General features: G+C 68.7%; 84 protein-coding genes and 2 riboswitches (2 of these 86 only partly in view). Of the genes, 46 read left to right on the top strand and 38 right to left on the bottom strand.

Annotated elements, in window-relative coordinates:
* From AC1DGC_RS03525 to hslO, 3 genes are all read right to left on the bottom strand, one after another.
* Nucleotides 1–670, bottom strand: partial view of a TonB-dependent receptor plug domain-containing protein gene (locus AC1DGC_RS03525; RefSeq protein ID WP_478047225.1) — the 5' end (the start) only. 2,291 nt of this gene lie to the left of the window's left edge; the window shows 670 of its 2,961 coding nt (coding positions 1–670); the start codon lies at nucleotides 668–670; the stop codon falls past the left edge of the window.
* 540 nt (nucleotides 671–1,210) lie between these two features.
* Nucleotides 1,211–2,071: an XOO1806 family protein gene (locus AC1DGC_RS03520; protein ID WP_259206245.1), complete on the bottom strand. Its 861-nt coding sequence runs from the start codon at nucleotides 2,069–2,071 to the stop codon at nucleotides 1,211–1,213.
* A 119-nt stretch (nucleotides 2,072–2,190) separates the two neighbouring features.
* A complete protein-coding gene (gene hslO / locus AC1DGC_RS03515) occupies nucleotides 2,191–3,087 on the bottom strand; it encodes an Hsp33 family molecular chaperone HslO (protein ID WP_259206244.1) in 897 nt (298 codons plus the stop codon).
* Between the two features lie 79 nt (nucleotides 3,088–3,166).
* Here hslO and mtgA point away from each other — a divergent pair, with 79 nt between their 5' ends.
* From mtgA to AC1DGC_RS03500, 3 genes are read left to right on the top strand one after another with little or no spacing between them, the layout of a single operon-like run.
* Nucleotides 3,167–3,916, top strand: a complete 750-nt coding sequence (gene mtgA, locus AC1DGC_RS03510; RefSeq protein WP_478047224.1) for a monofunctional biosynthetic peptidoglycan transglycosylase — start codon at nucleotides 3,167–3,169, stop codon at nucleotides 3,914–3,916.
* 39 nt (nucleotides 3,917–3,955) lie between these two features.
* Nucleotides 3,956–4,975: a glycosyltransferase family 2 protein gene (locus AC1DGC_RS03505; RefSeq protein ID WP_394161076.1), complete on the top strand. Its 1,020-nt coding sequence runs from the start codon at nucleotides 3,956–3,958 to the stop codon at nucleotides 4,973–4,975.
* Nucleotides 4,935–5,366, top strand: coding sequence for a CBS domain-containing protein (locus tag AC1DGC_RS03500; protein ID WP_259206239.1), 432 nt, complete (start codon nucleotides 4,935–4,937; stop codon nucleotides 5,364–5,366). The genes AC1DGC_RS03505 and AC1DGC_RS03500 overlap by 41 nt, the downstream gene beginning before the upstream one ends.
* An 84-nt stretch (nucleotides 5,367–5,450) precedes the next feature.
* Here the strand turns inward: AC1DGC_RS03500 and AC1DGC_RS03495 are convergent, their stop codons facing one another.
* The 4 genes from AC1DGC_RS03495 to AC1DGC_RS03480 form a co-directional block, all read right to left on the bottom strand.
* Entirely contained in the window at nucleotides 5,451–7,436 is a 1,986-nt protein-coding gene (locus tag AC1DGC_RS03495) for an AsmA family protein (protein ID WP_478047223.1), read from the bottom strand.
* A gap of 97 nt (nucleotides 7,437–7,533) precedes the next feature.
* Nucleotides 7,534–8,169 (bottom strand): PAQR family membrane homeostasis protein TrhA, encoded by a 636-nt coding sequence (gene trhA / locus AC1DGC_RS03490; RefSeq protein ID WP_478047222.1) that lies wholly within the window; start codon nucleotides 8,167–8,169, stop codon nucleotides 7,534–7,536.
* A 91-nt stretch (nucleotides 8,170–8,260) separates the two neighbouring features.
* Nucleotides 8,261–9,865, bottom strand: a complete 1,605-nt coding sequence (locus AC1DGC_RS03485) for a peptide chain release factor 3 (RefSeq protein WP_259206237.1) — start codon at nucleotides 9,863–9,865, stop codon at nucleotides 8,261–8,263.
* 76 nt (nucleotides 9,866–9,941) lie between these two features.
* Nucleotides 9,942–10,847, bottom strand: coding sequence for a M23 family metallopeptidase (locus AC1DGC_RS03480; protein WP_478047221.1), 906 nt, complete (start codon nucleotides 10,845–10,847; stop codon nucleotides 9,942–9,944).
* A 291-nt stretch (nucleotides 10,848–11,138) separates the two neighbouring features.
* On the opposite strand from AC1DGC_RS03480, the gene AC1DGC_RS03475 reads away from it, so the two are divergent.
* The 4 genes from AC1DGC_RS03475 to AC1DGC_RS03460 all read left to right on the top strand — a co-directional run bounded on the left by AC1DGC_RS03475 (nucleotide 11,139) and on the right by AC1DGC_RS03460 (nucleotide 17,716).
* Entirely contained in the window at nucleotides 11,139–14,081 is a 2,943-nt protein-coding gene (locus tag AC1DGC_RS03475) for an autotransporter family protein (protein ID WP_478047220.1), read from the top strand.
* A gap of 93 nt (nucleotides 14,082–14,174) precedes the next feature.
* A riboswitch (SAM riboswitch) is annotated at nucleotides 14,175–14,295 on the top strand.
* A gap of 78 nt (nucleotides 14,296–14,373) precedes the next feature.
* Nucleotides 14,374–15,405: a homoserine O-succinyltransferase MetX gene (metX, locus tag AC1DGC_RS03470; protein ID WP_394161067.1), complete on the top strand. Its 1,032-nt coding sequence runs from the start codon at nucleotides 14,374–14,376 to the stop codon at nucleotides 15,403–15,405.
* Nucleotides 15,402–16,646, top strand: coding sequence for an O-succinylhomoserine (thiol)-lyase (locus tag AC1DGC_RS03465; protein ID WP_478047219.1), 1,245 nt, complete (start codon nucleotides 15,402–15,404; stop codon nucleotides 16,644–16,646). Before metX ends, AC1DGC_RS03465 begins: the two co-directional genes overlap by 4 nt.
* Nucleotides 16,643–17,716 carry a homoserine dehydrogenase family protein gene (locus AC1DGC_RS03460; RefSeq protein WP_478047218.1) on the top strand — a complete coding sequence of 358 codons (1,074 nt, stop codon included), beginning with the start codon at nucleotides 16,643–16,645 and terminating at the stop codon, nucleotides 17,714–17,716. Before AC1DGC_RS03465 ends, AC1DGC_RS03460 begins: the two co-directional genes overlap by 4 nt.
* 107 nt (nucleotides 17,717–17,823) lie before the next feature.
* Here AC1DGC_RS03460 and AC1DGC_RS03455 read toward each other — a convergent pair whose 3' ends face one another.
* Both AC1DGC_RS03455 and AC1DGC_RS03450 read right to left on the bottom strand, forming a co-directional pair.
* Nucleotides 17,824–18,825, bottom strand: a complete 1,002-nt coding sequence (locus AC1DGC_RS03455) for an alpha/beta fold hydrolase (protein ID WP_478047217.1) — start codon at nucleotides 18,823–18,825, stop codon at nucleotides 17,824–17,826.
* Between the two features lie 248 nt (nucleotides 18,826–19,073).
* The gene (locus AC1DGC_RS03450) at nucleotides 19,074–20,456 is read right to left on the bottom strand and encodes an L-serine ammonia-lyase (RefSeq protein ID WP_259206231.1); all 1,383 of its coding nucleotides are present in this window, start codon (nucleotides 20,454–20,456) and stop codon (nucleotides 19,074–19,076) included.
* Between the two features lie 97 nt (nucleotides 20,457–20,553).
* On the opposite strand from AC1DGC_RS03450, the gene AC1DGC_RS03445 reads away from it, so the two are divergent.
* Nucleotides 20,554–20,781 carry a glutaredoxin family protein gene (locus AC1DGC_RS03445; RefSeq protein WP_478047216.1) on the top strand — a complete coding sequence of 76 codons (228 nt, stop codon included), beginning with the start codon at nucleotides 20,554–20,556 and terminating at the stop codon, nucleotides 20,779–20,781.
* A 214-nt stretch (nucleotides 20,782–20,995) separates the two neighbouring features.
* Here AC1DGC_RS03445 and AC1DGC_RS03440 read toward each other — a convergent pair whose 3' ends face one another.
* The 3 genes from AC1DGC_RS03440 to AC1DGC_RS03430 are packed head-to-tail and all read right to left on the bottom strand — an operon-like array spanning nucleotide 20,996 to nucleotide 22,853.
* Nucleotides 20,996–21,562 carry a YceI family protein gene (locus AC1DGC_RS03440; protein ID WP_394161057.1) on the bottom strand — a complete coding sequence of 189 codons (567 nt, stop codon included), beginning with the start codon at nucleotides 21,560–21,562 and terminating at the stop codon, nucleotides 20,996–20,998.
* 2 nt (nucleotides 21,563–21,564) lie between these two features.
* Nucleotides 21,565–22,137, bottom strand: coding sequence for a cytochrome b (locus AC1DGC_RS03435; RefSeq protein WP_259206228.1), 573 nt, complete (start codon nucleotides 22,135–22,137; stop codon nucleotides 21,565–21,567).
* Nucleotides 22,134–22,853 (bottom strand): YceI family protein, encoded by a 720-nt coding sequence (locus AC1DGC_RS03430; RefSeq protein WP_478047215.1) that lies wholly within the window; start codon nucleotides 22,851–22,853, stop codon nucleotides 22,134–22,136. Before AC1DGC_RS03430 ends, AC1DGC_RS03435 begins: the two co-directional genes overlap by 4 nt.
* Before the next feature lie 231 nt (nucleotides 22,854–23,084).
* On the opposite strand from AC1DGC_RS03430, the gene AC1DGC_RS03425 reads away from it, so the two are divergent.
* The 4 genes from AC1DGC_RS03425 to AC1DGC_RS03410 all read left to right on the top strand — a co-directional run bounded on the left by AC1DGC_RS03425 (nucleotide 23,085) and on the right by AC1DGC_RS03410 (nucleotide 37,108).
* Nucleotides 23,085–26,642: a sensor histidine kinase gene (locus AC1DGC_RS03425; RefSeq protein ID WP_478047214.1), complete on the top strand. Its 3,558-nt coding sequence runs from the start codon at nucleotides 23,085–23,087 to the stop codon at nucleotides 26,640–26,642.
* Nucleotides 26,643–26,804: 162 nt separating this feature from the next.
* Nucleotides 26,805–30,278, top strand: coding sequence for a sensor histidine kinase (locus tag AC1DGC_RS03420; protein WP_478047213.1), 3,474 nt, complete (start codon nucleotides 26,805–26,807; stop codon nucleotides 30,276–30,278).
* Nucleotides 30,275–33,445, top strand: coding sequence for a response regulator (locus tag AC1DGC_RS03415; protein ID WP_478047212.1), 3,171 nt, complete (start codon nucleotides 30,275–30,277; stop codon nucleotides 33,443–33,445). Before AC1DGC_RS03420 ends, AC1DGC_RS03415 begins: the two co-directional genes overlap by 4 nt.
* A gap of 123 nt (nucleotides 33,446–33,568) precedes the next feature.
* Nucleotides 33,569–37,108, top strand: coding sequence for a hybrid sensor histidine kinase/response regulator (locus AC1DGC_RS03410; protein ID WP_478047211.1), 3,540 nt, complete (start codon nucleotides 33,569–33,571; stop codon nucleotides 37,106–37,108).
* Nucleotides 37,109–37,162: 54 nt separating this feature from the next.
* Here AC1DGC_RS03410 and mdtD read toward each other — a convergent pair whose 3' ends face one another.
* On the bottom strand, nucleotides 37,163–38,566 hold the full coding sequence (gene mdtD / locus AC1DGC_RS03405; protein WP_259206224.1) for a multidrug transporter subunit MdtD: 1,404 nt from the start codon (nucleotides 38,564–38,566) through the stop codon (nucleotides 37,163–37,165).
* A 1-nt stretch (nucleotide 38,567) separates the two neighbouring features.
* Here mdtD and AC1DGC_RS03400 point away from each other — a divergent pair, with 1 nt between their 5' ends.
* On the top strand, nucleotides 38,568–38,774 hold the full coding sequence (locus AC1DGC_RS03400) for a hypothetical protein (RefSeq protein ID WP_394161044.1): 207 nt from the start codon (nucleotides 38,568–38,570) through the stop codon (nucleotides 38,772–38,774).
* A gap of 307 nt (nucleotides 38,775–39,081) precedes the next feature.
* Here AC1DGC_RS03400 and hemE read toward each other — a convergent pair whose 3' ends face one another.
* The 4 genes from hemE to AC1DGC_RS03380 form a co-directional block, all read right to left on the bottom strand.
* Nucleotides 39,082–40,158: a uroporphyrinogen decarboxylase gene (gene hemE, locus AC1DGC_RS03395; RefSeq protein WP_259206222.1), complete on the bottom strand. Its 1,077-nt coding sequence runs from the start codon at nucleotides 40,156–40,158 to the stop codon at nucleotides 39,082–39,084.
* 61 nt (nucleotides 40,159–40,219) lie between these two features.
* A complete protein-coding gene (locus AC1DGC_RS03390) occupies nucleotides 40,220–40,471 on the bottom strand; it encodes a WGR domain-containing protein (RefSeq protein ID WP_259206221.1) in 252 nt (83 codons plus the stop codon).
* A gap of 71 nt (nucleotides 40,472–40,542) precedes the next feature.
* A complete protein-coding gene (aroB, locus tag AC1DGC_RS03385) occupies nucleotides 40,543–41,649 on the bottom strand; it encodes a 3-dehydroquinate synthase (protein WP_478047210.1) in 1,107 nt (368 codons plus the stop codon).
* Entirely contained in the window at nucleotides 41,646–42,188 is a 543-nt protein-coding gene (locus tag AC1DGC_RS03380; protein ID WP_259206218.1) for a shikimate kinase, read from the bottom strand. The genes aroB and AC1DGC_RS03380 overlap by 4 nt, the downstream gene beginning before the upstream one ends.
* A gap of 95 nt (nucleotides 42,189–42,283) precedes the next feature.
* On the opposite strand from AC1DGC_RS03380, the gene AC1DGC_RS03375 reads away from it, so the two are divergent.
* Entirely contained in the window at nucleotides 42,284–42,487 is a 204-nt protein-coding gene (locus AC1DGC_RS03375; protein ID WP_019186071.1) for a dodecin family protein, read from the top strand.
* On the opposite strand, the gene AC1DGC_RS03370 is transcribed toward AC1DGC_RS03375, so the two are convergent.
* Nucleotides 42,480–43,307, bottom strand: coding sequence for a kinase (locus tag AC1DGC_RS03370; RefSeq protein ID WP_478047209.1), 828 nt, complete (start codon nucleotides 43,305–43,307; stop codon nucleotides 42,480–42,482). The genes AC1DGC_RS03375 and AC1DGC_RS03370 overlap by 8 nt on opposite strands.
* 41 nt (nucleotides 43,308–43,348) lie before the next feature.
* On the opposite strand from AC1DGC_RS03370, the gene pdxH reads away from it, so the two are divergent.
* Nucleotides 43,349–43,948 carry a pyridoxamine 5'-phosphate oxidase gene (pdxH, locus tag AC1DGC_RS03365; RefSeq protein WP_478047208.1) on the top strand — a complete coding sequence of 200 codons (600 nt, stop codon included), beginning with the start codon at nucleotides 43,349–43,351 and terminating at the stop codon, nucleotides 43,946–43,948.
* Between the two features lie 211 nt (nucleotides 43,949–44,159).
* Here pdxH and prpR read toward each other — a convergent pair whose 3' ends face one another.
* Nucleotides 44,160–45,758: a propionate catabolism operon regulatory protein PrpR gene (gene prpR, locus AC1DGC_RS03360; protein ID WP_478047207.1), complete on the bottom strand. Its 1,599-nt coding sequence runs from the start codon at nucleotides 45,756–45,758 to the stop codon at nucleotides 44,160–44,162.
* A 157-nt stretch (nucleotides 45,759–45,915) separates the two neighbouring features.
* Here prpR and prpB point away from each other — a divergent pair, with 157 nt between their 5' ends.
* The 7 genes from prpB to pbpC all read left to right on the top strand — a co-directional run bounded on the left by prpB (nucleotide 45,916) and on the right by pbpC (nucleotide 62,088).
* Nucleotides 45,916–46,806, top strand: a complete 891-nt coding sequence (gene prpB / locus AC1DGC_RS03355; RefSeq protein WP_259206207.1) for a methylisocitrate lyase — start codon at nucleotides 45,916–45,918, stop codon at nucleotides 46,804–46,806.
* Between the two features lie 29 nt (nucleotides 46,807–46,835).
* Complete coding sequence (prpC, locus tag AC1DGC_RS03350; RefSeq protein WP_259206206.1) at nucleotides 46,836–47,993, top strand: bifunctional 2-methylcitrate synthase/citrate synthase; 1,158 nt, start codon at nucleotides 46,836–46,838, stop codon at nucleotides 47,991–47,993.
* 139 nt (nucleotides 47,994–48,132) lie between these two features.
* A complete protein-coding gene (gene acnD, locus AC1DGC_RS03345) occupies nucleotides 48,133–50,748 on the top strand; it encodes a Fe/S-dependent 2-methylisocitrate dehydratase AcnD (protein ID WP_478047206.1) in 2,616 nt (871 codons plus the stop codon).
* 56 nt (nucleotides 50,749–50,804) lie between these two features.
* Nucleotides 50,805–51,995 (top strand): 2-methylaconitate cis-trans isomerase PrpF, encoded by a 1,191-nt coding sequence (prpF, locus tag AC1DGC_RS03340; RefSeq protein ID WP_478047205.1) that lies wholly within the window; start codon nucleotides 50,805–50,807, stop codon nucleotides 51,993–51,995.
* A gap of 18 nt (nucleotides 51,996–52,013) precedes the next feature.
* Entirely contained in the window at nucleotides 52,014–53,471 is a 1,458-nt protein-coding gene (locus tag AC1DGC_RS03335) for a bifunctional 2-methylcitrate dehydratase/aconitate hydratase (RefSeq protein ID WP_259206200.1), read from the top strand.
* Between the two features lie 1,266 nt (nucleotides 53,472–54,737).
* Nucleotides 54,738–59,657, top strand: a complete 4,920-nt coding sequence (locus AC1DGC_RS03330) for an alpha-2-macroglobulin family protein (protein ID WP_478047204.1) — start codon at nucleotides 54,738–54,740, stop codon at nucleotides 59,655–59,657.
* A 55-nt stretch (nucleotides 59,658–59,712) separates the two neighbouring features.
* Complete coding sequence (pbpC, locus tag AC1DGC_RS03325) at nucleotides 59,713–62,088, top strand: penicillin-binding protein 1C (RefSeq protein ID WP_478047203.1); 2,376 nt, start codon at nucleotides 59,713–59,715, stop codon at nucleotides 62,086–62,088.
* An 83-nt stretch (nucleotides 62,089–62,171) separates the two neighbouring features.
* Here the strand turns inward: pbpC and AC1DGC_RS03320 are convergent, their stop codons facing one another.
* A complete protein-coding gene (locus AC1DGC_RS03320; protein ID WP_259206194.1) occupies nucleotides 62,172–62,774 on the bottom strand; it encodes a ferritin-like domain-containing protein in 603 nt (200 codons plus the stop codon).
* Between the two features lie 29 nt (nucleotides 62,775–62,803).
* Nucleotides 62,804–63,286, bottom strand: a complete 483-nt coding sequence (locus tag AC1DGC_RS03315; RefSeq protein ID WP_259206190.1) for a peroxiredoxin — start codon at nucleotides 63,284–63,286, stop codon at nucleotides 62,804–62,806.
* Between the two features lie 247 nt (nucleotides 63,287–63,533).
* Here AC1DGC_RS03315 and AC1DGC_RS03310 point away from each other — a divergent pair, with 247 nt between their 5' ends.
* Nucleotides 63,534–64,427 (top strand): DnaJ C-terminal domain-containing protein, encoded by an 894-nt coding sequence (locus AC1DGC_RS03310; protein ID WP_259206188.1) that lies wholly within the window; start codon nucleotides 63,534–63,536, stop codon nucleotides 64,425–64,427.
* Nucleotides 64,428–64,542: 115 nt separating this feature from the next.
* Here the strand turns inward: AC1DGC_RS03310 and pilH are convergent, their stop codons facing one another.
* A complete protein-coding gene (pilH, locus tag AC1DGC_RS03305) occupies nucleotides 64,543–64,926 on the bottom strand; it encodes a twitching motility response regulator PilH (RefSeq protein WP_259206187.1) in 384 nt (127 codons plus the stop codon).
* A 90-nt stretch (nucleotides 64,927–65,016) separates the two neighbouring features.
* Nucleotides 65,017–66,012 carry a YhdH/YhfP family quinone oxidoreductase gene (locus AC1DGC_RS03300; RefSeq protein WP_478047202.1) on the bottom strand — a complete coding sequence of 332 codons (996 nt, stop codon included), beginning with the start codon at nucleotides 66,010–66,012 and terminating at the stop codon, nucleotides 65,017–65,019.
* Nucleotides 66,013–66,206: 194 nt separating this feature from the next.
* Here AC1DGC_RS03300 and hflK point away from each other — a divergent pair, with 194 nt between their 5' ends.
* From hflK to AC1DGC_RS03265, 7 genes are all read left to right on the top strand, one after another.
* Complete coding sequence (gene hflK / locus AC1DGC_RS03295) at nucleotides 66,207–67,331, top strand: FtsH protease activity modulator HflK (RefSeq protein ID WP_259206185.1); 1,125 nt, start codon at nucleotides 66,207–66,209, stop codon at nucleotides 67,329–67,331.
* On the top strand, nucleotides 67,328–68,191 hold the full coding sequence (hflC, locus tag AC1DGC_RS03290; RefSeq protein ID WP_259206182.1) for a protease modulator HflC: 864 nt from the start codon (nucleotides 67,328–67,330) through the stop codon (nucleotides 68,189–68,191). Before hflK ends, hflC begins: the two co-directional genes overlap by 4 nt.
* A gap of 91 nt (nucleotides 68,192–68,282) precedes the next feature.
* The gene (locus AC1DGC_RS03285) at nucleotides 68,283–68,468 is read left to right on the top strand and encodes a DUF2065 domain-containing protein (RefSeq protein WP_449336233.1); all 186 of its coding nucleotides are present in this window, start codon (nucleotides 68,283–68,285) and stop codon (nucleotides 68,466–68,468) included.
* A 280-nt stretch (nucleotides 68,469–68,748) separates the two neighbouring features.
* On the top strand, nucleotides 68,749–70,041 hold the full coding sequence (locus AC1DGC_RS03280) for an adenylosuccinate synthase (RefSeq protein WP_259206180.1): 1,293 nt from the start codon (nucleotides 68,749–68,751) through the stop codon (nucleotides 70,039–70,041).
* Between the two features lie 211 nt (nucleotides 70,042–70,252).
* Nucleotides 70,253–70,852, top strand: coding sequence for a transcriptional regulator (locus AC1DGC_RS03275; protein WP_449336232.1), 600 nt, complete (start codon nucleotides 70,253–70,255; stop codon nucleotides 70,850–70,852).
* On the top strand, nucleotides 70,815–71,228 hold the full coding sequence (locus AC1DGC_RS03270; RefSeq protein ID WP_478047201.1) for a hypothetical protein: 414 nt from the start codon (nucleotides 70,815–70,817) through the stop codon (nucleotides 71,226–71,228). The genes AC1DGC_RS03275 and AC1DGC_RS03270 overlap by 38 nt, the downstream gene beginning before the upstream one ends.
* Before the next feature lie 147 nt (nucleotides 71,229–71,375).
* A complete protein-coding gene (locus tag AC1DGC_RS03265) occupies nucleotides 71,376–73,502 on the top strand; it encodes a methyl-accepting chemotaxis protein (protein ID WP_478047200.1) in 2,127 nt (708 codons plus the stop codon).
* Between the two features lie 399 nt (nucleotides 73,503–73,901).
* Here the strand turns inward: AC1DGC_RS03265 and AC1DGC_RS03260 are convergent, their stop codons facing one another.
* Nucleotides 73,902–74,267, bottom strand: a complete 366-nt coding sequence (locus AC1DGC_RS03260; RefSeq protein ID WP_478047199.1) for a hypothetical protein — start codon at nucleotides 74,265–74,267, stop codon at nucleotides 73,902–73,904.
* A gap of 69 nt (nucleotides 74,268–74,336) precedes the next feature.
* A complete protein-coding gene (locus AC1DGC_RS03255; RefSeq protein ID WP_259206171.1) occupies nucleotides 74,337–74,876 on the bottom strand; it encodes a hypothetical protein in 540 nt (179 codons plus the stop codon).
* A 144-nt stretch (nucleotides 74,877–75,020) separates the two neighbouring features.
* Between AC1DGC_RS03255 and AC1DGC_RS03250 the strand changes: the two genes are divergently transcribed.
* The gene (locus tag AC1DGC_RS03250) at nucleotides 75,021–75,839 is read left to right on the top strand and encodes a hypothetical protein (RefSeq protein ID WP_478047198.1); all 819 of its coding nucleotides are present in this window, start codon (nucleotides 75,021–75,023) and stop codon (nucleotides 75,837–75,839) included.
* Nucleotides 75,840–75,904: 65 nt separating this feature from the next.
* Here the strand turns inward: AC1DGC_RS03250 and AC1DGC_RS03245 are convergent, their stop codons facing one another.
* Nucleotides 75,905–76,147, bottom strand: coding sequence for a hypothetical protein (locus tag AC1DGC_RS03245; protein ID WP_478047197.1), 243 nt, complete (start codon nucleotides 76,145–76,147; stop codon nucleotides 75,905–75,907).
* Nucleotides 76,148–76,176: 29 nt separating this feature from the next.
* Nucleotides 76,177–78,261 carry a catalase gene (locus tag AC1DGC_RS03240; RefSeq protein ID WP_478047196.1) on the bottom strand — a complete coding sequence of 695 codons (2,085 nt, stop codon included), beginning with the start codon at nucleotides 78,259–78,261 and terminating at the stop codon, nucleotides 76,177–76,179.
* 178 nt (nucleotides 78,262–78,439) lie between these two features.
* On the opposite strand from AC1DGC_RS03240, the gene AC1DGC_RS03235 reads away from it, so the two are divergent.
* Nucleotides 78,440–79,150, top strand: a complete 711-nt coding sequence (locus AC1DGC_RS03235; RefSeq protein WP_259206164.1) for an AraC family transcriptional regulator — start codon at nucleotides 78,440–78,442, stop codon at nucleotides 79,148–79,150.
* 81 nt (nucleotides 79,151–79,231) lie between these two features.
* Nucleotides 79,232–80,626: an amino acid permease gene (locus AC1DGC_RS03230; protein ID WP_259206161.1), complete on the top strand. Its 1,395-nt coding sequence runs from the start codon at nucleotides 79,232–79,234 to the stop codon at nucleotides 80,624–80,626.
* Between the two features lie 1,047 nt (nucleotides 80,627–81,673).
* On the opposite strand, the gene gcvP is transcribed toward AC1DGC_RS03230, so the two are convergent.
* Nucleotides 81,674–84,568 carry an aminomethyl-transferring glycine dehydrogenase gene (gene gcvP, locus AC1DGC_RS03225; protein WP_478047195.1) on the bottom strand — a complete coding sequence of 965 codons (2,895 nt, stop codon included), beginning with the start codon at nucleotides 84,566–84,568 and terminating at the stop codon, nucleotides 81,674–81,676.
* A gap of 88 nt (nucleotides 84,569–84,656) precedes the next feature.
* Nucleotides 84,657–84,758, bottom strand: a riboswitch (glycine riboswitch).
* A 279-nt stretch (nucleotides 84,759–85,037) separates the two neighbouring features.
* Here gcvP and AC1DGC_RS03220 point away from each other — a divergent pair.
* The 3 genes from AC1DGC_RS03220 (at nucleotide 85,038) to AC1DGC_RS03210 (ending at nucleotide 87,790) form a co-directional block, all read left to right on the top strand.
* Nucleotides 85,038–86,261: a multidrug effflux MFS transporter gene (locus AC1DGC_RS03220; RefSeq protein WP_259206155.1), complete on the top strand. Its 1,224-nt coding sequence runs from the start codon at nucleotides 85,038–85,040 to the stop codon at nucleotides 86,259–86,261.
* Between the two features lie 163 nt (nucleotides 86,262–86,424).
* Entirely contained in the window at nucleotides 86,425–87,318 is an 894-nt protein-coding gene (locus AC1DGC_RS03215; RefSeq protein WP_478047194.1) for a siderophore-interacting protein, read from the top strand.
* Between the two features lie 79 nt (nucleotides 87,319–87,397).
* Nucleotides 87,398–87,790, top strand: coding sequence for a hypothetical protein (locus AC1DGC_RS03210; RefSeq protein ID WP_259206151.1), 393 nt, complete (start codon nucleotides 87,398–87,400; stop codon nucleotides 87,788–87,790).
* A 907-nt stretch (nucleotides 87,791–88,697) separates the two neighbouring features.
* On the opposite strand, the gene AC1DGC_RS03205 is transcribed toward AC1DGC_RS03210, so the two are convergent.
* The 4 genes from AC1DGC_RS03205 to AC1DGC_RS03190 all read right to left on the bottom strand — a co-directional run bounded on the left by AC1DGC_RS03205 (nucleotide 88,698) and on the right by AC1DGC_RS03190 (nucleotide 95,551).
* Nucleotides 88,698–90,692, bottom strand: a complete 1,995-nt coding sequence (locus AC1DGC_RS03205) for a M2 family metallopeptidase (protein WP_394160998.1) — start codon at nucleotides 90,690–90,692, stop codon at nucleotides 88,698–88,700.
* A 615-nt stretch (nucleotides 90,693–91,307) separates the two neighbouring features.
* Entirely contained in the window at nucleotides 91,308–92,960 is a 1,653-nt protein-coding gene (locus AC1DGC_RS03200) for a phosphoethanolamine transferase (protein WP_478047193.1), read from the bottom strand.
* Entirely contained in the window at nucleotides 92,957–93,730 is a 774-nt protein-coding gene (locus AC1DGC_RS03195) for a phosphatase PAP2 family protein (RefSeq protein WP_259206140.1), read from the bottom strand. The genes AC1DGC_RS03200 and AC1DGC_RS03195 overlap by 4 nt, the downstream gene beginning before the upstream one ends.
* Nucleotides 93,731–93,841: 111 nt before the next feature.
* Nucleotides 93,842–95,551 carry an ArnT family glycosyltransferase gene (locus AC1DGC_RS03190; protein ID WP_478047192.1) on the bottom strand — a complete coding sequence of 570 codons (1,710 nt, stop codon included), beginning with the start codon at nucleotides 95,549–95,551 and terminating at the stop codon, nucleotides 93,842–93,844.
* Nucleotides 95,552–95,680: 129 nt separating this feature from the next.
* On the opposite strand from AC1DGC_RS03190, the gene AC1DGC_RS03185 reads away from it, so the two are divergent.
* The 4 genes from AC1DGC_RS03185 to AC1DGC_RS03170 all read left to right on the top strand — a co-directional run bounded on the left by AC1DGC_RS03185 (nucleotide 95,681) and on the right by AC1DGC_RS03170 (nucleotide 100,357).
* Nucleotides 95,681–96,382 carry a response regulator transcription factor gene (locus tag AC1DGC_RS03185; RefSeq protein ID WP_394160990.1) on the top strand — a complete coding sequence of 234 codons (702 nt, stop codon included), beginning with the start codon at nucleotides 95,681–95,683 and terminating at the stop codon, nucleotides 96,380–96,382.
* On the top strand, nucleotides 96,369–97,676 hold the full coding sequence (locus AC1DGC_RS03180) for a sensor histidine kinase (protein WP_478047191.1): 1,308 nt from the start codon (nucleotides 96,369–96,371) through the stop codon (nucleotides 97,674–97,676). The genes AC1DGC_RS03185 and AC1DGC_RS03180 overlap by 14 nt, the downstream gene beginning before the upstream one ends.
* A 110-nt stretch (nucleotides 97,677–97,786) precedes the next feature.
* A complete protein-coding gene (locus AC1DGC_RS03175; protein WP_478047190.1) occupies nucleotides 97,787–99,037 on the top strand; it encodes a DUF819 family protein in 1,251 nt (416 codons plus the stop codon).
* A 180-nt stretch (nucleotides 99,038–99,217) separates the two neighbouring features.
* The gene (locus AC1DGC_RS03170) at nucleotides 99,218–100,357 is read left to right on the top strand and encodes a DUF3103 family protein (protein WP_478047189.1); all 1,140 of its coding nucleotides are present in this window, start codon (nucleotides 99,218–99,220) and stop codon (nucleotides 100,355–100,357) included.
* 98 nt (nucleotides 100,358–100,455) lie between these two features.
* Here AC1DGC_RS03170 and AC1DGC_RS03165 read toward each other — a convergent pair whose 3' ends face one another.
* Together AC1DGC_RS03165 and AC1DGC_RS03160 are read right to left on the bottom strand one after the other, a co-directional pair.
* Nucleotides 100,456–100,680 carry a YbdD/YjiX family protein gene (locus tag AC1DGC_RS03165; protein ID WP_256775765.1) on the bottom strand — a complete coding sequence of 75 codons (225 nt, stop codon included), beginning with the start codon at nucleotides 100,678–100,680 and terminating at the stop codon, nucleotides 100,456–100,458.
* Nucleotides 100,680–102,761: a carbon starvation CstA family protein gene (locus tag AC1DGC_RS03160; protein ID WP_259206123.1), complete on the bottom strand. Its 2,082-nt coding sequence runs from the start codon at nucleotides 102,759–102,761 to the stop codon at nucleotides 100,680–100,682. The genes AC1DGC_RS03165 and AC1DGC_RS03160 overlap by 1 nt, the downstream gene beginning before the upstream one ends.
* 263 nt (nucleotides 102,762–103,024) lie before the next feature.
* Here AC1DGC_RS03160 and AC1DGC_RS03155 point away from each other — a divergent pair, with 263 nt between their 5' ends.
* Nucleotides 103,025–103,876 (top strand): pirin family protein, encoded by an 852-nt coding sequence (locus tag AC1DGC_RS03155; RefSeq protein WP_449336311.1) that lies wholly within the window; start codon nucleotides 103,025–103,027, stop codon nucleotides 103,874–103,876.
* A 185-nt stretch (nucleotides 103,877–104,061) separates the two neighbouring features.
* Here AC1DGC_RS03155 and AC1DGC_RS03150 read toward each other — a convergent pair whose 3' ends face one another.
* The 4 genes from AC1DGC_RS03150 to AC1DGC_RS03135 form a co-directional block, all read right to left on the bottom strand.
* A complete protein-coding gene (locus AC1DGC_RS03150) occupies nucleotides 104,062–104,523 on the bottom strand; it encodes a hypothetical protein (RefSeq protein ID WP_259206120.1) in 462 nt (153 codons plus the stop codon).
* Nucleotides 104,524–104,754: 231 nt separating this feature from the next.
* Entirely contained in the window at nucleotides 104,755–105,477 is a 723-nt protein-coding gene (aqpZ, locus tag AC1DGC_RS03145; RefSeq protein WP_259206118.1) for an aquaporin Z, read from the bottom strand.
* Nucleotides 105,478–105,581: 104 nt separating this feature from the next.
* A complete protein-coding gene (locus tag AC1DGC_RS03140) occupies nucleotides 105,582–106,445 on the bottom strand; it encodes a pirin family protein (protein ID WP_259206116.1) in 864 nt (287 codons plus the stop codon).
* A 711-nt stretch (nucleotides 106,446–107,156) separates the two neighbouring features.
* The gene (locus AC1DGC_RS03135; RefSeq protein ID WP_394160978.1) at nucleotides 107,157–109,220 is read right to left on the bottom strand and encodes a 3-hydroxyacyl-CoA dehydrogenase NAD-binding domain-containing protein; all 2,064 of its coding nucleotides are present in this window, start codon (nucleotides 109,218–109,220) and stop codon (nucleotides 107,157–107,159) included.
* Nucleotides 109,221–109,457: 237 nt separating this feature from the next.
* Here AC1DGC_RS03135 and rpoE point away from each other — a divergent pair, with 237 nt between their 5' ends.
* From rpoE to lepB, 5 genes are all read left to right on the top strand, one after another.
* Complete coding sequence (rpoE, locus tag AC1DGC_RS03130) at nucleotides 109,458–110,078, top strand: RNA polymerase sigma factor RpoE (protein ID WP_259206109.1); 621 nt, start codon at nucleotides 109,458–109,460, stop codon at nucleotides 110,076–110,078.
* A gap of 8 nt (nucleotides 110,079–110,086) precedes the next feature.
* Complete coding sequence (locus tag AC1DGC_RS03125) at nucleotides 110,087–110,989, top strand: sigma-E factor negative regulatory protein (RefSeq protein WP_478047188.1); 903 nt, start codon at nucleotides 110,087–110,089, stop codon at nucleotides 110,987–110,989.
* 98 nt (nucleotides 110,990–111,087) lie between these two features.
* Nucleotides 111,088–112,614, top strand: coding sequence for a Do family serine endopeptidase (locus tag AC1DGC_RS03120; protein ID WP_449335999.1), 1,527 nt, complete (start codon nucleotides 111,088–111,090; stop codon nucleotides 112,612–112,614).
* Nucleotides 112,615–113,141: 527 nt separating this feature from the next.
* Nucleotides 113,142–114,932 (top strand): translation elongation factor 4, encoded by a 1,791-nt coding sequence (gene lepA, locus AC1DGC_RS03115; RefSeq protein ID WP_394161295.1) that lies wholly within the window; start codon nucleotides 113,142–113,144, stop codon nucleotides 114,930–114,932.
* A gap of 99 nt (nucleotides 114,933–115,031) precedes the next feature.
* On the top strand, nucleotides 115,032–115,343 hold the beginning of the coding sequence (lepB, locus tag AC1DGC_RS03110) for a signal peptidase I (protein WP_259206103.1). It continues 483 nt past the right edge of the window; the window shows 312 of its 795 coding nt (coding positions 1–312); its start codon is at nucleotides 115,032–115,034; the stop codon falls past the right edge of the window.

Here is a 115,343-nt window from a genome sequence, read left to right as displayed (position 1 = left end):
TGGCCCACACCGGATCTTCCTTGGTGTAGCTGGCGCCGAACACGATCGAGGCACGCTCGCCGGTGGTGCCGGCGGTGAACGAGTACGACTGCTTCTGGCCATCGCCGCGACCGTTCTGGCCGATCAGCGCGGAGGCTTCAGCGCCTTCGAAGTTCGAGCGCATGATGATGTTGACCACGCCGGCGACGGCATCGGAGCCGTAGATCGCCGAGGCGCCGTCCTTCAGCACTTCGATGCGCTCGATCAGCGCGCTCGGAATGGTGGACAGGTCGGTGTAGCCGGCCAGGCTGGAGGTCCAGCGCTTGCCGTTGACCAGCACCAGGGTGCGGTTCTCGTTCAGGTTGTACAGGTTGACGTACTGGCCGCCCTGTTCCGGGTTGGAGGTCAGCACCGCAGCCTTGCTGAAGTTCTGGGTGCCCGACACCGACAGGTTCTGCAGGATGTCGCCGACACTGACCAGGCCCGACTTCTTGATGTCCTCGGAGGACACGGTGAAGATCGGCTGCGCGGTTTCCACGTCGACCGAACGGATGCGCGAACCGGTGACCTGGATGCGATCCAGGTTGGTTGCGCCGGTGGCCTCCTGGGCCTGGGCGGTGCCGCCGGCGGCGGCGCTCGCGACCAGCGCGACAATCACCGCGTCGCGCAGCTTGTTGGACTTAAAGTTCATTGCTCTCTCTCTCCAAGGGAATCTTGGGTATTCACTGGGGTGTTTGCCTGTAGCGGCGCCAAAACGGCAGCGCCAACAACCACGAGGCTGACTCGATAGTAACTGCGGATTCCCAAGAATTAAAGTCGCGTTAATACAGGCTGTGAGCGACTTCACCTGTTCCAAACTCCTTCCAAATCAATCACATCACCCTACACATTGCCCAATTTCGTCTCGTTGGTTAAGCAATGGTGAAGAAAATAGTTGCAATTGATTTGTCACGGTTTGTATCAACGCGTGTCTCATCACGTCATTGGGCACGGTCATGCCTTGACGCCCGCAGCCAATGCATGTCACCGCGCGGGCGCGAAAGCGCGTTGGAATCAGGCATCAACGCCATTGCTGCGGCATCGCCGACCGGTCCACCGACAGGCCGCGGTGCCTGAAGGGGGTCACCCTGCGCGTCGTGGGTGCCTCGCGCGCAGAAGGAAGAACCAAAAAAAAACGCGCCGGCGGGCGCGTTTCTTTCGACACACTCCGGGCGCGCCGGGTGCGGGGGGCTCAGAGATCCTGTTCGTAACGGACGTACGGCACGGTGCCTTCGTCGGTGCTCTCGTTACGCGGTGCGAACGGGTTCTTGCCACGGGTAATGACGTTTTCGGCGCCGACGGTGAGCTGGCCACTCCACGGCGTCCGCCAGGTCAGGCCAACGCCCAGGCCTTCCCACTTGCCGGGCTGACCCGGCACATCGACCACGCGGCCGATGATGTTGCCGCTGAAGTTGCCGTAGCCGGCACCGATGGTGAGGCTCTTGCTGTCCCAGCGGTCCACGATGGCCGGCGAGGCGTCGGACAGCGGGACCAGGCGCGCCTTGGCGTAGGTGCCGCCAATGGACACAAAGCCTTCGCGGCCGATGTTCTTCTGGCCGAACACGGTCAGGTCATTCTGCTCGGCGCGCAGCGCCGGCGACTTGTTCGGCGCTGCCAGCCAGGCCGGCAGGGTGTCGCGGCCGCTGCCGGCAGTGATGCCGACACGCCCGCCCGGGCGGTTGAAGGCCGCGGTGCCGGTGACCCGGCGGCTGATCGAGGTGGTGTCGTCGTCGTCGCCCAGGCTGGCCAGCATGCAATGGCTGGCCAGGCCGCTGATGCTGGTGCCGCGGCTGCTGTTGCAGAGCAGGCCCAGCGAATCGCCGGAGGACAACCCGAAGGCGGCATCCAGCGAGCTGCGGCCGAAATGCCAGCGTGCCCCGGCCGACTGTTCGCCGGTGGGCTCCAGGTACAGCAGGGCCTCGACCTTGCCGCTGCCCTTGTTCCACACCGGCAGCACCGTGCTGTCCTGGCGGGGCTTGGTCTGCGCATGCGCGCCCGGGATCGCGGCGAGGGCGATCACAAGGGCCAGCGGTAGACGCAGAAGGGAGCGCATGGGAACTCTCAGACAGCAGGGGTGAGCACAAGTTCCCGCCGAAGCGGGAGATTGATCCTAGGGTGTTTATGATTTCTTAACAAGTCTTGGTTCTCCCCAGAACAAAACTCGTGCGGCGATTACTGAAGCCGTTCAGGTGCCGGCGCGGATACGGCGGCATCGCTGAACAGTATGGCGAATTCCGTCAAGGGAAAGTGATACTCCCGTCCGCAGAATTCGCAGCGCACTTCCACCGCCCCGGTCGGCTCGGCGGCGGCGCGGGCCTCGGCTTCCCCCAGCGACTGCAGCATGCCCTCGACCCGCTCGCGCGAGCAGGAGCAGTCGAAGCGCAGGGGGCGTTCGCCCAGCAGTTCCGGCTTCTCTTCATGGAACAGACGGTGCAGCAGCACGTTGCCGGCCACCTCCAGCAGTTCCTGCTTGCCCAGGGTCTCGAACAGCGCACTGGCACGCGACCAGCCGTCGTGGTCGCCTTCGTCCCCCGGCAGCTTCTGCAGCAGCAGGCCGGCGGCACGCTCGCCATCGGCGGCCAGCAGCAGGCGGGTGGGCAGCTGCTCGGACTGGCGGAAGTAGTCTTCAAAGGCCTCGTCCAGGCCTGCGGCGGTCAGCCCGACCAGGCTCTGGTAGCGCTGCGGTTCGCGCGGGTCCAGGCCGGGGTTCTCGATGGTGATCGCCAGCAGGGCGTCGTCGCCCAGCGCGGTCAGATCGCGCGGCGCGTCGCCACCGCCCTCGGCCAGCTGCACGATCCCGCGCAGGGTGCCGGCGGCGGTGCATTCGGCGAACAGGGTGCGCATGGCCGTGTTGCTGCGCAGCTGGATCGACAGGCGTCCGTCGACCTTGGTGTGGCCGGTGAACAGCGCCGAGGCCACGCTGGCCTCGCCGAGCAGCTCGGCGGCGGCCGGCGGGTAGGTGGCGTGGGACAGGATCTCGCGCCAGGTGGCATCGAGGTGCACGTGCACGCCGCGGACGCCGGCATCGGGAAGCAGGAAACGGACAAGGGTGTCGGATTGGGCGGTCATCGGTTCGGTGGCTGCGCTTAAAGGGGGGCGGTTGCCGGATAATGCGCCGACAATCGTGCAAGCAAAGGATGCACCACTAATGGGGGCAGAGCGCAGCAACCTCAAGGCCGAGCCAGGCCTGGACCCGTCGCGTCCGCGGCGTTGGCACTGGAAGCGCCTGTTGTGGCTGCCGGTGCTGTTCGCCGCCTTCAGCGTGCTGCAGGTGCTGGTGCTGCGGTTCGTCGACCCGCCGCTGTCCACGGTGATGCTGTGGCGCTACGGCGAGGCGCTCGGCCAGGGCGAGTGGGACTACCGGCTTCATTACCAGTGGCGCGACCTGGACCAGATGGCCCCGAGCCTGCCCATCTCCCTGGTGGCCGCCGAAGACCAGCGCTTCCCCGAGCACAATGGCTTCGACCTGCAGGCGATCGAGAAGGCGCGCGACCACAACGCCAAGGGCGGGCGCCTGCGCGGGGCCAGTACGATCAGCCAGCAGGTGGCAAAGAACCTGTTCCTGTGGCAGGGACGCAGCTGGATCCGCAAGGGCCTGGAGGTCTGGTACACGGTCCTGATCGAGGCGCTGTGGCCGAAGGCGCGCATCCTGGAGATGTACGCCAACATCGCCGAGTTCGGCGATGGCATCTACGGCGCGCAGGCGGCGGCCCGCCAGTACTGGGGCAAGGACGCGGCGCGCCTGAGCGCGGCGGAAAGCGCGCGGTTGGCGGCCGTGCTGCCCGCGCCTCGCCGCTACAACGCGGCCAGGCCGGGCCCGTACGTGCAGCGGCGCGCGGCCTGGATCCAGCGCCAGGCGCGGCAGCTGGGCGGTCACGCCTACCTCGGCGAGGATTGAGCATTCATGCAGGTGATGGGCTGACGCTACAATCGCCGCATGAATCCCCAGCGCCTGACCGTCGTCGTTGCCGCCCACAATGAGGCCCTGGTCCTGCCGATGCTGCACCCGCGCCTGCGCGCGGTGCTTGACGGCCTGGCGGGCATCGACGGCCGCGTGCTGTATGTGGACGACGGCAGTACCGACACCACCTGGGCGGTGATGCAGGCCCTGGCCGAGGCCGATGCCTCGGTCGGTCTGTTGCGCCTGTCGCGCAATTTCGGCAAGGAGGCGGCACTGACCGCCGGGCTGGATTTCGTCGACGACGGCGCGGTGATGATCCTCGATGCCGATGGCCAGGACCCGCCCGAGCTCATCCCCGACTTCGTCGCGTTGTGGCAACAGGGCTACGACAACGTATACGGCACGCGCCTGGTGCGGGACGGCGAAAGCTGGCTCAAGCGTTCCACCGCCAAGGTGTTCTATCGGGTGATCGGGCGCTTGTCGAAAACGCCGATCCCCGCCGACACCGGTGATTTCCGGCTGCTGTCGCCGCGCGCGCTGGCCGCCCTGGGCCAGCTGCGTGAACGCCACCGGTTCATGAAGGGGCTGTTCGGCTGGGTCGGGTTCCGGCGCAAGGCGTTGCCCTACCACCGCCATGCGCGGCTGGTGGGGGAGAGCAAGTTCGGGCTGTGGAAGCTGTGGAACTTCGCGCTGGAGGGGATCACCGGTTTTTCCACCGCGCCCTTGCGGATCACCACCTACCTGGGCCTGGCCGCTGCCGGCTTCGCGTTCGTGTTCGCCATGTGGATCGTGGCCAAGGCCGCGCTGTACGGCGACCGGGTGGCGGGCTGGCCGACCATGATGGCGGTGATCCTGTTCCTGGGCGGGGTGCAGCTGATCGCGCTGGGCCTGATCGGGGAATACCTGGGGCGTTTGTACGAGGAATCCAAGCAGCGCCCGCTGTACCTGGTTGACACCTGGCATGCACCGTTCGTGGCAGACTCGGGCCTGCATCCCATCGGTGGAGAGCAGCGAGATGACCACGGTACGGCAGCTGTTGGAAGGCAAGTCCCCTGAGGTTTTCGCGGTCGCCCCGGACGCGGCGGTGATCGACGCGATCCGGTTGATGGCCGACAAGGGCATCGGCGCGGTGGTGGTGATGGACGGCCGGCAACTGGTCGGCATCCTGTCCGAGCGCGATTACGCGCGCAAGATCGTGCTGCACGAACGTTCCTCGCGGACCACGCGGGTGAGCGACATCATGACCGCCAAGGTGGTGACGGTGGCAATGACCGAACAGGTCGAGCACTGCCTGCAACTGGTCACCGACTTCCGCATCCGGCACCTGCCGGTGGTGGAGGCGGGCAGCGTGGTCGGGGTGATCTCGATCGGTGACCTGGTCAAGTCGGTGATCGACGAACAGGCGCAGAAGCTGGACCAGCTGCAGCAGTACATCGTGGCCGGGTGACCTGCACGCGCGCCGCACGTGCGGCGCCGTGACGACGATCGAGCCGGCTGGCGCGGGTATCCGGGCAGCATGCCCCAGCCCGCGTTACTTCGCGTAGCGGCCGCCGCAGTTGGTGTCCTTGCCGGGGCCGGTTTCCAGGGTGGCCAGCAGCGCGGCTGGCGGGGTGATGGTGGCCAGGGTGACGGCGATCGCGCCGCGCAGGCCCAGCGCCTTGAAGTCCGGGCGGAACGAGGGATCCTTGAACGACCCACCGATCCGCAGCGGCGAGCGCAGGGCGAGGATGCTGATGTCCTTCGGGCGCGGGCGCAGCAGCAGGTCCAGCTGTTCCTGCCTGAGATCCACGGTGCCACTGCCGACGATCAGCGTATCGCTGGTGTCGAAGGCGAGCGCACGCGAGGTCATCACGCCGTTGTCCACGCCGAAGTCGCCGAACGCGCAACGCAGCGGAATCTGCTTGTCGCCGGTGAACAGGAATTTCAGCGACTCGGCCACGTCCAGGCCAGCCAGTTCCATGATCAGGTTGCCGACATGCCCGCGGCCGATGCCGACGGCGACGTTGCCGTCGGAGCTGCCGAGCATGGCGGCCACCGAGTTGCCGCTGCCGGCCAGGTCGACATCACCGCTGACGCCGCCGGAGGCCTGTTCGGCCAGCTTGGAATCGGGCATCAGCTTGCCAAGCTGGATGTTGCGCAGGCTGGCCTTCAATTGCGTGGAAATGGTGTTCTTGCGCGCGTCCATGCGGATGGTGCTGCGGATGTCGCCGCCAGCGACGCCGAAGTTGAGCGGGTCCAGGCGCAGCAGGCCGGCGTCGAGCTTGAGGTGGGCATCCATGTCGTCCAGCGGCAGCGCGGGCGAATTGATGCGCTGTGCCTTCCAGCGCACGTCGGCATCCATGGCGCGCAGCTTGGTGAGGTTGTACGGCGTGTCGGGCAGGATCCGGGCGCGGGCGGCGAGGGCAGCCGCCTTGGCCTTCTGTTCGGCGTTGGCGGTTTCGCCGGCTCCGGTGCGCGGCGGGGCCCCGATGAAGCCGGCGAGGTCATCGAAGTCCAGGCGCTTGGACACCAGGTCGGCCTTGAGGAACGGGCGCGCGCCGCCGACATCGATCTGCGCGGTGCCGCCGAGGTCGCTGTCGCCGGCGGTGCCGGTGAAATCCTCGTAGCGCCAGATGTCGTTGTCGCGCTTGAGCCGGCCGTTGAGGCGGTACGGCGGGGTGGAGGGCATGGCCACGCCGATCAGCGGGAACAGGTCTTCCATGTCCTGGCCGCTGAGCATCAGCTGCAGGTTGAACACGCGCAGCGCGAACGGGTTGGTGAGGGTGCCGCTGGCGATGGCGTGGGTGCCGCCAGCGCGCCCGTCCAGATGGATGCGGAACGGGTGGTCGCTGTTGGTCAGTTCCAGCGGTGATTCGGTGTTGCCGTCCAGCGAGAAGGCGTTGCCCTTCCAGCGGCCCTTGCCCTTGACCAGCAGCGGCGGCGCGCTGTCTTCGTTCCGCGGCTTGCCGCTGTTGAGGGCGACCAGCACGTCGGTGCGGCCGGCGGCGTCGAGGAACTGCAGGCGGCCATCGTCGATGCGCAGGCGCTGCAGTTGCGGCGGGTTGCCGGTGGACGGCCCGAGGAAGTCCCAGTTGCCGGGGGTGTCCTTGCCGGGCCCGGTTTCGAGGAGGAGGTCCGGGCGGGTGAGGCGCATCTCGGGAATGTGGACCTGGCCGCGCAGCAGGGGCCAGACGCGGAGGGCGATTTCAACGCGGTCGGCGCTGGCCATCTGCGGGGTCTTGGCCCAGTCGGCGTTGGCGAAGGTGATGCGGTCGGCGCGGATCGTCGTGGTGCGGCCAAGGTCGACGTCGAGGTCGCCATTGATGTGCAATGCGCGACCGGTCTTGGCCTGTACGGCGCGCTCCACCGGGCCCTTGAACCAGTTCCAGTCCCAGAGCGCGATCAACAGCAGCAGGGCCGCGAACAGGAACAAGAGGAGCGCAAGCCAGCGCTGCCCGCGCTTGCCAGGACGCTGCCAGCGCCAACGGCGGGCGGCAGGGGACGGAGCGGGGGAGTCAACAGTGTTCACGCGCTCCATCCTTGCCTGTTCATCGTGCAGGGAGCGCGAAGCATTGGTAAGGATGGTGTCAGGGTGGGGTGTTTTTTGCTTTGAAGGCGCTGGATCAAGCCCCCCCTCAAAGAATCTGCGCCGTCACCGCAACGAAATGACAGACGCTGCCGCCGATCACGAACAGGTGCCAGATCGCGTGCGAGTAGGGGATCGATTCGCGGTGGTAGAAATAGGTGCCCAGCGTGTAGGACAGGCCGCCAGCAAGCAGCCAGCCCAGCGTCCAGCCATCGATCGAGGCCCACATCGGCTTGATCGCCACCATCACCATCCAGCCCATCGCGATGTAGATGATCGTCGACAACAGCTTGAAGCGGCCGGTGAAGAACAGTTTGAAGATCACCCCGGCAAAGGCCAGCGCCCAGATCGCGGTGAACATGCCCCAGCCCCACGGACCGCCACGCAGCCCGATCAAAGTGAACGGCGTGTACGTGCCGGCGATCAGCAGGTAGATCGCGCAATGGTCGAACACCTTCAGGCGACCCTTGACGATCGGGTGCTGGACCGCGTGGTACAGGGTGGAGGCCGTGTACAACAGCAGCAGCGCTACCCCGAACACGATTGCGCTGGCCAACTGCCAGCCATCGCCGTAGATCGCGGCCAGGGTGATCAGCACCGCACTGGCGGCGAGCGCGGCCACCGCGCCGAGCCCGTGGGTCAGCGCGCTGGCGATTTCTTCACGTACCGAAGCAACTGTAGTCATGGCGATCGACAATGCGGGGAGGGGGGACCCGCTCCCCCCTATCATCGCCGCGTTGGCGCGCGCATGCACGCGCGCCTGTTCAGTCGCCGTGTCAGGACACCGAAATACTGTGTGCCGCTTCGCGCGTGGCGGCGAAGCGCACATCCGGCGCGCGTTCCTGCGCCAGCTGCAGGTTGACCCGCGTCGGCGCCAGGTACACCAGGTGCCCGGCGGCGTCGATGCTGAGGTTGCCCGCGTTCTTCTCGCGGAACTCCTCCAGCTTCTTCTCGTTGCTGCAGGTCACCCAGCGCGCGGTGGTGACGCTGACCGGCTCGAAGGTGGCTTCCACGCCGTACTCGTCCTTCAGGCGGTAGGCGGCCACGTCGAACTGCAGCACGCCGACCGCGCCCAGGATCAGGTCGTTGCTCATCAGCGGGCGGAAGAACTGCGTGGCGCCTTCCTCGGACAGCTGGGCCAGGCCCTTCTGCAGCTGCTTGAGCTTGAGCGGATCACGCAGGCGCGCGCGGCGGAACAGCTCCGGGGCGAAGTTTGGGATCCCGGTGAAGCTGACGGCCTCGCCTTCGGTGAAGGTGTCGCCGATGGAGATGGTGCCGTGGTTGTGGATGCCGATCACATCGCCCGGCCACGCCTCGGCGGCGATCTCGCGATCGCTGGCCATGAAGGTCAGCGCGTTGGCCAGCTTCATTTCCTTGCCGGTACGCACGTGGAAGGTCTTCATGCCGGCCACGAAGCGGCCCGAGCAGACCCGCATGAAGGCCACGCGGTCACGGTGCTGCGGGTCCATGTTGGCCTGGATCTTGAACACGAAGCCGGTCAGCTTGGATTCTTCCGGGGCGATCACCCGGCCGGTGGTGGCGCGGGCCTGCGGCGACGGCGCGTGCTCGACGAAGAAGTCCAGCAGCGGCTGCACGCCGAAATTGTTCACGCCCGAGCCGAAGAACACCGGGGTCTGCTTGCCGGCCAGGTAGGCCGCCAGGTCGAACGGGTGGCTGGCGCCCTGCACCAGCTCCAGCTCGTCGCGCAGGTCGGCCAGCATGCGCTCGCCGATCTTTTCGGCCAGGCCCGGCGAGTCGATCGACGGGAAGATGGTCGAATCCTGGCGGGTGAAGTTGCGGCCCTGTTCGTACAGGTGCACTTCGCCGCTGATCAGGTGGACCACGCCCTTCAGGCGCTGGCCCATGCCGATCGGCCAGGTCACCGGCGCGCACTGGATGCCGAGCACGCTCTCGACCTCGTCCAGCAGGTCGATCGGCTCCTTGCCCTCGCGGTCGAGCTTGTTGATGAAGGTCATGATCGGGGTGTCGCGCAGGCGGCACACTTCCATCAGCTTGATGGTGCGCTCTTCCACGCCCTTGGCCACGTCGATCACCATCAGCGCCGAGTCCACCGCGGTGAGCACGCGGTAGGTGTCCTCGCCGAAGTCGGCGTGGCCGGGGGTGTCGAGCAGGTTGACGATCTTGCCCTCGTAGGGGAACTGCATCACCGAGGAGGTGACCGAGATCCCGCGCTCCTTTTCCAGCGCCATCCAGTCGGACGTGGCGTGGCGGGCGGCCTTGCGGCCCTTCACCGAGCCGGCCATCTGGATCGCGCCGCCGAACAGCAACAGCTTTTCGGTCAGCGTGGTCTTGCCGGCGTCAGGGTGGGAAATGATGGCGAAGGTGCGGCGGCGCGCGGCTTCGTTGGCGACTTCGGACATGGCGTGACGCGCCCGCCCGGGGCGCTTTTCTTGGAGATGAGCCGTCCAGTATAGCGGGGGCTGGACGCAACCGGGGTCAGGGGGCGCCCGACGCGCCGTCGCTGTCGCTCTCGCGGGCGAAGTGCAGCTCGCCCTGTGGGGCCACGATCCGCACCGGCACCGAACGCAGCTGCATGCCGCGATTGGCCTGGACCACGAAGTGCAGGTGCGGGGCGGTGCTGTAGCCGGTGTTGCCGGACAAGCCGATGCGCTGGCCGGCCTCGACCCGCTGGCCGCCGCGCACCAGCACGCCGTTGGCCTGCAGGTGGGCGTAGACGGCCATGCTGCCGTCCTCGTGCAGGACCCGGATGAAGTTGGCACGCTCGCGGTCGCGGCTCGGATCGCGGCCGTTTTCGTGGAAGTTGCCCTGCACCTGCATGACCCGGCCGGCGCGCGCGGCCAGGACCGGGGTGCCTTCGGCGAGGGCGAAGTCGACCGCGTCGCGGTTCTCGGCATCGGTGTGGCTGAAGCGCCCGCGCGGGGCCTGGGTGACCTGGAAGCGCCTGGCGTCGAACGGCAGCAGGTAGGCGACGTCCTGCGGGCTGGCGGCCGGGTCGCCGGGCACCGCATCCAGCAGCAGGTCCAGCCGCGGCACCTCGGCCGGGGGCTGCAGGCGCGAGACCACCACGCTGGCCGAGCCCGCCAGCACCGTCTGCAGCGGCAGGCCAGGCAGGGCGGTGGCGCCGGTCGGCTGGCGCAGCGCGACCTGGACCGGGCCGAACAGGTGGTTGTCCACCCGTGCCTGCCAGTGGCCGCCGCCGCCCTCGAGCCTGACCGTGGCGATGCCGGCACCGGTGCTGGTGGTCGGCGCTGGCGCGTTGGTCTGCTCCACCAGGCCCCAGCCCGCCCGCCACGAAGGTGCGGACGGCGCGGCGGTGGCCAGGCCGGTGAGCGGAAACAGCATCAACAGCATGGCGTGGCGCATGAGCATGGCGTGGCGCATGGCGGGGATCCGATGAAGTGGGGCGACTGTACGCAACCGCTGCCGTTTACGAAAGCACCGGCGTTGCACTGGTAGGGGACTCTTTCACCGTCAACTCACCCACCACGGCTGAGACTGATGAAACCAGCGCGCCGAGAAGGGGGGTGATTCGGCCCGGTTCCCAGCTCGGTTTCGTACAAGTTGCATGGTGGTTGCCTGACCCAGGCTGGACCATCCCCTGCCGTTGGCCTGCGGCTCACATCCACTGCAGGGCGCTGTGACGCATTCCTTGCCTGATCCAGGGAGTGAACCATGACCACCGATGCCCGAACGTTGCTTTGCCTGCGCCCGTTGGCTGGCGCGATACTGCTGTGGTGTTCCGCCGCGGGGGCAGCGGCCGACAATCCGCAGGTAGCAAATCGCGTCCACCTCGACGTTCCGCCGGGCACTTACACCGCATCGACCGGTTCGGTATTCACGGCATTCGGCCAAGGGGGCTCGATCAGCGGCCGGGATTCCTTGCTGATGGCGACGGCCGAAGGCGGTGCCGGGCGCGGCATCACCGCATTCGGCGACGGCAGCCTGGTCGAGCTAGCCAACAGCCGCATCGTCGTTACCGGTCTTTCCGGCGTCGGGATAGATGCGCAGTCCGGCGGCGAGGTGCGCATTACGGGCACGCGGATCGAGATCCAGAAGCGTGGCTTTGGCGTCACTATTTTTAACGACAGTATCGGCAGCCTGACCGACAGCAGCATCATCATGGAGGATGCAGGCGTTGCAATCTTGAATTCGGGTGCGCTTTCACTGCTCCGCACGTCAGTGGAGACCCGCGCGGCGGGCGCCATCGGCCTGAGTGCCAATGGCACCTCCACCCGTGTCGTTGACAGCCAGCTGCGGACGACAGGCGATTCCGCACCTGCCATTGATGCTGCGGCAGACATCTCTGTCCAGATCAGCGGCAGCACGCTGCAGACGGCAGGCGATCGCAGCTACGGTATCAGCGTCCGCTCGGGAGCCACTGTGGACATCACCGGCGGAACGATAACGACCACCGGCAATGATGCATCCGGCATCCGGATGCTGGTCTTCAATCCAACGCTGAGCACGCTGCGCCTGGAGGGGGTCGGCATCCGGACCTCCGGGCAGCGCTCGTCCGGTATCCAGCTCAACAACGCGGCCCAGCTGACGATGATCGGCGGCAGCATCGACAGCGTCGGCTCGGCCGTGGTTGCCGCTGACGACAGCGCCCTGTTCACCGGCGCGCGATTGGCGTCCTCCGGCGACGGGGCCTCCGCCCTGCGCATGACCACGGCAGGCGGCACATTCCAGCTCATCGATACCCAGGTGCAGGCCTCCGGCGTGGGCAGCTGGGCGGCGGACGTGGCCGGCACGTTCAGCCTGGCTGGCGGCAGCCTGGAAAGCGCGCAGTACGGTGCGTTCCGCAGCGCTGGCGGGAGTATCACGCTCTCGGCAGGCGCAAGGGCGAGCGGTGGCAACGGGCACCTGTTCGACCAGGCCACCGCGGCCCCCACCACGCTGACGATGGACGGTGGGGTACAGGCAACCGGGGGTATCGGTTTTGTGCCCGGCCTGCCGGCCGGCACGTTCGCAGCGGCCACCACGGTGGCGCTTGCCAACGATTCGGTCTGGACCGGTGCTACGACCGGCACTGTCGCCCAGTTGTCCATCGCCAGCGGTAGCCGTTGGCGACTCACCGACAGTTCGGACGTGCAGGCGCTGCACCTCGACGGCGGCACGGTCGCGTTCTCCGCGCCGGTGGCCGACGACTTCAAGACGCTACGCGTGGATGGCGATCTGACCGGTGCCGGCACCTTCGCGATCAACGCCCGGCTCGGCGCCGACGGTGCGCCGCGTGACCTGCTGCATGTGGTGGGCGATACCCGCGGCGCGTTCGGTCTGCAGGTCGACAACGCGGGCGGGGCCGGCGGTCTCACTGCCGAGGGCATCCGTGTGGTCCAGGTGGATGGTGCATCCGAGGGTCGCTTTGCCTTGGCCGGTCGCGCCGTCGGGGGGGCGTATGAGTACTTCCTGTTCAAGGGCCGGCCGACTGTCGCCGACGGCAACTGGTACCTGCGTTCGGAGTTCGTACCGCCGCCGCCCGACCCCTGCGACAGCGATCCAGCCGGACCGGGCTGCACCCCGCCGCCCGATCCGGCCCCCTGCGATGCCAACCCGGCGCTGCCGGGTTGCCCGCCACCGACCGACCCCTGCCTGGCCGATCCGGAGCTGCCGGCGTGCCGGCCCCCGCCGCCGATCTGCGAGCAGGACCCGACCCTGCCGGCGTGCCGGCCAACGCCGATCTACCGCCCGGAACTGGCCGCCTACCTGGCCAACACGACGGCGGCGATCGAGCTGTTCCAGTACTCGCTGCATGCGCAGACCGGCGCTGGGACCGGTCGCACCAACGGCGCGCCTGATCGTGGAGTCTGGTTGCGGGTGGGCGGCCAGCAGGGCCGGTTGCCAAGGCAGGCGGACCAATTGTCGGCGTCGCTGGAACGCTCGGTGGTGAGTATCGGGTCGGACCTGTGGACGCGGGCCGACGGCCGGGCGGCATGGGGAGCGATGGCCGCGCACGGCGTGGCCACGGCCAGCACGGTCTCGCTGCTGACCGGCTACACCGCGCGCGGGCATGTGCAGGGCGTGGCGGTGGGACTGTATGGCCTGTGGGAGCAGGGCAGCGTGGATGGCACTGGCGCCTTCGCCGATGGCTGGATACAGGTGGGCCGCTACCGCAACCGCGTGAATGGCGAAGACGTGGCGCCCGAACGCTACGACACCCGGACCTGGGCCGGATCGCTGGAAGGCGGCTACCGCTGGCACCTCGCGGCCTCCGACACCCGCGCGCTGCTGCTGGAGCCACGTTTCCAGGCCACCTACACCCGTCTGCGCGGCCACGACCATGGCGAAGCGAACGGAACGATCATCGGCGGACTGGACCAGGCGGTGTGGGGGGGAGAGGTCGGACTTCGGCTGGCATGGCTGGATACCGCCGGACCGATGCGCGTGCAGCCATTCATCGGCGTGAATGCCCTGCGCGAGAGCCGTGCCGCCGCGCTGACGCTGGATCAGATTGGCTTTGCCACGGCGCGGCCCCAGAACCGGTACGAGGTCCAGATGGGATTCGAGCTGGCCCTCGCTTCGGGTTGGAGCGGTGCCGGCCAGGTGTCGCTGCAGCGCGGTGCCGACGGTTTCCGGCAGCAGTCCGGTGAACTGGGGCTGCGCTACCGCTGGTAGCGGCGCAGGGCGCGCGCGGCTGATGACAAAAAACTATATCGCTTCATCCAGATGAAACGATTGACATGCGCGGAAAGGGCTGGCATCGTGGCTCCACCATCGAGACCGGCAGAGGGACAGGCCCTTTGAAGCCGGGGCAGCCCGCAGACGCGCAAGCGACCTGCGTAGGTGCCAAATCCTGCGGAGACCGTTGGCGTCTTCCGAAAGATGGTTCGACCCGTGCACCGTGCGTGCACCTCGAACGCGAGCTCCGCGAAAGCTCGATGGCCGTTTTCCTACTTTGGATACCGCCATGGGTTTCGCCACCGCTACCGCTGTTGCCACCGACGCCTTCACCCCGATCAGCGTCCCGCTCGACGCCCACCCGCACGCCGTGCGCGGCGAGATCGCCGCGGTGCTGTCGATGCGCCACGCCGGGGTGCGCCCGGTGCGCCTGCGTTATGAGCTGGTCGGCCGTGCCGGCGCGCCGGTGGTGGTCCTCGCCGGTGGCATCTCCGCCCACCGCCACGTGGCCGCCAACGTGGACTTCCCCGAAAAGGGCTGGGCCGACGGGCTGGTTGCCCCGGGTCGCGCGCTGGACCCGGCGTCGCTGCGCGTGCTGGCGTTCGACTTCATCGGCGCCGACGGGGCGCTGGACGTGCCGATCGACACTGCCGACCAGGCCGATGCGCTGGCCCTGCTGCTCGACCATCTCGGCATCGCCCAGCTGCAGTGCTTCGTCGGCTATTCCTACGGCGCACTGGTGGGCCAGCAGTTCGCCATCCGCCATCGCCAGCGCCTGCTGAAGCTGGTTGCCGTCAGCGGCGCGCACCGCCCGCATCCGTATGCCGCCGCCTGGCGCGCGCTGCAGCGGCGTGCGGTGGCGCTGGGCCAGCTGCAGTGCGCCGAAAGCCATGGGCTGGCGCTGGCCCGCCAGTTCGCGATGCTCAGCTACCGCACCCCGGAGGAGTTCGGCGAACGTTTCGACGCGCCGCCGGAACTGGTCAACGGCCGCGTGCGCGTGGCCGCCGAGGACTATCTGGACGCGGCCGGTGCGCAGTACGTGGCGCGCACCGCAGTGGATGCGTACCTGCGGCTGTCCGAATCGATCGACCTGCACCGCGTCGATCCCGCCGCGCTGCTCGTGCCCACCGTGGTGGTCGCCGTGGAAGGCGATCGCCTGGTGCCGCTGGCCGACTGCGTCGGCCTGGTCGAAGGGCTGGGCCCGCGCGGCAGCCTGCGCGTGCTGCGCTCGCCCTATGGCCACGACGCCTTCCTCAAAGAAACCGATCGCATCGACGCGATCCTCGCCACCGCCATCCGTTCCCTGGGAGAAACCGCATGAGCCAGTCCACCGGTACCGAGCCGACCTGTAGCCGCGTCACCGCCGCCGTGCGTGCCGGCATAGACCGCGACACCGCCCACGGCGCGGTGACCCCGCCGATCGTGCTGTCCTCCAACTTCAGCTTCGATGGCTTCGGCAACAAGCGCCAGTACGACTACACGCGCAGCGGCAACCCGACCCGCGACCTGCTGGGCGAGGCCCTGGCCGAGCTGGAAGGCGGCGCGGGCGGGGTGATCACCTCCACCGGCATGGGCGCGATCAACCTGGTGCTCAATGCGCTGCTGCAGCCGGGCGACACCCTCGTGGTGCCGCACGACGCCTACGGCGGCAGCTGGCGGCTGTTCAACGCGCTGGCGAAGAAGGGCCACTTCGGCCTGATCACCGCCGACCTGACCGACCCGCGCTCGCTGGCCGACGCGCTGGCGCAGTCGCCGACGCTGGTGCTGATCGAGACCCCGTCCAACCCGCTGCTGCGCATCACCGACCTGCGTTTCGTCATCGATGCCGCGTACAGGGCCGGGGCCAAGGTGGTGGTGGACAACACCTTCCTGTCGCCGGCGTTGCAGCAGCCGATCGCGTTCGGCGCGGACGTGGTGCTGCATTCGACCACCAAGTACATCAACGGCCACAGCGACGTGGTCGGCGGCGCGGTGATCGCACGCGATCCGGCGGTGCACGAGCAGCTGGTGTGGTGGGCCAACGCGCTGGGCCTGACCGGCTCGCCGTTCGATGCCTTCCTGACCCTGCGTGGCCTGCGCACGCTGGGCGCGCGCCTGCGTGCGCACCAGGAGAACACCGCCGAGGTGGTCGACCTGCTGGTGGCCAGCGACGCGGTCGCCAAGGTGTATTACCCGGGCCTGGCCGACCATCCCGGGCACGCGATCGCGGCGCGCCAGCAGGACGGCTTCGGCGCGATGCTGTCCTTCGAGCTGGCCTCGTGCCCGGGCGATGACCCGCACGCGGCGGTGCGCGCCTTCGTCGATGGCCTGCGCTGTTTCACCCTGGCCGAGTCGCTGGGTGGGGTGGAGAGCCTGGTCGCGCATCCGGCCACCATGACCCACGCGGCGATGACCCCCGAAGCGCGCACGCACGCCGGCATCAGCGACGGCCTGCTGCGGTTGTCGGTGGGGATCGAGGCGGCCGAGGACCTGGTTGCCGACCTGCGGGCCGGGCTGGAGCGCGCGCAGGCGGTGATCGACCTGCACGCCAAGGCGGCGCTGCGCAAACAGGTGGATGCATGAGCGCGGTGCTGGACCTGCATCCGCCTGCCGCGCGCGGGCGGCGGCTGGCGCTGCTCGGCACCGGCACGGTCGGGACCGCCTTCGTGCAGCGCTACCAGTCGCTGCAGGCGCGTGGCCTGCTGCTGCCCGCGTTCTCCTGGCTGGCCAATTCACGCACGGCGCGCGCCTGCGAACAGGCCCCCGAGCACGAACTTCAGCAGGCCAACCTGGCCACGCGCGGGGCGCCGGCCCTGCAGCCGTGGGCCGAGGCGGAAGGCCTGCAGCGCGGCGACGTGGTCGTGGATGCGACCGCCAGCGACGAGGTGGCCCACTGGCACGAACACTGGCTGGCGCGCGGCGTGCACGTGGTCACCGCCAACAAGCTGGGGCGTGGCGCGCAACTGGCGCGCGCGCAGGCGATCGCCGACAGTGGCCACGGCGGCGCGGCGCATTACGGCGACAGCGCCACCGTGGGGGCGGGGCTGCCATTGCTGAGCAGCCTGCGTTCGCTGGTGGCCGGTGGCGACCGCATCCATCGCGTGGAAGGCGTGCTGTCCGGGTCGTTGGCCTGGCTGTTCCACCACTACGATGGCCAGCGGGCGTTTTCCGCGTGGGTGCGCGAGGCCGCAACGGCGGGCTACACCGAGCCGGACCCGCGCGTGGACCTGTCCGGCGAGGACGTCCGCCGCAAGCTGCTGATCCTCGCGCGGGCCAGCGGCATCGCGCTGCGTGCCGAGCAGGTGCAGGTGGATTCGCTGGTGCCGGCGGCGCTGGCGCAGCTGGCGCCAGCCGATGCGTTGGCGCAGCTGTCGCTGCTGGACGCGCCGTTGCAGCAGGCCTGGCAGCAGGCACGCGGGCAGGGCGGCTGCCTGCGCTTCGTCGGTGGTTTCGACCATGACGGTGCCTCGGTGGGCCTGCGCATCCTGCCGCAGGACCACCCCCTGGCCGGCGGCGCACAGACCGACAACCGCGTCGCCATCCACAGCGATCGCTACCAGGCCCAGCCGCTGCTGATCCAAGGGCCGGGGGCCGGCGCCGACGTCACCGCGGCAGCACTGCTGGATGACGTGCTGGCGATCGTGCGTCGATAGGCAATGTGTCGCTGGTGGCAGGTAGAACCGAGCCACGCTCGGCTGCCGTTCGCGCGATAGACGACCACACCGACGGCGCCAGAGCTGCAGCCGAGCATGGCTCGGCTCTACCGGTGGGCGTCCTTCAGCGCCTTCAGCAACGCTGCGTTGAATCGCTTCGGGTCCTGCACCTGCGGCGAGTGGCCCAGATCGTCGAAGCTCACCAGCGTGGCCCCGGGGATGGCGGCGGCCGCCGCCTTGCCCAGCGCTGGATAATCGCCCAGCGTGGCCTTCAACGCGGGAGGGGCGAGGTCGCGGCCGATCGCGGTGCGGTCGGTCTGGCCGATGAACAGGGTGGTCGGAACGGTGATCCGCGGCAGTTCGTAGACCACCGGCTGGTTGAACACCATGTCCGAGGTAAGCGCCTGGCTCCAGGCCACGGCCTGCCTGCCCGGGCCGTCGTACATGCGTGACTGCATGCTTACCCACTGCGCGTACGCGGGCTTCCATTGGCCGTTGTAGTACACCTCGAGCTGGTACTTTTTGATGCTGTCGAAGCTGGTCTTCAATTCGCCGGCATACCAGGCATCCACGCTGCGCCACGGCACGCCCTTGGCCTTCCAGTCTTCCAGCCCGATCGGGTTGACCAGCGCCAGGTGGCGCAGCTGCTGCGGGTACATCAGCGCATAGCGCGCGGCAAGCATGCCGCCCATCGAATGGCCGACCAGGTCGACCGTCGCCGCGTCCAGGCCGAGGTGGGCGAGCAGGGCGTGGGTGTTGGCGGCGAGCTGGCCAAACGAATACTGGTAGCGCTCGGGCTTGCTGGATTTGCAGAAGCCGATCTGGTCCGGGGCGATCACCCGGTAGCCCGCGGCGGTGAGCGCGGCGATGCTGTCCTTCCAGGTGGCCGCGCAGAAGTTCTTGCCGTGCAGCAGGACCACGGTGCCGATCGGTGTGCCGCGCGGGGCAACGTCCAGATAGGCCATCTCCAATGGCTGGCGCTGCGATTCGAACGCGAAGATCTTGACCGGGTAGGGGTAGTCGAAGCCTTCCAGGCGCGGGCCGTAGGTGTCGGCGGCGAGGGAAGTCAGCGGCAGGCAGGCGAGCAGGGCGGCGGCCAGGATGCGCATGGCGGTCTCCGGAGGGGGAAGTCCGACTTTACTTGAGCCGCCGCGATGACGCTGCCGCGTAGAGCCGACCGTTGGTCGGCTGCATTTCCCCGCGATGGTGGAGCAGCCGACCAACGGTCGGCTCTACGTGGGGGATTCGAGCGGCCGACCGGCGGTGGGCGCTACCGGGATTCGGGCAGCCGACCAACGGTCGGCTCTACGTGGGGGATCCGAGCAGCCGACCAACGGTCGGCTCTACCGGGGGCGGCTCAGCACTCGATGACGTTGACCGCGAGGCCGCCGCGGCTGGTTTCCTTGTACTTGTCCTGCATGTCGCGGCCGGTGTCGCGCATGGTCTTGATGACCTTGTCCAGCGAGACCTTGTGCTTGCCGTCGCCGCGCATGGCCATGCGCGAGGCGTTGATCGCCTTGACCGCGCCCATCGCATTGCGCTCGATGCAGGGGATCTGCACCAGCCCACCGATCGGGTCGCAGGTAAGGCCGAGGTTGTGTTCCATGCCGATCTCGGCGGCATTCTCGATCTGGCTGGGGTTGCCGCCCAGCGCGGCCACCAGGCCACCGGCGGCCATCGAGCAGGCCACGCCCACTTCGCCCTGGCAGCCGACTTCGGCGCCGGAGATGGAGGCGTTTTCCTTGTACAGGATGCCGATCGCCGCCGAGGTCAGCAGGAAGTCGAAGATGCGTTGTTCGTTCGCGCCGGGGCAGAAACGGTCGAAGTAATGCAGCACCGCCGGCAGTACGCCGGCCGCACCGTTGGTCGGCGCGGTGACCACGCGGCCACCGGCGGCGTTTTCTTCATTGACCGCCAGGGCGTACAGGTTCACCCAGTCCAGCGTGGTCAGCGGGTCGCGCATGCCCGCTTCCGGCTTGGACGACAGCTCGCGGTACAACGCCGGTGCGCGACGCGACACATGCAGGCCGCCGGGCAGGGTGCCTTCCTGGCGGATGCCGCGGGCCACGCAGGCCTGCATCGCGCCCCAGATCTCGCGCAACTGCTCGCGGATCTCGTCTTCGCTGCGCCAGCACTTCTCGTTCTCGAACATCATCTGGGCGATGCTCAGCCCGCTGCGCGCGGTCTGCGCGAGCAGTTCGTCGCCGCTCTTGAACGGATACGGCAAGGGGGTTTCATCGGGGACGATGCGGTCGTCGGCGGCATCGTCCTGGTTGACCACGAAGCCGCCGCCCACCGAGTAGTAGTCGCGGGTGGCGATCACCTGTTCGTCGGCGTCATAGGCGGTGAAGCGCATGCCGTTGGTGTGGTAGGGCAGCTTCTGGCGCTTGTTCAGCCCCAGGTCGCGCTTCTCGTCGAAGGCGATTTCATGGGTGCCCATCAGGCGGATGCGCTTGCTGCCGCGGATGCGGTCCAGCGTTTCGGGGATGATGTCGGGGTCGATCAGGTTCGGGCGCTGGCCTTCCAGGCCGAGCAGCACGGCCTTGTCGGTGCCATGGCCGCGCCCGGTCAGTGCCAGCGAGCCATACACGTCGGCACGGATGCGCACCACGTCCTGCAGCCTGCCCGGGTCCAGCAACCAGCGGTGCACGAAGCGTTCGGCAGCCTTCATTGGTCCCACGGTATGCGAGGAGCTCGGGCCAATGCCGATCTTGAAAACGTCGAACGTGCTGACAGCCATGATTGCCAAACTGCGGGTATCGGATGGAGCGCTATTCTATGCTGTCGCAGGCGCCGACCTTGATTGCGGCGCAACATTTCCCAAGGCGGGTGGGCCGGTGTTTACCTTGTTCCAGCGTGATGACTGCCATCTGTGCGACCAGGCCCTGGCGGTGCTGGCACAGGCCCGCGTGCCCGGACTGGACAGTGTGTTCATCGATGACGAGCCGGACCTGGAGGCCCGCTACGGCCTGCGCGTGCCGGTGCTGCGCGACGCGCAGGGGCGCGAGCTGGACTGGCCGTTCGACGTGAAGACGTTGCAGGCCTGGACCGGAATGAACGCGTAGAGCCGACCGTTGGTCGGCTGCCCTGAAACCCGGGCTGCCCTGAAACCCCGGCTGCCCTGAATCCCCGCCTGCCTTGACTGCCCCGGCTGTTTGACCGCTTTGCCTGCCCTGGCTGCCGTGACGGCGCGAGGAGCCAGGGCAGCCGACCAACGGTCGGCTCTACGGGGTTGGATCCTCTTTACGCAGCGCCGGCCAGCGGCCGGCGCATCCCGCCTTACTTCGCTTTCAGCACGACCTTGGTGCTGATCGCGGTTTCGTTGGGGATGGTCTTGGTGTCGGTCCAGTCGCCGCCGCCCACGCCGAAGTCCAGACGCTTGACCGTGGCCTTGCCGCTCAGCACCGGCTGCGCGCCCGGGGTCCAGGTGAAGGTAAGCGTGACCGGCTTGCTCACCCCGCGCAGTTCCAGCGTGCCGTCGGCGGCGTACTGGTTGTTGCCCAGCGAGCGGAAGGTGGTGGCGCTGTACTTGGCCTGGGCAAACTTGCCGACGTTGAAGAAGTCCGGCCCCTGCAGGGTGGAATCACGGTCGCTGTTGCCGCTCTTGGCGCCGGCCAGCGGGATGGTCACGTCCAGCCGGGAACCGTCCAGCTTGGCCGGGTCGAAGCTGAGCTTGGTGTCGAAGCCGGGGAAGGTGCCGGTGAACACTTCACCGTCGTACTTGGTGGCAAACACCAGCACCGAGCCGGGGGCCTGCACGTAGTCGGCGGCCAGCACCGGTGCGGTGGCCATCAGCCCGGCAAGGGCGGCGGCGACGGCCGCGGGAGTGGTGAGCTTGATGTTCATGGTCAATCCTTCTGGGGGGAGGCAAGCCAGCCCTGCGGCAGCATGCGCGCAAGGGTGGCATCGCGTTGGTAAAAATGGTGGTAAAGCGCGGCGCCGGCATGCGCCAGCACCACGGCGATCAGCAGCCAGAAGCCCCATTCGTGGATGGCGTGGGAGACCTGGGTCAGGCCTGGGTCCGGCCCACTGAGCTTGGGCACGTCGACCAGGCCGAACCAGCGGAACGGGCGCAGCCCGCTGGCCGAGTCGTACAGCCAGCCCGACAGCGGGATGGCGAACATCAACACGTACAGCAGCCAATGCGTGGCCGATGCGATGCGCTCCTGCCAGGTGGGCGTGCCGGGCACCGGCTGCGGTGCCCCGGCGTACAGCCGCCAGCCAAGCCGGGCCGCCACCAGCACCAGCACGGTGATGCCCACCGACTTGTGCAGGGTGTAGATCCAGAAATACTTCGGCGTCTTGGGGAACTCGCCCATGGTCAGCCCGAGGATGCCCATGGCAAGGATCAGCAGGGCGATCAACCAGTGCAGGGTCTGGCTGACGCCTCCCCAACGGGTCGCGGTGTTCAGGGCTGTCATGGCGTGGTCTCCTGGACCGGCGGTGGGGATGGGGCGTTGGAGGCGGACTGCGGCGATGGAGTTCCCTCGGCATCGACCGGCGGTGTGTCCTGCGGATCAGCGGCAGAGCGGTCACGCACGGCCTCGGCCTCGATGCGCAGGTCCACCGCGTCGCCGATCATCGACGGCCAGCCCGCCACGCCGAAGGCGCTGCGGCTGAGCGTGGCGGTGGCGGAGAACCCGGCGGTGCGGCGGAACGGCGGCAGTGGATGGCGCTTGAGTGCATTGAGGGTGACCGCCAGGGTGACTTCGCGGGTCACGCCATGCAGGGTGAGCTGGCCGACGACGTTGGCGTGCCCGGCATCGATCGGTTCCACCCGGGTGGACACGAAACGCGCCTCGGGGAAACGTTCGCCATCGAGCAGGTTGCGCGCCAGGGTGGCGGTGTTCCACTTCGCATCGCCCAGGTCCAGGCGCTGGATCGGGACGGTCACGTTGAGCGTGGCCGAGGCCCAGTCCTGCGGGTCGAACACCAGCACGCCTTCGCTGCCCGACACGGTGCCCAGCGCATGCGAGAAGCCGGCATGCTCCACCGCGAACAGCACGCGGGTATGCACCGGATCGAGCCGGTAGGAATCGGGCGCGGCCAGCGCCGCCAGCGGGGTGGCGCACAGCAGCAGGGCAAGGGTCAGGCGCTGGATCACGGGCCGGGCTCCATGGAGGTCTGGGCCGATCATACGCACAGCGCCGTCATGCCCAGCAGTGCCATGGCTGCAACAGATCGTGGTGGGCCCGGAAACAGCGCTGCATGCGGTGCGGCGTGGTGCGGGCCGCGATCACAACGAGGTGTTCCAGCGGTGTCGGCATCGGTGCGGGCGAGCTCCCGCGCCGCCCCCACGCGCCGGCCGCGCGGGCGCGCGCGCAGGCGCTGTGGGACAATCAGCCGCTACAGGGAGATCTGGATGGCGATGGGGACGCGTAGCGGGTGCGCGGGCATCGTGTTGCTGCTACTGGGCATGTGCACGGTACCGGCAGCGTCGTGGGCCGCGGGGACAACGGCAGGAACAGCGGTAGAGACGCCGCGCATGCGCCGGCTCGGTGCCGCCGAAGGCATGCCCTCGCGCATGGTGCTGGCATTGGCCCAGGACCGCCAGGGCTACGTCTGGGCCGCCACCGATGATGGCCTGGCGCGCGTGGACGGCGTCGGCCTGCGCGTGTGGCGGCATGACCCCGGCGATCCCGACTCGATTCCCGGCAACGAAGTCGAAACCCTGCTGGTGGACCCGCTGGACCGGGTCTGGGTGGGGGCCAACGGCGTCGGCCTGAGCATGCTGGGCCCGGGCCGCGAACGCTTCGAGCGCTTCCCCGACCTCAACGCGCGCTGCGACGGCCAGTTCTGGGCGCTGGCGTATGCGGCCAAGTCGCTGTGGATCGGCACCAACCGGCACGGCATCTGCCGCCGCGAGGAAGACGGCACGCTGGTGCAGTACCACGCCGACCCGGCCGACCCGGCCAGCCTGCCCGATGACACCATCTATACGCTGCTGGCCGACCCGCAGGGGCGGGTATGGGTGGGCACCGGCAGCGGCGTGGCGCGCTGGGACGGCAAGCGCTTTACCCGGATCGCGCCGGACCAGCTGGGCGGCAAGAGCGTGTTCCGGCTGACCCGCGAACCCGACGGCACGGTCTGGGCCGGCACCCAGGAGGGGCTGTTCCGGATCGACGCCGACGACAGCGTGCGCAAGGCGCCCTGGACCCTGAGCGCGGACGTGCGCGCGGCCACGGTGGTCCATGATCGCAACGGCGGCTACTGGCTGGGTACCGCCGATGGCCTGTACCGCGGCGACCAGGACACAGCTCACCTGTTGGCCGGCGATGCCGGCAGCGGCTTCCTCACCGCACGCAGCGGCGTGCTGGACATGCTGCAGGACCATGAAGGCGGCCTGTGGATCGCCATGCTCACCCAGGGCCTGGCCTACCTGCCACCGGACTGGAAGCGCTTCTCCACCTGGTACCAGCTCGACGGCAAGCCGCTGGACAGCGTGTACCTGCTCAGTGCCGCCGCGGCCGACAACACCTTCTACATCGCCGGCGCGCACGGCATCTACCAGTTGGACGCGCGCGGCACGCTGCGCCAGATCGCCGACGACACCCGCCTGGGCGTGGGCGCCAACTGGTCGCTGTTGCCGCGCGCCGATGGCGCGTTGTGGATCGGCCGTGCCGGTCGCCTGGGCCTGTACCAGCCGCGTACCGGGCAGCTGCGCGAGTGGAGGATCGGTGGCGGCTCGGATGTGCGCCAGCGCATCGACCTGATCCGCCAGGCGCCGAACGGCGAGCTATGGCTGTCGATCATGAACTTCGGCATCCAGCGCCGCGATGCCGACGGCAAGGTGCTGGACACCATCCGTATCGACGAAGGGCGCGGACTGACCGAAAACCCGGTCGAACAGATGCTGTTCGACCCGCGTGGACAGCTCTGGATCATGGGGGACATGGGCCTGCTGCGGTGGAGCGAGGGACGCTTCGAGCAGGTCCCGGGCATCTCGCGCGGCAGCATCTTCGACATCGCCTGGGCCGGTCCCGACGAGCTCTGGCTGGCGCGCAACGGTGCATTGGAACGTTACCGCTGGGACGGCCTGAGCATGACCCTGCGCGAACGCGTCGGCGCGGCCGAGGGCCTGCCGGCGGTGTCGATGGGCGGGGTGGTGATCGGCCGCAAGGGGCAGGTGTGGGCGACCACGCCGCGTGGGCTGGTGCGCTGGGACGGCCCCCAGCGCCGGTTGCGCATCTATGGCGAGCGCGATGGCCTGCCGGACGTGGAATTCAGCGGTCGCCCGCCGGTGCGCGCGGCCAATGGCCGGGTACTGGCGGTCACCGCGACCGGCTTGGTCAGCTTCGATCCGGACGCGCCGGACCTGCCGATACCGCCCTCGCAGTTGGTGATCGACAACGTGCAGGTGCGTCGCGACGATGCGCAGGGGCAGCAGTCACTGCCACCGGATGCGCCGATCGTGCTGGGCCCGCAGGACCGCGACCTGATCATCACCGCGCGCCTGCTGTCCTTCGCCAATCCGCAGGGCAACCGCTACCGCTACCGGGTCTCGGGGTACGACCAGAACTGGGTGATGCAGGCGGCCGACGGCGAGCGGATGCTGTCGCGGCTGCCATCGGGGCAGTACGCCATCGATGTGCAGGCGGCCACGCCGCAGGGGCAGTGGACGCCCGCGCGCACGCTCAGCGTGGAGGTGCTGCCGCCGTGGTGGCGCAGCGGCTGGGCGATCGTGGCCTACGTGCTGTTGTGGCTGCTGCTGGTGGCCGCGCTGGCCTATGTGGCGCGGGTGCGCCTGCGCCGACGCCAGCAATGGCAGCTGACCGTGCACAAGCAACAGATCGCCGAGCAGGCCTCTCAGGCCAAGAGCCAGTTCCTGGCCACGCTCGGGCACGAAGTGCGCACGCCGATGACCGGCGTGCTGGGCATGAGCGAACTGCTGCTGGCCACGCCGCTGGACGAACTGCAGCGCGGCTATGCCGCCTCGATCCAGCATGCGGGCACCCACCTTCTGCGCCTGGTCAACGACGCGCTGGACCTGGCGCGCATCGAAGCGGGGCGCCTGGAGCTGGACATCCGTCCCTTCGACCTGATGTCGATGCTGGCCCAGGTGCAGGCCCTGATGGAGCCGATGGCGCATCACCGCGGGCTGGCCTTCGAGCGCAGCTTCGACCTGCCGGGGCCGGTGCAGGTGAGTGGCGATGAAATGCGCGTGCGCCAGATCCTGATGAACCTGCTCGGCAACGCGATCAAGTTCACCGAGCGCGGCCACGTCGGGCTGGGCGTCACCCTGCTCGAGGGCGGCCTGGGCGTGGCGTTCGAGGTCTCCGACACCGGGCCGGGCATCAACGCCGACCAGCAGCAGCGCTTGTTCCATCGTTTCGAACAGGCCGATGGCCCGCGCACCGCGTCGCGCTACGGCGGCAGCGGGCTGGGGCTGGCGATCTGCCAGGAACTGGCGGTGGCGATGGGCGGGCGGATTGCCATCGACAGTCGTCCCGGCCATGGCGCGCGCTTTACCGTGCAGTTGCCCTTGCCGTGGTCGCTGCACGGCAGCGCGGTGCCCGTTGATGCCCAGGACACCGCGCGGATCGCGTTGCCGCCGCTGCGGATACTGCTGGTGGAAGACGACCCCACCGTGGCCAAGGTGATCACCGGGCTGTTGCGGGCACGTGGCCACGAGGTGTTGCACGTGCTGCATGGGCTGGCGGCATTGTCCGAAGTGTCGGCCGGTCGTTTCGACGTGGGCCTGCTCGACCTGGACCTGCCGGCGCTGGATGGCATCGCCATCGCGGGGCAATTGCGTGCGATGGGCTACGAGCTGCCGTTGATCGCGGTCACGGCCCGCTCCGATGCCTATGCCGAGCAGCAGGTGCTGGAGAGCGGATTCGACGGGTTCCTGCGCAAGCCGGTCACCGGCGACCTGCTGGTCGATGCGATCGCCAAGGCGCGTGCACTGCGACAGGCCGACGCCTGAAACGGCACGGTCGCGCTGCAAAATAGGCGGCCTGTTTTGATCGGCTCGGTTCGATGTGAACTGGCGCTGGAAAAAGTGTGATCTGCCGCAGTTGCGGGCCGCCTCGCGCGGCGCGAACGCTTTATCGTCGCCCCGATGATTGTGATGGGGTGGATGTAGGTCGTGGCCTGGAAGGTGGCACGGGCGTGCGCAGGCGCGTTCGGGTTGGCAGTGCTGCTGGCCGCGGCGCCGTATGCGATGGCCTCGAACGTGCTCGACCTGCCGTGGCCGCGCCCGTTGGAACGCAGGGATGGCTTCACCGGGATCGGTGTCCGCGCGATGGCCGAAGATGCCACGGGCTATCTGTGGATGGCCGGCAGCGACGGACTGCTGCGGTTCGACGGACGCCGGGCACGGGTCTGGCGGCGCGAGGACGGGTTGATCGATGAGGCGCTGTACGCGCTGCACATCGATGCCCGCGACCGCCTGTGGCTGGGCACGGCGTCGCACGGGCTGGTGATGATGTCCGCCGACCGGCAGCGTTTCGAGCATCTGCCCGACCATGCACCGCGCGCGCTGCGCCACGGTGCCATCCGCGCGATTGCCAGCGATCACACCGGCGCGCTGTGGGTGATCGGTGCGGACCGCCAACTGTACCGGCGCCTGGCTGACGGCCTGGCGTGGCAGCCGGTGGCGGTGGACGCCGCGGCGGCGACCGCATTGTCCCGTGATCGCGATGGCGTCGTATGGGTGGGGACCGACCACGGCGTACGCCGTCTGCGCGGTGGGCGCGCCGAGCGGATGGGCGCGCTCGCTGGTGCGGTCACCGCGCTGTGGGCCGATCCGCGCGGCGGCGTGCACGTGGCCAGCGCCGCGGGGTGGACGCTGCTCGACGGCGCCGGGCAGGCGCATCCGCCGCCGGTCCGCGGGCAGCCACTGCTGCGCAGCGAGGAGGGTGCGTTGTGGTTGCAGCAGGACACCGGGCTGGTTCTGCAGGAGGGCGTGCGCACCCAGGCGATCCCCCTGCGCCCCTTGCACGGTCCGCGCACCGACGGGGTGGAGATGCGCCAGGCCTTGCAGGATCGGCACGGCGATATCTGGTTGCTCAGCCGCGCCCATGGCCTCTGGCGCTTGCCGGCGCATTGGCGTGCATTCACCGCGCTGCCGAGCGCCGAAGATGGCCTGCCCGGCCTGCGCAGCCACTACGCGCTGGCCCTGGCCGGCGCCGCGGACGGGCGATTGTGGGTGGCCGGCAGCCAGGGGCGCCTGCAGCGGATCGACCTGCGCACCGGTGCCAGCAGCGATCACCTTGAGTACGCGCACGCCGGTTTCAGTGCGACCGCGGTCGGCATGGCTGAAGACAGCCAACACCGGCTGTGGCTTGCCAGTGGCGGGCAGATGCTGCGCTACGACGCGGTGCGAAGGACCGTTCGGCGCTGGCCACTGGGCCTGGCGCCCGGCAACGCGGCGTTGCAGCTGCAGGCCTGCGCCGACGGCAGCGTGTGGCTGGCCCATCCGATGCAGATCCAGCAGTGGTCCGCACAGGGCGTGCGCGAACGTGCGCAGTCGCCGCAGGCACTCGGCCTGGCCGCTGGCATGGCGACGCGGCAATTGCTGTGCGATCGCGAGGGCCGGTTGTGGGCCACCGACCGGGACGGGCTGAAGCTGTGGGACGCCACGCGCGGGCGCTTCAGCGCCGCCGAGCCGCCGGGGCCCGCGGTGGCGGCTGTCGCCGAAGCCGACGATGGCAGCCTGTGGCTCAGCCGGCAGGATGTGCTGGAGCGCTACCGCTGGGACGGCGATGCGTTGCAGCGCATCGATCGCATCGACGCGGCGGTCGGGTACCCGCAGGTGCGTGCGGAGGCGCTGGTGGTGGACGCCCGCGGGATCGTCTGGGCGGGGGCCGCGCGCGGCCTGGTCCGGCTCGATCCCGCGCACCGCCAGGTGCGTGTGCTGGGCAGCGCCGATGGCCTGCCGGCGCAGGAAATCCTTGGCCAACGGCTGGTTCGCCTGCGCAACGGGGTGCTGGCCGCCGCGGTGCGCGAGGGCGGGCTGCTGCTGCACGAGCCCGGCAGCATGCCGCAGCGCCCGGCGCCGCCCGCACTGGTGGTCAACGCGGTGCGGCTGCAGCGCAATCACACGGCCGTGAGCCTGCGCCCGGACAGCGAACCGATCCTGCTGGGCAGCGGCGATCGCAACATCCAGGTGGCGGTGAACCTGCTGGGGCGCGGCGACCCCGATCGCATCCAGTACCGCTTCCGCCTGCCCGGGCACGATCGCGACTGGATCGATACCGGCGCGGTCGCCCAGCGCATCTTCGACAGGCTGCCGGTCGGCGAGCATCGCCTGTTGATCCAGGCACGCCACGGCGAGGGGACCTGGTCGTCGGCGCACGTCGTGCTCGGGGTCGCCCCCGCGTGGTGGCAGACCCCTGCGGGCAGGCTGGGGCTGGTGGTGGCGGCGTTGCTGGTGCTGCTGGCAGGCGGGCGCGGGGTGCGCTGCCTGCTGCGGCGGCGGCGGCGGCGCGATGCCTTGCGGGGGCGCTACCGCAGCGCCGAACAGGCCTCGGCCGAGCGCACCCGCTTCCTTGGGCAACTGGGGCAGCGCATCCGTCTGCCGATGACCGCCGTGTCCGGTTGGAGCGCGTTGCTGCTCGACGGCCCGCTGTCGCCCCGGCAACGCGCGCAGGTGGACAGCCTGCACCAGGCGGGGCTGCACCTGGTACAGCTGGTGGACGACGCGCTTGACCTGGCCAGCATCGAAGCCGGGCGCGTGCACCTGCAGCCGGCGCCGTTCGTCCCGGCGCTGTTGTTGCAGGATCTGCACGCGCTGTTGCAGCCGGTGGCGCAGGCCAAGTCGCTGCGGCTGGAATGGCACAGCACGCTTGCCGGGGATTGCTGGCTGCACGGCGATGCGCGCCGGCTGCGGCAGATCCTGTTGAACCTGGTCGGCAATGCGCTCAAGTTCACCCGGCACGGGCGGGTCGAGGTCGCTGCGCGCCGCGGCGCTGCCGGTGACGGGCTGGTGCTGGTGGTGACCGACACCGGGCCCGGAATGACGGCCGCCCAGCTGCAGCGCCTGTTCCAGCGTTTCGAGCAGGCCGACGGCGCGGCCACGCTGGCGCGCCACGGTGGCAGCGGCCTGGGGTTGGCGATCAGCCGCGAACTGGCGCAGGCGATGGGCGGTGACATCGAGGTTCACAGCCAACCCGGCACCGGCAGTTGCTTCCAGGTCTGGCTGCCGCTGGCAGACGCGCGTGCGCCGCTGCTGGCTGCTGCGGGTGAGACCGGCCCGGTGGTGGCCCTGCGGGTGCTGCTGCTGTGGCACGGGCCGACCGCGGAGGTCATCGCCGCGCTGCTGGCGGCGCAGGGGCTGGAGGTGAGCTGCCCGGACCTGCACGCAGGCGAGCGACCGCAATGGCAGGGCCCGCACTGGGACCTGGTGGTGGCCGACCCGGACCGGCGCATCGACGCCGCGCCGATCGGCGCGCTGCTGTCGCAACGGCTGCCGGGCGTGGCGCGGCTGGCGCTGACTGCACGCGCCGATACCGGTGCCGAGCGTGACGCCTTGGCCGCCGGATTCGATGCTTTCCTGCGGCTGCCACTGGAACGTCGCGCATTGCGCGCCGCGTTGATGCACTGCATGGCGTCGCGATGAACGCCCGCGTGTGCCGTCGTGCGGGGTGGGGCTGGGTGCTGCTGCTGTTGGCCGCGCTGATCTGCGAAGGTGCGGCGCAACCGCTGGAAGCGGTGCGCTTCACCACGGCCGACGGCCTTCCGTCCAATGCAGTGCACCAGGTGGTGCAGGACCGCCACGGCTACCTGTGGTTCGCCACCGAGGATGGGCTGGCGCGCTTCGACGGACGCCACTTCCGTGTCTGGCAGCGTGAGCAGGGGCTGGCTGGCACGGTGCTGACCCGGCTTGCGCTGGATGCGCAGGACCGCCTGTGGATCGGCACCGCGCAGGGGGCGGTGATGCGCTTGTCCGCCGACCGCACGCGGATCGACCCGGTGGTCGGCGTGCGTGGCGCGGCGATCAGCGCGCTGCTGGCCGACGGCGACGGGGTGTGGTTTGGCGTGCGTGGCGGCGGGTTGTACCAGTGGCAGGCGCCGCACCGGCTGCGCCATTACCTGCCCACCCTGCGCGGTGATGGCGTGCCCGCTGGCGATGTCGAACACCTCCAGCCCCATCCTGTCGGCGGGGTCTGGGTCGGCACCAGCGGCGGGCTTGCCCTGTGGCGCGACGGCCGCTTCCGGCGCCCCGCGGCGCCAGGCCTGGCCACGGCGGCGATCACCGGGATGGCCGGTGATGCGGCCGGCACGCTGTGGATCAGCACTGCGACCGGACGATGGCGCAGCGAGGGCGACAGTGCGGTGCAGATCGTGGCGGGGGCCGCGGGGGCGCGCGTGTTGGGCATGGGCGCGGACGGCGCGCAGTGGCTGGCCGATGGGGGACGGGTGTGGCGGCAAGCGGGCGACGGCAGCGCAGTGGCAGAGGTCGGCCTGGCGGTGGTGGGACGCGAGGCACCGCCGCACCTGCAGAGCGTGTTCGAAGACCGCCAGGGAGGGGCGTGGTTGTTGGGGCGGTACCTGGGCGTGTGGCGGCTGCCGCCGCTCTGGCAGCACTTCCGCGCGCAACCGGCGCCGGCCCGGCGACAGGGCGTGGATGGCGTGATTGCCGCGGCCGGCAGGATCCGCGCTGAGCTGGCCTGTGCGGGCGGCCAACAATGGCGGCTCCATGGCGAGCGGCTGGAACGGCGCGTCGCCGGCGGGAACTGGCAGCGCGTACGCTGGCCCCTGGCGGGCAGTGCGGCCGAACACGGCGCGGTGTCGCTGCACTGCACGCCCGAGGGCGGCGTATGGCTGGGGGGCCGGCACGGCCTGCTGCGCTGGGACGGCGAGCGCCTGGTGAGCGTGGAGGGCGCGCCCGGGGAGGTCAGCTCGCTGCACGTGGCTGCGGATGGCGCGCTGTGGGTCGCCGTGCCCGGTGCGCTGCAGCGCTACGCCTGGCACGACCAGGCATTGCAGCCCGGTCTACGGCTTGATCACCGCGATGGCGTGCCGGCCGGCCAGCTGCACGCCATCGCCACCGATGCCGCCGGCGTGGTGTGGGCAACCTCCGGCAGCGGCCTGTTGAGGATCGCGCCGGACCGCCGCGAGGTGCGTGCGTACTCGGGCGATGACGGCATTCCCGAGGCCGTGCTGCAGGCGGGCCTGCAGGCGCAGGGCACGCAGATGCTGGCGATCGGCCGCAACCGGGCCACGCTGGCGTTCGCACCGGACGCGCTGGAGCGTCCCGCCTCGCCACCCGCGCTGGTGATCGAACGCGTGCAGTTGCGGCGCGGTGGCCAGCGGATCAGCGTGCCGGTACTGCCACCGCTGCGCCTGCATGCCGATGACCGTGACATCCAGATCACCGCGCGGGTGTTGTCCGCGCAGTTGGACCCGCGCCAGCAGTATCGCTTCCGGCTGCGCGACGGCGCGCAGCGCTGGAGCCATACGCGCAGCCGCGGCACGATCGGTTTTCCGCAGCTTGCACCGGGCGCGCATGTGCTGCAGTACCAGCAGCGCGGCGGCGATGGGCACTGGTCGGCGGTGCAGGAACTGCCGCTGCAGGTGCAGCGCACGGGCTGGCAGCACCCGCTGGTACACCTGCTGCGCGCGCTCGCGTTGATCGGCGTGTGCGGGGTGGCCGGCTGGCTGTGCCGGCGCGCGCTGGCCCAGGCACGGCGGCGGCGCACGGCGCTGCAGCGGCGACGCTGGGCCGAGCAGTCGGCGCAGGCCAAGGCACGCTACCTGGCAACTTTCGGGCATGAACTGCGCACGCCCCTGACCGGGGTGCTGGGGATGAGCGAACTGTTGCTGGCCGACGTACAGGACCGCGTGCAGGCGCAGCGTCTGCGGCGCATCCAGGAGGCGGCCCGCGCGTTGCTGGGGATCGTCGACCAGGCGTTGGACGAGGCGCGCATCCAGGCCGGGCGATTGCCCTTGCAGTCCGCCCGCGTGGATCTGCTGGCAGTGCTGCAGGGCTGGCAGCGCTGGGCATGCGAGGCGTTGCCCGTGCAGGGCAGCGGCCTCACCCTGCAGGCGCACCTGCCGGGCCAGCGCTGGGTGCAGGCGGACCCGCACCGGTTGCGGCAGTTGCTGGAGAACGCGCTGCAGGCCGTGGTCGAGGCGTGGCGGTCCGGCCCGCTGATTGCGCGGGTCGCCTGGCTGCCCGGGCGGGCCGGCATCCTGCTGGAGATCCTGGCACCGGTGCGCGCCGTGGCCCGGTCCGCTGGCGTGGTATCCGGCGCGGCCCTGGTGCGGGCGCAGGCCTGTGCCCGCGCGCAGCACGGCCACCTGCGACTGCACGCGGTGCCCGGCGGCGGCGGACGGCTGGTGCTGAGCCTGCCGCTGGCCGCCGCCGATGCGGACGACCGTGCCGACCGGGTCGACACAGTCCCCACGGGCGACGGCGCGTGCGAGGGCAGGGTGCTGCTGGTCGAGGACGATCCGCTGGTGGCCGAGGTCCACGCCGGGCTGCTGGCCGCGCGCGGGGTGCAGGTGGTCGTCGCCGCGCACGCGCTGGCCGCGCTGTCCGAGCTGGCCACGGCCGACGTCGACATGCTGCTGCTCGACCTGGACCTGCCGGGCATGGATGGCTGGCAACTGCTGCAGGTGCTCCAGGCGCAGCACTGCCAGGTGCCGGTCGTGGTGCTCACCGCCCGGGCCGAGCCCGACCTGGCCGAGCGCGTGGCCACCGCCGGGGCGGTGGGCCTGCTGCACAAGCCCGCCGCTGGCGACGCGCTGCATGCCGTGGTGCGGCAGGCCCTGCGCCGCTGAGCGGATCGTCGCCACGCGGCGAACCGTTTACCATGCGGGCCTGGCCCCAGGCTTCGGCACGCCGCGTCCACGCGGCTTCGATCCGCTGGCGCGCCTTCCACGGACGACTCGGGAGATCCATTGGTGGTGCCTTTGCGTTGGCTGCTCCTGATCGGGATCGCGTGGCTCTGGCCGTTGCTCGGCCATGCCCAGCCGGTGCCGCCAACGCCGCGCCAGCTGACCGTGTTCGATGGCCTGCCGTCCAACACGGTCAACCGCATGGCCGAGGATGGCTACGGCTACCTGTGGATCGCCACCAACGATGGCCTGGCGCGCTACGACGGCCGCACCTACCGGGTATGGCGCGCCGAGGATGGCCTGCGCGACAACCACGTGTGGAGCGTGCACGTGGACGCACGCAACCAGCTGTGGATCGGCACCGAGAATGCCGGGCTGGCGATGATGTCGGCCGACCGCCGCGAACTGCGCTTCTTCGACCGCGCCAGCCACCCGGTGATCGGCAGCAACACCATCTGGAGCATCACCTCCACCGCCGATGGCGCCGTCTGGTTCGGGACCTATGAAGGGGGCCTGCATCGGCTGGACCGCAGCGGCAACGTGACCCGCTACATGCCCGAGCATGGCAACCCGCGCAGCCTGCCGGCCGCCTCGGTCACCCAGTTGGCCACCACCCGCGATGGCAGCCTGTGGGTGGGGACCAAGGCGGGGCTGGCGCGCTGGACCGGGCGCGACTTCGAGCGCATCGCCAGCCGCGACATCCCGCACGAGATCATCAACGGGCTCACCGCCGAACTGGACGGCAGCCTGTGGATCGGCACCAACTCGGGGGTGAAGGTGCGGCGTCCGGACGGCCAGTTCGAGCCTGCACCGTGGCAGGTGACGCCCGGCGACCAGGTGCTGGGCATGATGCTGCGCGATGAGCAGGGGGGGTACTGGCTGGATACCCGTTCCGGCCTGGGCCGTGCCTACGACAATCAATACCAGCAGGTGCCGCTGTACAGCGCGGTGGCGCGCGGCCAGGTGCGACCGAACTGGACCGGTGCCTACGAGGACCGCGAAGGCGGCATCTGGCTGGCCAGCATCAATGGCGGGCTGTGGCACCTGCTGCCGCGCTGGTGGCAGTTCTCGGTGCTGTCGCGGCTGGAGGACGATCCGGGGTCGTTGCGCAATGCCTACGTGCTGGGCATGGGCGCGGCCGCCGATGGCGGGGTCTGGACGGTGGGCACGCACGGTGCGCTGGACAAGTTCGATCCGGTCACCGGCACCGTCACCCAGCATCGCACCTGGGTGGATGGCACCGAGTGGCTGCAGTCGGTGCTCGAGGACCCGCGCGGGCAGGTCTGGATCGGCTCCAACAACGCATTGCTGCGCTATGACCCCAGGCAGGACGCACTACGCCGCTGGGGCCGTGATGCGGCGGTGGATGCGGCCATGGAGGGCCAGGTGGAATCGCTGGCGCTGTGCGATGGCGGGCGGGTATGGAGCGCCGCCTCGACCGGGCTGCAGCAGCGCGACCTGGACGGCCGCGTGCTGCATCGGATCGTGAGCGGCCACGCCGGCCTGGCCGCGGGCCAGTTGGCGTTGGACCTGGTCTGCGGCAGCCAGGACCATCTGTGGGTGGCCACCAACCAGGGCCTGCTGCAATGGGTGCCGGCACGGTCGCGCTTCGAGCCGGTGCCGGGGGCGCCGCCGGCGGCGATCCATGCGCTGGCCATCGCCGATGACCAGAGCGTGTGGCTGTCCGAGGAAGGGCGCCTGAGCCAGTACCGCTGGCAGAACGGGCGCCTGTTGCTGCAGGCCGTGATCGGCGGCGGTGCCGGCTATCCGGAAGTGTCGGCCACCGGGCTGGTGGTCGATGCCCAGGGCGTGATCTGGGCCGCCAGTGCGCGCGGCCTGATCCGGGTCGACCCGCAGATGGGCAACGTGCGCCTGTATGGCGTGCACGACGGCCTGCCGAGCCAGGAGTTCCGCCGCAGCACGCTGACCCGTACCGCCAGCGGTCGCATCGCCGGGGGCACCCCGGCCGGGGTGGTGGTGTTCGATCCACGCCAGGTGCGCCCGTCCAACCGGCGCGCGCCGCTGGTGATCGAGCGCGTGGAAGTGCGCCGCGGCGACCGCGTCGCCGACCTCACCCACCTGACCCCGCTGGAGATCGCCGACGCCGACCGCGACCTGCGGATCGTGGCGCGGTTGCTGTCCTTCGCCGATTCGTCCTCCAACAACTACCGCTATCGGCTGGCCGGGTACGACCCGGACTGGGTGGAAGTGGGCCCGGCCGGCGAGCGTGTGTTCTCGCGGCTGCCGCCCGGGCGTTACCGGCTGGAAGTGCAGGCGCGTTCGGCCGACCAGGTGTGGTCGCGGGTGCAGTCGCTGGAGTTCCGGGTGCAGCCGCCGTGGTGGCGCAGCCTGTCCGGGCTGCTGGTGATGACCTCGATGGCGCTGCTGCTGATGAGCCTGTTCGCCTGGCTGTACCGGCGCCGCCTGCAGCGCAAGCATGCCTATCAGCTGGCCCTGCACAAGCAGGAGCTGGCCGAGCAGGCATCGGCGGCCAAGACCCGCTTTCTGGCCAACCTGGGCCATGAGGTGCGCACGCCGATGACCGGGGTGCTGGGCATGAGCGAGCTGCTGCTGGGCTCTGCGCTGGACCCGCAGCAGCGCAGCTGGACGGCGTCGATCCGGCATGCCGGCGAGCACCTGCTGCACCTGGTCAACGACGCGCTGGACCTGGCCCGGATCGAATCGGGCCGGCTGCAGTTGCAGGCGCAGCCCTTCGACGTGCACAACGTGGTGGACGATGCCTGCACGCTGATGGCCGCGCTGGCCGAGCAGAAGCACCTGCGCTTCGTGGTCGACAACCAGTTGCCGGCGGGGTTGGGCAGTGTCGGCGATGCGGTGCGCGTGCGGCAGATCCTGCTCAACCTGCTGGGCAACGCGGTCAAGTTCACCACCCACGGCGAGGTGCGCCTGACGGCGACCACGCTGGCGGCCGACCGTGGCCTGCATTTCGAGGTGTCCGACACGGGCCCGGGGATCAGCAGCGACCAGCAGCAGCGCCTGTTCCGCCGCTTCGAGCAGGCCGACGGCGCACGCACGGCGGCGCAGTATGGCGGCAGCGGGCTGGGCCTGGCGATCTGCCGCGAACTGGCGTTGGCGATGCAGGGCCAGATCGGGGTGGAGAGCCAGCTCGGGGTTGGCACGCGCTTCAGCGTGACCCTGCCGTTGCCGCTGCACATCGCCGCGGTATCGAGCGGGCTCGACGGCCAGGGCCTGGGACAGCGGCTGCCGCCGTTGCGGATCCTGCTGGTGGAAGACGACGCCACCGTGGCCAGCGTGATCACCGGTCTGCTGGGCGCGCGCGGGCACCACATGGTGCATGCCGAACACGCACTGGCGGCGTTGCGCGAGGTCAGCGAGGCGCCGTTCGACGTGGCGCTGCTGGACCTGGACCTGCCGGGCCTGGGCGGGATCGAACTGGCCGGGCACCTGCACAACCAGGGCTATGACATGCCGATGATCGCGGTGACCGCGCGCACCGATCCGGACATCGAACAGCAAGTCCGTGCGGCCGGGTTCCGCGGCTTCCTGCGCAAGCCGGTGACCGGCGAACTGCTCGTGGACGCGATTGCGCGCTCACTGCGGGCCGCGCGCGGGCAGGGGCAGTGATCGGCCGCCGGAGCGGCGGTTGGCAACGGTCATCGGGCCAACGGCCCGCGACGACTACTCGGCGACCTCCTCCACATCGCGCGGGGAGGGGCGGGTGTCGGGCAGCTGCCAGAAGATGACGGTGGAAGTGAGGGTAATGGCACCGACGCAGACGAAGGTGGCATGCAGGGCGGCGGTGGCACCGCGCAGCGCGTCGAGATGATCGAAGGCGGCCAGCAGGCTGCCGGCGGCGGCCGCACCGAAACCGGTCGCCAGCATCATCACCATCGACAGCAGGCTGTTGCCGGCGCTGGCGAAGTCGCGGTCCAGGTCACGCAGGGTGACGGTGTTCATGACGGTGAACTGCAGCGAATTGACCGCGCCGAACAGGGCCAGCTGGATGACGCGCACCCACAACGGCTGGCCGGGGGTCATGAAGATGAAACTGGCCATGGCCAGGCCGACCAGCACGGTGTTGACCATGAGCACGCGACGGTAGCCGAAGCGTTCGACCAGTTTGACCGCGTAGCGCTTGGAGAGCATGCCCGCGGCGGCCACGGGGATCATGAGCAGGCCGGCATTCATCGGGCTCATGCCCATGCCGACCTGCAGCAGCAAGGGGATCAGCAGCGGCATGGCGCTGCTGCCGATCCGCGAGAACAGGTTGCCGAGGATGCCGATGCGGTAGCTGGGCACGTGGAACAGGGCCAGCGAAAACAGCGGTGCCGTCGAGTTGGCGGCATGCAGCCAGTAGCCGACCAGGGCGGCGAGGCCGGCAACGGTCATCAGCATGACCAGGGCGTGCGGCGTGGCCATGCCGGAGATGCCGTCCAGGGCGAGGGAGAGCACGACCATGCCGAAGGCGAGCATGAGGTAGCCGGCGATGTCGAAGCGGGTGCGGTGTTCGGCGTAGTGGTCGGGCATGACCTTCATGGCGGCGATGTAGCCGATGACGCCGATGGGCAGGTTGATCAGGAAGACCCAGTGCCAGGAGGCGACTTCGACCAGCCAGCCGCCGAGGGTCGGCCCGATGAGCGGGCCGATCAGGGCGGGGATCGCGATGAAGCTCATGGCGCGCAGGAATTCTTCGCGCGAGACCGAGCGCATGACGGCGAGGCGGCCGACCGGCAGCAGCATGGCGCCACCAATACCCTGCAGGACGCGGGCGCCCACCAATTGGTGCAGGGTCTGGGCGAGTGCGCAGGCGAGCGAGCCGAGGGTGAACAGGATGATGGCGACGAGGAAGGTGCGGCGGGTGCCGAAGCGGTCGGCGATCCAACCGGAGGCGGGGATGAACGTGGCGACGGCGAGGGCGTAGCTGAAGACCACCGACTGCATCTGCAGGGGGCTTTCGCCGAGGCTGCGGGCCATGGCGGGGAGGGCGGTGTTGACGATGGTGGAATCCAGCATCTGCATGAAGATCGCCAGCGATACCAGCCACAACAGGGGCCGGATCGAGGCGTAGCTGCTGGTCGTCATCGTGCGCACCCTCATCAACGAGGGGCACATGATCGCCGATGTGGGGTCAGGGCGCGGTCAAGGCGGTGTTTCGGACCGGTTCGGCAAAGCCGGCGATCGCGTGGATCGTGATGCCGCGCTGCGCGCGGTATCCACGCATGGCGTGGATCTACGGTTTTTTACGTCGCGGGTCATTGCTGGGGCGGTGTGCACGCGGATTCCATCGTAGATCCACGCCATGCGTGGATGCTCTCCGTTCCGGCGCCATGAACCCTAACGGTCTTCTTCGGCCGGGGGTGAACGTCGGACAGTCTGGTTGCGCCGCGGTCGCCCAGGCTTCGGCGGGCGTTGCCGCGCTGCGCGCGGTATCCACGCATGGCGTGGATCTACGGGGTTTTTCCGTCGCGGGTCATTTGGCGCGCGGTATCCACGCATGGCGTGGATCTACGGGTTTTTACCTTGCGGTCATTCGCGTAGATCCACGCCATGCGTGGATGCATTCCGTTCCGGTGCTGCGCGGCCGCCGCTGGGTGGCGTTACGGGCGCTGGCTGATGCGGTGCACGGCGTCCACCAGCACGCCGACGTGGTCGGGATTCATGTCCGGGGACATGCCATGGCCGAGGTTGAAGACGTGGCCCTCGCGGGAACCGCCGTTGCCTTGGGCGTAGCTGTCGAGCACGCGGCCGGCGGCGCGTTCGATGGCGTCCGGGTTGCCGTAGAGGGTGGCCGGGTCGAGGTTGCCCTGCAGGGCGACGCGACCGCCGGTGCGGGCCACGGCGTCGGACAGGTCCAGGGTCCAGTCGACGCCGAGGGCGTCGGCGCCGGTGTTGGCCAAGTCGGCCAGGTGCAGGCCGGTGCCCTTGCCGAACAGGATCAGCGGAGTGCGCTGGTCGCCCTGGCCCCGCTCGAGTTCCTGCGCGATGCGGGTGAGGTAGCGCAGCGAGAATTCACGGTACATGCCGGGGCTGAGCACGCCCCCCCAGGTGTCGAACACCTGCAGGACCTGGGCGCCGGCGGCGCGCTGGGCCGACAGGTAGGCGATGACCGCATCGGTCACCACCGAGAGCAGCTGGTGCAGGGCGGCCGGTTCGTTCAGGGCCATCGCCTTGATGCGGGCGAAGTCCTTGCTGCCGCCGCCTTCGACCATGTAGCAGGCCAGCGTCCAGGGGCTGCCGGAGAAGCCGATCAGCGGGACCTTGCCGTCCAGTTCGCGGCGGATCACCCGCACCGCGTCCATCACATAGCGCAGTTCGGTTTCCATGTCCGGCACGGCCAGTTTGGCGATGGCGGCAGCGTCGCGCACGGGATGGCGGAATTTGGGGCCTTCGCCGTCGACGAAGTACAGCTCCAGGCCCATCGCGTCGGGAATGGTGAGGATGTCCGAGAACAGGATCGCGGCATCCAGGTCGAAGCGACGCAGCGGTTGCAGCGTGACTTCGCAGGCGATGTCCGGGTTCTTGGCCATGGCCAGGAAGCTGCCGGCCTTGGCGCGGGTGGCGCGGTACTCGGGCAGGTAGCGGCCGGCCTGGCGCATCAGCCAGACGGGGGTGCAGTCCACCGGTTCGCGGCGCAGGGCGCGCAGCAGGCGATCATGGCGGGAGGGGCTGGTCACGGAACGCTTCCTTGGGATCTGGTGGCGCGGGGCCGAATGGGGTGAGTGCGGCGGTGGCCGCTCAGTGCGGCGGATCGCCGCTGGTGTAGGTCACTTCGTAGCCGCGGTGCAGGTGCGCATCGCGCGCCTTGTCGAACGCGGCCAGCGCCAGGTCTTCCTCCAGGTACAGCTCGCGGCGCAGTTGCCCGCGCCCGCCGATCGGGCCGGACTCGAGCAGCAGCTCCCAGCCACCGAACAGGTCCGGTTGCAGGGTGAGCTGGAGATAGCGGGCCGGATCGGCACCGCGGGCGTGTTGGTGCAGGAAGACGCGCATGCCCCGATTGTAGCCGCGAACGCCGGAGGCGGCCGTCAGCGACGGGGCAGGTGCGGCGGAACGTCGCAGGCTCAGCCGGCGGCGAGCACGCGCAGCACGTCGGCCTCGTCGACATCGCCGACCACTTCGGCGCGGCCGATCCCACGCCACAACACCAGGCGCAGGCGCCCGGCGACGTTCTTCTTGTCCAGCCGCATACGCGCCAACAGCGCCTCGGCGGCCAGGCCGACGGGAATGGCCACCGGCAGTTCGTAGTGCAGCAGCAGGTCGCGCAGCTGCGCGGTATCGGCCTCGCTGCTCATGCCCAGCTGGGCGGACAGGCGCGCGGCCAGCACCATGCCCACGGCAACCGCTTCGCCATGGTTGAGGTTGTCGTTGCCGGGCGCACCGTAGCCCTGCTCGGTCTCGATGGCATGGCCGAAGGTATGGCCGAGGTTGAGCAGGGCGCGTTCGCCCTTCTCCAGCGGGTCGCGGGCCACGATGTCGGCCTTGTGTTCGCAGCTGCGCGCGATCGCCTGGGCCAGCGCGGCGTCATCGCCGGCCAGCAGCGCGGCACGCTCGGCCTGCAGCCACTGGAAGAAGAGCGGGTCGCCGATGGCGCCGTACTTGATCACCTCGGCCAGCCCGGCACGCAGTTCGCGGGGCGGCAGCGTGCGCAATGCCGCGGTATCGGCGATCACCGCGCGCGGCGGATGGAACGCGCCGACCAGGTTCTTGCCTTCGGGGATGTCCACCGCGGTCTTGCCGCCCACCGAGGAGTCGACCATCGCCAGCAGCGAGGTGGGCAGCTGTATGCAGTCCACCCCACGCATCCAGCACGCTGCCGCAAAGCCGGCCAGGTCGCCGACGACACCGCCGCCGAGGGCCAGCACGCAGGCATCGCGGGTGGCGCCGAGGGCCGCCAGCGCGGTGATCGCCGCGCCGAAGTTGGCCAGGGTCTTGGAGGCTTCGCCGGCGGGCAGCACCAGTTCGCCGATCCGCAGGTCCGGGCGGGCAGCGAGCAGGGCCGACTTCACCCCGGCCAGGTACAGCGGGGCCACCGAGGAATCGCTGAGCAGCAGCACGTGGCGGCCGCGCACATGCTGGGCCAGCAGCGCGCCCTGGCCGAGCAGGCCCGGGCCGATGTGGATGGTGTAGGGGGTATCGCCGCCAACGGCGACGGTGCGGGGGGAGGTCATGCGGAGGTGTCCTGTCGCTGCCATTGCGCCGCCAGGCGCAGGACCAGCTGCGCGGTGGCGTCGGCGGGGGTGTAAAGATCGGTGTCCAGGGTCAGGTCGGCCAGCTCGCGGTACAGCGGGTCGCGCAGGGCCGCCATCTCGTGCAGCACCTGTTCGCGGTCCGGGCGCTGCAGCAGCGGCCGGGTGCGGTCGCGCGCCAGCCGCTCCAGCTGGGCGGCCACGCTGACCCGCAGGTAGACCACGAAGCCGCGGCGCGCGATCGTGGCGCGGTTGCCGGCATCCAGCACCGCCCCGCCGCCGGTGGAGACCAGCTGGTTGCGCCCGTCCAGCACGGCCTGCAGCACCTGCCGCTCGTGCTGGCGGAAGCCGGCTTCGCCGGAGTGCTCGAAGATCGTGGGAATGCTGGCGCCGGCGGCATCGACGATGGCCTGGTCGGCATCGACGAAGTCCAGCGTGAAGCGCTCGGCAAGGCGGCGCCCGATGCAGGTTTTGCCGGCGCCCATCGGGCCGATCAGGATCAGGTTCGGAGCGGGATTCATTACCCGCGATCCTAACATCTCCGTGCCGCGGCCTTTACGCGCCGGCCCCCATGGTGGATGGCGCGGAATCTCCCGCGCGCAACCGGAGCCTGTCCATGTCAGTGGCCAAAATCATCGAGATCAACGCCTCCTCCAAGACCAGCGTCGAAGACGCCGTACGCAGTGGCCTGAAGAAGGTGTCCGAGACGGTCAAGGGCATCCAGGGCGCCTGGATCAACGAGACCAAGGTGGTCACCGACGGCGAGGGCAACATCACCGAGTGGCGGGTGAACCTGCGGGTGACCTTCCTGGTCAGCTGAGTGGCCGCACCTGTCGCTGGTCATCCAGTGCGATGACCCGGTCGGCCAGCGCCGGCAGGGTGCGCAGCGCCTGGCGGCTCACCCGCTCGTAGTACTGCACGAACCGCTCCAGCTGGGCGCGGCTCATGCTGCTGCGTTCGGGCTGGGCGGCCTGCAGGTGTTGTTCCTGCTGCCAGCGCCAGCGCGGCACGACGGCGAAATCCGGCGGTTGCAGGAACCACAGCCGGTCGCAGCGCTGCCACAGGGCAGGGTAGTCCTCGGCCAGGGCCTGGTTGCACCAGCGCCGCCAGCGCCCATCGGCGTCGGCGTCGCGTTCGAGCGCGTTCAACGGCGGTTCCAGCGCATCCTCGGCCTGTGCCGGGGTGCCCAGGAACCAGCCTTCGAACACCAGCAGGTCCAGCGCGGCGTCCACGCGTGGCCAGTGGGCCGGCGCTACGCGTTCGTCGGCCAGTTTGTCGAAGCGCGGCAACGCCACCGGCTGGCGCGCGGCGATCGCCGCCAGGGTGGCGTGCGCCAGTGGCAGGTCGTGGGTGCCGGGCGGGCCGCGGGTAAGCAGCAACGGGTGCACCTGCCGTGCCAGTCGCTGGCGCTGGGCGCGGGTGAGGTAGAAATCGTCGATGGACAGCGTGGCCGCGCGCAGGCCGCGTTGGCCGGCCAGGGCCACCACCTGCGCGGCCAGCGTCGATTTGCCGCTGCCCTGCAGGCCGCTGATCGCCAATACTGGCACTCCCGTGCCCGCCGCCAGCGCTTCGTCCAGTGCCTGGGCGACCAGTGCATCGGGAAATCCCTTGTTGCGGGGCATGTACGCGGTGGCAGGCATGCGGTGACAATAAACCCAAATCGAATGGCAAGAAACCAACCATGACCGATCTGTATACCGAAGCCCTGTCCACCTTCGCCGCGCTGTTCGAGGAGGCCCGGCACAGCGCGGAAGTCGAACCCAATGCGATGACTGTCGCCACCGCCGACAACAGCGGCCAGCCGTCGGCGCGCACCGTGCTGCTCAAGGCGTTCGATGCACGCGGCTTCGTCTTCTACACCCACCTGGACAGCCACAAGGGGCGTGAGCTGCGTACCAATCCGCGTGCGGCGCTGCTGTTACTGTGGCGCAGCCTGAGGGAAGCAGGCATCCAGGTGCGGATCGAAGGCAGCGTCGAGCAGGTGGCCGATGCCGAAGCCGATGCGTACTTCGCCTCGCGGCCGCGCATGAGCCAGATCGGCGCGTGGGCCTCGCTGCAATCGAAGACGTTGGCCTCGCGCGAGGAATTCGACGCGCGCGTGGCCACCGCCGAAGCCAGCTTCGCCGATCGCGAGGTGCCGCGCCCGGACGGCTGGAGCGGGTTGCGCGTGGTGCCGCAGCGGATCGAGTTCTGGTATGGCGCGCAGTTCCGCCTGCACGAGCGCTGGTGCTATGAGCGCGATGCCGACGGGCAATGGACCAAGCGGTTGCTGTTCCCCTGACCGCCGGCAGCCCGGGCACGGCATCGGGATCTGGGTAGCCCCTGGCCGATCGCGACGCGCGGTGCTGCGGGCGCGCGCTGGGCACCGCCGCAGGCCAAGTGCGGCATGGCCAACCGTTGTGCGGCAGTGCGCGGCATGCGCGCGCCGTCACGCCGGGGTGGGACGTGGCGGTGGGCAGCGGCCGATGGGCGTGGGAAGTGCCCTCGACGCGCTAGCCGAGCCCGGCCTCGCGCAGCCGTCGCCACAGGGTGGTGCGGGAAATGCCCAGTTCGGCGGCCAATCGGGCCCGGTTGCCGTCAAAGCGCGCCAGCAAGCTCGGCAGGCTGTCCGCGCCTGCGGTCGGGGGCGCGCGGGCAGGCACTGCAGCGCCTGCCCGACCCGTGGCGTCCAGTTCCGGCAGCCACGCCAGCATCGTCGCTGCTGACAATGCGCCGCGCTCGGGCGGCCAGTGGATGCGCAGGCGATCGACCATGTTGCGCAGTTCGCGCACGTTGCCCGGCCACGGGTACTCGCGCAGCCGTGCCAGCGCCTCCACCGACAGCGGTGCATCGGTGCCGGCCAACTGGCGGAAGAAGTGGGCGACCAGCAGCGGGACATCCTCGTGGCGTTCGTGCAGGGTCGGCAGCGCGATCCGCAACGCAGCCAGGCGGTAGTAGAGATCGCGGCGGAAGCGCTGCGCGTCCACCAGCGTCTCCAGGGTCTGCAGCGTGGCGGCCACCACGCGCACGTCCACCGCAGTCGGCTCGGTAGCGCCCACGCGCAGTACTTCGCGTTCTTCCAGCACCCGCAACAGCCGGGTCTGCAGCGGCAGCGGCAGTTCGCCGATCTCATCGAGGAACAGGGTGCCGCCCTCGGCGGCTTCTACCAGGCCGACGCGCCCGCCGCGCCGGGCGCCGGTGAACGCCCCTTCGTTGTAACCGAACAGCTCCGCTTCCAGCAGGGATTCGCTGATCGCCCCGCAGTTCAGTGCGACGAAGCGGCCCCGGCGGCCACTGGCGGCATGCAGTTGCCGCGCCACCAGTTCCTTGCCGGTGCCGGTGGCGCCGGTGATCAGCACGGTGCTGTCGTAGGGCGCATACAGTGCGATGCGCTCGCGCACCTGCTGCATCGCTGCGCTGTCACCGAGCAGGGCGTGGTCGGTATCGCGCGGCCTGGCCGGTGCCCGCCGCCGTGGTGATGGCGCGCCGGAGCGGGCCAGGGTCTGGGTCAGCTCCAGCGCGTGTTCGAACGCGTGCCGTACTGAATCGGCCGAGTACAGCAGCACCCCGGGCAGGCCCACCTGCTCGGCATGGTCGATGGCCATGCCGGTGCCCACGATCACTTCGATGCCGTTGGCGCGCAGGTCGGCGATGCAGTCGCGCGCGTCTTCGCGGGTGACGAAGCGGCGATGTTCTATGTCCAGCCCGAAGCTGTGTTGGAAGCTGCCGAAGGTCGGCACGTCGGTGGCATGGGTGACCAGGCCGATCCGCGGGGCGATCCGGCGCGCGCGCGCCAGCGCTTCCATCAGGTCGAAACCGTTGGCCTGGATCGGCACCAGCGGCACCTCCAGCCGGCTGCGCAGGTAGGCCGCATTCGAGCCGCCGGCGATCACCACGTCGCAGTGTTCGCGGCGCAGGCGCTGGCCGATCACATCCACCGCCTCCTCGAAGCCAAGGTTGATCGGCACGATGCGTGCGCGGCGGTCGAACTCCGGGATCACATCGCCGAGCAGCCCGGTCAGGCGCGACACGCTGACGGTCCAGATCACCGGAAGCTGGCCGGCATCCGGGTCAGACAGGCGGGAACGGTGGCGGGGCAGGCTGATCGACATGGCGATGTTTCAATGTTTCAGTTGCAGCCATGGTACAGATGTTTCAATGTTTCAAGGTGAAACGCCTCGGTCACGGTGATGTCGCAATGAAATCAGACACTTGCAAGCTGGCACGGCCCTTGCGCCTGTCACCCCGTCAACCACGATGGAATGCCGCATGAGCACCCCTGTTTCCTCCGCTGGCGCCCGGTTCCGCGCCGCCCTGGCTGCCGAATCGCCGTTGCAGGTGATCGGCGCGATCAACGCCAACCACGCCCTGCTGGCCCAGCGCGCCGGCTACCGGGCGATCTACCTGTCCGGCGGCGGCGTCGCGGCCGGCTCGCTGGGCCTGCCGGACCTGGGCATCAACACCCTGGAGGACGTATTGATCGACGTGCGCCGCATCACCGATGTGTGCGACCTGCCGCTGATGGTGGACATCGACACCGGCTTCGGGCCGAGCGCGTTCAACATCGCGCGCACCGTGAAGTCGTTGATCAAGGCCGGCGCGGCGGCCTGCCATATCGAGGACCAGGTCGGCGCCAAGCGCTGTGGCCACCGCCCCGGCAAGGAAATCGTCACCCAGGGCGAGATGGTCGACCGGGTCAAGGCCGCCGCCGATGCCAAGACCGACCCGGACTTCTTCCTGATCGCGCGTACCGACGCCATCCAGGTGGACGGGGTGGACGCGGCCATCGAGCGCGCCATCGCCTGCGTGGAGGCCGGCGCCGACGGCATCTTCGCCGAGGCTGCCTATGACCTGGCCACCTATCGCCGCTTCGTCGACGCGGTGAAGGTGCCGGTGCTGGCCAACATCACCGAGTTCGGCAAGACACCGCTGTTCACCCGCGATGAACTGGCCTCGGCCGGCGTCGCCATCCAGCTGTTCCCGCTGTCTGCGTTCCGCGCCGCCAACAAGGCCGCCGAGAACGTGTATGCGACCATCCGCCGCGACGGCCACCAGCGTAATGTGGTCGATGCGATGCAGACGCGCGAAGAACTGTACGACCGTATCGGCTACCACGCCTTCGAGCAGCAGCTCGACGCGCTGTTCGCCGCCAAGAAGTAACCCGGCACCATTTGTTTTCTGGAGGGATCATGAGCGAAGCAACCACCGCCCCCGGCTTCAAGCCGAAGAAATCCGTCGCCCTGTCCGGCACCGCTGCGGGCAACACCGCGCTGTGCACGGTGGGCCGCAGTGGCAACGACCTGCACTACCGCGGCTATGACATCCTGGACCTGGCCAACACCAGCGAGTTCGAGGAGATCGCCCACCTGCTGGTGCATGGCAAGCTGCCCACCCGCGCCGAGCTGGTGGCGTACAAGGCCAAGCTGAAGTCGCTGCGCGGCATCCCGGCCGCGGTCAAGGCCGCGCTGGAAGAGCTGCCGCCGTCGGCGCACCCGATGGACGTGATGCGTACCGGCGTGTCGGTGCTCGGCTGCGTGTCGCCGGAGAAGGACGACCACAACCACCCCGGCGCGCGCGACATCGCCGACAAGCTGATGGCCTGCCTCGGCTCGATGCTGCTGTACTGGTACCACTGGAGCCACAACGGCCGCGCCATCGACGTGGAAACCGACGACGACTCCATCGGCGGCCACTTCCTGCACCTGCTGCATGGCGAAAAGCCGCAGGATTCGTGGGTGAAGGCGATGCACACCTCGCTGATCCTGTACGCCGAGCACGAGTTCAACGCCTCCACCTTCGCCTGCCGCGTCATCGCCGGCACCGGCAGCGACATGTACAGCTGCATCACCGGCGGCATCGGCGCGCTGCGTGGCCCCAAGCACGGTGGCGCCAATGAAGTGGCCTTCGAAGTGCAGAAGCGCTATGACAGCCCCGATGACGCCGAGGCCGACATCAAGGCCCGCGTCGAGCGCAAGGAAGTGGTGATCGGCTTCGGCCATCCGGTGTATACGGTCAGCGATCCGCGCAACAACGTGATCAAGGAAGTGGCGCGCGAGCTGTCGGCCGAGCAGCAGAACGTGAAGATGTTCGACATCGCCGAGCGCCTGGAAACGGTGATGTGGGACATCAAGAAGATGTTCCCGAACCTGGACTGGTTCAGCGCGGTCAGCTACCACATGATGGGCGTGCCGACGGCGATGTTCACCCCGCTGTTCGTCATCGCGCGCACCTCCGGCTGGAGCGCGCACATCATCGAACAGCGCATCGACGGCAAGATCATCCGCCCCAGCGCCAACTACACCGGTCCGGAAGACCAGGCCTTCGTGCCGATCGACCAGCGCAGGTAAGACCGACGTACCGCACCCGTTCGCGGGTGCTTTGCGGAACAGGCCGGCGCGATGCCGGTCTGCTCCGTTGCGGCGTCGCTACTCCTTCTTTGCCGGTGTCACGACGCCCCGGCCCGCCAACAAGCAGCTATCGCCAGCCATGAATACTCAGTACCGCAAGAACCTCCCCGGCACGTCGCTGGACTATTTCGATACCCGCGCCGCCGTCGATGCCCTCCAGCCCGGTGCCTATGCCACGCTGCCGTATACCTCGCGCGTGCTGGCCGAAAACCTGGTGCGCCGCTGCGACCCGGCCACGCTGGAGCCCTCGCTGCGCCAGCTGATCGAGCGCCGCCAGGACCTGGATTTCCCGTGGTTCCCGGCACGCGTGGTGTGCCATGACATTCTCGGCCAGACCGCCCTGGTCGATCTGGCCGGCCTGCGCGACGCCATCGCCGATGCCGGCGGTGACCCGGCGCAGATCAATCCGGTGGTCCCGACCCAGCTGATCGTCGATCACTCGCTGGCGGTGGAATTCCCGGGCTTCGACAAGGCGGCGTTCGAGAAGAACCGCGCCGTCGAGGACCGCCGCAATGAAGACCGGTTCCACTTCATCAACTGGACCAAGAAGGCGTTCAAGAACGTCGACGTGATTCCGCCGGGCAACGGGATCATGCACCAGATCAACCTGGAGAAGATGTCGCCGGTGGTGCAGGTGCGCGATGGCGTGGCCTTCCCCGATACCTGCGTGGGCACGGACAGCCATACCCCGCACGTGGACGCCCTGGGCGTCATCGCCATCGGCGTGGGCGGCCTGGAAGCGGAGAGCGTGATGCTCGGCCGTGCCTCGTGGATGCGCCTGCCCGACATCATCGGCGTGGAACTCACCGGCCGCCCGCAGCCGGGCATCACCTGCACCGACGTGGTGCTGGCGCTGACCGAGTTCCTGCGCAAGGAGCGTGTGGTCGGTGCATGGATCGAGTTCTACGGCGAGGGCGCCAATGCGCTGACCATTGGCGATCGCGCCACCATTTCCAACATGACGCCGGAGTTCGGCGCCACCGCGGCGATGTTCTACATCGACCAGCAGACCCTGGATTACCTTCGCCTGACCGGCCGCGAAGACGCCCAGGTTGCCCTGGTGGAAACCTACGCCAAGGCCACCGGCCTGTGGGCCGACGATCTGGTCACCGCGCAGTACGAGCGCGTGTTGCAGTTCGACCTGTCCACCGTGGTGCGCAACATGGCCGGCCCGTCCAACCCGCACAAGCGCGTGGCGACCACCGACCTGGCCGCCCGCGGCATCGCCGACGAAGGCAAGCTGGCCTCGGGCAAGCTGGAACAGGCCGATGGCCTGATGCCCGACGGCGCGGTGATCATCGCCGCGATCACCAGCTGCACCAACACCAGCAACCCGCGCAACGTGATCTCCGCCGCCTTGCTGGCGCGCAACGCCAACCGCGCCGGCCTGACCCGCAAGCCGTGGGTGAAGAGTTCGCTGGCGCCCGGTTCCAAGGCGGTGCAGCTGTATCTGGAAGAAGCCGGCCTGCTGACCGAACTGGAGCAGATGGGCTTTGGCATCGTCGCCTTCGCCTGCACCACCTGCAACGGCATGAGCGGCGCGCTGGACCCGAAGATCCAGCAGGAAGTGATCGACCGCGACCTGTATGCCACCGCCGTTCTCTCGGGCAACCGCAACTTCGATGGCCGCATCCACCCGTACGCCAAGCAGGCGTTCCTGGCCTCGCCGCCGCTGGTGGTGGCCTACGCGATCGCCGGCACCGTGCGCTTCGACATCGAGAAGGATGCGCTCGGCCACGACGCCGACGGCCACCCGATCACGCTGAAGGACCTGTGGCCGAGCGACGCCGAGATCGATGCAGTGGTCAAGGCCTGCGTCAAGCCGGAGCAGTTCCGCAAGGTCTACGACCCGATGTTCACCTTCAAGGTGGAACACGGTGCACCGATCAGCCCGCTGTACGACTGGCGCCCGCAGAGCACCTACATCCGCCGCCCGCCGTATTGGGAAGGTGCGCTGGCCGGTGCCCGCAGCCTGACCGGCATGCGCCCGCTGGCGGTGCTCGGCGACAACATCACCACCGACCACCTGTCGCCGTCCAACGCGATCATGGCCAGCAGCGCGGCCGGCGAATACCTGGCGAAGATGGGCCTGCCCGAGGAAGACTTCAATTCCTACGCGACCCACCGCGGCGACCACCTCACCGCGCAGCGGGCGACGTTTGCCAACCCGAAGCTGATCAACGAGATGGCCGTGGTCGATGGCCAGGTCAAGCATGGGTCGCTGGCGCGCGTGGAGCCGGAAGGCGAGGTCACCCGCATGTGGGAAGCGATCGAAACCTACATGGAGCGCAAGCAGCCGCTGATCATCATCGCCGGTGCCGACTATGGCCAGGGCAGTTCGCGCGACTGGGCCGCCAAGGGCGTGCGCCTGGCCGGCGTGGAGGCGATCGCGGCCGAAGGCTTTGAGCGGATCCACCGCACCAACCTGATCGGCATGGGCGTGTTGCCGCTGGAGTTCAAGGAAGGCGTCAACCGCAAGACGCTGGGCATCGACGGTACCGAAACCTTCGACGTGCTGGGCGAGCGCGTGCCGCGCGCCGAGCTGACCCTGGTCATCCATCGCCGCAACGGGGAACAACTGCGGGTGCCGGTCACCTGCCGTCTGGATACCGCTGAAGAGGTCTCCATCTACGAGGCGGGCGGCGTGCTGCAGCGGTTCGCCCAGGACTTCCTGGAATCGGCGCAGGTCGCCTGATTCCCTCCGCATCACGACGGCCCGGCGACGGGCCGTCTTTCCATCAGGACTTCGACATGGCGTTTCTCCCCCAGCTCCGCATCCCCGCCACCTACCTGCGCGGGGGCACCAGCAAAGGTGTCTTCTTCAGGCTGACCGACCTGCCTGCCGCTGCGCAGGTGCCTGGCCCGGCGCGCGATGCCCTGCTGATGCGCGTGATCGGCTCGCCGGACCCGTATGCCAAGCACACCGACGGCATGGGCGGGGCCACCTCCAGCACCAGCAAGTGCGTCATCATCGCCGCCGCGTCGGTGCCGGCGCATGACGTGGACTACCTGTACGGCCAGGTCGCGATCGAGACCGCGTTCGTGGACTGGAGCGGCAACTGCGGCAACCTCAGCACCGCGGTCGGCCCGTTCGCGATCAGCAACGGGTTCATCGACCCGGCGCGCATCCCGCACAACGGCACCTGCACGGTACGCATCTGGCAGGCCAACATCGGCAAGACCATTCTGGCGCACGTGCCGATCGTGGATGGCCAGGTGCAGGAAAGCGGTGATTTCGAGCTGGACGGGGTGACCTTCCCGGCCGCGGAGATCCAGCTGGAGTTCCTCGATCCCTCCGACGATGGCGAAGGCGAGGGCGGGTCGATGTTCCCCACCGGCAACCTGGTGGACACCCTGGACGTGCCCGGCGTGGGCAGCTTCCCGGTGACGATGATCACCGCCGGCATTCCCACCATCTTCCTCAACGCCGCCGACCTGGGCTACACCGGTACCGAGCTGCAGCCGGCGATCAACGAGGACAAGGCCGCGCTGGCCCGCTTCGAAGCGATCCGCGCGCACGGCGCGGTGCGCATGGGCCTGATCGACCGCATCGACCAGGCCGCTACCCGCCAGCACACGCCCAAGGTGGCCTTCGTCGCCCCGGCCCAGGACTACGTGTCCTCCAGCGGCAAGCAGATTGCCGCCGGCGCGATCGACCTGCACGCCCGCGCGCTGTCGATGGGCAAGCTGCACCACGCGATGATGGGCACGGCGGCGGTGGCGATCGGCACGGCGGCGGCGATCCCGGGCACGCTGGTCAACCTGGCCGCGGGCGGTGGCGCGCGCGAGGCGGTCACCTTCGGGCATCCCTCCGGCACGCTGCGGGTGGGCGCCGAAGCGCGCCTCGTTGACGGTCAGTGGACGGTCACCAAGGCCATCATGAGCCGCAGTGCGCGCGTCTTGATGGAAGGCGCAGTGCGGGTACCCGCCGACACGCTATAGCTTCAACAGGAGATCACGATGTCCGGTCACGACCGCAACGCGAACCAGCGGCCGCCGTGGGATGCGGTCATGACCGACATCGTCGACTACGTGCGCGACTACCGGGTGGAGTCGCCGCTGGCCTACACCACCGCGCGCCACTGCCTGATCGATTCGCTGGGCTGTGGCCTGGCCGCGCTCGCGTTCCCGGCCTGCAGCAAACTGCTTGGACCGCTGGTGCCCGGGATGCGCGTGGTCAACGGCGCGCGCGTGCCGGGAACCCGCTTCGAGCTGGACCCGGTGCAGGGCGCCTTCAACATCGGCGCGATGGTGCGCTGGCTGGATTTCAACGACACCTGGCTGGCCGCCGAATGGGGCCATCCGTCCGACAACCTGGGCGGCATCCTGGCCACCGCCGACTGGCTCAGCCGTAACGCCGAGGCATTGCGGCGACCGCCGCTGACCATGCGTGACGTGCTGGCCGCGATGGTCAAGGCGCATGAAATCCAGGGCTGCCTGGCGCTGGAGAACGCCTTCAACCGGGTCGGGCTGGATCACGTGGTGCTGGTCAAGGTTGCCTCCACCGCCGTGGTGGCGCACCTGCTCGGCCTGGACCGCGAACGCATGCTCAACGCGGTCTCGCTGGCCTGGGTCGACGGCCAGTCGCTGCGCACCTACCGCCACGCGCCCAACACCGGCTCGCGCAAGAGCTGGGCGGCCGGGGATGCGACCAGCCGCGCGGTGCGGCTGTCGTTGATGGCTGCAGCCGGCGAGATGGGGTACCCCAGCGCGCTCACCGCGCCCACCTGGGGCTTTTACGACGTCTCCTTCGGCGGCCAGCCGTTCCGCTTCCAGCGCCCCTATGGCAGCTACGTGATGGAGAACGTGCTGTTCAAGATCAGTCATCCGGCCGAGTTCCATGGGCAGACCGCAGTGGAAGCGGCCATGCAGCTGCACGCGCGCATGCGCGCGGCGGGCCGGCGCTGCGAGGACATCGCCCACATCACCCTGCGCACCCAGCAGGCCTGCCTGCGCATCATCGACAAGCCCGGCCCGCTGCATAACCCGGCCGATCGCGACCATTGCGTGCAGTACATGGTGGCCATCGCGCTGATCTTCGGCCGGTTGGTGGCCGAGGACTACGAGGACGATGTCGCCGCTGACCCGCGCATCGATCCGCTGCGCGCGAAGATCACCTGCGTGGAGGAGCCGCGCTACACCGCCGACTACCTGGACCCCGACAAGCGCAGCATCGCCAACGCGCTGGAGGTGGTGTTCGCCGACGGCAGCCACCTCGACGCCGCCGTCGAGTACCCGCTGGGCCACGCCCGCCGCCGCGCCGAAGGCATCCCGCTGCTGGAGGACAAGTTCCGCGCCCACCTGGCCGCCACCTTCCCGACCCGGCAGCAGCGACGCATCCTCGATGCCTCGCTCGACCCGGTGGTGCTGGAGGCGATGCCGGTGCACGACTATGTGGAGTTGTACGTAGCCGGGTAGCGCCGAGCCATGCCCGGCTGCCCGTTGCGAGGCAGGCACCGGGTAGAGCCGAGCCATGCTCGGCTGCTCGTCGCGGGGCAGGAACCGGGTAGAGCCGAGCCATGCTCGGCTGCTCTTGCCGGCCGAGTTCGCGTACGCCGGCCATCCGGCGTGTGCCCGCGTTTCAACCTCGGCGAAGCCGCATCGGTCGGCAGGGGAAAGGCTTCGGGCGGTTTGCCGCGCTGGCGCGCGGCTGCCGAGCATGGCTCGGCACTACCGGTGCGCGTCGGGTGCCCGGGCGACGGCACCGCTCGGTTCCTGGACGCGGGCGGCACCCGGGTAGAGCCGAGCCATGCTCGGCTGCTCTTGCCGGCCGAGTTCGCGTACGCCGGCCATCCGACGTGTGCCCGCGTTTCAACCTCGGCGAAGCCGCATCGGTTGGGTGGGGAAAGGCTTCCGGCGGGTTTCCCGCGCTGGCGCGCGGTTGCCGAGCATGGCTCGGCACTACCGGTGCGCGTCGGGTGCCCGGGTGACGGCACCGCTTGGTTCCTGGACGCGGGCAGGCACCCGGGTAGAGCCGAGCCATGCTCGGCTGCTCCTGCCTGCGGACTTGGCATAGGCCGGACATCCAGCGTCTGCCCGCGTTTCAACCTCGGTAAAGCCGCGTCGGTCGGCTGGGGAAAGGCTTCGGGCGGGTTTCCCGCGCTGGCGCGCGGCTGCCGAGCATGGCTCGGCACTACCGGTGCGCGTCGGGTTGCCCGGGTGACGGTGTCGCTAGGCTGCTGGACGCGGGCATGTACCCGGTAGAGCCGAGCCATGCTCGGCTGCTCTTGCCGGCCGAGTTCGCGTACGCCGGCCATCCGGCGTCTGCCCGCGTTTCAACCTCGGTAAAGCCGCATCGGTCGACAGGGGAAGGCTTCGGGCGGTTTGCCGCGCTGGCGCGCGGTTGCCGAGCATGGCTCGGCACTACCGGTGCGCGTCGGGGTGCCCGGGTGACGGCACCGCTCGGCTGGTTGTCGCGGAAGGTACCCGGGTAGAGCCGAGCCATGCTCGGCTGCTCTTGCCGGTCGAGTTCGCGTACGCCGGCCATCCGGCGTCTGCCCGCGTTTCAACCTCGGTAAAGCCGCATCGGTCGGCAGGGGAAAGGCTTCGGGCGGGTTTGCCGCGCTGGCGCGCGGTTGCCGAGCATGGCTCGGCACTACCGGTGCGCGTCCGGTTCCCCGGGCGACGGCGCCGTTCGGGGCGGCCCGGCCCTTATACTGGCCGCCTTGTTCAAGGAGCGACATCATGGCTATCCGCAGTCGGGTCGGGCAGTGGGGCTGGAAGGGAATCGTGGGGCTGGCGCTGGCCGCCGGCCTGGCCGTCGGTATCGGCGGCTGCAAGCGCAACGAGAGCGGGCAGTTGCCCACACCCTCCGGTGCGCCGATCGCGGCCAAGGCCGAGAAGGTGAGCGGGTTCACCCTGGTGCGGGCCTATCCCGACCAGAAGGGCGACGGCGTCTCGCTGGCGCTGGAATTCTCGCGGCCGCTGGTGGGGACCCAGGACTTCGACAAACTCGTCCGCTTCGCCGAAAAGGTGGGCACCGAGGACAGCAGCTGGACGCTCTCCGATGACGGCCTGACCCTGCGCTACCCGTTCGTGGAGGCGGCCAAGGAATACAACCTGATCGTCTCGCCCGACCTGCTCGCCGCCGACGGTAGCCGGATCGGCAAGGAACTGCGCCAGAAGGTGTTCAGCGGCGAGCTCAAGCCGGTCGCCGGCTTCGCCTCGCAGGGCAGCGTGCTGCCGGCCAAGGACAGCCGCGGCCTGCCGGTGGTGTCGGTGAACGTGCAGGAAGTGGACGTGGAGTTCCTGCGCGTGCGCGAGAAGGAACTGCCGCGCTTCTTCAGCCAATACCAGCGCGGCGGGCGCCGTGGCAGCTGGGAACTGGACAGCGAGTACGGCGACAAGACCCCGATGTCGCAGCTGGCCGAGCCGGTGTACGTCAATCGTTTCGTGCTGGGCGGCAAGCAGAACGAGCGCGTCCTGACCTACCTGCCCACCCAGGACATCAAGGAGCTGCAGGAGCCGGGCCTGTACTTCGCGGTGATGAAGCGCAGCGGCTCGTTCGACAGCGAGTTCGACACCGCCTTCTTCACCGTCAGCGACATCGGCCTGCACACCCGCGCCTACAAGGACAAGCTGTTCGTGCACACCGCCTCGCTGCAGAGTGGCGCGGCGCTGAAGAAAATCGAGCTGCGCATCCTCGATGGCAAGGGCGAGGTGGTGCTCAAGGGCAACACCGATGGCAATGGCAACGCGCTGCTCAATTACACCCTGGACGCGAGCCACGTGCTGATCGCCAGCAGCGGCGCGGACACCTCGATGCTGCCGTTCAACCAGCCCGCGCTGGACCTGAGCGAGTTCGCGGTGGCCGGTCGCGACAATGCCTGGTTCGACGTGTTCGCCTGGTCCGGGCGCGACCTGTACCGCCCCGGTGAAACCGTGCGCATCTCCGCGCTGCTGCGCGACAACGATGGCAAGCCGACCAAACCGCAGCCGGTGTTCCTGCGCCTGAAGCAGCCCGATGGCAAGACCTTCCGCGAGACCCGCCTGCAGCCGGGCGAGCAGGGCTACCTGAGTTTCGAGCAGCTGATCCCGGCCGAAGCGCCGACCGGGCGCTGGCAGGTGGAATTCCGCACCAATCCGGCCAGCAAGGACGCCATCCAGGGCATGACCCTGCGCATCGAGGAGTTCCTGCCCGAGCGCATGAAGCTGGACCTGGACAGCGCGCAGAAGACCCTCAAGCCCGGCGAGCCGCTCAAGCTGATCGCCGATGCGGCCTACCTGTATGGCGCGCCGGCCGACGGCAACCGCTTCACCGCGCGCCTGGCCGTGGCCGCCGAGCAGTCTCCGGTGGAATCGCTGCCGGGCTACTTCTTCGGCGACCCGACCACCGAGCTGCCGCGTGAAGCGCGCGACATCATCGACACCGAATTCCCCGCCGACGGCAAGCTGCGCCAGGACGTGGCCCTGCCCGACGAGGTCAAGCCGACCGCGCCGATCGCGGTGGTGCTGTCCGGCAGCGTGTACGAAACCGGCGGCCGCACCGTCACCCGCACCCTCAAGCGGGTGATGTGGCCGGCGCCGGTGCTGGTGGGCGTGCGCCCGCTGTTCAATCCCGACGACGGCGCCGATGCCAACGGCAACGCCCGCTTCGAGCTGATGCGCGTGGACGCGGGCGGCAAGCCGCAGCCGGCCAAGGGCCTGAAGGTCACCCTGGTGCGCGAGCTGCGCGACTACCACTGGACCTTCAACGACAACCGCTGGGACTACGACTTCACCCGGCGCTTCGAGAACAAGGAAACCCGCACCGTCGATGCCGGCAGTGCGGCGGTGGCCATCGATGTTCCGGTGGAGTGGGGCGAGTACCGCCTGGACGTGTTCGATCCGGGCACCGGGCTGACCAGCCGCTATCCGTTCCGCGCCGGCTGGAGCTGGAACGACGACAACCGTGGCCTGGATGCCCGCCCGGACAAGATCAAGCTGGGCCTGGACAAGACCGGCTACAAGGCCGGCGACACCGTGCGCGTCACCGTCACCCCGCCGCACGCCGGCAAGGGCATCCTGATGGTGGAAAGCGACAAGATGCTGTACGTGCAGGAGATCGACGCCAAGCCGGGCAGCACCTTCGACATCCCGGTCAGTGCCGAGTGGGAACGCCACGACGTCTACATCACCGCGCTGGTGTTCCGTGGCGGCAGCGCGCCCAGCAAGATCACCCCGGCCCGCGCGGTCGGCGTGGTGCACGTCCCGATGGATCGCAAGGCGCGCCAGATCGCGGTGGGCCTGTCGGTGCCCAAGCAGATGCGCCCCGAGCAGACCCTGCCGGTGGCGGTGAGCGCACCGCAGCTGGCGGGCAAGGTCGCGCACGTGACCGTCTCGGCGGTGGACGTGGGCATCCTCAACATCACCCGCTTCCCGGTGCCCGATGCGGCCGGCCACTTCTTCGCGCAGCGGCGCCTGGGCGTGGATGCCTATGACATCTACAGCCGGGTGATCGAGAGCTTCGACGGCAGCAGCGGCAAGCTCAAGTTCGGTGGCGACATGGCGCTGGCGGCGATGCCGCAGGCCAAGCGACCGACTGCGCGGGTGCAGACCGTGGACCTGTTCTCCGGCCCGGTGAAGCTCGATGCCAAGGGCATCGCCCGGATCGCGCTGAAGGTGCCCGATTTCAACGGCACCCTGCGCGTCTCCGCGGTGGTCTACTCCGATGACCAGTACGGCAAGCGCGACATGGAGACCGTGGTGCGCGCGCCGATCCTGGCCGAAGCCAGCATGCCGCGGGTCCTGGCCCCGGGCGACCGCAGCACGGTCACCCTGGATGTGCAGAACTTCACCGGCAAGCCCGGCGAGTTCAAGGTGCAGGTCGATGGCATCGGCCCGCTCACCCTGGGCGAACCCAGCCGCACCCTGCAGCTCAAGGCCGACGCCAAGAGCACGCTGAGCTTCCCGCTGAGCGCACGCGAGGGCTACACCGTGGCCAAGGTGCGGGTGCGGGTGGACGGCAACGGCTTCAAGGTGGACCGCCGCTATGACCTGCCGGTGCGCGCGGCCTGGCCGCAGGTACTGCGTGCGCAGACCCGTACGCTGGACCCGCTGGCGGCCGTGGAGATGGGCACCGGCCTGGCCGATGGCCTGATGGACGACTCGGTGACCGCGCGGATGCTGGTCAGCGCGTTGCCGCCGATCCCGTTTGCCAGCGCGCTCAATGGCGCGTTGAAATACCCCTACGGCTGCGCCGAGCAGACCACCAGCAAGGGGTATGCCGCGCTGATGCTGGACGAGGCGACCTCGGCCATGCTCGGTGCCGACGGCCTGGATGCCAAGAGCCGCCGCGAACGCATGGAAGGCGCGTTCGGCCGGCTGGCGTCGATGCAGGTGGCCAACGGCAACTTCTCGATGTGGGGCGACGACGGCTACGTCAATCCGTGGCTGACCCCGTACATCGCCGAGTTCCTGCTCGATGCCAAGGATGCCGGCTTCGCGGTACCCGATGGGGTGCTGCAGAAGGCATTGAACCGCCTGAGCGAAGACCTGTTGTCCGGCGGCAACCAGTTCTACGGCGAGGACCGCCGCGAGAACCTCAAGTTCGCCAACCAGGCGTATTCCGGTTACGTGCTGGCCCGGGTCAACCGTGCCCCGCTGGGCACGCTGCGCGCGCTGTACGACAACGAGCGTGGCAAGGCGCTGACCGGCCTGCCGCTGGTCCACCTGGGCATCGCGTTGTCGCTGCAGGGCGATCACAAGCGTGGCGATGCCGCCATTGCCGCCGGCTTCGCCAAGCCGAGCAGCGAGCGTCCGCAGTACTTCGGCGACTACGGCAGTGCGGTGCGCGACGATGCGTTGATGATCGCGCTCCTGCACGAGCGCAAGTTGTCCAAGCCGGCCTATGACGCACGCGCGGTCGACCTGGGACGGGCACTGGACGCGCGCCGCAACAGTGGCTGGATGTGGCTGAGCACCCAGGAACAGGTCGCCATCGCGCGCCTGGGCAAGGCGCTGGCGGCCAACCAGAAGAAGCTGGTGTCCGGCGAGCTGGCGGTGGGCGGCGAGGTGGAGGCGATTGCCGCGCGCCGCATGTTCGGGCGCAGCTTCGACTACGCCGCGCTGGCCAAGGGCGTGCGTTTCAGCCCGCAGGGCGAGCCGCCGATGTTCGCCAGCCTGGAAGTGGCCGGCATCCCGCGCACTGCGCCGGAGCCGGACAACCGCCACCTGGGCGTGGAACGCACCTGGTACACCACCGACGGCAAGCCGTGGACGCCGCGCGCGCTCAAGGAAGGCGAGGCGCTCATCGTACGGGTCAGCATCACCCCCAACCTGGACATGCCCGATGCGCTGCTCACCGACCTGCTGCCGGCGGGCCTGGAGATCGAGAACTTCAACCTCGGCGATGCCAAACAGTGGGCCGACGTGGTGGTGGACGGACTCAACGTCAACGACCGCGGCGATGCGGCCACGCTGCGCCACGAGGAGTTCCGCGACGACCGCTACGTGGCCGCGCTGAAGCTGTCCAAGGGCAGCACCGCCAAGGTGTTCTACCTGGTGCGCGCGGTCACCCCGGGCACCTATACCGTGCCGCCGCCGCTGGTGGAGGACATGTATCGCCCCGACCTGCGCGGGGTGGGGCGCAGCAACCCGACCACGCTGACCGTGGTCCAGCCCTGAGCCGGGCGCGGGCCGTCGCTCCGGCGATGGCCCGCACGTTGCCGGCGTCGATGTGATGAAGTCTTTCCTTTCCCCGCGCTTCACCGGTCCTGCGCGGCGCTGGCTGTTGCCTGCGCTGCGGTGGGGCACCGCCGTACTGCTGGCCCTGCTGCTGGTGCTGGACCTGGCGTTCCCGCCGCCGCTGCCCAAGGCGCGCGACACCAGCACGCTGGTGGTGGCGCGCGACGGCACGCCGCTGCGCGCGTTCGCCGACGGCGACGGCGTCTGGCGCTATCCGGCAGCGGCCGACAGCGTCTCCCCGCTGTACCTGCAGGCCTTGCTCAACTATGAAGACCGCTGGTTCTGGCGGCACCCGGGCATCAATCCCTGGGGCATGCTGCGCGCCGGCAAGCAATGGCTGCTGCAGGGCCGGATCGTGTCCGGCGGGTCGACCCTGACCATGCAGGTGGCACGCATCCTGGACCCGCATTCGCGCACGCCGTGGGGCAAGGCCAAGCAGATGCTGCGCGCGGTGCAGCTGGAAGTGCACCTGAGCAAGGCCCAGATCCTGGCGCTGTACCTGGAGCGCGCGCCGTACGGCGGCACCATCGAAGGCGTGGAGGCGGCGAGCTGGGCCTACCTCGGCAAGCCGGCCGCACGCCTGTCCCAGGCCGAGGCCGCGCTGCTGGCGGTGCTGCCACAGGCGCCCAGCCGGCTGCGTCCGGATCGCCACCCCGAAGCGGCGCAGCGCGCCCGCGACAAGGTGCTGGAACGGATGGTGTCGGTGGGCGTGTGGACGCGCGAAGACGTGGATGACGCGCGCATCGAACCCGTGGTCACCCGCGCGTTGCAGCCGCCGCTGCATGCCGCCCTGCTGGCCCAGCGCCTGCGCACGGCACAGCCACGCGCGGCGCGGATCGAAAGCACCCTGGACATCGACCTGCAGCGCACCCTGGAAGAGCGGGTGTCCTCGTATTTCTCGCAGTTGCCCGAGCGCACCTCCGCCGCGCTGCTGGTGGTGGACAACCGCACCCTGGAAGCGCGCGCCTACGTGGGCTCGGTGGCCTTCGGCGACAAGCAGCGGCTGGGCCACGTGGACATGGTGCAGGCCTGGCGATCGCCAGGCTCCACGCTCAAGCCGTTCCTGTACGGGATGGCCCTGGATGACGGGCTGATCCATTCGGAAAGCCTGATGGTGGACGCCCCACAGGCCTTCGGGGGCTACCGCCCGGGCAATTTCGATGCGGCGTTCAACGGCCCGGTGAGTTCGGCCACCGCGTTGCGGCTGTCGCTCAACGTGCCGGCGGTGGACCTGCTGGACCGGGTCGGCTCGGCACGCTTTGCCGCGCGGCTGTCGCATGCCGGCATCAACCTTCGGTTCCCGCACGGCAGTGCGCCCAACCTGTCGCTGATCCTGGGCGGCACCGGCGCGCGGCTGGAGGACCTGGTCGGCGCATTTGCCGCATTCAACCGCAACGGCATCGCCGGGCGCGTGCGCTACACCGCGGCCGATCCGGTGATCGAACGCCGGCTGATGTCGCCGGGTGCGGCCTGGATTACCCGCGAGGTGCTCGAATCCAATCCGCGCCCCGGCTACGGCAGCGGCACCTTCGATGTGACCGGGCGCCCGCGCGTGGCCTGGAAGACCGGCACCAGCTACGGCTACCGCGACGCGTGGGCGATCGGCGGCACCCGTCACTACACGGTGGGCGTGTGGGTGGGACGGCCGGATGGCACGCCGCTGCCGGGGCAGTACGGCGCGGTGACCGCGTTGCCGTTGATGTTCGAGGTGGTGGACAGCCTGCCACGCCAGGCCGGCGATGCCAGCGCGGCGGCGACGCCGGCGAACGTGACCCGCGAGACGATCTGCTGGCCGACCGGTGAACTCGCCGAACGCACCGAAGACGCGCTATGCCAGCGTCGCCTGGATGCCTTCATCCTGGACGGTGTGGTGCCACCGACGTTTGCCGAGCGCGATGCGCGCCTGTGGCAGCCCGGCCGCCAGCGCTTCAACGTGGATGCACGCACCGGGTTGCGGCTGTCGCCGGATTGCCGCCTCCCGCATGAGATCGAGACGCGCGAGATCGCGCGCTGGCCCGCCTTGCTGTCGCCCTGGCTGCCGCAGGCGCAGCGGCATGCGGCGCAGTTGCCGGCGCTGTCGCCGGACTGCAGCGACGATGGCCGCGAGAGCGGTGGCAGCCTGCACATCGATGGCCTCAACGACCGCGCCACGCTGGCGCGCGCGCCCAATGCCGAACACGGCGTGCGCCTGCAGTTGCGAGCGTTGGGCAATGACAACAGCGTGGACTGGTTGCTGGACGGGCGCTGGATCGCGCGTACCGAAGGCGCGCGCCTGTTCCAGCGTGACTTCGAGGAAGTGGGCGAGCATACGCTCACCGCACTGGCCGCCGATGGCGCCTGGACCCAGGTGCGGTTCCGCATCCTGCGCTGACGTGCCCGCCGCAGGTCACGCGCTAGGGCCGGCCAACGGCCGGCACCAGCGTTCCGGGGTGCCGCGGGGCTGTGATCGCGGGGTTATTCCCCGATCCACCCATCCAGCAGGTCGGCGAACTCGTCGGCGTGTTCCTCTTCCTGCGCCAGGATCTCTTCGAGGATGCGCTTGGTGGTGGTGTCCTTGTCGCCCACGAAGTTGATCATCTCGCGATAGCTGTCGATGGCGATGCGTTCGGCGATCAGGTTCTCGCGGACCATGTCGCGCAGGTCCTTGCCTTCCTTGTACTCGGCATGCGAGCGCGCGGTCAGCGTGGCCGGGTTGAGGTCCGGTTCGCCACCGAGCTGGACGATGCGTTCGGCCAGCTTGCCGGCGTGCGCCTGCTCCTGCTGGGCGTGCTCGAGGAACTCGGCCTTGACCGCGTCGGCGAGCATGCCCTTGGCCATGAAATAGTGGCGGTAGTAACGCAGCACGCACACGTACTCGGTGGCCAGGGCATCGTTGAGCAGCTTGATCACCGCCTGGCGATCGGCGGTGTAGCTGTCGGTGATCGCACCATCCTCGATGTCCTTGCGCGCCTTGGCGCGCAGCGTGGCGGTATCGCTGATGCCCGGCGGCCGTGCGGCGTCCTGGGCGGGGTGGTCGTTGGCGGCGGGTTGCGGAGTGTGCTTGGCTGGCTTTGACATGGCTGGCCGGGTTCCTTTGTTGCGTGGGTTCAGCTGGGCAGATGCGCCAGCACGTAAGTTGCCGAGGACACCTCGAACTGGCCGGGGTCCTCGATGAAGGCCTGCCGCACCACGCCGTCCTCGACATACAGCGCGAAGCGGCGCGAGCGCAGGCCCATTCCCGAGCTGCTGGCATCCATTTCCAGGCCGAGCGCGCGGGTCAATTCACCATTGCCGTCGGACAGCAGCTGCAGGCCATCGGGTACATGCTGGCTTTCGCCCCAGGCCTTCATCACGAACGGATCGTTGACCGCCATGCAGAACACGTCGATACCGCGATGGCGGAAATCGGCGAAGTGCTCCACATAGCCGGGCAGGTGGCGGGCCGAACAGGTCGGGGTGAACGCGCCGGGTACCGCGAACAGCACCGCGCGGCGGCCGTCGAACAGGGCATGGGTATCGATGGTCTCCATGCCCTCGCGGATACGCTTGAGGGTGACTTCGGGAATGCGGTCGCCTGCTTGGATGGTCATGCGGACTCCTTGGACGCGCCCAGCGTAGTGAGCGGGGTGGGATGGCGGCGTCAAAACGTTGAAAACCGGTGCTGCAGACCCATGTCAACGGCAACGCGGTGCAGCAGGGGCCAGCATGGGCGCCCTGCGGCGTGGGCGCATTGCGCAGGATCATGCCGGGGCGTCACGGCACGGCCGGCGCCAGCCGCTAGAATTGTCGGGACGGTGCCCGCCGGCGCGGGCGACCGAACTTATTCGAGGTGTATCGATGGAATTCAAGGACTACTACGCCACGCTCGGGGTGGAACCGAGCGCGGGCGACGCGGAAATCAAGACCGCCTACCGCCGGCTGGCGCGCAAGTACCATCCCGACGTCAGCAAGGAGGCCGGCGCGGAAGACAAGTTCAAGGCCGTCAACGAGGCCTATGAAGCGCTGCGCGACCCGCAGAAGCGCGCCGCCTACGACCAGCTCAAGGCGCAGGGCTACCGGCCCGGCGAGGAGTTCCATGCGCCGCCGAACTACGGCGGCGGGCAGGGCTTCGACTATGAGGAAGTGTTTGGCGGCGGGGCCGGCGGTGGCGGCTTCAGCGACTTTTTCGAGAGCCTGTTCGCGCGCCAGCGCGGCGGTGGCGGCCGCGCCAGTGGTTTCGGCGGCGCCAGCCAGGGCCCGCAGCCCACCCGCGACACCCGCGCCAAGCTGTCGGTGCCACTGGAGGCCGCCCACCAGGGTGACAGCCTGCGCATCAACGTCAACGGCAAGCAGCTGGATGTGCGCGTGCCCAAGGGCATCCGCCCGGGCCAGGTGATCCGCCTGACCGGGCAGGGCACCGGCGGCGGCAACCTGCTGCTGGAAGTGGAGTACGCCGAGCACCCGCAGTTCGAGGTGGACGGCCGCAACATCCTGTACACCCTGCAGGTGACGCCGTGGCAGGCCGCACTCGGCACCAGCATCAGCGTGCCCACGCTGGGTGGCTCGGTGGAGTTGAAGGTGCCGGCCGAGTCCGATGCCGGGCGCAAGCTGCGCCTGCGTGGGCGGGGCCTGCCGGGCAATCCCGACGGCGACCAGATCGTCGAACTGGAAATCGTGGCCCCGGCGCCCACCGAAGAAGCGCAGAAAAAGGCCTACAAGGCGCTGGCCAAGGCATTTGGCGAGAAGGTCTGATTGACGGGCGTACCGGCCAACGGTCGGTACGTGCCGCAGGTGGGTACCGGCCGACGGCGGGTACCTGCGGGCGCTGCATGCCGACCCGGCGTCGGCATGCGGCGCGCCGCGGCGCTTACGGCGCCGGCGGTTCCTGGTTGCTGAAGACCCGCTCCAGCACCTCGGACAGCTCGTCCTCGGAGAACGGCTTGGTGATGTAGGCCTTGGCGCCCTGGCGCATGCCCCACATGCGGTCGGTGTCCTGGTCCTTGGTGGTCACCAGGATCACCGGGATGTGCTTGGTGCTGGCATCGCGGGCCAGCGTGCGGGTGGCCTGGAAACCGTTGAGGTTGGGCATCACCACATCCATCAGCACCAGGTCCGGCAGCTGCGCCTTGGCCGCTTCCACGCCGGCCGCACCATCGGTGGCGGTCAGGATCTGGTGCCCGAGCTTTTCGACGATGCGCTGTATCCCCAGCAGCTGCGACGGTGAATCGTCGACGATCAGAATGCGTGCCATGTTGTTCCCCATGTGATGCCCAGCAGTGTAGTGCTGCGCGCGCATGGCCGGGAAGCTCCCGGCCTGCCGTCCGTCGCCTGCCTGCGACGCTCAGTCGATCCGCACCACGGTGCGCCCCAGCGAGCCGCCGGCCAGCATCGCCTCGAACACCGCCGGCAGCCCGTCCAGGGCCACTTCGCGCGTGCAGATCGCCGCCAGGTGGCGTGGCTTCCACTCGCCGGCGAGGCGCTGCCAGACCTGCTCGCGCAACGCGCGCGGGGCGGCCGCCGAGGACACCCCGAGCAATGACACGCCGCGCAGGATGAAGGGCATGACCGTCATGTCCAGCGCCGGGCTGGCCGCCAACCCGGCGCTGACCACGCTGCCGTAGGGCACGGTCTGCGCCAGCAGGCTGGCGAGCATCGGCCCACCGGCATTGTCCAGGCCGCCACCGAAGCGCGCCGATTCCAGCGGGCGGGTCGAGGCCAGCGCGTCGCGCGGCAGCACCTGGCTGGCGCCCAGGCCGCGCAGGAAGTCGGCCTGGTCGGCCTTGCCGCTGATCGCGTGCACCTCGAAGCCGGCGCGGCTGAAGATGGCCACTGCCAGCGAGCCGACCCCGCCGGTCGCGCCGGTGACCGCCAGCGGCCCGTGGGCCGGGGTGAGCCGGTTGTCGGTCATGCGCAGCAGCGCCAGCGCGGCGGTGAAGCCGGCGGTGCCCAGCACCATCGCCTCGCGCGGGCTCAGGCCGGCGGGCTGGGCGATCACCGCGGCCGATTCCAGCCGGACGTACTGGCTGTAGCCGCCATCGCGGGTCTCGCTGAGCCCGCAGCCGGTGGCCAGCACCGCATCGCCCTCGCGGTACGCGGGGTCGGTCGAGGCCACCACCGTGCCGGCCACGTCGATCCCGCCCACCAGCGGGAACCGGCGCAGGATCCGGCCCTGGCCGGTGCCGGCCAGGGCGTCCTTGTAGTTCACCGAGGACCAGTGCGCGCGGATCACCACCTCGCCCGGGTTGAGCTGGTCCAGCGCGACCGACTCGATGCCGTTGCGGTGGCCGTTGTCGTCCTGGTGGATGCGGAAGGCGTTGAACCGGTCGGGGATAGCCATGAAGATGCCTGACAGGGGAAGGATGGACCCACCTTACCCGCAGTGGCCCCCGGCGGCGGCGCGGGATGAATCGCGCCCCGCTGCGGCCTTGCCCTTCCAATCCTGTCGATCGGCCCCATCTTGTAGAATCGAGCAGGATTCACGGTTGACGGTGCGGAATGACCCGCAGGCAACCTTTCACTGATGGAGCGTGCATGGCCTGGAATACACCCGGCGGCAACAAGGGCGGACAAGGTCCCGACGAGAATCGACGGGGGCCATTCGGTCCCCGCGGCAGCGGCAACGGGGGCGGTTGGGGCGGTTTTCCCGGTCCGCTCAAGGACATGTTCGACGGCAACGTCCTGCGATGGGTCGCCGGCGCGGTGGTCCTGCTGCTGGTGTTCTCCAGCTTCCAGTTGATCGGCGAACAGGAACGCGGGGTCGTGCTGCGCTTCGGCCAGTTCTCGCGGATCCTGCAGCCCGGTCCCAATATCAAGCTGCCGTGGCCGATCGAGTCGGTCGACAAGGTCAACGCCACCCAGATCAAGACCTTCAGCAGCCAGGTGCCGGTGCTGACCCGTGACGAGAACATCGTCAACGTGTCGGTCAACGTGCAGTACCGCATCGACGATCCGCGCCTGTACCTGTTCGGCACGGTCGCGGCCGACCAGGTACTGGAGCAGTCCGCGCAGAGCGCGGTGCGTGAGCAGGTCGGCCGTGCCGACCTCAACGCGGTGCTCAACAACCGCGGCCCGCTGGCCGTGGTCGCCGAAGAGCGCCTGCAGGCAGCGCTGAAGGCCTATCGCACCGGTCTGTCGGTCACCGGGCTGACCCTGCCCGACGCGCGTCCGCCGGAAGAAGTGAAGCCGGCCTTCGACGAGGTCAACGGCGCCCAGCAGGTCAAGGAACGCCTGATCAACGAAGCCCAGGCCTACGCGGCCAAGGTGGTCCCGGAAGCCCGCGGCCAGGCCTCGCGTGCCCGCACCACCGCCGAAGGCTACAAGCAGGCCGTGGTCTCCAAGGCCCAGGGTGATGCCGAGCGCTTCAGCCTGCTGCAGGTCCAGTACAAGGACGCCCCGGAGGTCACCCGCAAGCGGCTGTGGCTGGAAACGGTGGAGCAGGTGCTGGGCCAGAACCGCAAGATCATCGGTGGCGATGGCCGCCAGCTGATCTACGTGCCGATGCCGGCCGACAACCGTACCGGCGCCGCCCCGGCCGCCCCGGCCATCACCCCGGAAGTGATGCTGCCGTCGCTGCCGGCCAGCACCCCGGTGGACGGCGTACGCAACACCGAGCGCCCGACCACCCGCCCGACCGGTCGTGAAGGAGTCAGCCGATGAAGAGTTCCCTTTGGATCGGGCTGGCCGTGGCCGCCCTGCTGGCCCTGCTGGGCTCGGTGTACGTGGTCCGTGAGGACCAGACCGCGATGGTGCTCAACCTGGGCAAGGTGGTCCGTGCGGACATCAAGCCGGGCCTGCACTTCAAGGTGCCGCTGGTGGAGACCGTGCGGGTGTTCGACCGTCGCTTCCAGGTGCTCGACACCGCGCCGGCGCGCTACTTCACCGCCGAGCAGAAGGACGTCAGCGTCGACTTCTTCGCCATCGGCTACATCTCCGACGTGCGCGACTATTACCGCGCCACCGGCGGTGATGCCAGCGTGGCCAACGCCCGCCTGGCGCCGATCATCACCGACTCGCTGCGCAACCAGATCAACTCGCGCACGCTGCAGCAGCTGGTCTCCGGTGACCGCAGCGAACTGATCGCCAACCAGCTGACCGGCATCAACACCTCGGTCAAGGACCTGGGCATGCAGATCATCGACCTGCGCATCAAGCAGATCGACCTGCCCACCGACAGCCAGGTGATCAACGATGTGTACGAGCGCATGCGCGCCCAGCGCAAGCAGGAAGCGGCCAAGCTGCGCGCCGAGGGTGAGGAGCAGTCGCTGACCATCCGTGCCCAGGCCGACCGCGACAGCACCGTGATCGTGGCCGAAGCAGAACGCGATGCGCAGCAGATGCGCGGTACCGGCGATGCCGAAGCCGCCCGCATCTACGGCAAGGCCGGCGCGGCCGATCCGTCGTTCTACGCGTTCTACCGCAGCCTGGAGGCGTATCGCGGTTCGATGGCCGACGGCAACGGCGTGATCGTGCTCGACAAGAACGACCCGTTCCTGCAGTACCTCAAGAACGATCGCTGAGGCGACATCGCCAGGGTCGCGTCCGCTCGATCCTGCGTCCACGGGGCCCGGTCACACAACCGGGCCCCGTGCTTTTTCCGGAGTTGCATGCATGAAAGACCTGTTTTCGGCCGTGTGTCTGGTCGCCGTCCTCGAAGGCCTGTTCCTGTTCGCCGCACCACGGGCCTGGAAGCGCATGGCCGAACACCTGTTGATGCTGCCCAGCGTCGCCCTGCGCCGCTGGGGCGGGGTGATCCTGCTGGCCGGCCTGACCACCTTGTGGTGGCTGAAACACTAGGCGGCGCGGTCGCGACCGGATCGGTGCCGGCCCGCCTGGCCGGGCGCGACAGCGCAGGGCTGAGCGGCGGGTGAAGACGGCCGCGGCCAGGGTGGCACCGGACCCCGGAAACCCGGATAATGCACAAAAGCCGGACGGGCCTCCCCGTTCGGCTTTTTCCGTGTCTGGGCCTTCCATCGCCGGCCGCTCCCCGTTTGGAGCCGCCACCCCCGCGCTGGCCAGCCCTGCCATGGTTTACCCGTCCGCGGCCCCGATGGCCGCAACATATGAGGAGCCCATCATGGGTCAGTCTGTCGTAGTGCTTGGTGCCCAGTGGGGCGATGAAGGCAAGGGCAAGATCGTCGATCTGCTCACCGAGGAAATCGGTGCCGTAGTGCGTTTCCAGGGCGGCCACAATGCCGGCCACACCCTTGTCATCAATGGCAAGAAGACCGTGCTGCACCTGATCCCGTCGGGCATCCTGCGTGCAGACGCGCTGTGCCTGATCGGCAATGGCGTGGTGATCTCCCCGGCTGCGCTGCAGAAGGAAATCGCCGAGCTGGAAACCTCCGGCGTGGAAGTGCGTTCGCGCCTGAAGATCTCCCCGGCCGCGCCGCTGATCATGCCGTACCACATCGCCCTGGACCAGGCGCGCGAACGCGCTGCCGGTGGCAAGGCGATCGGCACCACCGGCCGTGGCATCGGCCCGGCGTACGAAGACAAGGTGGCGCGCCGCGGCATCCGCATCGCCGACCTGCATTACCCCAAGCAGCTGGAAGAACTCCTGCGCACCGCGCTGGATTACCACAACTTCGTGCTGACCAATTACCTGAAGACCGACGCGGTCGACTTCCAGAAGACCTACGACGAAGCGCTGGCCTTCGGCGAGTACGTCGAGCCGATGAAGTCCGACGTCGCCGGCATCCTGCACGACCTGCGCAAGCAGGGTAAGCGCGTGCTGTTCGAAGGCGCCCAGGGCGCGCTGCTGGACATCGACCACGGCACCTACCCGTACGTCACCAGCTCCAACACCACCGTCGGCGGCGCACTGGCCGGTGCCGGCGTGGGCGCGGACGCGATCGACTACGTGCTGGGCATCGCCAAGGCCTACGCGACCCGCGTCGGCGGCGGCCCGTTCCCGACCGAGCTGGATGACGAAATCGGCCAGGGCATCCGCGATCGCGGCGCCGAGTACGGCGCCTCGACCGGCCGTCCGCGTCGCTGCGGCTGGATGGACATCGTCGCGCTCAAGCGCGCCGTGGCCATCAACGGCATCAGCGGCCTGTGCATCACCAAGCTGGACGTGCTGGACGGCATGGAAAAGCTGAAGGTCTGCATCGCCTACGAATACCGTGGCAAGCGCACCGAATACGCGCCGCTGGACGCGCAGGGCTGGGAAGAGTGCACGCCGGTGTACCTGGAGTTCCCGGGCTGGACCGAGAACACCCATGGCATCACCAACTGGGACGACCTGCCGCCGGCCGCCCGCGCCTACCTGCGCGCGCTGGAAGAGCTGGCGGGCTGCCCGGTGAGCATCGTCTCCACCGGCCCGGACCGCGACCACACCATGGTCCTGCAGGATCCGTTCGCCTGAGCCCCGGTCGTGCCGAGCCACGCTCGGCACCGCCAACCGGCCATGCGTAACGCAACAGCGAAAAGCCCCGCGAACGCGGGGCTTTTTCGTTGTGCCAGGGCCGCGCGCCTGGAACCTGAGCTGCTTGCAAATACCCAATATGGGTATTAACGTACCCAATATGGGTACGAAATCTACCGCACGTCGCCTTCCGTCCAACCGATCATCTGGCTTGGCTGACGCTCTGTTCACCCAGACCCAGCAACGCGTGTTGGGGATGTTGTTCGGACAGCCGCATCGCGCGTTCGGGGTAGCGGAGCTGATTGCATCGATCGGCGCGGGCTCCGGTGCGGTGCAGCGGGAGTTGGCCAAGCTGGCCGCTGCCGGCTTGGTCAGCGTCAGGGCATCGGGTAACCAGAAGCGCTACCAGGCCAGCGCCGAGTCTCCGATCCATGACGAACTGGTGGCGATCGTGCAGAAGACCGTCGGTCTGGCCGCGCCACTGCGCGAGGCGTTGCTGCCGCTGCAGGAGCAGATCGCCGCCGCGTTCGTGTACGGCTCCATTGCCAAGCGTACCGATACCGCACGCAGCGACATCGATCTCATGATCCTGTCCGACACGCTCGGCTATGCCGAAGTGATGCAAGCGTTGGATGGGGCCGAGGGGCGGCTGGGGCGACCGGTGCATCCGACCCTGTATTCAAGCGCTGAATTCACATCGCGGGTTCACGATCAAAATTCCTTCTTGATGCGCGTGCTGGAGCAGCCCAAGATCTGGGTCATTGGAGAACATGATGATCTCAGCGCTGGACAATCTGGCCGGACCGGGTAAATCCCTCAGCGCCGAACGGCCTGATCCGCGGGAAATCGCAGGGTTGCAGCGATCAGGACTGGCCCGGTTGCACGATGCACGCAATACCTCGCTTTCCCTGGAGAGCCGCTTCGACCTGGCCTACAACGCGGCGCACGCGCTGTGTTTGAGCGCGCTGCGACAACACGGCTTTCGGCCGGCGCAGCGCTACATTGTTTTCCAGGTCCTTCCGCATACGCCCGGCTTGGGGCCAGAGGTATGGCGTGTGCTGGACAAGTGCCATCAGCAGCGCAATGTCGCAGAGTACGAGGGCGAACTGGACGTCAGTGAGCGCCTGGTGCTGGATTTGATCATCGCCTGCGACCAGGTGCGCCGGGCAGCCGGATTGGACGACTGACCGGGCGCCCGTCGGCCGCCCCCTCGCCCTGGAGCCTCCGACACATCCACCCCAAACGTGAACCGACGCCGTTCCGTTAAGACTACGTGATCAAGAACGCGCCCGCGTGGGCCGATAACCCGGCACCCCCCACGTTTGGATGCAGTCATGGATTTCTTGAGGAACGTCAGCGTCGTCTGGCGTCTAGGTATGGGCTTCGGCCTGTTGTTGCTGCTGGTCGCGGCCGTGGTCGCCACCGGTGCCACCGGCAGCGCGGTGCAGAAGCATGCGATGCAGGACGTGGTCGACGTCGGCGTGGCCAAGGTGCGGCTGCTGTCGGAGATGCTCGACGCCAACAACCAGATGATGGTGGTGCGCCGCGAGATGCTGATCCGCCAGGGGCAGGACCGCGACGCCGACGAGGCGCGCATCGCCGACCTGGTCAAGCGCTACGAGGCCAGCTGGACCGCCTACCAGGCGCTGCCGGGCGATGCGGCGGGCAAGAAGATCGGTGAGCAGATCGCGGCCAGGCGTGCGGTCGCGCGCCCGTTGAACAAGCAGACCAGCGAGCTGATGGGGCAGGGCGACTTCCCCGCGGCGGTCGCCCTCACCCTGGGCCCGGTGCAGGAAGCGGCCAACGGCTGGAACAAGGCGCTCGCCAACGGCGTGGCGTATGAGGAAAAGGAAAGCCGCGCGGCAGCCGCCGAGGCGATCCGTCTGGGCGAACGCACCCTGCTGCAGCTGCTGGTCCTGGGCGGGATCGCGCTGCTGGTCGGCATCGCCGCCTCCGTGCTGATCGGCCGCAGCCTGACCGGGCCGCTGGCACGTGCGGTGGGCCTGGCCGACCGCATGGCCCGTGGCGAGCTGGACCAGGACTTCCGCCTGGGCGGACGCGATGAACTGACCCTGCTCGGCAATGCGATGGGCAGCGTGCGCCAGAACGTGCAGGCCGCGATCACCGCGCAGTTGCAGATGGCGCAGCAGCACGAAGCCGGTGCGATCAGCTACCGCATGGATGCCGCCGCATTGCCGGGCGACTACGGGCGCATGCTGCGCGCGACCAACGAGCTGGTCGGCTCGCACGTGGACGTGCAGTCGCACATGGTCGATGTGATGGGCGAGTACGCCATCGGCGAGCTCAGCCGCGACCTCGACAGTTACCCGGGCGAGAAGGCGCTGCTGACCCGCACCATGGCCACGGTCAAGGCCAGCCTGATGGCGATCAACCAGCAGATCGACACCCTGGCCAGCGCCGCGCGCGCCGGCGATTTCTCGGTGCGTGGCGATGAGGCCGCGTTCCAGTTCCAGTTCCGCGCGATGGTCGCCAACCTCAACGGCATGATGGCCAGCTCGCAGTCCAGCATCGCCGACCTGTCCCAGGTGCTGCGCGCGATTTCCACCGGCGACCTGACCTCGCGCATGACCGGCCACTACGAGGGCGTGTTCGCACAGATGCGCGACGACGCCAATGTCACCGCCGCGCAGCTGACCGGCATCGTCCAGCAGATCCAGGGCGCGGCCGGCAGCATCAACGACGCCGCGCAGGAACTGGCCGCCGGCCACAACGATCTGTCGCGCCGCACCGAACAGCAGGCCGCCAACCTGGAAGAGGCGGCTGCCTCGATGGAAGAGCTGACGTCCACCGTGCGCCAGAACGCCGAACTGGCCAACCAGGCCGACCACGAAGCGCACGCGGCCGGTGCCGCGGTACGCGCCACCGAGCAGGCGATCGCGCAGATGGCCAAGGTCATGAGCGAGATCGACACCTCCTCGGCGCGCATCGGCGAGATTTCCTCGGTGATCGATGGGATCGCGTTCCAGACCAACATCCTGGCCTTGAACGCGGCGGTGGAAGCGGCCCGCGCCGGCGAGAACGGCCGCGGTTTCGCCGTGGTCGCCAGCGAAGTGCGCACCCTGGCCCAGCGCGCCGGCACCGCGGCCAAGGAGATCAAGGACCTGATCGACGCGTCCAGCGAGAAGGTCAGGACCGGGCTCAGCGTCACCGTGGAATCGGAGGCGGCGATCGCGCGCCTGACCCAGGCCAGCGCGCGCACCAACCAGTTGATGAGCGATATCGCTGCCGCCACCAAGGAGCAGGCCGCGGGCATCGAACAGGTCAACCAGGTGGTGGTGCAGATGGACCAGGTGACCCAGCAGAACGCGGCCCTGGTCGAAGAGGCCACCGCGGCCAGCCGCTCGCTGGAGCAGCAGGCACACGCGCTCACCGAATCGGTGGCCGTGTTCAAGCTGGAGCAGGGCCACGCGCTGCGCACGGCGGCCAAACGCGCGGCCTGACGGCGCGGTATCGACGCACGCCGGAGGCGTGGTGCATGCCCCCCGCGTGCGTGGCGCCGGCCACGCGCGCGTTTTCAGCGACGACAGGCAGTGCGGGCGACGGGGCAACGTGACATCGCCCGGCCCGGCCCGGATGGCCCGTCCCACGACCCGGTGAGGTTGGTGCTGCGCCTGCGGGCGCTGGACGCGTTGCAGGGTGAAGGGTGCCCGCTCAAGGCCAGCGCTGCTGGGCGGGCCGGCCATGTGGCGCAGCACCGCCGGATCGGTCTGCGTCGGGGAGGGCTGCGACGCGCATGGGTACCGGGCATCGCAACGGAGCTCACCCCGATCCGCGCGCAGGCGCTCGACCGGACCGCACATCCATGTATGCCCCGGCGCGGGTGCAGCGCCCTGAGCGCATCACCCCGGGAGCATCAGCCGCGGCAGGTAGAACCAGGTCACCAACAGCATAAGACTGCAGAACAGGGCACTGAAGTAGTTCAGTGCGGCCAGTGTGGCCAGCACGAAGGCGCGATGCGGTGCGCCGCGCTGCGCGCGCCAGACGTACAAAGCGGCCAGCAGCGTGGCCACGCCGACGCCGCAGAGCAGCAGCGGCGACTGCGGCAGCCACTGCGCGTTGAAGTGGGTCATGAGCGGGAGGTGGCCGCCCGGGCCGGTCAGGGACGCGGCCGGAAACAGTGCCAGCACGCCGGACAGGTGCGAGGCGGTGACCAGCACCGCGATCAGGCTGGAGAGGTACAGGAACGCGCCGATCCAACGGGTCATGCTGTTTTCCTTGGGTCTCGATGCTGGCGATGCAGCGTTCGCTGCGAGCGCGACGGTGCCGAGGCGGCGTCAGCGAACATTGAAGGTGGCCTGCAGCGGTAATGCCACGCCGCGGTTGGCGTCGGTCAGGGTGATCCTCACCGTCCAGGTGCCGCGCGGGTCGGTGGCTTCGGCAAGGAAGCGCACGCCCTCGGAGGACAGGTAGATCAGGCCCGGATCGGCCCCGGGCCGGCCCTGGAAGCAGGGCAGGTCGCGCTGGTCCATGGTCGCGCTGCCATCCGGGCGGTTGACCCGCACGTCGCAGCGCACGTTGCTGGTGCCATCGGCGCCGGGCAGCGGATTGGACAGGAAGGCCACGATGTACAGTTCGCCGCCGTTGCGCACGTCCTGGGCGGCCTCGAAGCGCGGTTGGTCGCCGGTGGTGGCGTCCCAGATGGCGCGCCATTGCGGGTTGTCGGTGACCACCAGACTGGCGCTGAAGCCACGCGCGGCGGCACTGGCCGAGCGCTGCGCCATCGGCGTGCCGTCGGCATTGCGCCAGTCGCTCTGGGCCAGGCCGTTGAAGGGCAACAACAGGGCCATCATGGCCAACAGCGACGGACTGCGCATGCGTGCTCCTCGGGGGCCGCGGGTGGCGGCGTGCGGGGAGTATCGCCGATGCCGGGCCGTCCATGCCAAGGCCGGGGCCCCCAAGGCCGCCTTCCACCCCGTGCCGATATCGGCGATGCTCTGGCCGGGGCAACAGGGGACGATATGGACAACCGGGAACAGGGCGACATCCACGGCGATGTGCCGGCCATCGCGCACCTCGGTGCCGCGCCGCTGCCGGCGCCGGCAGACGGCACGCCCACCGACTGGTCGGTGCTGCCGGCGGTGCGGGGCAATGAAGACTCGGTGGTGATGGAACTGTGGCGGCTGCTGCGCCAGGAACCGGCGCTGATCGTGAGCGCCGGCTACGTGCTGCTGTCGCTGCTCGGCCTGTGGTCGAGCTATTTCTTCTACCTGCGCTTCCAGTTGTCGATCCTGGATTACCTGCAGATCAGCGACTTCCTGGTCGCCGGCCTGCGCGATCCGGCCTATGCCGGCATCCTGGGCGGCGGCATGCTGCTGGCGATCCTGGTGACCTGGCCGGACACGCTGCGCCGGCGCAACCCGGACAAGGTGGAGGCGCTGCGGGCGCGGCACTGGGCATGGCGCGTGGTGTTCTCGCGCTCCTGGCTCACCAGTTGGGACATTTCCGGGCTGCGCCCGTTGACCGGCGTGTCCGTGGCGGTGGTCTGCTACATGGCCCTCGGCGCGGCGATCTACTCGCTGAACAAGGCCGAGAATATCCGCGATGCGGGGCAGGGCACCCGGGTGGTGGTCCACCTCGCCGGTGATGGTGCGCCGCTGCCGGGCGACGCGCGGCTGCTCGGCAGCAGCAGTGCGTTCGTGTTCCTGTGGTGGCCGCAGCAGCATCGTGCGGAGGCCGTGCCGATCTCGGCGATCAAGCGCATGCAGTCGGTGGTGGTGCAGCCAACCGGCGCCGTTGCGCCGGCGGCACGGCCGGCCGCCGCCGCCGCCGCACGCTGAGCCCCGCGCCGGGCGGGCAATGCGCGCGGATGCTGCAGCCTGGGCTGCAGCATCCATGCGTTGTTTCAGCGCGCGGTCTTCTTCGTTGCGCTCTTGCTGGCCGCAGTCTTCTTCGTGGCTGTCTTCTTCACCGCTGCCTTGCTGGCCGGCGCATGCTTCTTGCCGCCGCCGTCCTGCTTGTTCACCGTCGCCCAGGCGATGCGCGCGGCGGCGTCCTCGCCGCGCCCCTGTTCCTTCTCGCTCTCTTCGATGTGTTCGGCCTGGCGCTTCTGCGCGTCGGTATAGCCGGATTTGTCACCGCGGGGCATGCGCGCGCTCCTGTGATCGTCGAATGGGCTCAGGCCAGCGTGCGCACCTTCGGCTCGCGTGCCCACTGCCGGGTGCCTGCGGCCGCGAGGAAGCCCTTGGCATCCTCGGCCTCGACCACGCCGGCATCGTTGCCCACGCGCGCGGCCTTGAGCAGGGCCTGCGCGCCCTCGTCGGCGGCGATCGCCTTCAGGTGCGCCCATGCGTCGGCCACGAAATCGATCGCCGCCGATTCCTTCTGCAACCGCTTGGCCGCGTCGTTGCTGAGCACCACCGCCACCGCGTCGAACACCACCGACGGCGTGCCGGCAAGCTGGCCATCGGCCGCCAGCGTCTTGCCATCGCTGAGCTTGCCCCCGCCGATCTTCGGCGCGACCAGCTTGACCTTGGCCCCGGCTTTTTCCGCGGCCTTGCGCAGGTTGTTGATCAGCCCCGCATCCGAGCCTTCGTCGAACAGGATGCCGATGCAGCGCCCTTTCAGCAGGTCCTTGGTGCGGCCGATCACGCGGACTTCCGGCGCCCGCGGGAAATCCTTGGCCGGGGTGGCGGTCGGTGCCGGATCCGGCAGGGCCGGCATCGCCAGGCCGGCAGCGACCCGTTTGGCCAGCGACTCGTCGATGTTGCGCAGGTGGCTCACGGTGCGCTCGCGCACCTTGACCGTTTCCACCTTGGACAGCTCGAACACCAGTGCCGAGGCCAGGTGCGCCTGCTCGGGCACTTCCAGGCTGCGGAAGAACATCCGCGCCTGGCTGTAGTGGTCGGCGAAGCTGGCCGCGCGCACGCGCCCCTTCACCCCATCGTCGGGCGCGGTGGCGTGGCTGGGGAAGCCGTCGCGCGTCTCGCGCGGGCTGTCGTCCTGCAGCGAGCTGGGGTCATACGCTACCCGGCCCTTGGGAATACCCATCTGCATGTGACCATCGCGCTGATGATTGGCGAACGGGCACTTGGGCGCGTTGACCGGGATCTGGTGGAAATTGTGGCCACCGAGGCGGCTGAGCTGGGTGTCCAGGTAGGAGAACAGCCGCCCCTGCAGCAGCGGATCGTTGCTGAAGTCGATGCCCGGCGGCACGTTGGCCGGGCAATAGGCCACCTGCTCGGTCTCGGCGAAGAAGTTGTCCGGCCAGCGATCCAGCACCATCCGCCCGATCACGGTCAGCGGCACCAGCGACTCCGGAATGATCTTGGTCGGGTCCAGGTGGTCGAACGGGAACGCCTCGGCCTCTTCCTCGCTGAACAGCTGCACCGCCAGCTCCCACTCGGGGAAGTCGCCGCCGGTGATCGCCTCGAACAGGTCGCGGCGGTGGAAGTCGTTGTCGGCGCCCTGCAGCTTCACTGCCTCGTCCCACACCGTGGACTGGATGCCTTGCTTGGGCCGCCAATGGAACTTCACGAAGGTCGACCCACCCGCGTCGTCGAGCAGGCGGAAGCTGTGGATGCCGAAGCCTTCTATCGTGCGCAGCGAGCGCGGGATGGTGCGGTCGCTCATCGCCCACATGATCATGTGCATCGACTCGGGCATCAGCGAGACGAAATCCCAGAAAGTGTCGTGCGCGCTGGCCGCTTGCGGGAAGGCGCGGTCCGGTTCCATCTTCACCGCGTGGATCAGGTCGGGGAACTTGATCGCATCCTGGATGAAGAACACCGGGATGTTGTTGCCGACCAGGTCCCAGTTGCCTTCCTTGGTATAGAACTTCACCGCGAAGCCGCGCACGTCGCGCGGGGTGTCCACCGAACCGGCGCCGCCGGCCACCGTGGAGAAGCGGGTGAACACGGGGGTGCGTACGCCGACCTCGGTGAGCACGCGCGCGCGGGTGAACTCGTGCAGCGAGCGGGTCAGCTCGAAGTAGCCGTGGGCCGCGCTGCCGCGCGCGTGCACGATGCGCTCGGGGATGCGCTCATGGTCGAAGTGGGTGATCTTCTCGCGCAGGATGAAGTCTTCCAGCAACGTCGGCCCGCGCGGGGTGTCGCGCAGCGAGTTCTGGTTGTCGGCCACCGGGATGCCCTGGTTGGTGGTCAGCGCGGGATGGCCGGCGCCGGCGTGCTGGTGCAGTTCGTCACCCTCGCCACGGCTGTCGGTGGGCGGGGCGGGTTTGGTGCGGGGCTTGCTGGCGGCCATGAGGCACTCCGGGGGCTGGCGTGGGTTCAACGCCTCACAGTGGCGGTGCCCGCGTTAATCGCCAGTGCGAAAACCGGGCGGGGCATGCACCCACGCTTCACATGCGGCCGCCGGGCGCTGGGTCGGGCGCGGCCAGGCGCGTATCCTTGCCGGGTGTCCATCCGCCTCCCGCTGCCGCATGCGCGTTGAACCCGCCGACATCGAAGCCCTGTTTGATGCGATCCCCGACGTGCTGTTCTTCATGAAGGACCGCGACGGGCGCTATACGCACATCAACCAGACCATGCTGCGCCGGCTGGGGCTGAAGTCGCGCAAGGAGGTGATCGGGCGCACCGCCGCGGAAATCTATCCCACCGGGCTGGGGGCCGACTACGCCACCCAGGACGAGCAGGTGCTGGGCGGCCGGGTGATCGAGAACCTGATGGAGCTGCACCTGTTCGCCAACCGCGAGCCGGGTTGGTGCCTGACCTGCAAGCGGCCGCTGCTGGTCGATGGCCAGGTCAAGGGCCTGATCGGCATCTCGCGCGACCTGGGCCAGAAAGACAGCCTGGGCACCCAGTACGAGCAGCTGCGACTGGCGCTGGCGCATCTGAACGCGCATTACGCCGAGAACGTGCGCATGCAGACCCTGCTGGACATCACCGGGTTCTCGCTGTCCAAGCTGGAGCGCACCTTCCGCAAGGTGTTCCAGATGACGCCGCAACAGGTGCTCACGCGCCTGCGCATCCAGATGGCAGTGCACCTGCTGCACGGGCCGGACAGCATCGCCAGCATCGGCCAGGCCTGCGGGTTTACCGACCAGAGCGCGTTCACCCGCAAGTTCAAGGCCGAGGTCGGGGTCTCCCCGCGCGGCTACCGGGCGCAGATCGGCGAGCGCAGCGAAGCCTGAGGCCGGCCGGGCCGTGTGGCCTATCCCGCCGGCCGGCTGGACAGGGTATCGTGTCGCACCTGTTGCCCGCCTGCGATTCCGATGCCCGCATCCCAGACTCCGCCGCCCGCCACCACGCCCGCCGATACCCGCCTGGGCCACGCGCTCAAGCCCCGCCAGCTGATCATGATGGGCCTGGGCAGCGCGATCGGCGCCGGCCTGTTCCTGGGTTCCGGCGTCGGCGTGCAGGCCGCCGGGCCGGCGGTGCTGCTGTCCTATCTGGTCGCCGGTGCGCTGGTGATCATCGTGATGAACGCGCTCGGCGAAATGGCCGCGGCCAAGCCGACCAGCGGCGCGTTCTCGGTGTATGCCGCCGACGCCATGGGCGCCACCGCCGGGGCCACCGTAGGCTGGTTGTGGTGGGTGCAGCTGGTGATCGTGATCGCCGCCGAGGCGGTGGGGGCGGCCGGGTTGCTGGCCACGGTCTGGCCGGTGGTGCCGGTGCCGATGGCGGCGCTGGCCTTCATGCTGTTCTTCACCGCGATCAACCTGCTCGGGGTGAAGAACTTCGGCGAGTTCGAATTCTGGTTCGCGATCCTCAAGGTGGTGGCGATCATCGCCTTCATCCTGATCGGCGTCGCGCTGTTGATGGGTTGGCTGCCGGACGTGGCCTCGCCGGGCCTGTCCAACTTCACCGACCACGGCGGCTTCGCGCCCAAGGGCCTGGCCGGCGTCGGCGCGGCGCTGCTGGTGGTGGTGTTCGCCTTCGGCGGCACCGAGATCGTGGCGGTGGCCGCCGCCGAAACCGAAGACCCCGAGCGCAGCATCGCCCGCGCCATCCGCACCGTGGCCTGGCGCATCCTGGTGTTCTACATCGGCTCGCTGAGCGTGATCATCGCGGTGGTGCCGTGGACCAGCGAAGCGCTGAAGTCGCCGTTCGCCGCCGTGCTGCAGGTGGCCAACATCCCGGGGGCGGCCACGGCGATCACCTTGATCGCGGTGATCGCGCTGCTGTCGGCGCTCAACGCCAACCTGTATGGCGCCTCGCGCATGATGTACTCGCTGGCCCAGCGCCAGGAAGCCCCGGCGGTGCTGGGCTGGGCCGACCCGCGCCAGGTGCCGATCATCGCGGTCCTGGCCAGCGTACTGTTCGGCTTTGCCGCCACCGTGATGGAGCTGCTGTTCCCGGACAGGGTGCTGCCGGTGCTGCTCAACATCGTCGGTTCCACCTGCCTGCTGGTGTGGACGATCTCGCTGCTGTCCCAGCTGATCCTGCGCCACCGCGCCAACCGCGACGGCACCCGCCTGCCGTTCCGCATGGCCGGCTACCCGTACCTCACCGTGATCGGCCTGGGCGTGCTCGCGCTGATCTTCGGCCTGCTGCTCTCCGAATCGCACACCCGCCTGCAGTTCCTGTCGATGGCCGCGCTGACCGCGGTGATCGCGATCAGCAGCGAAATCGCCCGACGCGTGCGCCGAAAGAACGGCGAGGCCTGACGCACCGGCCGCCGCCCATGGCTCGTGGCTCGTGGCGTCCCACGGTGGATCCACGCCAATGACCGCGACGTAAAAAACCGTAGATCCACGCCATGCGTGGATACGGCCCCAGCAATGATCCGCGACGTAAAAGCACCGTAGATCCACGCCATGCGTGGATACGGCCCCAGCAATGACCCGCGACGTAAAAACACCGTAGATCCACGCCATGCGTGGATACCGCGCGCAGCGCGGCAAAGCCAGCCGAAGCCCGGCGACCGCGGCGCCACCGAACCGCCCGACGTTCACCCCAGCCGAAGAAGACCGCCCGGGTTCATGACGCCGGAACGGAGAGCATCCACGCATGGCGTGGATCTACGATTGGATCCGCATACATACCGCCCAGCCAAAATCCCATGACGTTCCACCGTAGATCCACGCGTGGACCCACGATCGCATCCGCGTGCCTACACGCCCCAGCAATGACCCACGACGTAAAAACCCCGTAGATCCACGCCATGCGTGGATACAGCGCGCAGCGCGGCAAAGCCCGCCGAAGCCGCGTGGCCACGGCGCAATCAACCCGCCCGACGTTCAACCCCGGCCGAAGAAGACCGTCCGGGTTCATGGCGCCGGAACGGAGAGCATCCACGCATGGCGTGGATCTACGATTGATCCGCGTCCATACGGCCCCGCCAATGACCCGCGACGTTCCACCGTAGATCCACGCCATGCGTGGATACCGCGCGCAGCGCGGCAAAGCCCACCGAAGCCCGGCGACCACGGCGAAACCAACCCGTCCGACGTTCACCCCCAGCCGAAGAAGACCGACCGGGTTCATGGCGCCGGAACGAAGCGCATCCACGCATGGCGTGGATCATGATCGATCTGTGTGGATACCGCCCGAACAATGACCCGCGACGTAAAAACACCGTAGATCCACGCCATGCGTGGATACCGCGCGCAGCGCGGCAAACCCCCTCCGCAGCACACGACCCACGCACCGCCCCGCAACAAAAAACGGCCCGCTTGCGCGGGCCGTCCTTCGTTGCAGCCGGGCGGGGTGGCTCAGACCTCCACGCCCTCGTCTTCCTTGTACGCATCCACCGGGATGCACGCACACATCACGTTCTTGTCGCCGTACACGTTGTCCACGCGCGCCACCGGCGGCCAGTACTTCTGCTGGCGCAGGCTCGCCAGCGGGAAGGCCGCCAGCTCGCGCGGGTAGGCGTGCGCCCACTCGCTGGCCGACACCGCGGTGGCGGTGTGCGGGGCGTGCTTGAGCGGGTTGTCCTCGCGGTCCAGGCGGCCGTCCTCGATCGCGGCAATCTCTTCGCGGATCTGGATCATCGCGTTGATGAAGCGGTCCAGCTCGTGCAGCGATTCGCTCTCGGTCGGTTCCACCATCAGCGTGCCGGCGACCGGGAAGCTCAGGGTCGGGGCATGGAAGCCGAAATCGATCAGGCGCTTGGCCACGTCCTCGGCGCCGATGCCGGAGGTCTTCTCCAGCGGTCGCACGTCCAGGATGCACTCGTGCGCCACCAGCCCGTTGCGGCCGGTGTACAGGGTCTTGAAGTGCGGGGCCAGGCGCTTGGCGATGTAGTTGGCGTTGAGCAGCGCGACCTGGGTCGCCTTGCGCAGGCCGGCGGTGCCCATCAGGGTGATGTACATCCAGCTGATCGGCAGGATCGAGGCGCTGCCGAAGCTGGCCGCGCTGACCATGCCGACATCGCCTTCGCCGCCCAGCACCTTGGGCAGGAACGGGGCGAGGTGCGACTTGACCGCACACGGGCCCACGCCCGGGCCGCCGCCGCCGTGCGGGATGCAGAAGGTCTTGTGCAGGTTCAGGTGCGACACGTCCGAGCCCCACTTGCCGGGCTTGGCCACGCCGACCAGGGCGTTCATGTTGGCGCCGTCGGTGTACACCTGGCCGCCGTGCTTGTGCACGATCTCGCAGATGTCCACCACCTCTTCCTCGAACACGCCGTGCGTGGACGGGTAGGTGATCATCAGCGCGGCCAGGCGGTCGCTGTACTTCTCCGCATTGACGCGGATGTCATCCAGGTCGACGTTGCCGTTGGCATCGGTCTTGGTCACCACGACCTTCATGCCGCACATCTGCGCCGAGGCGGGGTTGGTGCCGTGCGCCGAATCCGGAATCAGGCAGACATCGCGGTGGCCTTCGCCGCGCGAGCGGTGGTAGGCGCGGATCGCCAGCAGGCCGGCGTACTCGCCCTGCGCGCCGGAGTTCGGCTGCAGGCTCACCGCGTCATAGCCGGTGCACTCCACCAGCATCGCTTCCAGCCCGTCGATCAGTTCCTTGTAGCCGGTGGCCTGGTCGGCCGGGGCCAGCGGGTGGATGTTGGCGAACTCCGGCCAGGTCACCGGGATCATCTCGGCGGTGGCGTTGAGCTTCATGGTGCAGCTGCCCAGCGGGATCATGGTGCGATCCATCGCCAGGTCCTTGTCCGCCAGCGAACGCAGGTAACGCAGCAGTTCGTGCTCGCTGTGGTGGGTGTTGAACACCGGGTGGGTCAGGAAGGCGCTGGTGCGCACCAGGCCGGCCGGCAGTGCATCGGCGGTGGCCGCATCGAGCGCCTCCACATCGACGCTGGCACCGAACAGCTCGCCCAGCGCGATGATGTCGGCGCGGGTGGTCGTTTCATCCAGGCTGATGCCGACCGCGTCGCTGTCGATCGCGCGCAGGTTGATGCGCGCGGCCGCGGCCTTGGCGTGGATCGCCTTGGCGTCGATGCCCTTGACGTGCAGGGTGTCGAAGAAGTGTTCACCCACGTTGACGCCGGCGCCGCGCAGTGCCGCGGCCAGGATCGCGGCCAGGCGGTGCGTGCGGCGGGCGATGCGGGTCAGGCCGTCCGGGCCGTGGTAAACGGCATACATCGAGGCCATTACCGCCAGCAGCACCTGCGCGGTGCAGATGTTGGAGGTGGCCTTCTCGCGACGGATGTGCTGCTCGCGCGTCTGCAGGGTGAGGCGGTAGGCAGGATTGCCCTGCGCATCCACCGACACGCCGATCAGGCGGCCCGGCATCGAGCGCTTGTAGGCGTCGCGGCAGGCCATGAAGGCGGCATGCGGGCCGCCGAAACCGAACGGCACGCCGAAACGCTGCGAGTTGCCGACCACGATGTCCGCGCCCCATTCGCCGGGCGCGGCGATCAGGGTCAGCGCGAGCAGATCGGTGGCCACGGCCACCAGGCCGCCACGCGCGTGCACGGCATCGGCCAGTGCCTTGTAGTCGCCGATATGGCCGAAGGTGTCCGGGTACTGCAGCAGCACGCCGTAGGCTTCGGCGTCCATCGCCTCGGCCGGGGTGCCCACGCGCAGCACGATGCCGAGCGGTTCTGCGCGGGTGCGCAGCAGTTCCAGCGTCTGCGGGTGCACGGCGTCGTGCACGAAGAAGGTGTCGGACTTGCTCTTGGCCGAGCGCTTGGCCAGGGTCATCGCTTCGGCGGCGGCGGTGGCTTCATCCAGCAGCGAGGCGTTGGCGATCTCCATGCCGGTCAGGTCGGCGCACAGGGTCTGGAAGTTGATCAGCGCTTCCATGCGGCCCTGCGAAATCTCGGCCTGGTACGGGGTGTAGGCGGTGTACCACGCCGGGTTCTCCAGCACGTTGCGCAGGATGACGTTCGGGGTGAGCGTGCCGTAGTAGCCCTGGCCGATGAAGGTGCGGAACACCTGGTTCTTGTCGGCGATGGCGCGGATCTTGGCCAGCGCCTGCACTTCGGTCAGCGACTCGGGCAGGTCCAGCGGTGCCGGCGACTTGATCCCGGCCGGGACGATCGCATCGGTCAGCGCGTCCAGCGAGGCGTGGCCGACCACGTCGAGCATCTGCGCGATTTCGGCGTCGTTGGGGCCGATGTGGCGTTCGACGAACGCGTGGCTGTGTTCAAGCTCGCGCAGGGTAGGGGCACGCTGGGCGGAGGTATTCGGGGACATGGCTGGCATCTCGGAGAGTGGGCACGCACGTTCGGAAGGCGGCCGGGTCGAGGTGCTTCGCAGACGCGCGCGAACCACCGGACCTTGCGGTCTTCCTGGGTGCCCCTCTGTCCTTTTGCCTGAGAGTTTAAAAGCGCGCATCTGCGTGCTTCGTGCCCCTTCGGCGCCGGCAGTGGCCGGTCTCTCCAGAGTTTTGCTGCGGGTGGTATCGGGCCTGAGCGATTACGGGCGTTGCGCCTTCGGCAGCGGGTGTCCGCTTCTCCCACCATGGTGCCAGGCGATTATAGCCCAGCGTCCCCGCCGGCAACGGCCTTATGGCACATGAATGAGGGCCGCCGGAGCTGCGTCGATGGCCTTGTCGGCATGGTACCGGGGCCGGCAAAGGCCTATCATGGCCGGATCCTCGTATTCATCTGGCGCCGCCCGTTCCGGGCTGGCGCCCGCCGTGCGTTCACGCATGGCCCAGACGGAAGACCGCATGACGCCCGCCTCGCCCTCGACCCGCCGCCTGGCCCTGCTGCTCGCAGGCCTGGCGATGTTCGGTCCGTTCTCCATCGACACCATTTTCCCGGCCTTCCTGCTGCTCGGCGAGCGCATGCAGGTCGACCAGGTGGCGGTGCAGCAGACCATCAGCGTGTACCTGCTGTTCTACGGCCTGATGAGCCTGGCCCACGGCCCGTTGTCCGATGCGTTTGGGCGCAGGCGGGTGATCATCGGTGGGCTGGTGCTGTTCATCGGTGCCTCGATCGGCTGCGCGCTGTCGCGCGACATGACCACGCTGCTGGTGTTCCGCGCGCTGCAGGGCGTCACCGCGGGGGTCGGGGTGATCGTCGGCCGCGCGGTGATCCGCGACCTGTACCACGGGGCCGACGCGCAGCGGCTGATGAGCCAGGTGTCGATGATCTTCGGCGTCGCCCCGGCAATCGCGCCGATCATCGGCGGCTGGATCCTGCTCGGCGGCGGCGACTGGCCGCTGATCTTCTGGTTCCTGGTGCTGTTCGGCGTGGTCCTGCTGCTCGCCACCGGCAAGTGGCTGCCGGAAACCCACCCGGTGGAGGCGCGCACGCCGCTGTCGATGCGCGAACTGCTGCGCAGCTATGTGCGGATGGGCTCCAACCCGCGCCTGCTGCGCCTGGCCGCCGCCGGTGCATTCAATTTCTCCGGCATCTTCCTGTACATCGCCTCGGCGCCGGTGTTCGTGATGCAGCACCTCAAGCTGGGCGAGGGCGGCTTTGCGTGGCTGTTCATTCCCACCATTGGCGGCATGACGATGGGCTCGTTCCTGTCCGGTCGCATGGCCGGGCGCCTCACCGCGCAGCGCCAGATCGCGATCGGCTTCGGCCTGTGCGCGGTGTCGGCGCTGCTCAACCTGGGCTACGTGTTCTCGGTGCCGCAGATCATGCTGCCGTGGGCCGTGCTGCCGATCTTCCTCGGCGGCGTCGGCATGGCGCTGATCTTCCCGATCCTGGCGCTGGCGGTGCTGGACATGTACCCGCACCAGCGCGGGTTGGCCTCGTCGATGCAGATGTTCATCCAGTTGATGATCAACACCGTGGTGGCCGGCGTGGTCTCGCCGCTGCTCAGCGCCAGGCCGGTGCATCTGGCGCTGGGTTACGCCGGCTTCTTCGCCATCGGCGCCTCGTTCTGGTACTGGGAACGGCACCGCGAGCGGCGTCGCGACGTGCTCACCCCGATCGAGTAAGCCGCGTGCACGCCACGCGTGCGCGCCGTGCACGCGTGGCGAGGCCGGCATTGCCACGCCGCGGCACCGGCGTATCCTGTGCGCTCGCCAGCCAGTTCGTGTACCACGACAGCCAATACGCTCCCCTGCGGACCCCGTGTCCGCCGCACTCCAGGGTGATTGCATGGCTGCACAGCCGACCTACCGCCTGTTCGACGTCGCGCTCAAGCAGCGCACCGTCCTTTCCCCGTCGCTGACCCGCATGGTCTTTGCCGCGCCCGACGTGGCCAACATGAAGACCGAGGGGCCTGACCAGCGCATCAAGGTGTTTTTCCCGTTGCCCGGCCAGGAGGCGCCCGACGTGCCGCAGGGCGCGGACTGGTACGCCCGCTACCGCGCGCTCCCCGAGGGCGAGCGCGCGCCGATGCGCACCTACACCCTCCGTGCGCTGCGCCCCGAACTGGGCGAGGTGGACGTCGATTTCGTCCTGCACGGCGAGACCGGCCCCGCATCGCGTTGGGCCATGCACGCCCGCATCGGCGACCGCATCGGCCTGCTGGCGCCGGACGCGCAGGTGGCCGAAAGCAGCCAGGGCTGCGAATGGAAGCCGCCGGCCGGCGTGCGACGCGTCCTGCTGGTGGCCGACGACACCGCATTGCCGGCCGTGGCCGGGATCCTCGAGGCGCTCGCGCAGTGGCCGCATCCGCCGCAGGTGCAGGCGTTCCTGGAAGTGCAGCACGAGGCCGACGTGCTGCCGCTGGCGGCCCCGCGGGGGGCGCAGTTGTTCTGGCTGGTACGCGAGGGCGCCGCGCACGGGCAGCGGCTGCAGGAGGCGGTGCGCGCGCGGATCGGGCCCGCCGCAACCCGCAGCGCCGACCAGACGCTGGCCGAGATCGACATCGACCAGGACATCCTCTGGGAGCAGGCCAGTGCCGAAGCCACCGGCCTGTACGCCTGGGTGGCAGGGGAGGCCGGCGCGGTGATGGCCATCCGCCGCCATCTGGTGAAGGACTGCGGCATCGACAAACGGTCCATCACGTTCATGGGCTATTGGCGCCACGGCAAGGTCCTCGACTGAGCCGTCAGGGCCAGCATCGGCGGGCCCGCCAGGGCCCGTGCGGTATCCTTGGCGCTTTGCCGCAGTCCGGATTTCCCCCATGTCCACCACCTCCAAACTGCGCCGCGACATCCGCCGGCGCCGCGAAACCCAGGCCGCCAACCGCGAGCAGGCCAACGCCACGCCGGTCGAACCGCATGCGGAACTGCGCGACCAGCAGCGCACGCTGCTGGCCGGCATCGTCCGCCGGGATGGCGAGTGGGTGCTGGGCATGGATGGCCGTATCGCCGGCCAGACCCCCAGTGCAGCGCGGGTGCTGGCCTTGATCATGCAGGCCGCCGAACTGCACGAACGCGAAGGCACGCCGGTGCGACTGGTGTATTCCGATGCCTTGAAGGATGCCGCGCATGCCGAAGCAACGGCCGACGGCAAGGATTTCGAGCAGTTCAAGGTGGAGCTTGCCGCCAGCCTGAAGCGCCCGGCGCATTCCTGAGCGGGCGCCACGCCATGCGTGGGTGCCTGTAGTGCCGATGACGCCTGATGCGCGGTACGGGTCGCGTGTTGCGCGTTGCGCGTTGCGCGTTGCCGAGCATGGCTCGGCACTACAGATTCGATAGCATCCGTAGAGCCACGCCATGCGTGGCTGCTTTTCGTGCCGATGCGGATGACGTCTGAGGCCTGACGTACGGTGCGGGTTGCGCGTTGCCGAGCATGGCTCGGCACTACAGATTCGATAGCACCCGTAGAGCCACGCCATGCGTGGCTGCCTTTCGCGCCGATGACGATGACGTCTGAGGCCTGCCGTGCGTTGCGCATTGCACGTTGCCGAGCATGGCTCGGCACTACATATTCGATAGCACCCGTAGAGCCACGCCATGCGTGGCTGCTTTTCGTGCCGATGCGGATGACGTCTGACGTCTGAGGCCTGGCGTGCGGTGCGCATTGCGCGTTGCCGAGCATGGCTCGACACTACAGATTCGATAGCGCCCGTAGAGCCACGCCATGCGTGGCTGCTTTTCGTGCCGATGACGTCTGAGGCCTGACGTGCGGTGCGCATTGCACGTTGCCGAGCATGGCTCGGCACTACAGATTCGATAGCACCCGTAGAGCCACGCCATGCGTGGCTGCCTTTCGCGCCGATGCCGATGACGTCCGACGTCCGAGGTCTGAGGCCTGACGTGCGATGCGCATTGAGCGTTGCCGAGCATGGCTCGGCACTACAAGTTCGATCGCGCCCGTAGAGCCACGCCATGCGTGGCTGCCTTTCGCACCGATGCCGATGACGTCTGAGGCCCGACGTACGGTGCGGATTGCACGTTGCCGAGCATGGCTCGGCACTACCGATCGAAAAAAAGCCGGCCCATGGGCCGGCTTTTTGGATCATCGACGTGCGCGAACGGTCAGCGTGCCGCTGGTGCCGCCGCTGCCGGCTTGGCCGCTGCGGTCGCGCCCGGGGCCTTCCAGCCGCACATCTGGCCCTGGTTCTGCTGCTTGAGCCACTCGTTGACCGGGGTGAAGTACTCGATCATCGGGCCGGCATCGAGCTTGTCGCCGCCGGTGATCTCACGCAGCGTGGCCTGCCACGGCTGGCTGGCGCCCTTGCTCAGCATCGCCCAGAACTTCTGCCCGGCTTCCTTGTTGCCGTAGAAGCTGCACTGGTGCAGCGGCCCCTTGTAGCCGGACGCATCGCACAGGCCCTTGTAGAACTGGAACTGCAGGATCCGCGCCAGGAAGTAGCGGGTGTACGGGGTGTTGCCCGGCACGTGGTACTTGGCGCCCGGGTCGAAGAACTCTTCGCCGCGTGCGCTGGCCGGGGCCACGCCCTGGTACTTGGCCTTCAGCTCCCACCACGCCTGGTTGTAGTGGTCCGGGGTGATCGAGCCATCGAACACGCCCCAGCGCCAGCGGTCGATCATCAGCCCGAACGGCAGGAACGACACGCCGCTCAGGGCCATGCGCATCTGCGCGTTGATGGTCGCCTCGCGGCTTTCCTGCGGCTTGTCCACCAGCCCGATCGAGTTGAGGTACTGCGGGGTCATCGCCAGCACGATGGTGTCGCCGATCGCTTCGTGGAAGCCATCGTTGGCGCCGCCCTGGAACAGCGGCGGCAGCGGGTTGTAGGCCAGGTCGTAATAGATGTGGCCCAGCTCGTGGTAGATCGTGGTGAAGTTCTCTTCGGTCGGCTTGATGCACATCTTGGTGCGCACGTCGCCGTCCATGTTCATGTCCCACGCGCTGGCATGGCAGACCACGTCGCGGTCCAGCGGCTTGATGAACTGGGTCTTGTCCCAGTACGACTTGGGCAGCGCGGGCATGCCCAGCGACACATAGAAGTCCTGTGCGCGCTCGGTCATCTGCTTGGCGGTGCGCAGCTCGGCCTCGCGCTGCGCCTTGTACAGCGCTTCCACGTTCGCACCGCTGCCGGCCTTGGCCAGCGCGCCGCTCAGGTTGGCCTGGTACTGCTTTTCCAGCGCGGCGGTGATGTCCAGGCTGCCGGCGCCGGGGTAGGGTTCCAGCTGGTCCCACAGGTTGGACCAGTCCTGCTGCCACATGTTGCCCAGCAGGTGGGCGGCGATCAGGCCGCCCTCGGTCTCGGCCTTGTCCTTGCCGTAGGTCGTGTCGAGCTTGTTGCGCGCGTAGCAGTGCAGCTGTTCGTACATCGGCTTGACCTGTTCCCACAGGCGGTCGGTTTCCGGGCCGATCTGTTCCGGCGGCATGTCATAGCCGCTGCGCCACATCTGGCCGGCATCGGCGAAGCCCATTTCCTTGGCACCTTCGTTGACCAGGCCGACGAAGCGCTGGTAATCGGCGCGCATCGGCTTGGTGGTGGCGTGCCAGCCCTGCCAGGCATCCAGTTGCTTGTCGTAGTCGCGGCTGCTGGCCAGGACCTGCTCGAGGTCGCCGAGCTGGCGGCAGCTCTGCGGGTTGGCGGCGTCGGTGCAGTACTTGCCCGACCCGTACGCGCCTTCCATGCGGCTGGCGATGCGGGTCAGCTCGGAGAGCTTGGCCGGGTCGCGCGGCGCCGGCATGGAGGTCATCAGCTTGAGCAGGTGGATCTGGCGCTTGGTGTCCTCGCTCATCGGCTGGCCGTCATAGGTGCCGGCCTGGGTGATCCAGCCGTTGAGGACGGTCAGCCAGCGCTCGTTGGCCTTGGCCGCCACGCGCTCGGAATCCTCGTTGATGTAGGTCGAGGACAGCCACTGCGCCGAGGTCATTTCCGGGTACATGGCCTTGTACTCGGCGTTGACGCGGGCGATGAACTGGTCCGCGGTTTCGCCCGGTTTGGCGCTGGTCGCGGCTGGCGCATCGGCCGGGGTGGGTTCCTTCTGGCAGGCCGCCAGCGTCAGTGCGGCAGCACCGACAGCCAGGGCCAGCAGGAGCGGGCGGTGGTTCACGGGGACATCCTTGGGTGGTGACAGACCGGCGAAGGCTAGTGAAGCGCCGGTCGCACCGCAAGGGGCAGGGCAGCACGGTCCCGGCAGACCGGATAGCGTCAACGTCGGCGGCGAGGTGTCACTGCATCTTGGTTCGGGTCGGCGCGGGCGGGTTGTCGGGACCCGCCGTGAACCCCGCTCCGCCGTCCGGCCCAGCCGCTGGCGGCTGGGCGTTCGGGCACGCGCGAAGCAGGGCATCGCAAGCGGAGCACCCTCACCCTTGGGGTCTAGATATGCGCCCTCCATGGCGCATAACGGTGCCGCCAACCCACCCACACCGCCCCGTCGACAGTGGGTCGGTGCGCATGGAGAAACAACGGCGTTCCGAACGAACGTTGGCTGTCCCAGCGAATGCTCCCGCGTTCGCCCGCCTATCCGACAACACAATCTGTGGGGGCGAGGCAGGCCATACCGTGGCGGGACCGTCGGGCGCCATGGAGGGCGCACGTCGAGCCCCCAGGGATGGGTTTACGGCGCGTCCCGCGACGGTATGGCCTGCCTCGCCCCAAACGGAAGAGCGAAAAGCTGACAGCTCTCCACTTCAGGCGCCGGACACTCAACTACGCGTTGAACGGGTCAAACCTCGCACCCAGCAAACAGATCGCGGTCACGCGCATACACCGACGTCTTTACCTGCATCAATCCCAGGACCGACGGGAACAGGTTGTCGTGGTCGGTGTACTTGCCCGCGCGCTCGCGCACGCAGGCCAGGTTGAGCCCGCGGCTGGCCGCGAACGAGGGCGAGAACCACATGGTCATCGGCACCCGGGTCTGCTCCTGCGGGGCGATCGCATAGGGAACGCCGTGCAGGTACAGCCCCTTCTCGCCCAGCGATTCGCCATGGTCGGACAGGTAGATCATCGCCGTGTCGTAGTCGTCCATGCCCTTCAGGGTGCCGATCGTGCGCGCCAGCAGGTGGTCGGTGTACAACAGCGCATTGTCGTAACTGTTGGTGATCTCCTCGCGGCTGCACTTGCCCAGGTCCGGGGTGTCGCAGGTGGGGGTGAAGCGGCGGAAGCGCGCCGGATACCGTTCGAAATAACTCGGCCCGTGGTTGCCCAGCTGATGCAGCACGACCACCCGGTCGCCGGGTCTGGCGCGCACCTGCGCGGCCAGCGCGTCGATCAGGATCTCGTCCATGCAGCGGCCGTTGGCGCACAACTGCGGGTTCTTCGCATCATCCAGCGGCTGCATCGCCAGGCCGTCGCAGACACCCTTGCAGCCGGACTGGTTGTCACGCCACAAGGTCGTGATGCCGGCGTGTTCCAGCACGTGCAGCAGCGACTGGTGCGCGCGGATCTTCTTTTCGTCGTAGTCGTGGCGGCCGTACGGCGAGAACAGGCACGGCAGCGATACCTCGGTGCTGGTGCCACAGGCGTGCATGTCCGGGAAATTGATCACGCTGGCCTGTGCCAGTTCCGGCGTGGTCTGTTTGGCGTAGCCGTTGAGCCCCCAGTTCTGCGCACGGGCGGTCTCGCCCATCACGATCACCAGCAGCCGCGGCCGGCTGCCCGCCGCGCGCGGCGTGGCCTGGGCATCGGTGCCGATCGGCAGCTTCGGCGCGCGCTGGATCGGGTTGTCACCCCGCAATGCCTTGGGCAGGCCCAGCAGGACATTGCCGGGCGTGGCCAGGTAGCGCACTTCGCGCTGGTTGCGCATCAACGCCGACATCTCCTGGAAGGACAGCATCGCCCCGCCCAGGGCCACCAGCAGCGACGTCAGCAGGAACCCGGCACGCCACAACAGCGCCTTGCCCCAGCTGCGCTTCACCAGTTGCACCCGCCACAGCACCAGCATCGGCAGCAGCGCCAGCAACAGCAGCGGGGCGATCAGCGCCGGGGTCATCAACTCGCGGCTTTCCTTGTGGTCGGTCGCCAGCACGTTGCGCAGCATGTCCGCATCCAGGTAGATGTGGTAGCTGCCCATGTAGTGCGCCGCCATCGCCGTGCACAGCAGCAGCACGCCCACCACCCCCTTCGCATTCCAGCGCCAGACCAGCAGCCCCATCAGCAGGCAGTGCGCCCCCACGAGGAACAGCAGCAGCGAGGTCGCAAAGCGCAGGCTGCCGGGATGGGTGGCCATCGCGCTGTGCCAGAACAGCCCATTGCACGCCAGCGCGAAGAACACGCTGGTGACCACGATCAGGGTTTCGGTCGACCATTGCGGACGCCAGCTGCGCCACCTTGCCCGTTCACCCAGGCGCGCGGCGCGCGATACCGATGCATTCATGCCTGCTCTCCCGCTGGCATCGTCCGATGGGGACTCCGGGAGCGTTGCAGCAGCGGTTGCACGGCCAGGTACAGCGATAGCGACACCAGCCAGCAGGTGGCCAGCGTCCACAGGTCATGCGACAGGAAGTGCGCGCCGCGCAGTTGCTGCGACAGGCCGAATACGCCGCCGGCGACCAACCCCACCGCCAGCCCGCGCCAACGCCACGCCGGGCGCACCATCAGGGCGAAGAAGTACAGGCTGATCCAGGCGAACCCCGCGCTGGAGTGGCCGGCGGGAAAACACAGGCCACGGGCCATGGCGTGCGGTCGTGAAGCGAACAGGCCGATGTACTCGCGCGTGCCGCCATAGCGGGCCAGGTCCCACGGGCAGTCCATGTTGGTGACCGACTTGAGCCACGACACCACGCCGGTGCCCAAGGCGACGGCGAGCACCAGGTACAGCAGCGGCCAGCGCCAGGCCGCCAGGCGCTGGCCGCGCCACGCCTGGGTGCACAGCACGATGGCGACCAGCGCCGCCGCCGTGCTGGTCCACTTGCCCACCCGGTGCACCAGATGCGCGGTCACCCAGGCGTTCTGCAACGCCCAGTGCTGGCCCTCCAGGCGATACCACTGGTCGGCCACCCACTGGTCGCCCCCGAGGCTCATCAACAGCGTGCTGAGCACCAGGGTGGCCAGCAACGGCTGCAGCAGGTGCGCGCGCAGGAAGCGCGGGTCGCGCAGGGCCGGCGCCTTGGCCAGGGGGAGGGAGACAGCGGGCACTGAGGACATGGGCGAGGAGGTCGGCGGGATGATCCGCGGCCATGGTCGTCAGCGCGTTGTCGGAGACTGGTCGGAGCGGTGTTGGCCATCGGTTAAACCGCGGCCAGGGACGACATTCGTTCAGTCCTGCCCGTCGTCGGCCGCGTCCGACGGCAGATGCGACTGGCAGTCACTGCGATAGGCGGCGCCCGGCACCAGCACCCAGCGATTGCGGTTGCTGCTGCCGATGGCAATGGTCCGCGCGCGGTCCACGCACGGGCTCACCGCCTCGTCCAGCACCAGCAGCCAGCGCCGTGCCGGTGCCTGCGCAAGCCACGGCCCGGCATCCTGCCATTGCTGGTCCCACGGGCGCTTGAAGCCGAATTCGGCAACCTTGCGGTCGGCCTGCAGCAGGTTCTGTTCGCGCCAGGCCACCAGCCCCAGTTCCGCGTCCGGCCCGATCCGTTGCCCCACGCGCTGCATCAACGCGGAGGCGGAGCTGTACGGGTCCAGCGCCGGCATCAGTCCCCAGCCATACAGGTTCCAGAGCAGCAACGCGGTCAGCACCACCAGCAGCCCCGCGCGGCGCTGGCGCAGCCACAGGGCCAACCCGCCCAGCAGCACGCCGAAGCCAAGCAGCCAGCCGCCCAACAGCGGTAGCAGGCTGTCGGGCATCTCACGCCGGGCCAGCTGTGCGTGTGCCCATGCGCTGCCCGCGAGCAGTTGCCCGCCGATCACCAGCGCGGCCACCGCAAGCACGACCACGTAGGCAAGCAGCAGCCAGCGCGGGCCCGCGCGACGCAGCAGGCCCGGCAGCAGGGGCGCGGCGGCCGCGCACAGCAGGGGCAGCATCGGGAAGATGTAGACCTCGCGCTTGCCCGGGCTGGCGCTGAAGAACAGCAGGACCAGCACCGCCCAGCCCAGCAGCAGCCAGTAGCGCCCGTCCAGCCGCTTCAGGCGCCGCCACCAGGCCGGCAGAAGGGCCGGCAGCAACAGGCTGCCGGGCAGCCACAGCGTGGCCATCACCTGCAGGTAGTACCAGGCCGGTTGCACGTGGTGCCAGGCATTGGCGTAGCGGGTACCGGTCTGCTTGAACAGCAGTTCGCGTGCATATGCCTGCAGGGTCGGGTCGGGGTCCAGCAGCAGGGCGATCCCGAGCGGTGCCAGCCATACCGCCGTGCCCAGCAGGAACGCCGGCAGCAGCCACCACAGCGCCGGCCCGCGCCCGCGCCGGCCGTCGTCCACGCCGCGCATGCGCCAGCGCCACAGCGCCCACGGCAGCAGCACCAGCAGCGGCAGGAAGCCCACCCCCTTGGTGACCGTGCCCAGCCCGGCGGCGGCGCCGGCGATCCACAACGCACGCCGGTTGGGGGCCTCGAGCAGGTGCCGCATCAGGCCCCACATGGCCAGCGTGGTCATGCCCACCAGCACCATGTCGATCTGCGCGCGCTTGGCCATCAGGCCGAACTGCAGGCAGCTGAACAAGGCGAGCACTGCCCACCCGGCCACCCGTCGGTTCCACAGCCGTCGCGCCAGGTCCCAGGTCAGCCAGAGGGTCAGCAGGGCCGCCAGCAGCGAAGGCACCAGGAAGGCCAGGTTCCAGCCGCCGAACACGGCGTGGCTGGCCGCCTGCATCCACATGAACACCGGCGGCTTCTCTGCATAGAGCTCGCTGCCCCGGTGCGGCAGCAGCCAGTGGCCGCTGTCCACCATCGCGCGGGCGGCCAGCACGAAGCGTGGCTCGTCCGGCGGGGAGGGCTGGCGCATGCCGATCCCGGCCAGCAGGGCCAGCACGATGCCCGCGCAGAGCAGGATCCGCCAGCGGTGGCGCAGCAACGATGCGTCGGGCATGTCAGGGCTCTTCGGCAAAACCGCCACTGTCTCCCCGACAGCGTAGGAAAAGCGTCGGAACGGCCCATTGCGACCGGATTCCGACATGGATCGGGCTACCATGCGCCGATCCGTCCACGAGAGTCTGCCATGCGGCTCCTTGTCATTGAAGACAACCGCCAGCTCGTCGCCAACCTGTTCGACTACTTCGAATCGCGGGGCCACGTGCTGGACGTCGCGCCGGACGGCGTCACCGGCCTGCACCTGGCGGTGAGCCACGCCTACGACGCGGTCATCCTGGACTGGATGCTGCCGCGCATGGAGGGGCCGGAAGTGTTGCGCCGGCTGCGCGCCGAACATGGTTCGGAAGTGCCGGTGATCATGCTCACCGCGCGCGATGAGCTGCCCGACAAGATCGCTGGCTTCCGCGCCGGCGCCGACGACTACCTGACCAAGCCGTTCGCGCTGCCCGAGCTGGAAGTGCGCCTGGAGGCGCTGATGGTCCGCGCGCATGGGCGCAATCCGCGCAAGGTGCTGGAAGTGGCCGATCTCAAGCTGGACCTGGCCACGCTGGACGCCTATCGCGACGGCAAGGTGCTGCACCTGTACCCGGCCTGCCGCAAGCTGCTGGAAGTGCTGATGCGCGCCAGCCCCGCCGCGGTGACCCGGCAGCAGCTGGAGTTCGCCCTGTGGGGGGATGAGCCGCCGGATGGCGACCTGCTGCGTTCGCATGTGTACGAGCTGCGTCGCAGCGTGGACGGCGCCTCCGCGCAGAAGTTGATCCACACCCTGCCGCGCGTGGGCTACCGGCTGGGCCTGGTCGGCACGGACGCCAGCAATGAAACCGCGTAAGCCCGCGCCCCTGCATCGCCGCCTGGTGTGGTGGCTGCTGGCGTACCTGGCGATGATCTCGATCGCCGTCTTCAGCGTCGGCAACTATGTGCACGAACACGCCGAGCATTCGGCCTGGCGCGCACTGCTCAATTCCGAGCTGGACAGCATCGTCAACCACATCGAGCACGAACCGCATTACCGCTGGCAGGACTCGGACACGCTGCGGCTGTTCACCATCGACGGCAGCGCCGGCGTTCCCGAGAGCCTGCGCACGCTGCATCCCGGGCTGCACGACGGCGTGCTGGTCAACGATCGCGCAAGCGCGGTCATGGTCCGCGATACCGGGAGCCTGGGCCGGCTGGCGCTGGTGCTGGATATCAACGATTTCCACGAACTGGAGGAATTCGCCACGCGCTGGGTGATGCTGGCCGGCGTGGTGATGATCATCGTGACCGTGCTGATGGCGTCGTTCGGTGTCAGCCGGCTGGTGCGTCCGCTCAGCTCGCTGGCCACGCGCATCGACCACCTCAAGCCCGGGGTGCCGGGGCAGCGGGTGGTGGTGGACCCGCGCGGCAGTTCGGAGTTGTATGTGATCGCCGACGCGGTCAACGACTACCTGGCCCGCAACGAGCAGTTCGTCGAACGCGAGCGCGCCTTCATCACCACCACCAGCCATGAGCTGCGCACCCCGATCGCGGTGATCACCGGCGCGGCCGAACTGGCGTTGGGCCAGCCCGCCCTGCCGGACCGCGCGCGGGTACAGATGCAGCGCGTGCATCGCACCGCGCAGGGCGTGGAGCAGCTGATCCAGCTGCTGCTGGTGCTGGCGCGCGATCCGGCACGCCTGGTCGCGCTCGGCGAGCGCATCGCGCTGCAGCAGCTGGTGCCGGACATCATCGAGGACCACCGCCACCTGATGGGCGACAAGGACCTGCGCATCGAGGTGGACGGGCTGGCACCGGTGGAGATCTTCGCGCCGCTGGGCGTGGTGCAGGCAGCCATCGGCAACCTGCTGCGCAATGCGATCGAGAACAGCGGCCGCGGCACCATCCACATCCAGTTGTCGGCCGCGGCTTTGGTCACGCTGCAGGACCCCGGCCACGGCATGAGCCCGGAGGAGATCGCCGCGGTGCATGCGCGGATGGCGCGCGGCGATCGCAACGAGCAGGGCGGCATCGGCCTGGAGCTCATCGCCAAGCTCTGCGATCACCTCGGTTGGGCGCTGCAGATCGAACCCTGCGCGCCGCGTGGCACCCGCGTCATCCTCGACCTGGGCGCATCGCTGCCCGGCGGCAGGCCTGCGCCGACGTAGCGCGGCGCGCGCTGCAGCGCAGGGTGGCGCAGCGTGAAGATGATGTTAACCTCTGGATCGCGCCGCTTTATGCGGCGCTTTTTTTTCTTCGATCGACAGAGGATGGCAAGATGCCGACCGAAACCAGTACCGCCCTGATCAGCAGCGACATCGTCGGACTTGGCCTCATCGCGGCCACGCTTGCGGTGATTTTCTGGGCCGCCAGTGGCCCGACGCCGCTGCTGAAGAAGATCTTCGCCTGGGTGCCAGCGCTGCTGCTGTGCTACTTCATTCCAGCCGTCTACAACACCACCGGCCTCATCGATGGCCACAACACCGCGCTGTACAACCCGATCGCACGCGACGTGCTGCTGCCTGCCGCGCTGGTGCTGCTGACCCTGTCGATCGACCTCAAGGGCGTCATCAAGCTCGGTCCCAAGCTGCTGATCATGTTCTGCGTCGGTACGCTGGGCATCATGCTTGGCGCGGTGGTGTCGTTCCAGCTGATGTCCTGGATCCACCCGGAAACCGTGGCCGGCGACACCTGGGCCGGCATGGCCGCACTGGCCGGCAGCTGGATCGGTGGGGGTGCCAACATGGTGGCGATGCGCGAAGTGTTCGGCACCGACGCCACCACCTTCGGGCAGTTCGCGGTGGTCGACGTCGCGTGCGCCAGCCTGTGGATGGCCGTGCTGCTGTTCCTGGCCAACCGCGCCCAGCAGATCGATACCCGCAACGGTGCCGACACCCGCGCCATCGATGAAATGAAGGCGCGGATTTCGGCTTACGAGGCGCAGAACGCCCGGATTCCCACCCTGACCGACCTGATGGTGATCGTCGGCGTTGCGCTGGGGGGCGTCGGCCTGGCGCATGCCATCGCCGCGCCGCTGAGCGGCTGGTTCAAGGCCAACGTCAGTTGGGCCAGCCAGTTCAGCCTGGACAGCGCATTCGTCTGGGTGGTGCTGCTGTCCACGGCACTGGGCCTGGGCCTCAGCTTCACCCGTGCGCGCCGGCTCGAGTCGGCCGGGGCCTCGCGGCTGGGCACGGTGTTCCTGTATTTCCTGATCGCCTGCATCGGCATGCAGATGGACCTGCTCTCGCTGCTGGATCGCCCGTGGCTGTTCGCGCTCGGCGCGATCTGGATGCTCACCCACATCCTGGTGCTGTGGAACGCCGCCAAGCTGCTGCGCGCGCCGCTGTTCTTCTTCGCCATCGGCTCGCAGGGCAACATCGGCGCGGCCGCCTCGGCACCGGTCGTGGCCGCCGCGTTCCATCCCAGCCTGGCGCCGGTCGGCGTGCTGCTGGGCACCGTCGGCTATGCCACCGGCACCGGCCTGGCCTACGTCACCGGCCTGATCCTGAAATGGATGGCCGGGGCCTGATCCGTTCGGGGATTCGCACGCCCCGCAGGAAAACCCCGCGCTGCGGTTGAACTGTGGATTGGTTATCGGTCGTTGCCGCGATTGCCCCGTAAGGTGCGGTCGATGCGCCGCCGTATGGTTGAGGAGCATCACGGATGGCAGTCACCGCCGATGGCAATCGGCCTCCAGACAGGATGTTGCATGAAACCGCAGACCCTATTCCGCTACTGCGCCGCCGCGCTGGTCATGTTGGCCAGCGCAGCGGCATCTGCCCAGGTCACCCGCGCCGAGCGCGCCGATGTCCATGGCCTCACCGATGCCAGCGCCCGTGAGGTAGCCACGCTCATCGCCCAACCGGGCTTCGCCACGGCCGTGACCGGGACCCTGGCCGACCGCCCCGAACGCGGCGTTGCCCTGTCCGCGGTCATGGCGCGTTTCGACCCCGGCGCCCGCACCCAGGCCGCGCGGACGCTGGCCGCGCAGGACCGCCAGTTGCGCCAGCGCAAGGGCCTGCCGGCTGACGGCGCCGACCTGTTGCAGGTACGGGCCTATGTGCCGGCGGGCCGCAGGCTCGCCGATCTGCCGGCGTCGCAGCTGTGGGTGGCGGTGTTGCCGCGCGGCGACGACCGCCACTGGACCACGCTGACCGCATACGACGCGCAGGGCCGCAGCCACGTGCTCGACGCTCGCATCGCCCCCACCTTCCCGGTCCTGATCGTCGACATCGACACACGCAGGGCCGTGCAGGAGGGCATGGCCGTGGTCAACGCCGGGCTGCAGGCGCGCGGCCTGCAATCCCCGGACCGGATCCGCGTGGCGGCCGATGGCACGGCCTCGCTGGACCTCACCCGGCTCGATCGCATCCGCCTGGCCGATGACCAGGAGCCCTGGGCGCTCGGCGGCGCGGAGGTGTTCGCGGTGGTCTCCGGCCTGCAGATCGGTGCGGCCGAGCCGGAAATGGCGACGGTCACCCTGCCGTGGCTGGATCACGACAACACCGACTACACGCCTGGGCAGCCGCTGGTGATCTGGGGCAACTACCGTTTCGATGCAGCCAACGTGCAGTTCTTCGAGGACGACGGCGATACCAACTACCAGGCGCTGCTGATCGCACTGACCGATGGCGTCAAGGCCGCGCTCGGCGTGTTCGTGCCGGAGTACGCGGTGGTCGCCGACATTGCCGGGGCCATCCTCAAGGCGATGCCGACGTCATGGTTCGCCAACGATACCGATTACCTGGACAGCCTCTACCTGCTGCGCCGTGGCGAGAATTACCCCGATCGCATGGGCGCGGCCAACAACGCCAAGGTGACGCTGTCGGCGGTGACCCTCACCGAGTGATGCGCGCGCGGCCGGTGTCGGCGCGGATCGCATCGCAGCCCAGAAAAAAACGGCGGCGCTTTCGCGCCGCCGTTGTCTGTTTCAGTCGCACGCCCGGCTCAACAGCAGCGGCCGCCATTCCTGCCGCCGTAGCGCGCCTCCTGGCGCTCGCGGAAGAAGGTCTTGTAGTCCATTGGCACGCGGTCCGGGTGGTTCTCCAGCACATGGCGCACGTAGTTGTCGTAGTCGGGAATGCCGCAGCACAGGCGCGCGGTCTGCACCAGGCGCCGCCACAACCGGCGATGCGCCTGGTATTGCCCAACGGGAACCAGTTCGGTACTCATCACAGGTCCGCCATCTGGTGCGGCTGCAGTGCCACGTACGGGGTTTCCTTGTCAGTGCGCTGCGGGGTGCGTCGCGCCTGCACGATGGTCTTGATCGCATAGAACAGGATCGAGAACACCACGAACAGGAACAGCACCGTCAGGCTCGTATTGACGTAGGCATTGACCACGATCTGGTGCATCTGGTCCAGGCTCTTGGCCGGCGCGGTGATGGTGCCGGTGGCGATCGCGTCCTGGAACTTGTGCGCCTGCGCCAGGAAGCCCTGGGCCGGATTCTTGTCGAAGATCTTGATCAACCCGGCGTAGGTGGTGCAGATCAGCAGCCACACCGCCGGCACGCCGGTCACCCAGGCAAAGCGCTCGCGCTTCATCTTGAACAGCACCACCGTGCCGAGCATCAGCGCGATACCGGCCAGCATCTGGTTGGAGATGCCGAACAGCGGCCACAAGGTCTGGATGCCGCCGAAGGGATCCTTGACGCCGGTGTACAGCAGATAGCCCCACAGCGCCACGCAGCCGGCCGTGGCGATGATGTTGGCCGTCCACGACTCGGTCTTCTTCAGCGCGGGGATGAAGTTGCCCAGCAGGTCCTGCAGCATGAAGCGACCGGCACGGGTACCGGCGTCGACCGCGGTCAGGATGAACAGCGCTTCGAACAGGATCGCGAAGTGGTACCAGAAGGCCATCATCGCGTTGCTGCCGCTGGGGATGGCCTGGTGCAGGATCTGCGCGATGCCCACCGCCAGCGTCGGCGCGCCGCCGGCACGGTGCAGGATGGTCGGCTCGCCGATCGCCACCGCCGTGGCCTCCAGCTGCTCGGGGGTGATCGCAAAGCCCCAGGTGGTGGAGATGTAGTGCGCGGCCGACACCGCATCCGGACCGATCACCGATGCCGGGCTGTTCATCGCGAAGTAGATGCCCGGATCGATGATCGAGGCCGCCACCAGCGCCATCACCGCGACGAAGGATTCCATCAGCATGCCGCCGTAGCCGATGTAGCGCATGTGGCGCTCATTGGCCAACAGTTTGGGCGTGGTGCCCGAGGCGATCAGCGCGTGGAAACCGGAGACCGCGCCGCAGGCGATGGTGATGAACAGGAACGGGAACATCCCGCCCTTCCACACCGGGCCGTCACCGCTGGCCGCGAACTGGGTCAGCGCCGGCATCTTCAGTTCCGGCATCACGATCAGGATGCCGATCGCCAGCGCCACGATGGTGCCGATCTTGAGGAAGGTGGACAGATAGTCGCGCGGGGCCAGCAGCAGCCACACCGGCAGTACCGAGGCGACGAAGCCGTAGCCGATCAGCATCCAGGTGATCTGGATGCCGGTGAAGGTGAAGGCCGGGCCCCAGGTCGGATCGGCGGCGACCTTGCCGCCGAACCAGATCGCGGCCAGCAGCAGGATCAACCCCACCACCGAGATCTCGCCGATCTTGCCGGGCCGGATGTAGCGCATGTACACGCCCATCAGGATCGCGATGGGCATCGTCGCGATCACCGTGAACATGCCCCATGGACTCTCGGCCAGCGCCTTGACCACCACCATCGCCAGCACCGCCAGGATGATGATCATGATCAGGAAGGCGCCGAACAAGGCGATGGTGCCGGGTACCTGGCCCATTTCCTCGCGGACCAGGTCACCCAGCGAACGCCCGTTGCGGCGGCTGGAGATGAACAGCACCATGAAGTCCTGCACCGCGCCGGCGAGCACTACACCGACGACCAGCCACAACAGGCCGGGCAGGTAACCCATCTGTGCGGCGAGCACCGGGCCGACCAGCGGGCCGGCGCCGGCGATGGCGGCGAAATGGTGGCCGAACAGCACGTGTTTGTTGGTCGGGACGTAGTCCAGGCCATCGTTGTTGAGTACCGCCGGGGTGGCCCGGGTCGGATCCAGCTGCATCACCTTGTCGGCGATGAACAGACTGTAGAAACGGTAGGCGATCAGGTAGATCGACACCGCCGCGACGACGATCCACAACGCGTTGATGTGTTCGCCGCGGCGTAGTGCGACTACGCCCAGACAGAACGCACCGAGCAGCGCGAGCACCGCCCAGCCGAGCTTGGAAAAACCTTTCATGAGATTGCGTCTCCCTGGAGATCGTCGTAAGAGTCTGCCCTGGCACCGACGGGGTCAATGCAAACGCAGGTGCTTGCCGCTAGTACTTTGGTCGTAGGTCGCAACGGGATCGACGCCGCGGCGCGGCCGCCGGCTGCGTCCACGCCGGCCTCTGCACGGGCTGCGAACGCCACGGCTGGAACAATCGGTTGCGGGCGTGGCGATTGGCCCTTGGGCGGTGTGCGCCCATCTTGTTGGCTGGTGTTCTTCTTGCAGGAGTGGAAATGAGCAGCCCAACCCCCGTGCGCGTGCAGCGCACCATCCGTGGCATGGCCACCTCCGACGGTGCCGGCGTGCGCCTGACCCGGGTGATCGGTGGCCCGTCGCTGCCCGACCTGGACCCATTCCTGCTGCTGGACGAGTTCGGCACCGACCGGGCCGAGGACTACATCGCCGGCTTCCCGAGCCATCCGCATCGGGGCTTCGAGACGGTCACCTACATGCTCGACGGGCGCATGCGGCATAAGGACAACCATGGCAACGAAGGCCTGCTTACCCCGGGCAGCGTGCAGTGGATGACCGCCGGGCGCGGGCTGGTGCATTCGGAAATGCCCGAGCAGGAATCGGGGCAGATGCGCGGCTTCCAGTTGTGGGTGAACCTGCCGGCGCGCGACAAGATGACCGACCCCAAGTACCAGGAATTCGCGCCGGAGCGCATTCCGGTCGCCACCCCGGCGGCAGGCGTGCAGGTGAAGGTGATTGCGGGCCAGGTCGGTGACGTGGCCGGGCCGATCGCGCAGCCGGCGACCGATCCGGTCTACCTGGACATCACCCTGGCCGCAGACGCGCGCTGGGACTACGCGCTGCCCGAGGGGCACAACGCGTTTGCCTACGTGTTCGAAGGCGGGGTGACGGTGGGGCAGGGCGAGGACGCGCGCCCCGTGGCGCGCCAGGAACTGGCGGTGCTGGGCGGTGGCGAGTTGCTCCAGCTGCAGGCCGGTGCCGAGGGCACGCGTCTGATCCTGGTGGCCGGGCGCCCGTTGCGCGAACCCGTGATGCGCCACGGTCCGTTCGTGATGAACACCCGGCAGGAACTGATGCAGGCCTTCGTCGATTTCCAGGAAGGCCGCTTCTGACGCCAGGGGCACGGGAGTAGAGCCGAGCCATGCTCGGCTGCTTCCCATTCCGGTGCCGATCTCGCGGGCAGCCGCAGGGCAGCCGCCGGGCAGGATGACGCCACGCGCCGAGCATCGCTCGGCGCTACCAGTGACGTCGACGCCGTGGGGGACGCGCGGGGATGGCGGCGTCATCCCCATCCCCGTCAGCGCCCTGCGGCAACCGCCGTCGGGTTCAGGTTCATGCCCTGGGTCAATGTCTGCAGCGAACCCAGCTCCTGCGCATCGCCGGCGTACAGCGAGATCTGCGCGTAGCGGTTCTTGTCGAATTTCACCACCGTGATGCGGCGGTTTGCATAGCCCGGGGGCTCCTGGCCGCCCAGGTCGGGCTGGTACCAGTACAGCGATTCGCCCGCGAACACGCCTTTTTCCTGGCGCAGTGGCCGGGTCAGCGGCACGTCCGGGTTGCGCGCGCTGAGCAGCAGGCTCAACACCTCGCGACCGTCGCCGGTGGTGGCCTTGCACAGCAGGAAATCGGCTTGCGCCTGCTGCTGCCATTGCAGGCCGCTGCTGGCGGGAAGGGACGGACATTCGGTCGGCGACTGGGCCGACGCGGCCGCAGCGGACAACGACAGGCTCAGGCACAGGGCAGCGCGCAGGATGTTCATTGGTTCCCCCAAGGTCGGAATGGCCGCACGGTCGCCTGGCAGGTGATTCCGGTGGCCGCAGACAACCCATGCCGACAGTGCGCCATCCCCGTGCGCGTCCGGAACCCCCCGTCTGCCAAGTGACGACGCGGTGATTCTGACCTTAACGGAATGTGACTGGATCTACAAATAACCGTTTCAAGTGATCCCAATGGTGGCCGGGAGCCCCAGGCGGCCCCCGGCCGGAAACACTCAGCGCGGCTCTGCCCCGATCCACTTGTAGGCGATGCCGCCGATCATCCCGCCCAGCAACGGGGCCAGCCAGAACAGCCACAGCTGGCCCAGCGCACCACTGCCGGCAAAGACGGCCACGGCGGTGGAGCGGGCCGGGTTTACCGAGGTGTTGGTCACCGGGATGCTGATCAGGTGGATCAGGGTCAGGGCCAGGCCGATGGCGATCGGCGCGAAACCTGCCGGGGCCTTGCCGTGGGTGGCGCCCATGATCACCACCAGGAACACGGCGGTGAGCACCACTTCGCACAGGAACGCGGCGGCCACGCTGTAGCCGCCGGGCGAGAGCGCGCCGTAGCCATTGCTGGCAAACGCACCGGCCTGGCTGCCATCGATGGCGAAGCCGGGCGCGCCGGAGGCAATCTGCAGGAGGATGGCGCCGGCGAGCAGTCCGCCCAGCACCTGGGCGACGATGTAGGGCAGCAGGTCGCGGGCGGGGAAGCGGCCGCCGGCCCACAGGCCCACGCTGACCGCCGGGTTGAAGTGCGCGCCGGAGACGTGGCCGAACGCGTAGGCGCCGGTCAGTACGGTCAGGCCGAAGGCCAGTGCCACGCCAAGGAAACCGATGCCCAGCGGATTGCCATCACCGCCGAACTTGGCCGCCAGCACGGCGCTGCCGCAGCCGCCAAGGACCAGCCAGAACGTGCCGAGGAACTCCGCGGCCAGACGTTTGCCCATGCTCATCGATCGTTCTCCACGAGATGCCCGGGTCGGGCAGGCAGAACGTAGCTGAATAACGGTTCATGTGGGTGAAGGCGCCGTCAAGGCGCCGACCAACGGTTGTCCGCTCAGTAGCTGGGCAGCGGAATGAATTCCTTGTCGTCGCCGGGGATGGTGCCGAAGCGGCCCGCGTCCCAGTCCTGTTTGGCCTGTTCGATGCGCTCCTGCGAGCTGGAGACGAAGTTCCACCACAGATGGCGCGGGGCATCGAGCGGCTCGCCCCCCATCAGCATCGCCTTCACCGGGGTCTTGGCGCGCAGGCGGCCGCGCGCATTGTGCTCGGGGATGATCAGGTGCTGGGCAGGCAGGTCCACGCCGTCCAGCTGCGCTTCGCCTTCAAGGATGTAGAGCGAGCGCTCCACGTGGCCGGTGTCCAGATCGATTTCCGCACCGGGGTCCAGGTCGATGGCCACGTTGAGGGTGTCGGCGAACACCTTCACCGGGGATTCCTCGCCGTAGGCTCGGCCGGCGATGATGCGCAGCCAGGCGCCGTCGCGGCGCTGCTGGGGCAGGGTGGCGGCGGCATGGTGGTAGAACGCCGGGTCGGTTTCTTCGGCGCTTTTGGGCAGGGCCAGCCAGGTCTGCATACCGTGGATGGGGTGGTCGTGTTCGCGTTCCGGCGGCGGGGTACGTTCGGAGTGGGCGATGCCGCGGCCGGCGGTCATCCAGTTGACGTCGCCGGGGCGGATCACCTGGTCCGAGCCGAGGGTGTCGCGGTGGCCGATAGCACCGGACCAGAGGAAGGTGACGGTGGCCAGGCCGATATGCGGGTGCGGGCGGACATCGATGCCGGTGCCGGGGGCGAGGACGGCCGGGCCCATCTGGTCGACGAACACGAACGGGCCGACGCTGCGCGCCTGCAGGGTGGGCACGGCGCGGCGCACCTGCAGGCCGCCGATGTCGTGGACGCGGGGGGCGATGATGGTGGTCATGCGGGCTTTCTCGCTGGCGTGGGCAGGCGTGCAGGATGGCACGCAGGCGGGGCCGCCGCATGCCCCACCCGGGTAACAGGGTGTTGCGCTGGGCGCCCCAAAAAAATCAGCGTTCTTCTGCCTTCCGCATGGCAAGTGGAGGCGTGCGTTGACGCTTTCCAGGCGCGGCGGTGGGTGGATCGGGCGCTGGGACCAGATGAGCCTGGTTTCCCCCATACGTACCGCAAGCGAGCCCCGTAGCAGCCGGTAGGCCCCTGGGCAAAATAAAGGAGGAGGCCGCCCCGCGGCCGGGGGACATTTGCGCCAGGGGCCTACCGGCTGCTACGGGGCCCCTCACGCTCGCGACAGACCCGAGCGAAGACAGAGCCCGGCACTGCTCGTCCACCCGCGCGTCGTGCCGACTCTGCGAACGCCCTTGCAACAAGACGCTTCCCTCAGGTGGGAGAAGAACCAAAAGCAAGGCAGGAGGCCACCCCGCGGCCGGGGGACATTTGCACCAAGCGCCTACCGGCCGCGACGGGTCCCCGACGCTCGCGGCAGACCCGAGCGGAGACGCCACCGCAGTCTCACTACGCCTCACTACCCGATGACGCCCACATCGCCGTGCGCCCTCTGCTGCCGTTGGAACAAGATTCCTCTCCAGTGGGAGAAGAACCAAAAACAACGCCACCTTTCGGTGGCGTCGTCAGTGCATCGTTGTCGGCAGGAAACTCAGACCGCCGGCTCGCGCAACACGGCATCGTCCCAGCCCGGGCGCGGGGCGAAGCGATCGCCGTGACGCTGCTGCAGCACCTTCAAACGCTCCACCAGCGCATCGGCGCCGGTGGCGCGGATGTACTGGATCGGACCGCCGCGGAACGGCGCGAAACCGGTGCCGAAGATCACGCCGGCATCCAGCAGGTCGGCATCGGCGACCACCCCGTCATGCAGGCACGCCACCGCTTCGTTGAGCAGCGGCAAGATCAGCCGGTCTTCCAGGTCGGCGGGGGCCTGGTAGTTGGCCGGCACGTCGGGCTTCTGCGCGCGCCCGTTTTCCCACTTATAGATGCCCTGACCATCCTTCTTCCCGCGCTTGCCCTGCTCGACAGTCTGCAGCGCAGCCGGAATCTGCAGCCCCAGGAAGGGGGCCAGTTCCTTGCCCACGCCTGCGGCCACGTCCAGGCCTACGGTGTCGAGCAGTTCGATCGGGCCCATTGGCATGCCGAACTTCACTGCCGCCTTGTCGATGACCGGACCGGGAATGCCCTCGGCGTACGCGGTGGCCGCTTCCAGCATGTACGGGAACAGCACGCGGTTGACCAGGAAGCCCGGGGTGCCCGCCACCGGCACCGGGAACTTGCCCAGTGCCTTGCAGAACGCGGCCAGGCGGCGCTCTGTTTCAGGCGCCATCCCGTCGTGATGGATGATCTCCACCAGCGGCATCTGCGCGACCGGATTGAAGTAGTGCAGGCCGGCAAACTGCGCCGGGCGCTCGATGTGGTCGCGCAGTTCGATCAGCGGAATCGAGGAGGTATTGGTGGTCAGCAGCGCGTCGGCCTTCATCTTCGGCTCCAGCGTCTGGTACAGCGACCGCTTGGCCTGCGGATCCTCGATGATCGCCTCGATCACCAGGTCGGCCAGGGCCACGCCTTCGCCGGCCAGGTCGGCCTTGAGCCGGGCGGCCACGGCCGGGCGCTTGCTGTCGTCCTTCACCTTCTTGGCAAACAGCGCCTGCGCACGTTCCATCGCCGGATCGATGAAGCGCTGCTCGCGGTCCTGCAGGGTCACGTTGAAGCCCTTGAAGGCCGACCACGCGGCGATGTCGCCGCCCATCACGCCGGCACCGACCACGTGCACGTGGCGGATGCCGTGGTCCTTGCCACCGAGTGCCTTGAGGCGTTCGGTGAGGAAGAAGATCCGGATCAGGTTGCGTGCGGTGGGCGTGCTGGCCAGCTTCACGACCGCGCGGCGCTCGGCGTCCAGGCGCACCTGGATCGGGCTGCCCCCCGTGCGTGCCCAGGTGTTGATCAGCGCGTACGGCGCCGGGTAGTGGTCCTTCTTCGCCTTGCGCGCGACCTGCTTGGCCATCTGCGGCGCCAGCAGCTTGCGCGCCAGCCAGGTGTTGGTTGCCCAGGCGGTCGCGCGCTGCTTGAACGGGCGGGTGGTCCCGGTCAGCGCCAGGGCCACCGCCGTATCCAGCAGCACCGCCGGGGCGACGACCTTGTCGACCAGGCCGATGCCGCGCGCGGCCGATGCCGACAGGGTGCGGCCGGTCAGCATCATGTCCATCGCCGCCGGAGCGCCCACCAGCTGCGGCAGGCGCGAGCTGCCCCCCCAGCCGGGGAAGATGCCGAGCTGGGTTTCAGGCAGGCCGATGCGGGTGGAAGCGTCATTGGAGGCCACCCGGTAGCGGCAGGCCAGGGCCAGTTCGGTGCCGCCGCCCAGGCAGTGCCCGTGGATGGCCGCCACGGTCGGGCAGGGCAGTTCGGCCAGCTTCTGGTACGTGCTCTGGCCGCGGCGGATGGCGTCGTTGACGGTGCCGCGGCGGTCGAATTCCTGGAACTCCTTCAGGTCGGCACCGGCGATGAACCCCGCCGGCTTGATCGACTGGATCACCACCGCCTTGGGCGGGTCCATGCCGATCCGTTCGATCAGGTCACCCAGTTCCAGCAACACGTCCTGGGACATGGCGTTGACGCTGCTGTCCTGGCGGTCGAGGCTGAGCACCACGACACCATCATCACGGATCTGCGGGTGCCAATGTGCGAAGCGGAGCCCATCGAAGCCTGAAAGCATGGGGACGTTCCATCCGGTTGTGTATGGAGAAGGGGGCTATGATCCAGAGGTTGTTTCCTCCCCGTCAAATCCCTATAGCTGGGGAAGGGCAGGCCCGGATCATTGCCGTGAACGGGAACCTTAACGGAACGGTGGTTAAAAGCTGGTGCGGCGTCGTGTGATCGGTCGCTGAACTTTTCCCGGGATTGGCAGTCTCATTGCTCGACGTCGGTCGGGCTGACAGGAGTGCGGCCCCACATGGCCGAGGTTGAAACACCACAGGAGCTGGACCTGGAGCTGGTCCGGCGCGTGCAGCGCGGCGAGAGTGCGGCGTTCGATGTCCTGGTGCGCAAGTACCAGCATCGGATCGTGGCACTGATCGGGCGCTACATCGCCGACTGGAGTGAATGTCAGGACGTCGCCCAGGACACGTTCGTCCGCGCGTATCGCGCGATCGGAAGTTTCCGTGGCGATGCCCAGTTCTATACCTGGTTGCACCGGATTGCCGTGAACACTGCCAAGAACCATCTCGCCGCCCACAACCGCCGCCCGCCTACCGATGACATCGACATCGGGGACGCCGAGCAGTTCGACAGCGGTACCCGCCTGCGCGACACCGACACGCCGGAACGCGAGTTGATGCGCCAGGAGCTGGAACAGACGGTGATGAAGGCCGTCTCGGCGCTGCCGGAAGAACTGCGATCGGCCATCACCCTGCGCGAGGTGGATGGGCTGAGCTATGACGAGATCGCGCAGAAGATGGGGTGCCCGATCGGCACCGTGCGCTCGCGGATTTTCCGTGCGCGCGAGGCGATCGACACCGAACTTCGGCCACTGCTGGACATCGGCAGTGCCACCCGCGAGAAGAGCCGCGTATGAGCCAACACATGCCTACCCCTGGATCCACCGGCGCCGCGCCGGACAAACTTGATGCCCATAACCGACAGCAGTTGTCGGCCTTGATCGACGGCGAGCTGTCGGCCGACGAGGCGCGCTTCATGCTGCGCCGGCTCGAGCACGACGATGCCCTGGCCGGCTGCCACGAGCGCTGGCAGCTGCTGGGCGACGTGCTGCGCGGCCAGGCCTGCGCGCCGGCACCGCTGGACTTTGCCGGGCGTGTGCGCCTGGCCGTGGCCGAGGAGCCGCTTCCGCAGCGCGTCAGCCCCGATGCCGAACGCCGCAGCGAGGTCCGCCGCAGTGGTTGGCGGCGGTGGGGCGGTGGCGCCGCCCTGGCCGCATCGGTGGCGGCAGTGGCGATGTTCATGACCCGCGAGCAGTTGCCGGCGCCGACCCCGCTGCAACCGGCGGCCACCACCGTCATCGCCAGCCAGGCGGAACGGCCGACCCCGGCGCCGACTCCGGCCCCGGCATCGCCGCCTGCGCCGGTGCAGTCCGCCGTGGCGGTGGCCGCGGTGCCGGCGGCGGCAGTCGCCGCGGCTGGCCGCCGCCAGGAGGTGGCCGCGGTCCGTCGCGCCAGCGCCACGCGCACCCAGCAGGCCGCGCGCAGTGCCGCCGAGCGGAGTGCCGAGCCGCAACGCGCACTGGCCAGCCAGACGCCGCTGGCGCCCGGCCTTCCGGTCGCTACGGCCACGGCCCGACAGCTGCCGTTCGGCGACGTCGCCAGCCTGCAGGCCAAGCCGTGGCCGCGCTCGACCCTGGCCCCGGCCGCCGGTGGGGCGCTCAATGCGAGTTTCTCCACGCAGGAGCCGCAGGCCGCGTTCTACCCGTTCGAGCCGCGCCTGCAGGAGGTCGACCCGGCCGCCCCCGCGCCGCGCCGGCATCGCGACTGAGTCCTGCCGTCGCGCCCCGTTCCCGCTCCCCCCGTGTCCGGCCACCTGGCCGGAACGGCCCCGCTTTTCCCACGTCCCGATCCGGAGGCTGACGCCCGATGACTCCCCGCATGCGTAGCCAGGCCATGACCCTGCTGGCCCTGACCCTGCCGTTGATGGCCTGCGCCCAGGCGCCGGCACCTGCCGCTCCCGCCGCCCCGGCCCCCGCCGCCGCGCCGCGCGCCCCCGCGCCGCAGCTGGTCAGCGGCCTGCCGGACTTCACCAACCTGGTCGAACAGGTCGGTCCCGGCGTGGTCAACGTCGAAACCACCATCGTGCGCAGCAACCGCCCGGCCCGCGGCATGGGCCCGGGGGGCGACGATGAGATGCCCGAATTCTTCCGGCGCTTCTTCGGCCCGGACTTCCAGATGCCGGGGCAGGGCCCCGGTGGCCAGGACGACAGTCCGCGCATCCAGGGCCGTGGCATGGGCTCGGGCTTCATCATCTCCGCCGACGGCTACGTGCTGACCAACTACCACGTGGTCGCCGATGCCAGCGAAGTGAAGGTCAAGCTCGGCGACCGCCGCGAGTTCACCGCCAAGGTGGTCGGCAGCGACCAGCAGTACGACGTGGCCCTGCTCAAGATCGACGGCAAGAACCTGCCGACCGTGCGCGTCGGCGATTCCAATACGCTCAAGCCGGGGCAGTGGGTGGTCGCGATCGGCTCGCCGTTCGGCCTGGATCACTCGGTCACCGCCGGCGTGGTAAGCGCGGTCGGGCGCAGCACCGGTGGTGCGGATCAGCGCTACGTGCCGTTCATCCAGACCGACGTGGCCATCAACCAGGGCAATTCGGGCGGTCCACTGCTCAATACCCGCGGCGAAGTGGTCGGCATCAATTCGCAGATCTTCTCTGCGTCCGGCGGCTACATGGGCATCAGCTTCGCGATCCCGATCGACCTGGCGATGGGCGCGGTGGAGCAGATCAAGAAGAGCGGCCGGGTAGTCAGGGGGCAAATCGGTATCGCGCTGGATCCACGTCCCATTGATGCCACTATGGCGGAAGGATTGGGTCTGCCCGATACACAGGGGGCTTTGATCAATGAGGTGGTGCCGGGGAGCCCAAGCGACAAAGCCGGCTTGCAGCAGCTTGATGTCGTCCGTTCGGTAAACGGTCAGACGATCCGGGACTCGTCTCAGGTGCCGCCGATGATTGGCATGATGGCGCCTGGTTCGAAAGCGGTGTTGGGGGTCATTCGTGGCGGGAAATCGCGCGAGTTTACCGTCATGGTCGGCGCGGAGGCTACGGCCGCTCAGCGCGGCGCGCGTGATGGCGAGGCTACGCCAGAATCCAGAGCTTCCGTTGCCAATCAGATGGGATTGGCAGTGACTGACATTGATGAAGTCACCCGCAGGAATCTCGGGCTGAAGGCGGGCGGGGTCAGGATTTCAAGCGTCACTGGCGCAGCGGAGAAGGCTGGGCTTCGATCGGGGCTGATTATCACGCAGGTTGGAAGGGTCAAGGTCGAAAACGCCGCTCACTTCAGCAACCTTGTGAAAGATGCCAGGAAAGGAGATGCGGTAGTCCTGTTGGTTCATTACCCTCAGGAAGGTGCAAGCCGCTTCGTGGCGGTCAGCATCAACTGAGGGCCTGAATCGGCAATGGCGCGTGAGGTTCCGCGCCATTGCCATTTTTTTATGCTCCTCTGAGCTCAGGCCTGGGTATTGTTTGGAACGCAGTGGCCGTTCCCGCTGCTGTCGATAAAGCAGCACTCGTGGAAGTCACAGATTTTGTATATTCGGGCGAACGAACTTACAGGTGCTGTCGCGCTGAGGGCTAAAATCGCAACGAGGGCAATTTTGCGCTTTTTCATTGTTGAGTCCTGTCGGTTGTTTGATGGCCAGGTGCCGTAAACGTGCGGCAATCAATGTTTAATATGCCCGGATCCTTGGTTCAAATTGTTGATTTTTATAGATTATTGAGGATTCATTGACTTCGACCCTGGCTGGGTCGTGTTGGTGCACTGGAGCGCTTGTCTGGCCCCCTCCGTCCGCTTGAGAGGGGGCGGGGGAGAGTGTGGGGGGGGCGGGCTCTTGGCCCGAGAGAGATGTGCGACAATGCGCAGTCATCCTGACGACGCGACGCGCCGCCGCCACCTATGTCTTCTGATTCGATGCGGTTCATCCGCAACTTCTCCATCATCGCCCACGTCGACCACGGCAAGTCCACGCTGGCCGATCGCATCATCCAGCTTTGCGGCGGCCTCCAGGCCCGCGAAATGGAGGCGCAGGTGCTCGACTCCAACCCGATCGAGCGCGAGCGTGGCATCACCATCAAGGCCCAGTCGGTCTCGCTGCCGTATGTCGCCAAAGACGGCCAGACCTACCACCTGAACTTCATCGACACCCCCGGGCACGTCGACTTCTCCTATGAAGTCAGCCGCTCGCTGGCCGCCTGCGAAGGCGCGCTGCTGGTGGTCGATGCGGCCCAGGGCGTGGAAGCGCAGTCGGTCGCCAACTGCTACACGGCGGTCGAGCAGGGGCTGGAAGTGGTGCCGGTGATCAACAAGATCGACCTGCCCACCGCCGACATCGACCGGGCCAAGGCCGAGATCGAGGCCGTCATCGGCATCGACGCCACCGACGCGGTCGCGGTCAGTGCCAAGACCGGCCTGAACGTGGTCGACGTGCTGGAGGCGATCGTGCAGCGCATCCCGCCGCCGGTGCCGCGCGATACCGACAAGCTGCAGGCGCTGATCATCGACTCGTGGTTCGACAACTACCTAGGCGTGGTCTCGCTGGTGCGCGTGATGCAGGGCCAGATCAAGGCCGGCGACAAGCTGCAGGTGATGTCCACCGGCCGCACCCACCAGGTCGACAACGTCGGCGTGTTCACCCCCAAGCGCAAGGTGCTGCCGGCGCTGCGTGCCGGTGAAGTGGGCTGGGTCACGGCCAGCATCAAGGACGTGCACGGCGCGCCGGTGGGCGACACCCTGACCCTGGCCGCCGACCCGGCCGCCAAGCCGCTGCCGGGCTTCCAGGAAATGCAGCCGCGCGTGTTCGCCGGCCTGTTCCCGGTCGACGCCGAGGACTACCCGGATCTGCGCGAGGCGCTGGACAAGCTGCGCCTGAACGACGCGGCGCTGCGCTTCGAGCCGGAAAGCTCCGAGGCGATGGGCTTCGGCTTCCGTTGCGGCTTCCTGGGCATGCTGCACATGGAAATCGTACAGGAGCGCCTGGAGCGCGAGTACAACCTGGACCTGATCAGCACCGCGCCGACCGTGGTCTACGAGGTGCTCAAGACCGACGGCACGATCATCAACATGGACAACCCGGCCAAGCTGCCGCCGGTGAACCATGTGCAGGAGATCCGCGAGCCGATCATCCGTGCCAACGTGCTCACCCCCGAGGAGTACATCGGCAACATCATCAAGCTGTGCGAAGAGAAGCGCGGCAGCCAGATCGGCATCAACTACCTGGGCAGCCAGGTGCAGATCAGCTATGAGCTGCCGATGGCCGAGGTGGTGCTGGACTTCTTCGACAAGCTCAAGTCGGTCAGCCGGGGCTACGCCTCGCTGGATTACCACTTCGTGCGCTTCGATGCCGGCCCGTTCGTCCGCGTGGACGTGCTGATCAATGGCGACAAGGTCGACGCACTGTCGCTGATCGTGCACCGCAGCCATGCCGACCGCCGCGGCCGCGAGCTGTGCGAGAAGATGAAGGAACTGATCCCGCGCCAGCAGTTCGACGTGGCGATCCAGGCCGCCGTCGGCTCGCAGATCATCTCCCGCACCACGGTCAAGGCCATGCGCAAGAACGTGCTGGCCAAGTGCTATGGTGGCGACGTTTCGCGCAAGAAGAAGCTGTTGGAGAAGCAGAAGGAAGGCAAGAAGCGCATGAAGCAGGTCGGCCGCGTGGAAATCCCGCAGGAAGCCTTCCTGGCCGTGCTGCAGATGGACAAGTAAGGCTGGACGGCATCTCCCGCGCCGCGCGGCACCGCCCTGGTGCCGCCGGGCGCGCAGGACAGGCATCCGCACCGCTGCAACCGTTCCCAAGGACACTGCATGAAATTGTTTGAGATCCTCCTGGTCGTATTGACGCTGGGCTCGGGCCTGGTCCTGCTGGCCGACCGCCTGTACTTCGCCAAACGGCGTGCCGCCCGTGCTTCGCTGCTGGACACCGAGCCGGTGCTGGTGGACTACGCGCGCGCGTTCTTCCCGGTGCTGGCGATCGTGCTGGTGGTGCGCAGCTTCATCGCAGAGCCCTACAAGATCCCGTCCAGCTCGATGATGCCCAACCTGCTGATCGGCGATTTCATCCTGGTCAACAAGTTCTCCTACGGCCTGCGCCTGCCGCTGAACAACGCCAAGGTCGTG

The sequence above is a fragment of the Stenotrophomonas sp. 05N37 genome (genome assembly GCF_056397365.1).
The sequence above is the reverse complement of the archived record's forward strand: the minus strand, read 5'-3'. Positions and strand labels throughout refer to the sequence as shown.

Coding starts and splice junctions, on each gene's coding strand:
- AC1DGC_RS03270 (WP_478047201.1), top strand. CDS start 70,815: ATGATCTCAGCGCTGGACAATCTGGCCGGACCGGGTAAATCCCTCAGC.
- AC1DGC_RS03450 (WP_259206231.1), bottom strand. CDS start 20,456: ATGGCTGTCAGCACGTTCGACGTTTTCAAGATCGGCATTGGCCCGAGC.
- AC1DGC_RS03250 (WP_478047198.1), top strand. CDS start 75,021: ATGGACAACCGGGAACAGGGCGACATCCACGGCGATGTGCCGGCCATC.
- AC1DGC_RS03215 (WP_478047194.1), top strand. CDS start 86,425: ATGGCTGCACAGCCGACCTACCGCCTGTTCGACGTCGCGCTCAAGCAG.
- AC1DGC_RS03495 (WP_478047223.1), bottom strand. CDS start 7,436: ATGGAGCGCGTGAACACTGTTGACTCCCCCGCTCCGTCCCCTGCCGCC.
- AC1DGC_RS03135 (WP_394160978.1), bottom strand. CDS start 109,220: ATGCTTTCAGGCTTCGATGGGCTCCGCTTCGCACATTGGCACCCGCAG.
- aroB (WP_478047210.1), bottom strand. CDS start 41,649: ATGACCTCCCCCCGCACCGTCGCCGTTGGCGGCGATACCCCCTACACC.
- AC1DGC_RS03195 (WP_259206140.1), bottom strand. CDS start 93,730: ATGTCCTCAGTGCCCGCTGTCTCCCTCCCCCTGGCCAAGGCGCCGGCC.
- AC1DGC_RS03140 (WP_259206116.1), bottom strand. CDS start 106,445: ATGACCACCATCATCGCCCCCCGCGTCCACGACATCGGCGGCCTGCAG.
- AC1DGC_RS03120 (WP_449335999.1), top strand. CDS start 111,088: ATGACTCCCCGCATGCGTAGCCAGGCCATGACCCTGCTGGCCCTGACC.
- pdxH (WP_478047208.1), top strand. CDS start 43,349: ATGACCGATCTGTATACCGAAGCCCTGTCCACCTTCGCCGCGCTGTTC.
- AC1DGC_RS03375 (WP_019186071.1), top strand. CDS start 42,284: ATGTCAGTGGCCAAAATCATCGAGATCAACGCCTCCTCCAAGACCAGC.
- AC1DGC_RS03170 (WP_478047189.1), top strand. CDS start 99,218: ATGAAACCGCAGACCCTATTCCGCTACTGCGCCGCCGCGCTGGTCATG.
- pbpC (WP_478047203.1), top strand. CDS start 59,713: ATGAAGTCTTTCCTTTCCCCGCGCTTCACCGGTCCTGCGCGGCGCTGG.
- AC1DGC_RS03380 (WP_259206218.1), bottom strand. CDS start 42,188: ATGAATCCCGCTCCGAACCTGATCCTGATCGGCCCGATGGGCGCCGGC.
- AC1DGC_RS03315 (WP_259206190.1), bottom strand. CDS start 63,286: ATGACCATCCAAGCAGGCGACCGCATTCCCGAAGTCACCCTCAAGCGT.
- AC1DGC_RS03310 (WP_259206188.1), top strand. CDS start 63,534: ATGGAATTCAAGGACTACTACGCCACGCTCGGGGTGGAACCGAGCGCG.
- AC1DGC_RS03125 (WP_478047188.1), top strand. CDS start 110,087: ATGCCTACCCCTGGATCCACCGGCGCCGCGCCGGACAAACTTGATGCC.
- prpF (WP_478047205.1), top strand. CDS start 50,805: ATGGCGTTTCTCCCCCAGCTCCGCATCCCCGCCACCTACCTGCGCGGG.
- AC1DGC_RS03480 (WP_478047221.1), bottom strand. CDS start 10,847: ATGCGCCACGCCATGCTCATGCGCCACGCCATGCTGTTGATGCTGTTT.
- AC1DGC_RS03425 (WP_478047214.1), top strand. CDS start 23,085: ATGGGGACGCGTAGCGGGTGCGCGGGCATCGTGTTGCTGCTACTGGGC.
- rpoE (WP_259206109.1), top strand. CDS start 109,458: ATGGCCGAGGTTGAAACACCACAGGAGCTGGACCTGGAGCTGGTCCGG.
- acnD (WP_478047206.1), top strand. CDS start 48,133: ATGAATACTCAGTACCGCAAGAACCTCCCCGGCACGTCGCTGGACTAT.
- AC1DGC_RS03150 (WP_259206120.1), bottom strand. CDS start 104,523: ATGAACATCCTGCGCGCTGCCCTGTGCCTGAGCCTGTCGTTGTCCGCT.
- AC1DGC_RS03435 (WP_259206228.1), bottom strand. CDS start 22,137: ATGACAGCCCTGAACACCGCGACCCGTTGGGGAGGCGTCAGCCAGACC.
- AC1DGC_RS03210 (WP_259206151.1), top strand. CDS start 87,398: ATGTCCACCACCTCCAAACTGCGCCGCGACATCCGCCGGCGCCGCGAA.
- hflC (WP_259206182.1), top strand. CDS start 67,328: ATGAAGAGTTCCCTTTGGATCGGGCTGGCCGTGGCCGCCCTGCTGGCC.
- AC1DGC_RS03330 (WP_478047204.1), top strand. CDS start 54,738: ATGGCTATCCGCAGTCGGGTCGGGCAGTGGGGCTGGAAGGGAATCGTG.
- prpB (WP_259206207.1), top strand. CDS start 45,916: ATGAGCACCCCTGTTTCCTCCGCTGGCGCCCGGTTCCGCGCCGCCCTG.
- AC1DGC_RS03485 (WP_259206237.1), bottom strand. CDS start 9,865: ATGTCCGAAGTCGCCAACGAAGCCGCGCGCCGCCGCACCTTCGCCATC.
- AC1DGC_RS03235 (WP_259206164.1), top strand. CDS start 78,440: ATGCGCGTTGAACCCGCCGACATCGAAGCCCTGTTTGATGCGATCCCC.
- mdtD (WP_259206224.1), bottom strand. CDS start 38,566: ATGACGACCAGCAGCTACGCCTCGATCCGGCCCCTGTTGTGGCTGGTA.
- AC1DGC_RS03260 (WP_478047199.1), bottom strand. CDS start 74,267: ATGACCCGTTGGATCGGCGCGTTCCTGTACCTCTCCAGCCTGATCGCG.
- AC1DGC_RS03505 (WP_394161076.1), top strand. CDS start 3,956: ATGAATCCCCAGCGCCTGACCGTCGTCGTTGCCGCCCACAATGAGGCC.
- AC1DGC_RS03465 (WP_478047219.1), top strand. CDS start 15,402: ATGAGCCAGTCCACCGGTACCGAGCCGACCTGTAGCCGCGTCACCGCC.
- pilH (WP_259206187.1), bottom strand. CDS start 64,926: ATGGCACGCATTCTGATCGTCGACGATTCACCGTCGCAGCTGCTGGGG.
- AC1DGC_RS03335 (WP_259206200.1), top strand. CDS start 52,014: ATGTCCGGTCACGACCGCAACGCGAACCAGCGGCCGCCGTGGGATGCG.
- AC1DGC_RS03440 (WP_394161057.1), bottom strand. CDS start 21,562: ATGAACATCAAGCTCACCACTCCCGCGGCCGTCGCCGCCGCCCTTGCC.
- AC1DGC_RS03430 (WP_478047215.1), bottom strand. CDS start 22,853: ATGATCGGCCCAGACCTCCATGGAGCCCGGCCCGTGATCCAGCGCCTG.
- hslO (WP_259206244.1), bottom strand. CDS start 3,087: ATGACCGCCCAATCCGACACCCTTGTCCGTTTCCTGCTTCCCGATGCC.
- metX (WP_394161067.1), top strand. CDS start 14,374: ATGGGTTTCGCCACCGCTACCGCTGTTGCCACCGACGCCTTCACCCCG.
- AC1DGC_RS03500 (WP_259206239.1), top strand. CDS start 4,935: ATGACCACGGTACGGCAGCTGTTGGAAGGCAAGTCCCCTGAGGTTTTC.
- AC1DGC_RS03280 (WP_259206180.1), top strand. CDS start 68,749: ATGGGTCAGTCTGTCGTAGTGCTTGGTGCCCAGTGGGGCGATGAAGGC.
- trhA (WP_478047222.1), bottom strand. CDS start 8,169: ATGACTACAGTTGCTTCGGTACGTGAAGAAATCGCCAGCGCGCTGACC.
- AC1DGC_RS03320 (WP_259206194.1), bottom strand. CDS start 62,774: ATGTCAAAGCCAGCCAAGCACACTCCGCAACCCGCCGCCAACGACCAC.
- mtgA (WP_478047224.1), top strand. CDS start 3,167: ATGGGGGCAGAGCGCAGCAACCTCAAGGCCGAGCCAGGCCTGGACCCG.
- hflK (WP_259206185.1), top strand. CDS start 66,207: ATGGCCTGGAATACACCCGGCGGCAACAAGGGCGGACAAGGTCCCGAC.
- AC1DGC_RS03245 (WP_478047197.1), bottom strand. CDS start 76,147: ATGCCCCGCGGTGACAAATCCGGCTATACCGACGCGCAGAAGCGCCAG.
- AC1DGC_RS03285 (WP_449336233.1), top strand. CDS start 68,283: ATGAAAGACCTGTTTTCGGCCGTGTGTCTGGTCGCCGTCCTCGAAGGC.
- AC1DGC_RS03415 (WP_478047212.1), top strand. CDS start 30,275: ATGAACGCCCGCGTGTGCCGTCGTGCGGGGTGGGGCTGGGTGCTGCTG.
- prpR (WP_478047207.1), bottom strand. CDS start 45,758: ATGTCGATCAGCCTGCCCCGCCACCGTTCCCGCCTGTCTGACCCGGAT.
- AC1DGC_RS03230 (WP_259206161.1), top strand. CDS start 79,232: ATGCCCGCATCCCAGACTCCGCCGCCCGCCACCACGCCCGCCGATACC.
- AC1DGC_RS03265 (WP_478047200.1), top strand. CDS start 71,376: ATGGATTTCTTGAGGAACGTCAGCGTCGTCTGGCGTCTAGGTATGGGC.
- AC1DGC_RS03175 (WP_478047190.1), top strand. CDS start 97,787: ATGCCGACCGAAACCAGTACCGCCCTGATCAGCAGCGACATCGTCGGA.
- gcvP (WP_478047195.1), bottom strand. CDS start 84,568: ATGCCAGCCATGTCCCCGAATACCTCCGCCCAGCGTGCCCCTACCCTG.
- AC1DGC_RS03300 (WP_478047202.1), bottom strand. CDS start 66,012: ATGGCTATCCCCGACCGGTTCAACGCCTTCCGCATCCACCAGGACGAC.
- AC1DGC_RS03185 (WP_394160990.1), top strand. CDS start 95,681: ATGCGGCTCCTTGTCATTGAAGACAACCGCCAGCTCGTCGCCAACCTG.
- AC1DGC_RS03155 (WP_449336311.1), top strand. CDS start 103,025: ATGAGCAGCCCAACCCCCGTGCGCGTGCAGCGCACCATCCGTGGCATG.
- AC1DGC_RS03160 (WP_259206123.1), bottom strand. CDS start 102,761: ATGAAAGGTTTTTCCAAGCTCGGCTGGGCGGTGCTCGCGCTGCTCGGT.
- AC1DGC_RS03255 (WP_259206171.1), bottom strand. CDS start 74,876: ATGCGCAGTCCGTCGCTGTTGGCCATGATGGCCCTGTTGTTGCCCTTC.
- AC1DGC_RS03180 (WP_478047191.1), top strand. CDS start 96,369: ATGAAACCGCGTAAGCCCGCGCCCCTGCATCGCCGCCTGGTGTGGTGG.
- AC1DGC_RS03200 (WP_478047193.1), bottom strand. CDS start 92,960: ATGAATGCATCGGTATCGCGCGCCGCGCGCCTGGGTGAACGGGCAAGG.
- AC1DGC_RS03475 (WP_478047220.1), top strand. CDS start 11,139: ATGACCACCGATGCCCGAACGTTGCTTTGCCTGCGCCCGTTGGCTGGC.
- aqpZ (WP_259206118.1), bottom strand. CDS start 105,477: ATGAGCATGGGCAAACGTCTGGCCGCGGAGTTCCTCGGCACGTTCTGG.
- lepA (WP_394161295.1), top strand. CDS start 113,142: ATGCGGTTCATCCGCAACTTCTCCATCATCGCCCACGTCGACCACGGC.
- AC1DGC_RS03165 (WP_256775765.1), bottom strand. CDS start 100,680: ATGAGTACCGAACTGGTTCCCGTTGGGCAATACCAGGCGCATCGCCGG.
- AC1DGC_RS03190 (WP_478047192.1), bottom strand. CDS start 95,551: ATGCCCGACGCATCGTTGCTGCGCCACCGCTGGCGGATCCTGCTCTGC.
- prpC (WP_259206206.1), top strand. CDS start 46,836: ATGAGCGAAGCAACCACCGCCCCCGGCTTCAAGCCGAAGAAATCCGTC.
- AC1DGC_RS03220 (WP_259206155.1), top strand. CDS start 85,038: ATGACGCCCGCCTCGCCCTCGACCCGCCGCCTGGCCCTGCTGCTCGCA.
- AC1DGC_RS03455 (WP_478047217.1), bottom strand. CDS start 18,825: ATGCGCATCCTGGCCGCCGCCCTGCTCGCCTGCCTGCCGCTGACTTCC.
- AC1DGC_RS03390 (WP_259206221.1), bottom strand. CDS start 40,471: ATGCGCGTCTTCCTGCACCAACACGCCCGCGGTGCCGATCCGGCCCGC.
- AC1DGC_RS03520 (WP_259206245.1), bottom strand. CDS start 2,071: ATGCGCTCCCTTCTGCGTCTACCGCTGGCCCTTGTGATCGCCCTCGCC.
- AC1DGC_RS03460 (WP_478047218.1), top strand. CDS start 16,643: ATGAGCGCGGTGCTGGACCTGCATCCGCCTGCCGCGCGCGGGCGGCGG.
- AC1DGC_RS03370 (WP_478047209.1), bottom strand. CDS start 43,307: ATGCCTGCCACCGCGTACATGCCCCGCAACAAGGGATTTCCCGATGCA.
- AC1DGC_RS03240 (WP_478047196.1), bottom strand. CDS start 78,261: ATGGCCGCCAGCAAGCCCCGCACCAAACCCGCCCCGCCCACCGACAGC.